The sequence below is a fragment of the Gordonia sp. 852002-50816_SCH5313054-c genome (assembly GCF_001665925.1).
Lineage (GTDB): Bacteria > Actinomycetota > Actinomycetes > Mycobacteriales > Mycobacteriaceae > Gordonia > Gordonia jacobaea.
In genome coordinates this window covers 1-115,343 of record NZ_LZTE01000022.1, presented here as the reverse complement: position 1 = coordinate 115,343, position 115,343 = coordinate 1, and the positions used below count along the sequence as shown (strand labels likewise).

The 115,343-nt window shown below is 66.3% G+C and carries 99 protein-coding genes and 1 pseudogene (1 of these 100 running past the window's edge); 78 read left to right on the top strand and 22 right to left on the bottom strand.

Annotation, left to right across the window (positions count from 1 at the left end; all coding sequences use genetic code 11):
- The 3 genes in view from A5788_RS02225 to A5788_RS02215 are tightly spaced (at most 12 nt apart) and all read left to right on the top strand, a layout consistent with a single transcriptional unit that may run on beyond the window.
- Positions 1 to 905, top strand: partial view of a C40 family peptidase gene (locus tag A5788_RS02225; RefSeq protein WP_414652002.1) — the 3' portion only. 175 nt of this gene lie to the left of the window's left edge; the window shows 905 of its 1,080 coding nt (coding positions 176–1,080); its start codon lies beyond the left edge, outside the window; the stop codon is at positions 903 to 905.
- Positions 906 to 917: 12 nt separating this feature from the next.
- Entirely contained in the window at positions 918 to 2,411 is a 1,494-nt protein-coding gene (locus tag A5788_RS02220) for a peptidase MA family metallohydrolase (RefSeq protein ID WP_064864678.1), read from the top strand.
- Between the two features lie 12 nt (positions 2,412 to 2,423).
- Positions 2,424 to 3,542, top strand: a complete 1,119-nt coding sequence (locus A5788_RS02215) for a glycosyltransferase family 4 protein (RefSeq protein ID WP_064907281.1) — start codon at positions 2,424 to 2,426, stop codon at positions 3,540 to 3,542.
- A 48-nt stretch (positions 3,543 to 3,590) separates the two neighbouring features.
- On the opposite strand, the gene A5788_RS02210 is transcribed toward A5788_RS02215, so the two are convergent.
- Positions 3,591 to 5,393, bottom strand: coding sequence for an AMP-dependent synthetase/ligase (locus tag A5788_RS02210; protein ID WP_064907282.1), 1,803 nt, complete (start codon positions 5,391 to 5,393; stop codon positions 3,591 to 3,593).
- 147 nt (positions 5,394 to 5,540) lie between these two features.
- Between A5788_RS02210 and A5788_RS02205 the strand changes: the two genes are divergently transcribed.
- From A5788_RS02205 to A5788_RS02180, 6 genes are all read left to right on the top strand, one after another.
- Positions 5,541 to 5,948 (top strand): hypothetical protein, encoded by a 408-nt coding sequence (locus A5788_RS02205; RefSeq protein ID WP_197494507.1) that lies wholly within the window; start codon positions 5,541 to 5,543, stop codon positions 5,946 to 5,948.
- Positions 5,948 to 6,385, top strand: coding sequence for an SRPBCC family protein (locus A5788_RS02200; RefSeq protein WP_049698253.1), 438 nt, complete (start codon positions 5,948 to 5,950; stop codon positions 6,383 to 6,385). Before A5788_RS02205 ends, A5788_RS02200 begins: the two co-directional genes overlap by 1 nt.
- Before the next feature lie 14 nt (positions 6,386 to 6,399).
- Positions 6,400 to 7,587 (top strand): ArsA-related P-loop ATPase, encoded by a 1,188-nt coding sequence (locus A5788_RS02195; RefSeq protein WP_064864515.1) that lies wholly within the window; start codon positions 6,400 to 6,402, stop codon positions 7,585 to 7,587.
- 79 nt (positions 7,588 to 7,666) lie between these two features.
- Positions 7,667 to 8,143 carry a hypothetical protein gene (locus tag A5788_RS02190; RefSeq protein WP_064864516.1) on the top strand — a complete coding sequence of 159 codons (477 nt, stop codon included), beginning with the start codon at positions 7,667 to 7,669 and terminating at the stop codon, positions 8,141 to 8,143.
- A 16-nt stretch (positions 8,144 to 8,159) separates the two neighbouring features.
- Positions 8,160 to 9,155: an ROK family protein gene (locus A5788_RS02185; protein WP_049698251.1), complete on the top strand. Its 996-nt coding sequence runs from the start codon at positions 8,160 to 8,162 to the stop codon at positions 9,153 to 9,155.
- Between the two features lie 163 nt (positions 9,156 to 9,318).
- Positions 9,319 to 10,038 (top strand): lysophospholipid acyltransferase family protein, encoded by a 720-nt coding sequence (locus A5788_RS02180; RefSeq protein WP_064864518.1) that lies wholly within the window; start codon positions 9,319 to 9,321, stop codon positions 10,036 to 10,038.
- 49 nt (positions 10,039 to 10,087) lie between these two features.
- Here the strand turns inward: A5788_RS02180 and A5788_RS02175 are convergent, their stop codons facing one another.
- On the bottom strand, positions 10,088 to 11,425 hold the full coding sequence (locus A5788_RS02175; RefSeq protein ID WP_064864519.1) for a glycosyltransferase 87 family protein: 1,338 nt from the start codon (positions 11,423 to 11,425) through the stop codon (positions 10,088 to 10,090).
- Between the two features lie 86 nt (positions 11,426 to 11,511).
- Between A5788_RS02175 and A5788_RS02170 the strand changes: the two genes are divergently transcribed.
- Both A5788_RS02170 and A5788_RS02165 read left to right on the top strand, forming a co-directional pair.
- Complete coding sequence (locus A5788_RS02170) at positions 11,512 to 12,003, top strand: polyadenylate-specific 3'-exoribonuclease AS (protein ID WP_064861964.1); 492 nt, start codon at positions 11,512 to 11,514, stop codon at positions 12,001 to 12,003.
- A gap of 61 nt (positions 12,004 to 12,064) precedes the next feature.
- Positions 12,065 to 13,483, top strand: coding sequence for a class II 3-deoxy-7-phosphoheptulonate synthase (locus tag A5788_RS02165; RefSeq protein WP_064861952.1), 1,419 nt, complete (start codon positions 12,065 to 12,067; stop codon positions 13,481 to 13,483).
- Between the two features lie 21 nt (positions 13,484 to 13,504).
- Here A5788_RS02165 and A5788_RS02160 read toward each other — a convergent pair whose 3' ends face one another.
- Positions 13,505 to 14,710: a protein kinase domain-containing protein gene (locus A5788_RS02160; RefSeq protein ID WP_064864560.1), complete on the bottom strand. Its 1,206-nt coding sequence runs from the start codon at positions 14,708 to 14,710 to the stop codon at positions 13,505 to 13,507.
- Between the two features lie 132 nt (positions 14,711 to 14,842).
- Between A5788_RS02160 and A5788_RS02155 the strand changes: the two genes are divergently transcribed.
- Positions 14,843 to 15,208 carry an Rv2175c family DNA-binding protein gene (locus tag A5788_RS02155; RefSeq protein WP_064864524.1) on the top strand — a complete coding sequence of 122 codons (366 nt, stop codon included), beginning with the start codon at positions 14,843 to 14,845 and terminating at the stop codon, positions 15,206 to 15,208.
- Here the strand turns inward: A5788_RS02155 and A5788_RS02150 are convergent.
- Together A5788_RS02150 and A5788_RS02145 are read right to left on the bottom strand one after the other, a co-directional pair.
- Positions 15,177 to 16,694 carry an alpha-(1->6)-mannopyranosyltransferase A gene (locus A5788_RS02150; protein WP_064864562.1) on the bottom strand — a complete coding sequence of 506 codons (1,518 nt, stop codon included), beginning with the start codon at positions 16,692 to 16,694 and terminating at the stop codon, positions 15,177 to 15,179. The two genes, A5788_RS02155 and A5788_RS02150, sit on opposite strands and share 32 nt — an antisense overlap.
- A 20-nt stretch (positions 16,695 to 16,714) precedes the next feature.
- The gene (locus A5788_RS02145; protein ID WP_064864526.1) at positions 16,715 to 17,866 is read right to left on the bottom strand and encodes a polyprenyl synthetase family protein; all 1,152 of its coding nucleotides are present in this window, start codon (positions 17,864 to 17,866) and stop codon (positions 16,715 to 16,717) included.
- Here A5788_RS02145 and A5788_RS02140 point away from each other — a divergent pair, their 5' ends adjacent.
- Positions 17,867 to 18,853 carry a methylenetetrahydrofolate reductase gene (locus A5788_RS02140; RefSeq protein WP_064864528.1) on the top strand — a complete coding sequence of 329 codons (987 nt, stop codon included), beginning with the start codon at positions 17,867 to 17,869 and terminating at the stop codon, positions 18,851 to 18,853.
- A 36-nt stretch (positions 18,854 to 18,889) separates the two neighbouring features.
- Here the strand turns inward: A5788_RS02140 and A5788_RS02135 are convergent, their stop codons facing one another.
- From A5788_RS02135 to A5788_RS02125, 3 genes and pseudogenes are all read right to left on the bottom strand, one after another.
- Positions 18,890 to 19,885, bottom strand: coding sequence for an LppM family (lipo)protein (locus A5788_RS02135; protein ID WP_442902836.1), 996 nt, complete (start codon positions 19,883 to 19,885; stop codon positions 18,890 to 18,892).
- A 108-nt stretch (positions 19,886 to 19,993) separates the two neighbouring features.
- Positions 19,994 to 21,621: pseudogene (locus A5788_RS02130) on the bottom strand (phytoene desaturase family protein).
- Complete coding sequence (locus tag A5788_RS02125) at positions 21,618 to 22,295, bottom strand: GNAT family N-acetyltransferase (protein ID WP_049698243.1); 678 nt, start codon at positions 22,293 to 22,295, stop codon at positions 21,618 to 21,620. The pseudogene A5788_RS02130 and the gene A5788_RS02125 overlap by 4 nt, the downstream one beginning before the upstream one ends.
- Before the next feature lie 358 nt (positions 22,296 to 22,653).
- Between A5788_RS02125 and A5788_RS02120 the strand changes: the two genes are divergently transcribed.
- The 23 genes from A5788_RS02120 to ileS all read left to right on the top strand — a co-directional run bounded on the left by A5788_RS02120 (position 22,654) and on the right by ileS (position 49,891).
- On the top strand, positions 22,654 to 23,172 hold the full coding sequence (locus A5788_RS02120) for an SAV_6107 family HEPN domain-containing protein (protein WP_049698242.1): 519 nt from the start codon (positions 22,654 to 22,656) through the stop codon (positions 23,170 to 23,172).
- A 272-nt stretch (positions 23,173 to 23,444) separates the two neighbouring features.
- Positions 23,445 to 23,834 carry a DUF3040 domain-containing protein gene (locus A5788_RS02115; RefSeq protein WP_049698241.1) on the top strand — a complete coding sequence of 130 codons (390 nt, stop codon included), beginning with the start codon at positions 23,445 to 23,447 and terminating at the stop codon, positions 23,832 to 23,834.
- A gap of 656 nt (positions 23,835 to 24,490) precedes the next feature.
- Positions 24,491 to 24,934: a division/cell wall cluster transcriptional repressor MraZ gene (mraZ, locus tag A5788_RS02110; protein ID WP_005176306.1), complete on the top strand. Its 444-nt coding sequence runs from the start codon at positions 24,491 to 24,493 to the stop codon at positions 24,932 to 24,934.
- A gap of 224 nt (positions 24,935 to 25,158) precedes the next feature.
- A complete protein-coding gene (gene rsmH / locus A5788_RS02105) occupies positions 25,159 to 26,169 on the top strand; it encodes a 16S rRNA (cytosine(1402)-N(4))-methyltransferase RsmH (RefSeq protein WP_064864530.1) in 1,011 nt (336 codons plus the stop codon).
- The gene (locus A5788_RS02100; RefSeq protein WP_064864532.1) at positions 26,166 to 27,083 is read left to right on the top strand and encodes a hypothetical protein; all 918 of its coding nucleotides are present in this window, start codon (positions 26,166 to 26,168) and stop codon (positions 27,081 to 27,083) included. Before rsmH ends, A5788_RS02100 begins: the two co-directional genes overlap by 4 nt.
- 49 nt (positions 27,084 to 27,132) lie before the next feature.
- Entirely contained in the window at positions 27,133 to 27,273 is a 141-nt protein-coding gene (locus A5788_RS24195) for a hypothetical protein (RefSeq protein WP_231894291.1), read from the top strand.
- Positions 27,274 to 27,278: 5 nt separating this feature from the next.
- Positions 27,279 to 29,039 carry a peptidoglycan D,D-transpeptidase FtsI family protein gene (locus A5788_RS02095; protein WP_231894292.1) on the top strand — a complete coding sequence of 587 codons (1,761 nt, stop codon included), beginning with the start codon at positions 27,279 to 27,281 and terminating at the stop codon, positions 29,037 to 29,039.
- A 145-nt stretch (positions 29,040 to 29,184) separates the two neighbouring features.
- Entirely contained in the window at positions 29,185 to 30,798 is a 1,614-nt protein-coding gene (locus tag A5788_RS02090) for a UDP-N-acetylmuramoyl-L-alanyl-D-glutamate--2,6-diaminopimelate ligase (protein WP_064864565.1), read from the top strand.
- Between the two features lie 38 nt (positions 30,799 to 30,836).
- The gene (locus A5788_RS02085) at positions 30,837 to 31,241 is read left to right on the top strand and encodes a UDP-N-acetylmuramoyl-tripeptide--D-alanyl-D-alanine ligase (RefSeq protein ID WP_442902904.1); all 405 of its coding nucleotides are present in this window, start codon (positions 30,837 to 30,839) and stop codon (positions 31,239 to 31,241) included.
- 82 nt (positions 31,242 to 31,323) lie between these two features.
- Entirely contained in the window at positions 31,324 to 32,421 is a 1,098-nt protein-coding gene (mraY, locus tag A5788_RS02080) for a phospho-N-acetylmuramoyl-pentapeptide-transferase (RefSeq protein WP_049698236.1), read from the top strand.
- Between the two features lie 5 nt (positions 32,422 to 32,426).
- Entirely contained in the window at positions 32,427 to 34,001 is a 1,575-nt protein-coding gene (gene murD, locus A5788_RS02075; protein WP_064864566.1) for a UDP-N-acetylmuramoyl-L-alanine--D-glutamate ligase, read from the top strand.
- Positions 33,998 to 35,794, top strand: a complete 1,797-nt coding sequence (gene ftsW / locus A5788_RS02070; protein WP_064864538.1) for a putative lipid II flippase FtsW — start codon at positions 33,998 to 34,000, stop codon at positions 35,792 to 35,794. Before murD ends, ftsW begins: the two co-directional genes overlap by 4 nt.
- A gap of 44 nt (positions 35,795 to 35,838) precedes the next feature.
- A complete protein-coding gene (gene murG, locus A5788_RS02065) occupies positions 35,839 to 37,176 on the top strand; it encodes an undecaprenyldiphospho-muramoylpentapeptide beta-N-acetylglucosaminyltransferase (RefSeq protein WP_064864540.1) in 1,338 nt (445 codons plus the stop codon).
- A 92-nt stretch (positions 37,177 to 37,268) separates the two neighbouring features.
- Positions 37,269 to 38,756: a UDP-N-acetylmuramate--L-alanine ligase gene (gene murC / locus A5788_RS02060; protein ID WP_231894295.1), complete on the top strand. Its 1,488-nt coding sequence runs from the start codon at positions 37,269 to 37,271 to the stop codon at positions 38,754 to 38,756.
- A gap of 32 nt (positions 38,757 to 38,788) precedes the next feature.
- Positions 38,789 to 39,454, top strand: a complete 666-nt coding sequence (locus A5788_RS02055; RefSeq protein WP_197494584.1) for a cell division protein FtsQ/DivIB — start codon at positions 38,789 to 38,791, stop codon at positions 39,452 to 39,454.
- Between the two features lie 726 nt (positions 39,455 to 40,180).
- On the top strand, positions 40,181 to 41,353 hold the full coding sequence (gene ftsZ / locus A5788_RS02050) for a cell division protein FtsZ (RefSeq protein WP_005205614.1): 1,173 nt from the start codon (positions 40,181 to 40,183) through the stop codon (positions 41,351 to 41,353).
- 29 nt (positions 41,354 to 41,382) lie between these two features.
- Entirely contained in the window at positions 41,383 to 42,093 is a 711-nt protein-coding gene (gene pgeF / locus A5788_RS02045; RefSeq protein ID WP_197494586.1) for a peptidoglycan editing factor PgeF, read from the top strand.
- On the top strand, positions 42,093 to 42,839 hold the full coding sequence (locus tag A5788_RS02040; protein ID WP_064863588.1) for a YggS family pyridoxal phosphate-dependent enzyme: 747 nt from the start codon (positions 42,093 to 42,095) through the stop codon (positions 42,837 to 42,839). The genes pgeF and A5788_RS02040 overlap by 1 nt, the downstream gene beginning before the upstream one ends.
- Before the next feature lie 96 nt (positions 42,840 to 42,935).
- Positions 42,936 to 43,655, top strand: coding sequence for a cell division protein SepF (locus A5788_RS02035; protein ID WP_064863587.1), 720 nt, complete (start codon positions 42,936 to 42,938; stop codon positions 43,653 to 43,655).
- Positions 43,656 to 43,789: 134 nt separating this feature from the next.
- Positions 43,790 to 44,116, top strand: a complete 327-nt coding sequence (locus tag A5788_RS02030) for a YggT family protein (RefSeq protein ID WP_064863586.1) — start codon at positions 43,790 to 43,792, stop codon at positions 44,114 to 44,116.
- Positions 44,117 to 44,440: 324 nt separating this feature from the next.
- Positions 44,441 to 45,226: a DivIVA-like cell division protein Wag31 gene (wag31, locus tag A5788_RS02025; protein WP_064863600.1), complete on the top strand. Its 786-nt coding sequence runs from the start codon at positions 44,441 to 44,443 to the stop codon at positions 45,224 to 45,226.
- Between the two features lie 33 nt (positions 45,227 to 45,259).
- Entirely contained in the window at positions 45,260 to 46,222 is a 963-nt protein-coding gene (locus A5788_RS02020; RefSeq protein ID WP_064864543.1) for a hypothetical protein, read from the top strand.
- Positions 46,223 to 46,702: 480 nt separating this feature from the next.
- Positions 46,703 to 49,891 carry an isoleucine--tRNA ligase gene (ileS, locus tag A5788_RS02015; protein ID WP_156525428.1) on the top strand — a complete coding sequence of 1,063 codons (3,189 nt, stop codon included), beginning with the start codon at positions 46,703 to 46,705 and terminating at the stop codon, positions 49,889 to 49,891.
- Positions 49,892 to 49,914: 23 nt separating this feature from the next.
- Here the strand turns inward: ileS and A5788_RS02010 are convergent, their stop codons facing one another.
- Entirely contained in the window at positions 49,915 to 50,637 is a 723-nt protein-coding gene (locus tag A5788_RS02010) for a TetR/AcrR family transcriptional regulator (RefSeq protein ID WP_082938079.1), read from the bottom strand.
- 116 nt (positions 50,638 to 50,753) lie between these two features.
- Here A5788_RS02010 and A5788_RS02005 point away from each other — a divergent pair, with 116 nt between their 5' ends.
- Together A5788_RS02005 and A5788_RS02000 are read left to right on the top strand one after the other, a co-directional pair.
- Positions 50,754 to 51,215, top strand: coding sequence for a nitroreductase/quinone reductase family protein (locus A5788_RS02005; RefSeq protein ID WP_064864551.1), 462 nt, complete (start codon positions 50,754 to 50,756; stop codon positions 51,213 to 51,215).
- Between the two features lie 95 nt (positions 51,216 to 51,310).
- Positions 51,311 to 52,744: a DNA polymerase IV gene (locus A5788_RS02000; protein WP_231894296.1), complete on the top strand. Its 1,434-nt coding sequence runs from the start codon at positions 51,311 to 51,313 to the stop codon at positions 52,742 to 52,744.
- Between the two features lie 18 nt (positions 52,745 to 52,762).
- On the opposite strand, the gene A5788_RS01995 is transcribed toward A5788_RS02000, so the two are convergent.
- Entirely contained in the window at positions 52,763 to 53,713 is a 951-nt protein-coding gene (locus tag A5788_RS01995; protein WP_064864553.1) for an asparaginase, read from the bottom strand.
- 275 nt (positions 53,714 to 53,988) lie between these two features.
- On the opposite strand from A5788_RS01995, the gene A5788_RS01985 reads away from it, so the two are divergent.
- Positions 53,989 to 54,525 (top strand): hypothetical protein, encoded by a 537-nt coding sequence (locus A5788_RS01985; RefSeq protein WP_049698224.1) that lies wholly within the window; start codon positions 53,989 to 53,991, stop codon positions 54,523 to 54,525.
- A gap of 86 nt (positions 54,526 to 54,611) precedes the next feature.
- Here the strand turns inward: A5788_RS01985 and A5788_RS01980 are convergent, their stop codons facing one another.
- A complete protein-coding gene (locus tag A5788_RS01980) occupies positions 54,612 to 55,601 on the bottom strand; it encodes a hypothetical protein (protein ID WP_197494585.1) in 990 nt (329 codons plus the stop codon).
- 39 nt (positions 55,602 to 55,640) lie between these two features.
- On the opposite strand from A5788_RS01980, the gene lspA reads away from it, so the two are divergent.
- The 5 genes from lspA (at position 55,641) to A5788_RS01955 (ending at position 63,095) form a co-directional block, all read left to right on the top strand.
- The gene (gene lspA, locus A5788_RS01975; RefSeq protein WP_049698223.1) at positions 55,641 to 56,249 is read left to right on the top strand and encodes a signal peptidase II; all 609 of its coding nucleotides are present in this window, start codon (positions 55,641 to 55,643) and stop codon (positions 56,247 to 56,249) included.
- Positions 56,242 to 57,168, top strand: a complete 927-nt coding sequence (locus A5788_RS01970; protein WP_049698222.1) for an RluA family pseudouridine synthase — start codon at positions 56,242 to 56,244, stop codon at positions 57,166 to 57,168. Before lspA ends, A5788_RS01970 begins: the two co-directional genes overlap by 8 nt.
- A 224-nt stretch (positions 57,169 to 57,392) precedes the next feature.
- Positions 57,393 to 60,938: a DNA polymerase III subunit alpha gene (gene dnaE / locus A5788_RS01965; protein ID WP_082938074.1), complete on the top strand. Its 3,546-nt coding sequence runs from the start codon at positions 57,393 to 57,395 to the stop codon at positions 60,936 to 60,938.
- A 22-nt stretch (positions 60,939 to 60,960) separates the two neighbouring features.
- Positions 60,961 to 62,640 (top strand): NAD-binding protein, encoded by a 1,680-nt coding sequence (locus A5788_RS01960; RefSeq protein ID WP_049698221.1) that lies wholly within the window; start codon positions 60,961 to 60,963, stop codon positions 62,638 to 62,640.
- 176 nt (positions 62,641 to 62,816) lie between these two features.
- Complete coding sequence (locus A5788_RS01955) at positions 62,817 to 63,095, top strand: hypothetical protein (RefSeq protein ID WP_049698220.1); 279 nt, start codon at positions 62,817 to 62,819, stop codon at positions 63,093 to 63,095.
- Here A5788_RS01955 and A5788_RS01950 read toward each other — a convergent pair.
- The gene (locus A5788_RS01950) at positions 63,056 to 64,063 is read right to left on the bottom strand and encodes an SMP-30/gluconolactonase/LRE family protein (RefSeq protein ID WP_049698219.1); all 1,008 of its coding nucleotides are present in this window, start codon (positions 64,061 to 64,063) and stop codon (positions 63,056 to 63,058) included. The two genes, A5788_RS01955 and A5788_RS01950, sit on opposite strands and share 40 nt — an antisense overlap.
- 160 nt (positions 64,064 to 64,223) lie before the next feature.
- Here A5788_RS01950 and ilvA point away from each other — a divergent pair, with 160 nt between their 5' ends.
- Positions 64,224 to 65,627 carry a threonine ammonia-lyase IlvA gene (ilvA, locus tag A5788_RS01945; protein WP_082938075.1) on the top strand — a complete coding sequence of 468 codons (1,404 nt, stop codon included), beginning with the start codon at positions 64,224 to 64,226 and terminating at the stop codon, positions 65,625 to 65,627.
- A gap of 18 nt (positions 65,628 to 65,645) precedes the next feature.
- Here ilvA and treZ read toward each other — a convergent pair whose 3' ends face one another.
- Positions 65,646 to 67,577: a malto-oligosyltrehalose trehalohydrolase gene (treZ, locus tag A5788_RS01940; RefSeq protein ID WP_082938080.1), complete on the bottom strand. Its 1,932-nt coding sequence runs from the start codon at positions 67,575 to 67,577 to the stop codon at positions 65,646 to 65,648.
- A 216-nt stretch (positions 67,578 to 67,793) separates the two neighbouring features.
- Here treZ and A5788_RS01935 point away from each other — a divergent pair, with 216 nt between their 5' ends.
- The 9 genes from A5788_RS01935 to A5788_RS01895 all read left to right on the top strand — a co-directional run bounded on the left by A5788_RS01935 (position 67,794) and on the right by A5788_RS01895 (position 77,531).
- Entirely contained in the window at positions 67,794 to 68,663 is an 870-nt protein-coding gene (locus A5788_RS01935; protein WP_152930027.1) for an MlaE family ABC transporter permease, read from the top strand.
- 1 nt (position 68,664) lies between these two features.
- Positions 68,665 to 69,531: an MlaE family ABC transporter permease gene (locus A5788_RS01930; protein ID WP_049698217.1), complete on the top strand. Its 867-nt coding sequence runs from the start codon at positions 68,665 to 68,667 to the stop codon at positions 69,529 to 69,531.
- A gap of 10 nt (positions 69,532 to 69,541) precedes the next feature.
- On the top strand, positions 69,542 to 70,891 hold the full coding sequence (locus A5788_RS01925) for an MlaD family protein (RefSeq protein WP_049698216.1): 1,350 nt from the start codon (positions 69,542 to 69,544) through the stop codon (positions 70,889 to 70,891).
- A complete protein-coding gene (locus tag A5788_RS01920; protein WP_049698215.1) occupies positions 70,888 to 71,922 on the top strand; it encodes an MCE family protein in 1,035 nt (344 codons plus the stop codon). The genes A5788_RS01925 and A5788_RS01920 overlap by 4 nt, the downstream gene beginning before the upstream one ends.
- Positions 71,923 to 71,930: 8 nt before the next feature.
- Positions 71,931 to 72,911 (top strand): MCE family protein, encoded by a 981-nt coding sequence (locus A5788_RS01915; RefSeq protein ID WP_049698568.1) that lies wholly within the window; start codon positions 71,931 to 71,933, stop codon positions 72,909 to 72,911.
- Positions 72,905 to 74,038 (top strand): MCE family protein, encoded by a 1,134-nt coding sequence (locus A5788_RS01910; protein ID WP_082938076.1) that lies wholly within the window; start codon positions 72,905 to 72,907, stop codon positions 74,036 to 74,038. The genes A5788_RS01915 and A5788_RS01910 overlap by 7 nt, the downstream gene beginning before the upstream one ends.
- A gap of 104 nt (positions 74,039 to 74,142) precedes the next feature.
- Positions 74,143 to 75,315: an MlaD family protein gene (locus A5788_RS01905; protein ID WP_414651968.1), complete on the top strand. Its 1,173-nt coding sequence runs from the start codon at positions 74,143 to 74,145 to the stop codon at positions 75,313 to 75,315.
- Complete coding sequence (locus A5788_RS01900) at positions 75,303 to 76,475, top strand: MlaD family protein (protein ID WP_064870478.1); 1,173 nt, start codon at positions 75,303 to 75,305, stop codon at positions 76,473 to 76,475. The genes A5788_RS01905 and A5788_RS01900 overlap by 13 nt, the downstream gene beginning before the upstream one ends.
- A 120-nt stretch (positions 76,476 to 76,595) precedes the next feature.
- Positions 76,596 to 77,531 (top strand): hypothetical protein, encoded by a 936-nt coding sequence (locus A5788_RS01895; RefSeq protein ID WP_064870479.1) that lies wholly within the window; start codon positions 76,596 to 76,598, stop codon positions 77,529 to 77,531.
- Here A5788_RS01895 and treY read toward each other — a convergent pair.
- The 4 genes from treY to A5788_RS01875 form a co-directional block, all read right to left on the bottom strand.
- A complete protein-coding gene (gene treY / locus A5788_RS01890) occupies positions 77,496 to 79,919 on the bottom strand; it encodes a malto-oligosyltrehalose synthase (RefSeq protein ID WP_049698212.1) in 2,424 nt (807 codons plus the stop codon). The genes A5788_RS01895 and treY overlap by 36 nt on opposite strands.
- Complete coding sequence (gene glgX, locus A5788_RS01885; protein WP_049698211.1) at positions 79,916 to 82,582, bottom strand: glycogen debranching protein GlgX; 2,667 nt, start codon at positions 82,580 to 82,582, stop codon at positions 79,916 to 79,918. The genes treY and glgX overlap by 4 nt, the downstream gene beginning before the upstream one ends.
- Positions 82,583 to 82,740: 158 nt before the next feature.
- Complete coding sequence (locus tag A5788_RS01880) at positions 82,741 to 84,942, bottom strand: acyltransferase family protein (RefSeq protein WP_049698210.1); 2,202 nt, start codon at positions 84,940 to 84,942, stop codon at positions 82,741 to 82,743.
- Between the two features lie 200 nt (positions 84,943 to 85,142).
- Positions 85,143 to 85,706 (bottom strand): TetR family transcriptional regulator, encoded by a 564-nt coding sequence (locus A5788_RS01875; RefSeq protein ID WP_049698209.1) that lies wholly within the window; start codon positions 85,704 to 85,706, stop codon positions 85,143 to 85,145.
- Positions 85,707 to 85,840: 134 nt separating this feature from the next.
- On the opposite strand from A5788_RS01875, the gene A5788_RS01870 reads away from it, so the two are divergent.
- From A5788_RS01870 to A5788_RS01845, 6 genes are all read left to right on the top strand, one after another.
- Positions 85,841 to 87,142 carry an adenosylmethionine--8-amino-7-oxononanoate transaminase gene (locus A5788_RS01870; protein ID WP_049698208.1) on the top strand — a complete coding sequence of 434 codons (1,302 nt, stop codon included), beginning with the start codon at positions 85,841 to 85,843 and terminating at the stop codon, positions 87,140 to 87,142.
- A gap of 44 nt (positions 87,143 to 87,186) precedes the next feature.
- A complete protein-coding gene (locus A5788_RS01865; RefSeq protein ID WP_049698565.1) occupies positions 87,187 to 88,356 on the top strand; it encodes an 8-amino-7-oxononanoate synthase in 1,170 nt (389 codons plus the stop codon).
- The gene (bioD, locus tag A5788_RS01860; RefSeq protein WP_049698207.1) at positions 88,353 to 89,105 is read left to right on the top strand and encodes a dethiobiotin synthase; all 753 of its coding nucleotides are present in this window, start codon (positions 88,353 to 88,355) and stop codon (positions 89,103 to 89,105) included. Before A5788_RS01865 ends, bioD begins: the two co-directional genes overlap by 4 nt.
- Positions 89,102 to 90,160 carry a biotin synthase BioB gene (bioB, locus tag A5788_RS01855; protein ID WP_049698206.1) on the top strand — a complete coding sequence of 353 codons (1,059 nt, stop codon included), beginning with the start codon at positions 89,102 to 89,104 and terminating at the stop codon, positions 90,158 to 90,160. The genes bioD and bioB overlap by 4 nt, the downstream gene beginning before the upstream one ends.
- Before the next feature lie 156 nt (positions 90,161 to 90,316).
- On the top strand, positions 90,317 to 90,592 hold the full coding sequence (gene bsaP, locus A5788_RS01850; protein ID WP_049698205.1) for a biotin synthase auxiliary protein BsaP: 276 nt from the start codon (positions 90,317 to 90,319) through the stop codon (positions 90,590 to 90,592).
- Positions 90,589 to 91,209 (top strand): DUF2567 domain-containing protein, encoded by a 621-nt coding sequence (locus A5788_RS01845; RefSeq protein ID WP_231894305.1) that lies wholly within the window; start codon positions 90,589 to 90,591, stop codon positions 91,207 to 91,209. The genes bsaP and A5788_RS01845 overlap by 4 nt, the downstream gene beginning before the upstream one ends.
- Here the strand turns inward: A5788_RS01845 and A5788_RS01840 are convergent.
- Together A5788_RS01840 and A5788_RS01835 are read right to left on the bottom strand one after the other, a co-directional pair.
- Positions 91,193 to 91,975 (bottom strand): NUDIX hydrolase, encoded by a 783-nt coding sequence (locus A5788_RS01840; RefSeq protein WP_049698203.1) that lies wholly within the window; start codon positions 91,973 to 91,975, stop codon positions 91,193 to 91,195. The two genes, A5788_RS01845 and A5788_RS01840, sit on opposite strands and share 17 nt — an antisense overlap.
- Before the next feature lie 97 nt (positions 91,976 to 92,072).
- Positions 92,073 to 92,597, bottom strand: a complete 525-nt coding sequence (locus tag A5788_RS01835; protein ID WP_049698202.1) for a response regulator transcription factor — start codon at positions 92,595 to 92,597, stop codon at positions 92,073 to 92,075.
- 225 nt (positions 92,598 to 92,822) lie between these two features.
- On the opposite strand from A5788_RS01835, the gene nadA reads away from it, so the two are divergent.
- Entirely contained in the window at positions 92,823 to 93,881 is a 1,059-nt protein-coding gene (gene nadA / locus A5788_RS01830) for a quinolinate synthase NadA (RefSeq protein ID WP_049698564.1), read from the top strand.
- Positions 93,882 to 93,885: 4 nt separating this feature from the next.
- A complete protein-coding gene (gene nadC, locus A5788_RS01825; protein WP_049698563.1) occupies positions 93,886 to 94,782 on the top strand; it encodes a carboxylating nicotinate-nucleotide diphosphorylase in 897 nt (298 codons plus the stop codon).
- Between the two features lie 163 nt (positions 94,783 to 94,945).
- Here nadC and A5788_RS01820 read toward each other — a convergent pair whose 3' ends face one another.
- From A5788_RS01820 to A5788_RS01810, 3 genes are all read right to left on the bottom strand, one after another.
- Positions 94,946 to 96,733 carry an MDR family MFS transporter gene (locus tag A5788_RS01820; protein ID WP_197494590.1) on the bottom strand — a complete coding sequence of 596 codons (1,788 nt, stop codon included), beginning with the start codon at positions 96,731 to 96,733 and terminating at the stop codon, positions 94,946 to 94,948.
- A gap of 259 nt (positions 96,734 to 96,992) precedes the next feature.
- The gene (locus A5788_RS01815) at positions 96,993 to 97,490 is read right to left on the bottom strand and encodes a MarR family winged helix-turn-helix transcriptional regulator (protein ID WP_049698562.1); all 498 of its coding nucleotides are present in this window, start codon (positions 97,488 to 97,490) and stop codon (positions 96,993 to 96,995) included.
- A gap of 296 nt (positions 97,491 to 97,786) precedes the next feature.
- Positions 97,787 to 99,730, bottom strand: coding sequence for an HNH endonuclease signature motif containing protein (locus A5788_RS01810; protein ID WP_082943102.1), 1,944 nt, complete (start codon positions 99,728 to 99,730; stop codon positions 97,787 to 97,789).
- A gap of 241 nt (positions 99,731 to 99,971) precedes the next feature.
- On the opposite strand from A5788_RS01810, the gene hisD reads away from it, so the two are divergent.
- The 16 genes from hisD (at position 99,972) to lgt (ending at position 115,064) form a co-directional block, all read left to right on the top strand.
- Positions 99,972 to 101,309, top strand: a complete 1,338-nt coding sequence (gene hisD, locus A5788_RS01805; RefSeq protein ID WP_049698200.1) for a histidinol dehydrogenase — start codon at positions 99,972 to 99,974, stop codon at positions 101,307 to 101,309.
- Entirely contained in the window at positions 101,306 to 102,466 is a 1,161-nt protein-coding gene (locus A5788_RS01800) for a histidinol-phosphate transaminase (RefSeq protein ID WP_049698199.1), read from the top strand. Before hisD ends, A5788_RS01800 begins: the two co-directional genes overlap by 4 nt.
- Positions 102,463 to 103,086, top strand: coding sequence for an imidazoleglycerol-phosphate dehydratase HisB (gene hisB, locus A5788_RS01795; RefSeq protein ID WP_005208453.1), 624 nt, complete (start codon positions 102,463 to 102,465; stop codon positions 103,084 to 103,086). Before A5788_RS01800 ends, hisB begins: the two co-directional genes overlap by 4 nt.
- Positions 103,083 to 103,724: an imidazole glycerol phosphate synthase subunit HisH gene (gene hisH / locus A5788_RS01790; RefSeq protein ID WP_049698198.1), complete on the top strand. Its 642-nt coding sequence runs from the start codon at positions 103,083 to 103,085 to the stop codon at positions 103,722 to 103,724. The genes hisB and hisH overlap by 4 nt, the downstream gene beginning before the upstream one ends.
- On the top strand, positions 103,721 to 103,987 hold the full coding sequence (locus tag A5788_RS01785) for a hypothetical protein (protein ID WP_049698197.1): 267 nt from the start codon (positions 103,721 to 103,723) through the stop codon (positions 103,985 to 103,987). The genes hisH and A5788_RS01785 overlap by 4 nt, the downstream gene beginning before the upstream one ends.
- A gap of 103 nt (positions 103,988 to 104,090) precedes the next feature.
- Positions 104,091 to 104,834, top strand: a complete 744-nt coding sequence (gene priA / locus A5788_RS01780) for a bifunctional 1-(5-phosphoribosyl)-5-((5-phosphoribosylamino)methylideneamino)imidazole-4-carboxamide isomerase/phosphoribosylanthranilate isomerase PriA (RefSeq protein WP_049698196.1) — start codon at positions 104,091 to 104,093, stop codon at positions 104,832 to 104,834.
- Positions 104,831 to 105,697, top strand: a complete 867-nt coding sequence (locus A5788_RS01775) for an inositol monophosphatase family protein (RefSeq protein ID WP_049698195.1) — start codon at positions 104,831 to 104,833, stop codon at positions 105,695 to 105,697. The genes priA and A5788_RS01775 overlap by 4 nt, the downstream gene beginning before the upstream one ends.
- Positions 105,694 to 106,494, top strand: a complete 801-nt coding sequence (gene hisF, locus A5788_RS01770; protein ID WP_049698194.1) for an imidazole glycerol phosphate synthase subunit HisF — start codon at positions 105,694 to 105,696, stop codon at positions 106,492 to 106,494. The genes A5788_RS01775 and hisF overlap by 4 nt, the downstream gene beginning before the upstream one ends.
- 4 nt (positions 106,495 to 106,498) lie before the next feature.
- Positions 106,499 to 106,897, top strand: a complete 399-nt coding sequence (hisI, locus tag A5788_RS01765) for a phosphoribosyl-AMP cyclohydrolase (protein ID WP_049698193.1) — start codon at positions 106,499 to 106,501, stop codon at positions 106,895 to 106,897.
- A gap of 124 nt (positions 106,898 to 107,021) precedes the next feature.
- A complete protein-coding gene (locus A5788_RS01760; protein ID WP_005179191.1) occupies positions 107,022 to 107,201 on the top strand; it encodes a tautomerase family protein in 180 nt (59 codons plus the stop codon).
- Complete coding sequence (locus tag A5788_RS01755; protein ID WP_049698192.1) at positions 107,198 to 108,838, top strand: anthranilate synthase component I; 1,641 nt, start codon at positions 107,198 to 107,200, stop codon at positions 108,836 to 108,838. The genes A5788_RS01760 and A5788_RS01755 overlap by 4 nt, the downstream gene beginning before the upstream one ends.
- The gene (locus A5788_RS01750) at positions 108,835 to 109,746 is read left to right on the top strand and encodes a TIGR02234 family membrane protein (RefSeq protein ID WP_053117393.1); all 912 of its coding nucleotides are present in this window, start codon (positions 108,835 to 108,837) and stop codon (positions 109,744 to 109,746) included. The genes A5788_RS01755 and A5788_RS01750 overlap by 4 nt, the downstream gene beginning before the upstream one ends.
- A 79-nt stretch (positions 109,747 to 109,825) precedes the next feature.
- A complete protein-coding gene (gene trpC, locus A5788_RS01745; RefSeq protein ID WP_049698191.1) occupies positions 109,826 to 110,644 on the top strand; it encodes an indole-3-glycerol phosphate synthase TrpC in 819 nt (272 codons plus the stop codon).
- A gap of 64 nt (positions 110,645 to 110,708) precedes the next feature.
- A complete protein-coding gene (gene trpB / locus A5788_RS01740) occupies positions 110,709 to 112,052 on the top strand; it encodes a tryptophan synthase subunit beta (RefSeq protein ID WP_049698190.1) in 1,344 nt (447 codons plus the stop codon).
- Complete coding sequence (gene trpA, locus A5788_RS01735; protein WP_049698189.1) at positions 112,049 to 112,873, top strand: tryptophan synthase subunit alpha; 825 nt, start codon at positions 112,049 to 112,051, stop codon at positions 112,871 to 112,873. The genes trpB and trpA overlap by 4 nt, the downstream gene beginning before the upstream one ends.
- A gap of 73 nt (positions 112,874 to 112,946) precedes the next feature.
- The gene (gene lgt, locus A5788_RS01730; RefSeq protein ID WP_064870115.1) at positions 112,947 to 115,064 is read left to right on the top strand and encodes a prolipoprotein diacylglyceryl transferase; all 2,118 of its coding nucleotides are present in this window, start codon (positions 112,947 to 112,949) and stop codon (positions 115,062 to 115,064) included.
- Positions 115,065 to 115,343 lie beyond the last annotated feature (279 nt).

Sequence of the window (115,343 nt, the reverse complement as noted above, 5' to 3'; positions counted from 1 at the left end):
AGAAGCTGAGCACCGACGCCGAGAAGTCGTCGGAAGCGATGCACAACGCCCAGATCGAGTACGACAAGCAGCGCGGCATCGTGACCGCTGCCCGTAAAGACTCGACCGAGGCCCAGAAGGGCCTCGAAACCTCGCGGAAGACGCTGGGTTCGTACCAGAAGCGCGTCGACACAATTGTCCGCGCCAGCTACAAGGGTGCCCGGGTCAACCGTCTCTACGCGGTGCTCGTCAGCGACTCACCGCAGTCGTTGCTCGACCAGATGTCGGGCCTCGAGGTGATCTCGCGCCAGGCGTCGGCAGATCTCAAGGGCCTCAAGAAGGCTCGCGCCCAGATGGCCGCCGCGAAAGCGAAGGCCGATCGCACCGCCGCGGAGGCGACGACCGCCGTGTCGGCCGCCGAGCGCGTACGCGGCGACCTCCAGGCCAAGCAGGCCAACCTGCAGCTCCAGGCGGTTCAGGTGCGTGCCGTGTACGAGTCGATGACCGGCAAGCAACTCGGCGCCCTTCGTGGCCCCAAATTCGATTTCGACCCCCGTGCCGTGCCGAAGGGTACGTCTGCCGCTCTCGCGGCCGTGCAGGCTGCGCTGACCCGCATCGGAGATCCCTACGTCTGGGGTGCCACCGGGCCCGACTCCTTCGACTGCTCCGGGCTGATGGTGTGGGCCTACCAGCAGGCGGGTAAGACGCTTCCGCGCTCGAGCGAGGCGCAGATGGGCTCGGGAACGGCTGTCGACCGCGGCAATCTGCAGCCCGGCGACCTGATCATCTACTACCCGGACGCCCATCACGTCGGCATGTATGTCGGCGACGGTTACGTGATCCACGCGTCGACATTCGGTGTGCCCGTCAAGGTGGTACCGATCGACCAGGCCGGGCCGTTCGCGGCCGCGCGGCGATACGCCTGATGCGCGGACAGCGTGCACGCTGAGGCCTCGGCTGCGCGCGTAGCATGTGTGCTTCTCGCTGCCGCGACACTCGCAGTGGGTGCGTCGGCCTGCTCGTCGGATGATCAACCGCGGCAGGCGACCTCGTCGTCTGTCACGACGACGACCACGAATCCCAACGTCTATCTGCAGGAGCGGTCGGAGGGCGTCGCGCAACTCCTCGACGACCTCACCCGCGCTGTGACGGATGGCGATCGCGCTCGCCTCGACACGCTCCTCGACGCATCGACGCCCCCGACGTTCCGCGACTCCCTGACCGTCGCGGCCCAGAATCTGTCCGGACGGGATCTCTCCGGAACGGGCACCTCCACCGCGTCCTCGGCCGCAGCGCCGCCGCCGTCGGCGAACTCGCCGTCGCCATCCTCGCCGTCGCCGTCCTCACTGATCGCGGCTGTGCCCGCGCGCGGAACCACACTGAAGCTCAAGGAGTTCGGCTACCAACTCGCGTCGACGCAGGGCGCCGAGACCCAGGTGCCCGAAGAGGTTGCTGCTCGACTCGAATCGCAGGGCAGCACCGACTCGTGGGTCGCGCCGGTGCAGCTGCGGTATGCGCTCGGCGGCGCCAATACGCCGGGAGTCGACGAGCCGACGGTCGCGCTTGATCGCGAACTTGTGGTGGCGCGATACGGCGATGGGTGGAAATTGGTCGGCGACGCAACGCTTCTCGGTGACGACGCCCCGGCAACCCAGCTCTGGGACCTGCCGGGTCTCGAGGCCACGGACGTACTCACCGGGGGAGGGCCGTCGACGGTGGTGTCGTATCCGGGAACCGACGTCACCGTGGATCGGACGCGAAGCTCGCTGCGTCAGGCGGTATCGGCCGTCACCGCCTTCTGGGGTTCGGAGTGGCCGCGACGCGCCGTCGTGGTCGCAACCGCGACACCGGACGAGTTTTCCGCGATAGCGCACAGTTCGGCGACCGATACCTCTGCCGCCGCTGCGGCCACCGTGTTCGATCGCGTCGAGGGTGACACGGTGATCGGTCAGCGCGTCGTCCTCGCTCCGTCTGCCAACGACCTACCCGCGCCCGCGCTTGCGGTGGTGCTGCGGCACGAACTCACCCACGTCGCGGCGCGCTCGGTGACCGCGAAGGATGCGCCGCTGTGGATCACCGAGGGTGTTGCCGAGTATGTCGGCCGCAAGGGAACCTACGTGCGCCTCGACGACGCCGCACCGGATCTCGCCGCGCAGGTGCGCGCCGGGCAGAGTCCCGACGCGCTGCCGTCGGATCAGGATTTCGGTGTGGCGACAGAGAAATCGACTCTCGCATACCAGTCCGCGTGGGCGCTCGCGGCCTACGTCGCCGACCGCTACGGTGAAACACGTCTGAAGGCCCTCTATCGCGGGGTGGCGGCGTCGGGAGATGTCGGCAGGCAGGACAACGCGATCGCAACTGCTCTCGGTGTCGATCGCAACCGTCTGATCGCCGACTGGCGCAGATGGCTCGCGGAACAGGTTCCGGGATAAGGAGTACGGTCCGTGCGTCGAACCCTGTTGGTGACCAACGACTTTCCGCCGCGGGCTGGTGGGATTCAGTCGTATCTACAGAATCTCGTCGACAGGTTGCCGCCCGAAGACATCGTTGTCTACGCGCCCCGATGGAAGGGCAGCGTGGAATTCGATGCGCGACAACCGTATCGCGTCCATCGGCATCGGACGACGCTGATGTTGCCCACGCCATTCGTTGCGCGTCGCGCCGCCGAGATCATCCGCAGCGAGGGTATCGAGACCGTGTGGTTCGGTGCCGCGGCGCCGCTCGCGGTGATGGCACCCGCGATGCGAAGGGCGGGCGCGCAGCGCGTCATCGCCTGCACCCACGGCCACGAGGTGGGGTGGTCGATGCTGCCGGGTGCCCGACAAGTGCTGCGCCACATCGGAAATCACACCGACGCGATCACCTACGTGAGCAGGTACACCCGGAATCGCTTCGCTTCGGCCTTCGGGCGCGCTGCCGCGCTCGAGTACCTCCCGCCCGGCGTCGACACTGATCGTTTCGCTCCCAATCCTGTTGCCCGCGAAGAGTTTCGCGCACGGTTGGGGCTCGGCGACGCCCCCACCATCCTGTGTCTGTCGCGATTGGTGCCACGCAAGGGGCAGGACATGCTCATCCGTGCCCTGCCGTTGATCCGCAAGGAGATGCCCGACGTGGTGCTGGTCATCGTCGGTGGTGGACCGTACGCCGACACACTGCACCGCCTCGCCCGCGAGGAGGGGGTGGCCGATCACGTGATCTTCACCGGTTCTGTTCCTGCAGAAGATCTTCCGGCCTACCACAACATCGCCGACGTCTTCGCCATGCCTGCGCGCACACGCGGCGGCGGCCTCGACGTCGAGGGATTCGGAATCGTCTACCTCGAGGCGTCGGCAACGGGTGTGCCCGTCATCGCGGGACGTTCCGGTGGCGCGCCCGAAACCGTCGTCGAGGGGGAGACGGGCACCGTTGTCGACGGCCGCGACGTCCCGGCGATCGCGTTGGCCGCACTGGCGATGCTCACCGATCGTTCGGCGTCTGCCGCGATGGGCGCCAACGGGCGCGTTGTCGCCGAAGGCAGATGGCAGTGGCGACATATGGCAGCGCGCCTACAGCAACTGCTGTAGGCGCGCCTGCGTGATCTCGGGCCGCGTGATCTCGAGAAGCGTGCGCTTCTACTTGGTGTAGAGCGCGTCGATGTCGTCGGCGAATTTGTCGACGACCACGTTGCGCTTGACCTTCAGCGTCGGAGTCATCTCGCCGGTCTCCTCGGAGAAGTCGGACGGCAGGATGCGGAACTTCTTGATCGCCTCTGCGTGCGAGACTGTCTTGTTCGCCTCGTCGACGGCGGCTTGAACTTCGGCGCGCAGCTTGGGGTCGTTGATGAGGGATGAGACGTCGGCGTCGGACGGGAGGCCCATCCGCTCCTTCCAACCGGGGAAGGCCTCGGGGTCGATGGTGATGAGCGCCGAGATGAACGGCTTCTGATCGCCGACGACGACTGCCTGTGACACCAGCGGGGCGGAGCGCAGTACGTCCTCGAGACCTGACGGCGAGACGTTCTTGCCGCCGGCGGTCACGATCAGTTCCTTCTTACGGCCGGTGATGGTGATGAAGCCCTCGGAATCGATGTTGCCGAGGTCGCCGGTGTGGAACCAGCCGTCTTCGAGCGCCTGTGCCGTGGCGTCCGGGTTGTTCCAATAGCCGTGGAAGACCACGCCGCCGCTCAGCAGCACCTCGCCGTCCTCGCCGATGCGAACGGTGTTGCCCGCCACGGGCTTTCCGACGGTCCCGATCTTGATCTCACCCGGGGTGTTCACGCTGAACGCCGCGGTGGTCTCGGTCAGTCCGTATCCCTCGTAGACGGGGATACCGACTCCGTTGAAGAAGTGCCCGAGCATTGCACCGAGCGGCGCGCCACCGGAGATGGCGAGCTCGCACTGCCCACCGAGCGCCGTGCGCAGCTTGCTGTACACAAGGCGGTCGAAGACGGCGTGCTTCACCTTGAGCAGTAGCGGGACACTGCCCTTCTCCGACTTCTCCGAGTACTCGATCGCGGTGGCGCTCGCGGCGTCGAAGATCTTGCCCTTGCCGCCGTCGGCAGCCGATTGGCGGGCCGAGTTGTACACCTTCTCGAAGACACGGGGGACCGAGAGAATCAGCGACGGCTTGAACTGCCCGAAAGTGGCGACGATGTTCTTGGTGTCGCCGGTGAAACCGACCTCGACCCGCGCCTCGATAGCGACGAGGGTGATCGCGTGCGCAAGGACGTGCGCGAGAGGCAGGAACATCAGCAGTCGCTTGCCCGGCGCGAGCAGGGTGCTCAGGTTGCCCTGCAGAACACCGCGGATCTCCGAGAGCATGTTGGAGTGCGTCAGCTCGCACCCCTTGGGGCGGCCGGTGGTTCCCGAGGTGTAGATGAGCGTCGCCGGGTCGCTCGACTTGAGAGATGCACGCCGCTTGGCGATCTCGTCGTCGGAGACGTCCTTGCCCGCCTCGATGAGGAGTTCGACGGCACCGGGGCCGGCCTTCGGATCGATCTGGAACACCTGGACGGCTGTGGGCAGATCGCCGACCGCCTCGAACTCTGCGCGATGTCCGTCGTCTTCGACGATGATGGCGGAGGCGCCGGAATCCCGCATGATCCAGTCGATCTGACCCGACGACGACGAGTCATAGATCGGAACGGTCGTCGCGCCTGCGCACCAGATTGCGAAATCCAAGAGGATCCACTCGAGGCGCGTGCGGGACAGGACCGCGACGCGGTCGCCGGGAGCCACACCGGAGGCGATCAAGCCCTTGGCGATGGCCGTGATCTGCTTGACGGCGTCGTCTGCCCGCACCGGAAGCCACTCGCCGCCTTCCTCGCGCCGAAACACCGTCGAGGCGGGAGTGCGCTCGGCGAGACCGAACAAGATGTCAGTACAGTTCTCGTCCTCCTCGATCGTGAAATCGGCGGGGACGCTGTACTCATTCATCGCGGCACTCATTTGTTAATCGACGACCTTTCGCCATCGTTGGCATCAGACACTCGCGGTCAATCGTATCCCCGGACTTTTGGCCACCCACAACCGCGCCGGAGTTGTGTCACGTATGAGGGGTCTATCCGCTCCCGTCGCGAGTATGTGAAGCTAAGAGGCGTGACGAGCATTCAGGTGGCGGATGAGACATTCGTCGCTGCGGCACCCGAGTTGGTGGCTGCCGTGGTGGGTGATCGCGGACGATGGCGATCCTGGTGGCCCGATCTGCGCATAGAGGTGGCCGAGGATCGCGGTGCCGCGGGTATGCGCTGGCGGGTCGACGGTCCGGTGAGAGGAACGATGGAATTCTGGTGCGAGCCGGTGCTCGACGGGTTCGTACTGCACTATTTCCTTCATGCAGAACCCACCGGTGATTCGGCAGGAGCCGACGTGGCCGGCCTCAACCATCGTTACCGCGTGATCGGGAAACGGGTGACGTTCGAGATCAAGGATCTTCTCGAATCGGGCCGCGCCCCAGGCGATCCCGCGATCAGTGAAAGCGTGGCGAGCTGATGGCCGACCATACCGAGCGTTCGATCGTCATCAACGCCGACGCCGCCGAGGTGATGGCTGTCATTTCCGACTTCGAGCACTACCCGGAGTGGGTCACCGCGGCGCGGGAGGTCGAGGTCACCGAACGCGACTCGGCGGGCAGGGCGTCGGAGGTGCGCTTCCTACTCGACGCCGGCGTGCTCCAGGACACCTACGTGCTGCGCTACACGTGGGGTGCAGGCGGCGACGAGGTCTCGTGGGTTCTGGTGTCGAGTGATCTGCAGAAGGATCAGCGTGGCCGGTACGTGCTCAGCCGACAGGTCCCCGGCTCGACCAAGGTCACCTACGAGTTGATGGTCGACCTGCAGGTTCCGATGATCGGGCAGCTCAAGCGGCGTGCCGAGAAAGCGATCACCGACGCCGCGCTCAACGATCTGAAGAAGAGGGTCGAAGGCTGATCGACCTGACGCCTATTCACACCGTCTTCGGTCCGGGGGGATCCGGGGTGACCGCGGTCGCGGCCGCGGGCGCGGTCAGCCGACCCCGCGCGCGCAGGCCCGAGGTGCGCTCACCGCTCGCCGCCGATCGGCACACCCTCCTGGTCACGGTCGACCGCTGCTCGCCGGTCCCCGACATTCTCGGTGTGTTCCGCTCGCCCAACGACGTCGTCGCGGTGTCGTCGCATCTGCACCTGCTCTGCCTCGAGCGGCTCACGTCGGCCACGACGTCGTGGGCGCTGTTCGCCGAACTCCTCGCCGACACCGTGCGACGCTCCAAGATCACACTGCCCTTCGTCGACACCCTCGCAGGCATCGACCAGGCGGAGGTGACATCGCTGCCCGGCGTCGAGGATGCCTTGTTGCTGCGGCGGATTCGCGACGAGGCGGTCAGCGGTCAGTGGCAGCGCATCGTCGTCGACCTGTCCGGAGTGGGGGATCCGTACCAATTGCTCGATGCGCCGTCGACGCTTCGGCACTCTCTCGACCGGCTATGGCCGAGGCATCGCAGGCTCGCGGCCGCGGCCGACCGTCCGGCGGTCGCACAACTGACCACCGCGGTCGACACCATCGACCGGGACTGCGCCGACGTCGCCGAGCTACTGCGTGACGCGGACACCACAGCGGCACACCTCGTGGTCGGCAGCGGGCATCGCGGAGCCCGATTGTTGCCGCATCAGCTCGCGTCCATCGACCTGCTCGGACTCCCGCTGCGCACCATCTACCTCGACGACGCCACCGCCGAATCGGGCCGTCGGGAGCTCGTGCCCGACGAAATCGACATCGCGCCCGGCGTCGACATTCGTGGTGTCGCGGCGCTCGACACGCCGCTGGACCGGCCGGCACGACTGAAGAAGCTCGGGGTGACGCTGCTCGCGCCGTCGGGTCGCGCGCACGGCTCGTCGGCGCTGTCGGTTGTCGGCGACGAGGCGGACGGCCTCGACACCACGTACGAATTGTCCTGGCCGCAAACGCTTCCCGACCCCGGTCGGTTCATGCTCGGACGCTCGGGCGACGACCTCCTCGTCACCGTCGACGGTCTGCGCCACTGCCTGCCGTTGCCTTCTGTGCTGCGGCGATGCGTCGTCGACGACGCCGACTGGGATGGCCAACAGGTGCGCATCCGGTTCCGTCCCGACCCAGCGGTATGGCCTCGACGGTGAGGTTGCGGGTAGCGTTTCGGTGCACATGTCCCCGGGCGAGTACCGGGGCCCGCCACCAGCAAAGGACCAGCCGCCCGACATGAGCAGCGACGACCGTGGCAATCCGTCGGGGGGACGGGAGACGCCAGGAGACCGCGACGACGCGTTCACCGGAGACCCCGTCGGTGACCCTGTCCGCGACTTCGTCCTGGGCATCGCAGCGCAGATCGACCAGCTCGCCGCCATCATCGGCGGAGGAGGGCAGTCGACGTCGACCGGGGCAGCCCGGGGGACGGGCGCGCGCCACCAGGCATTCGGCGACGTCGCGGGCGAGATCAGTTCACTCGTCGCCGAGATCGGCGACCTCATCTCCCGGCTGATAGCCGCACTCATCGCGGTGCTGGAGGCCGTGGCGAACGCGCTACGCGCGACTCCGGCCGCGCACACCCCGCCGACCGCGCAGTACCAACCGATCGCGGTCCGTATCGGCACGTCGACGCCACACCGGGCGACGCGCGAGCACGGCGCCGATCCCTTCGTTGACCGCAGGCATCTCGATGGCGACACCCAGACGTGATGAGAACTGAGAAGTAATGGGCGAGTTGACGATCGGCATCGACATCGGCGGCACGAGTGTGCGCGCCTCCGTGGTCGACGAACGTGGACGGATGCTCGACACCCTGCGGGCCGCGACGCCGGGCACGGCGCTGGCCCTCGAGCACTGCCTCGATCGGCTCGTCGGCGAACTCACCTCACGGTGGGCGGCGCGCGCCGTCGGCCTCGCGGTGGCAGGCTTTCTGACCCCCGATCGGCAGGTCGTCCGGTTCGCGCCACACCTGCCGTGGCGTGAGGCACGTGTCGCAGAAGAGATGAGTGCGCGCATCGGTCTGCCCGTGGTCACAGAGCACGACGCCAACGCCGCGGCCGTCGCCGAGTTCCGATTCGGCGCCGCGGCGCGCGGACACAACTCGCTGGTCTTGGCCATCGGGACGGGTATCGGTGCCGGACTGCTCATCGAGGGCGAGATCTATCGCGGCAGTTTCGGTGTAGCCCCGGAGCTCGGACATCTGACGGTCGTCCCCGACGGTCGGCCGTGCTCATGCGGCAAGCGCGGATGCTGGGAAAGATATTGCAGCGGAACGGCTTTGGTCGACACCGTCGTCGAATTGCTTGCCGACGGCGATTGGGGGAGAAGCCAGCTCGCCGCCGACGTCGCAGCCGATCCCGGGTCGCTGACGGGGCGTCGTGTCGCGGGTGCCGCCGCCGACGGTGACGCGGTCGCGATCGCCGCGTTCGCCGCTTTCGCGGCGTCACTCGGTCAGGGGCTGGCGATGATCGCCGACATCTTCGACCCCGACCTGATCGTGCTCGCAGGCGGCGTCGGCGCGGCGTCGGGACTGTTCCTCGACGAGGCGCGTGAGCACTACGCCAGATTGATCACCGGTTCGGGGCACCGGCAGCTCGCGCGGATTCGAGGCACCCAGCTCGGCGAGAGCGCGGGCGTCATCGGCGCCGCAGAGGTGGCGCGCGCGGCACTACGGTCCGAAGGTCTGGCGCTCGGCGACGCAGGGTGGTCGACGGCACACTGAGAGCACGCCCTATGGCCCACGCGGGTCTGGGCGCTTGAGTAGAGTCATCTCACAACGTCCCGTCGGCTCACCGGGAAACTCGCCCCTCTTCGAGTTCTCTCGGTGCTCAGTCCGACGACGACTTCACCAAGTGGCGACGCGGCGATGATGGAGTGAGTCTAAAATGTGGTACTACCTGTTCAAGTACGTTCTCCTCGGACCGCTCCTGCGGGTGCTCGGCCGTCCTGAGGTCGAAGGCCTCGAGAACCTCCCCGAACGCGGACCGGCGATTCTCGCCAGCAACCACCTCGCCGTGATGGACAGCTTCTTCCTGCCGCTGATGGTGCCGCGTCGAATCTACTTCCTCGCCAAGGCGGAGTACTTCAACGGCACCGGTATCAAGGGTCGCTTCCAGGCGTGGTTCTACACCGCCGTCGGTCAGATCCCGATCGACCGGACCGGTGCGGAGGCGGCCGCCGATGCGCTCAAGGCCGCGCGGCGCCAGCTCGAGACAGGCAACCTGATGGGCATGTACCCGGAAGGCACCAGGTCGCCCGACGGCAACCTCTACAAGGGCAAGACGGGACTCGCCCGAGTCGCGCTCGACACCGGGGTGCCGGTGATCCCCGTCGCCATGATCGGCACCAACACCTTCAACCCGCCCGGAACCGTGCTGCCGCGCCCGACCAGGGTCAAGGTGAAGATCGGCAAGCCGCTGAACTTCGCCCGCTACGAGGGCATGCAGGGCAACCGCTTCATCGAGCGTGCCGTGACCGACGAGATCATGTACGAGCTGATGCAGCTCTCGGGTCAGCAGTACGTCGACATCTACGCCGCCTCGCTCAAGGAGCCGAAGCCCGACGTGCAGGAGCCCGCACAGTCGGGCGAGGCCTCGGCCGCCTGACTCACATCGGCCGTCAGTTCGGGCGCCGGCGCCGCGCGGGAATCACCGCTCAGGCAGATCGGATCTCGGCGAGCGGCTGATCGGCTGCTCGTGTGGCGGCCGGCGCGGGGGAGAACGGAAGCAGCCAGATCACGACCAAAGCGGCGATTCCCCACAGCGAGAACGCGTTTCCGACGATGTGGTCGAATACGGTCCAGTGTCGGGCAACCATCGGCAGGAACTGGTACGGGCCGACGGCGAAGATCAGGATGCCGCTGACGGCGATCGCGTTGTAGGCCACGTACGCGCGCCGCGAGTCGGTGCGCGCGGCCACCACAAGGCTCGTCAGGATCAGCGGAATCGACCACACCCAGTGGTGTGCCCACGATGTCGGTGAGACGAGAAGTCCCCAGACCGCGACGACGCAGGTCGCCAGGAGGGCGTTGACGCGTCCGGTCCGACCCGCGCCCCGGCCGAAAGCCGCGACGGGCTTGCATGCGAACAACGCGGCGCCCGCCAGTGCCGTTGCGACGAGTGAACTGAGCACCCACGCGAGCTGTGCGGCGCTCGCCTCGGGGAGGAGCCGAATCCACATCGCGTTGAGGTTCTGGTTGATCCGGCCCGATGGATCACCGATGCGCGTGGTGTGGAACAAGGTGTGTGTCCAGTACCCCCACGAATCCGACGGCATCCAGATCCATGCCAGGGCGGCTGCGGCGACGAACGTCGCGGCGGCCGTGACGACCGCCCGCCAGCGTCGAGCCGATGCGAACAGCACGATGAAGACGAGCGGGGTCAGCTTGATCGCCGCCGCGAGTCCCACCAGAACACCCTGCAGAGGCCCGAGCGCGCGGCGACGCCCCCGTCCGACGAGGAAGACGTCGACGACGATCATCGCCATGAGGATCACGTTGATCTGACCGAAGCCGAGCGTCATCCACATCGGATTGAGCCACAGCGCGGCAGTGGAGACCAGAAGAGCGAGCCACCACCGGTTGCCGATGCGCCCGACGGAGAGCACCGTCAGCACGATGTGCACGACGACGACGAGGAGTCCGATCGTGATCAGTGACATCACGACACCCGCGATGGTGAGCGTCATTGCGCCCAGCGGTACGAAGGCCATCGCGGCGAACGGCGGGTAGGTGAACGGCAGCCAGATGCCGTCGCTGGTGAACGGCATCGAGCCGTCGGCGTAGAGACTCTGGCCCTGCTGCCAGATCTGTGCCCCGAGCCGGTAGACGTCGAGATCGATACGCGTTCTGGTACCGAAACTGCTGGTGAAAGGCACACCGATCATCTGGAGTAGCGACGACGCCGCGAATGCGACGACGATGAGCGCGCGCGCCCACCGCGTCGGAACCCACCGACGGAGCCGGGCGTCCGCGGCGCTGCAGAATGTGGGCATCGATGGCCTTTGTGTAGGCCCCGCGTCGGGGGCATGTGGGTCGGTCGGGTGTCGGTGTGCGCGTTCGGTGGCGAATACTTGGCGGTATGCGTTTCTTCTACGACTCGGAGTTTATCGAGGACGGCCGCACGATCGATCTCGTATCGATCGGTGTCGTCGCAGAGGACGGTCGTGAATATTATGCGGTGTCGACCGAATTCGATCCCGGGCGCGCCGGTAGTTGGGTGCGCGCCAACGTCCTGCCCAAGCTTCCGTCCCCCTCCTCGCCGCTGTGGCGGTCGCGGGCGCAGATCCGCGAAGGCCTGCTGGAGTTCCTGACGGAAAAAGGCAACGACATCGAGTTGTGGGCGTGGGTGGGTGCCTATGACCACGTCGTTCTGTGTCAGTTGTGGGGGCCGATGACCGAGCTGCCCCGCGCTGTTCCGCGTTTCACGCGTGAGCTCAAACAGCACTGGGAGGCTGCCGGTCGGCCGCCTCTGCCGTCCGCGCCCGACGACGCTCACGACGCCCTCAGTGATGCTCGACACAACCTGCGCAAGTGGGAGGCCATCGAGCGTGCCGGCGGTGTGCGTGCGTGAGCCCGGCTAGCCGACGGGGCCGACCTGCGGGGGCGTCGTCGGCGCCTATTACGCTGGAGGGGTGGTGAACTGGACCGTAGACGTTCCGATCGACGAACTTCCCGAACTGCCCCCGCTTCCCGGCGACCTGCAGGCGCGCTTTGCCGACGCCATGAGCAGGCCGGCACTCCAGCAGCCGAGCTGGGATCCCGAGGACGCCCACCGGATGCGTACGGTGCTCGAGAGTGTGCCGCCGATCTGCATGCCGGCAGAGGTCGAGGCGCTGTCGTCGCAGCTCGCCGATGTCGCTGAGGGCCGCGCCTTTCTGCTGCAGGGCGGCGACTGCGCGGAGACGTTCGCCGACAACACCGAACCGCACATCAAGGGCAACATCCGCACGTTGCTGCAGATGGCCGTTGTACTGACCTACGGCGCGAGCCTGCCGGTCGTGAAGGTGGCCCGCATCGCCGGGCAGTACGCCAAGCCACGCTCGGCCGACGTCGACGCGCTCGGCCTGACGTCGTACCGCGGCGACATGGTCAACGGATTCCCGCCCGTCGAGGCGGCACGAGTGCACGATCCGTCCCGCCTGGTCCGCGCGTACGCCAACGCGTCGGCAGCGATGAACCTGGTGCGCGCACTGACCGGTGCCGAAGCCGACCTGCGTCGTGTCCACGATTGGAATCGCGAGTTCGTCCGGACGTCACCCGCCGGCGCGCGGTATGAGGCCCTCGCAGGCGAGATCGACCGCGGCCTGAAGTTCATGGACGCCTGCGGCGTCACCGATTCGAGCCTGAAGTCCGCCGCGATCTTCGCCTCACACGAAGCGCTCGTGCTCGACTACGAGCGCGCGATGCTGCGCCTGGCCGACAATCCCGACCTCGACGGTTCCGGCAATGCGTCCGAACTCGACGAGAAGGTGCTCTACGACCTTTCGGCGCACTTCCTCTGGATCGGCGAGCGCACCCGCCAACTCGACGGTGCGCACATCGCGTTCGCCGAGCTGATCCGTAACCCCATCGGGGTCAAGGTCGGACCGACGACGACGCCGGAGCAGGCCGTCGAATACGTCGAACGGCTCGACCCGCACAACCGTCCCGGACGGCTGACCTTCGTTGCCCGCATGGGCAACTCGAAGGTGCGCGAGGTGCTGCCGCCGATCGTGAGCGCGGTGGAGGCGACCGGCCACAAGGTGATCTGGCAGTCCGATCCGATGCACGGGAACACCCACACCTCGCCGACCGGGTACAAGACCAGGCACTTCGACCGCGTCGTCGACGAGGTGCAGGGCTTCTTCGAGGTCCATCACGCGCTCGGTACACACCCGGGTGGTATCCACATCGAGCTCACCGGAGAGAACGTGACCGAGTGTCTCGGTGGCGCACAGGACATCTCCGACGTCGACCTGGCGGGCCGATACGAGACCGCGTGCGATCCGCGGCTCAACACCCAGCAGTCGCTGGAACTGGCATTCCTCGTCGCGGAGATGTTGCGCGGCTGAGCATCTCGACGTCCTGAGCGGTCAGCCCACGATCAGCGCGCCGACCCACCAGCCGGCCGAGCCGACGCCTGCGGCCACCAGCAGGACGACGGTCAGCCAGATCAGCGCCTGCAACCTTCCGCGCCCCGGGTCGTGGGTGGGGGTGTCATCGGCCGGTCGATCGGGAATCACCGTGGGACGCTTGGTCGTCGCGGGTGGTGCTGTCGTCGGCTGCGGAGGCGCGACGAGCGACGCCGCGACCGGTTGCTGTGCCGTTGCGGGGACAGCGCGCGGCGCCACCGGGCGCGGCTGTGGGCGCGCCGCGGCGGCCTGTGCGGCGCGTATCCGGACCATCGTCTCCCGCTCGGCCGAGCGGCGCGGTGCGGGAACGGTGAAAGGCGGCAGGTCGAGATCGTCGGCGGCGGCGAGCAGCGCGTCGCGCATCTCGAAGGCGTCGACGTAGCGGTCGCGCGGCCGACGTTCGGTGGCGCGCAGGATCACCTCGTCGATCTCCTCGGGCACGCCGTCGATGACGTCGCCGGGGGCCGGGACGTCGTAGGAGAGTCGTTGGTAGGCGAGTGCCAGTGGTGAGTCGCCGTGGAAAGGTGTTCTGCCGGTGAGTAATTCGAACATCATGACGCCCATGGAGTAGACGTCGCTCCTGGCGTCGGCGTCGGCGGACTCGACCTGCTCGGGCGACAGGTACGCCGCGGTGCCCAGGATGACGCTCGCCGAGGTGACACCCGCGTCCGCGACCGCGCGTACCAGGCCGAAGTCGGCGACCTTGACCTCGCCCGCATCGGAGATCAGGACGTTCTCGGGCTTGATGTCGCGATGGACGAGTCCTGCTCGGTGCGCGGTGCCGAGACCGCCGAGGACGGGATCGGCGACCGCGACGACGGCGTGCGGCGGCATGGGTCCCCGCTCGCGCAGCAACTCGCGCAGGCTCCCACCCTCGACGAGTTCCATCACGAGAAACGCGGTGCCGTCGTCGATGCCTTGGTCGTAGACCGCGACCAGGCCCGGATGTTTGAGGCCTGCGACCGCCCGCGCCTCGAACTCGAAGCGCCGCACGAATTGTGGGTCGCCCGAGTAGCGTCGATCCATCACCTTGACCGCGACGTCGCGACCCAACCGCAGATCGGCGCCGAGATAGACCGCCGACATCCCGCCGCGCGCGATGGGCGCGTCGAGACGATAGCGGTCCTCGAGGACCGCACCGAGCAGGGTGTCGGCCGGGCTGTTCACGACGTCGAATCTACCCGGCACCACCGACCGCGGGCCCATACCCGGACGCCGTGGCGTGTACCCGAATGACGAGTTGTGCACAGCGTGACAACCGCCTGTCGGCATGCGCGGCGAAACGGTAATCTCAGGCGGGTGAGTTCTCTGCCCCTCTCGACCGACACCCTCCCCGCCGACACCGCCACCTATTCACTCGACGACGTCGCTGCACGCCTGCATGTCTCGACGAACAAGGTGCGCAACCTCATCCGGGATCATCACCTGCTGGCGATCTCGCGTGACGGTCAGCCCGCGGTGCCGCGCGTGTTCTTCGACGACGAAGGCATCGCGAAACACTTCACCGGACTCGTCGACGTATTGTTCGACGGCGGCTACACACGCGACGAGATCATGGCGTGGCTGTTCACCGAACAGGACGACCTCGGCCTGACACCCGCAGACGCGCTGCACACCCACTCGGCCCGCGAAGTCATCCGTCGCGCGCAGGCACAGGCGTTCTGACACCCCACATCCGACGTCCGAGAGCGCCGATCCGCAGCGGATCTGGTCGCATCACCGACGCGGCCGCGAGGCCACCGAGCGCCAGCGCCAACAGTGTCTCGGGCAGTTTGTAGAACAAGATCGAGTCGTCGGGCTGGAAGACGATCAGCATGAACGTCGAGATGCCGACGACGAGTGCGCGCACCCACGTCGGCAGTGTGAACGCGACGGCCAGACACAGCACCCACGTGTAGTACCAGGGGAGCGTCGACGGTTCGAGGATCACGACGGCCAGCATGGCGAGCACGATGCCCGCCATCGCGTCTCGCTCGGAATGCCGCTGCCGCCACCACAACACGACGAGGATGACCGCGAGAAGCGCTTCGCCGATGAGCCGGGTGATCGGCAGAACGGTCTGCAGGTTGAGCGGAGTGAACGGCGCGGCGACGAGCGTCACGAGGTGGGCGACAACCGTCGGCAGCGTGAACCAGTTCACGATCCGATCCGCCCAGCCCAAACCAGTGAGCCAACCCAGGCCGAGCCCGACGAGCGCGGTCCACGCCGCGAACACCGCAACGGTGATGCCCACGATCGCGGCGAGCACGAGAGCCACGTCGCGCGCGCCCACCTGGCGCCGTTGTCGAATGTGCGCCAACCAGATCCACAGCACGAAGGGGACCGCGATCCCGGCGGTGATCTTGATCGAGACCGCACAGCCGAGCAGCACGAGCCCGCCGACGTGTCGCCCGGTGACGACCAACGCCATCCCCGCGGACAACACACCCATCATGAGTAGTTCGACGTGCGGTCCGCCCACCAGGTGGATCAGGACGAGTGGGTTGAACAGCACGAGCCACAGCCCGGCGGCGGCCGACGCCCCGAAGTGGCGGGCGAGTCGCGGAATTGCCCAGAGCGACAACAGGAGTCCCGGCAGCAGGGCCAGTCGCATGGCGAGCACACCCAGGATGACGTGATCACCGGTCACGGCGACGACAAGGTGTGTCACCCACACGAAGAGCGGACCGTAGGGCGCAGTGGTCGACGCCCAGACCTGCGCCATGCTGTCGACGAGTGGTCCCGGATTGTGAGCCGGGCCGTCGGCATATGGGGAGAAGCCCGCCCCGAACAGGGCGCCCTGGCCGAGGTAGGCGTAGACGTCGCGACTGTAGAGCGGCACGGTCACCATCAACGGTGCGGCCCACGCCAGCACCCACCTGCCCAGGTGGAGCCCGCTGTGATCACGCGTGCGGTCGCACAGGATGCGCCCAAGGCGTATCCATGCGATCACCATGAGCGTCACGCCGACCCAGAATGTGATGCCGCACAGCGATTTACCGTGTCCGTAGGTGAGCCAGCTCAGTCCGGTGTCGGTCAGTATCGGGTGGTTGCGGGGGATGTCTGCGATGCCGAAACCGCCGAGCGACACCATGATCGAGCCGATCAGACCGGCGATGAGAGTGCGCCGCGTCGTCGACGATCCGCGGTCCACACGCGCTTCTGCGGCCACCGTCACGTCGGTGCCCACGCTCAGGCGTCGCGATGCGCCATACGACGCGCGACGGCAACGAGGTCGGTGTACACGGCATCGTCGATGTCGGTGCTCTCGAGGGTGGTGACGGCGGAGTCGAGCAGCGTGTCGATCGTTCGCTCGACGTCGGCGACGGCGCCCACATCGGTCAGAATGCCGCGCGCAGTGGCCAATTCGTCTGCTGACAGTTCGGTGCCTATGACCGACCGCAACGTGTCGCCGAGTGCGGGATCGTCCGCGTCGGCGCGGGACAGTCCGAGCGCGAGAAGCGCTGTCCGCTTACCTGCGACGAGGTCATCGCCCGAAGGCTTGCCGGTTCGGACCGGATCACCGAACACACCGAGAAGGTCGTCCTGCAACTGGAACGCGATGCCGAGATCGTGGCCGACCGAACGTAGTTGGTCGACGAGTTCCTCGGAGGCACCCGCGGCGCGGGCACCGAGCTCGAGTGGACGCGCGACCGTGTACGCCGCCGTCTTGAACTCCATCACCCGATAGGCGGCCTCCGTCGATTCCTCGCCACTGACCTCGTTGACGATGTCGAGGACCTGACCGCCGAGGACCTCGGTACGCATGGCCGCCCATGTTGCGATCACTCCCGGTGGCAGGGGCGCGACCTGCGGGCCCGTCAGAGGCCTTCCCGCGGGCGACACGGTCGCCGGGACGTACCCGTGGACAAGGTCGTCGGCCCATGCGAGCGCGAAATCGCCTGCAAGAACAGCCGACGCGACGCCGTGTTCGGCCGCGTCGCCGCGCCATCCGGCGTCGCGATGGCCGCGCTCGAAGACCCGGTGCACCGTTGGTCTGCCGCGCCGCGTGTCGGAGGCGTCGATGATGTCGTCGTGAATGAGCGCGCACCCCTGCACAAGTTCGAGGGCGGCACTGATCCGCAGTGCGTCGGCGTCGGTGAGGCCGGTCGGGACACCGTTGGCGTCGCTGCGGCCCGCTTGCCACCCCGCGTACGCGAAGACGGGCCGGATGCGCTTGCCGCCCGACAGCACGAAATCGGCGACGACCTGCGCCGACGACCCGACGACCGGCGAAATGGCCGCGGCTGTTGACACAGCGGTACCGAGGAAGTCGCGCAGCACGGATTCGACTGCGCCGGGAACCTCGGCGAGGCGCGTGGGGACGGGAGCGGTCGAGGTCACGTGTCACAGGCTAGCCCGTACACTGGTCCGGTGAATTCATCCGCCCCGGTGCCGTCCGTCGTCGAACGTCTGTCTGCGCCGCATCCGGGACAGGTGCCCTTCTCCGTCGAGTTCCTTCCACCGAAAGATGCCGAGGGTGAAGCACGCCTGTGGCGTGCGGTGCGTGTCTTCGAGCGGCTCAATCCCGCGTTCGTGTCACTGACGTACGGCGCGGGTGGCAGCACCCGCGATCGCACCGTGCGCATCGCGGGGCAACTCGCGACCGAGACGACGCTGGTGCCGGTCGCCCATCTCACCGCGGTGAACCACTCGATCGCCGAACTGCGCTCGCTGGTCGGCGCGTACGCGGATAAGGGCATCACCAATATCCTTGCGCTGCGCGGTGATCCGCCCGGAGATCCGCTCGGTGAGTGGGTCAAGCATCCCGAGGGCGTCTCGTACGCCGAAGAACTCGTCGACCTGATCGGCGGACTCGGCCAGTTCCACGTCGGTGTGGCCTCCTTCCCCGAGGGCCACCACCGCGCTCCCGATCTCGACCACGACACCCGCGTACTGGTGAGCAAGCTCCGCGCGGGCGCCGAGTACTCGGTCACCCAACTGTTCTTCGACGTCGACTTCTACCTCCGCCTGCGCGACCGCGTCGCTGCTGCCGACGCCGAGCAGGGTGCCAAGCCGATCATCCCCGAGATCATGCCGATCACGTCGCTTGCCTCGGTCCGACGGATGGTCGAGCTGTCAGGCTCGGTCCTGCCCGAGAGCGTCGAGCGACGGTTGATCGCCGCCGCGGGTTCCGGTGAACAGGAAGACAGGGCAGCGGTGCGCGCGGTCGGAATCGACATCGCCACCGAGATGTCGCAACGTCTCATCGCTGAGGGCGTCCCCGGGCTGCACTTCATCAGCCTCAACTTTGCCAAGGCCACCTGCGAGGTACTCGACCGGCTTGGCGTCGACACCTCCGACGCCCTGCCGCTCGTCTCGTCGAACTAACCGGCGCCAGCCGGCGCAACTGCCCCGCTGGGAGGCCTAGCCAGCGGAGCCTGTGCTCTTCGGCTTGTCGCCACCCGACGGCGTCGTCGCGGATTCTGCGTGCGCGGCGGGTGCGGCCGTCGAAGGCTGGGCGCCTGCCTTCGGTGTTGCTGCCTTCGGTGCCGTTGCCTTTTGGACGGGTGCGCTTCGACGCACCGGCCGCGGCCGCCCGGGGCGAGGGCTCGTGTCGCGGTGCGAGTACGCCAACCAGATGACGAGCGCGACGACGAGCAGGCACACGATCACGAGGAGCCACGTCCATCCGGTGAACGCCGCGGTCGCGGGGTCGGGGTATGTCGCATCGGCGATGAACTCGGTGACCTTGCCCGGTTCGGGTGTCCACGTGACCGAGGTCTCCGAATCCTGCTTCGCGACGTTGCTCGCGGTGATCGGACCAGCGAACGCCAGGGTGAACTTGAGGTAATCGCGTTCCTCGAGTCCGTTGAGATCTGCACTGCCGCGGAAGCGCACGACGTCGCCGCTGCGCTTGGCGTTCAGCTCCATCGTCATCGACGTGTCGCCGAACGCGTTGGCGACGATGTCGCCGAGCTGACTGAGCTGACCGGCGGTCAGATCGGAGAACGTCGCCCTGGTACCGACCCGGCTCGCGCCCTGCCCTGTGGTCCCCGGCTGTGTCCCGGTCGACGGTGCGCCTGCGGATGGGGCGCTTGCGGACGGGGCGCCCGGAGACGGTGAAGCCGACGGGTTCGCCGAGTCGCCCCCACCCGTGTTGGGGCCTTCGCGGTAGTCGGAGGTCGACACGTTGTTGCGCATCGATTCGGGAATGTCGAGTCGTGGCGCGCCGCTGGGATTGTCCGGCGAGGTGGCGACGATGACCGTGCCGGCATACCGGTCGCCGACGGTGGTCGAGCGGGTCAGACACCCCGACAGCAGAGGAATGGCCGTGAGCAGGATCAACACCGACGCGACCGCGGTTCGCGCGGAACGTCTGCGCGTCGGATCGGTCGGGCGTCGCGTGGTAGCCGGTTGCACGTGCTCATCGTGCCAGAAGGGCACCGTCGCCTCGCACACCCTGCGGCGTGTGTCAGGCGGGGAGTGTCGGATGGGGAGTGTCGGATGCGGAGTGCCGGATGAGGAGCGTCAGCGACGCCATCGGCTCGCCGCGATCGCGAGTTGCCCTGCGATACGCCCGCTGGCACCGGTCACCCCACCGCCGGGATGCGTCGACGCCCCGGCGAGGAACAGTCCTGCCGCGCCGGGTACACGGTGCCCGGCCAGGTCGGGGTGCGGCCGATAGACGAACATCTGGTCGATCGTCATCTCGACGTGCATGATGTTGCCGCCGACCAGCCCGAGTTCGGATTCCAGATCGGCCGGCGTCTGTACATAACGATGGTCGACCGACGCACTGAACCCCGGTGCGTGGCGATCGACTTCGGCGAGGATCTCGTCCGCGGCGACCGAGCCGGCCGTCGACCACTGTCCTTCGCGCAACTGTCGGGGATGCCACTGCGACCATACGGTGATCGAATGTCGTTGTGCGGGAGCAAGTGTCGGGTCGATCGCCGAGTAACTCATCACGACGCACGGTGGGCGCGGTGGTAACTCGCCGACCGAGGCCGCGGTGTACGCGCGACGAAGCTGTGCGCGATCGGCGACGAGGAGTCCCAGCGCCGAATGCACGCCGTGCGGTGGAAGGTCCGACGGCAGGTCGCGGTAGGCGGGGAGTGCGCGTGTGACGAGCCGGACTGCCATCCCGATGCCGGAACCGATGTCGATCTCGCGCCGCCACCGATCGATCTCCGCTGGTGGAGCAGCTCGCCCGGCGTCGAGCATGTCGAGCGTTGCGAAGATGTGGCAGGCGGCGATCACCTGGTCGGTGCAGTGGCTGTCCTCGCCGGTCTGCACGCGCCAATGATCGCCACACCGACTGATCGACGTCGCGGGCGACCCGGTGAGTACCTGCGCGCCGTCGGCGTCGAGGCGATGCAGGAGGGATTCGGTGAGCGCGCCGCTGCCGCCGACCGCCCTGCCAGGGGGAATCCGATGCATGAGCGCGGCGAACCCGACCATGGGTGCGGTACCCGGCGCGTTCATCGGCGGACCCGATTGCGCGCCGAACCAGGCGAGAGCCGCTTTGAGTCGTTCGGAGGTGAACCAGCGATCGAGGAGGGCGTCGCCGGACATCATCAGTTCCTGGGTCGCCGACATCAGAGACCCCGCACGCCTACCGATGAACCCGGTACGCGCGGTGTGGGCGGTGTTGCCGATACCGGTGAAAGCCCGTCCGAACCGGGGGAGCGTTGCCGGCGAGTTGAACGCGTCGAGCACAGCTCGCGACCGCGGACCCCACACGTCGACGAATCGTCGGTAGGCGTCCGCGTCGGCGTCTGAGCACGCGGCGGCGATCGACGCGCAGGTCGCGTCGAGGTCGGTGCGGAACACCAACGGTGGTCCGTCCTGCGTAGCGGGTGCGAAACCCCAAGGGTCGCAGTCGATATAGCGCAGACCGTGCGCGGAGAGGTCGAGCTCGTCGATGATCGGGGGTGTCGGATCATCAGATGTGCCGACGATCCGCGATCGACTCGATAGCCCGGAAAGCGTTCGACGGTCGAAACAGCGCCGCCCGGGATGTCGTCGCGTTCCACGACGAGGACCGAACGTCCCGCGCGGGCGAGGTAGGCGGCCGCGATGAGGCCGTTGTGACCTGCACCCACGACAACGGCGTCGTGCCGGGGCTTGTGGCCTGAGTCGCCTCGGCGGCTCACCGCGCCGCCGCTGGTGGCGTGCCTGTGAGAGGTTCGGTAGCAGCGTCGAGCGGGAGTCGTCGACCGAGGAAAGCGAAGGGTCGTGGGTCGCCGGTGAAGGTGAAGTGGCGCAGCACATCGTCGAAGCCCATCCTGCGGTAGAGGGACCACGCGCGATTTCGTTCGGCGGGAATCTCCGGGGTGGACAGCAGGACGTGGTCTTCTTGGCGGTCGCTCAGCAGCGCGGTCAGCAACCATTCGCCGATGCCGTGGCCCTGAGCGGTCGGGTGGACGTGGAGTTCGGTGAGTTCGAAGTAGTTGGTTGCGATGCGTTCGATGGTGTCGCGGTCGCAGCCGGACAGTCGGAGTCCGGTCCTGAGTTGGTGATTCCACCACTGGTCGTCGGCGCCGCGATAGCCGTAGGCGATGCCGACCATGATCTCGTGCCCCGACGGCGACACCGGAGGGCCGATACGTCGACGCTCCGCGTCGGGGTCGAGCCGGATGTCGGGGGAGACGGCCGTCAGCGCCGCGTATGCGGTCCACCCGCGTCGGGCGATGTGTTCGCGCCAGAGCGGAACCCGGTGGTGCTCGGTGCCACGCGGGTAGTCCATCGCGGTCACGTAGACATTCAGGGCAGCGTCGAGCCAGGCCGGGGAGTCCTGGCCGGTCAACCGAACGAGTCGGGTCGCCAACTGCTCGTTGTCCTTCCTCCCGCAGTCCGCCGCGCGCGTCGCGTTCCTGGCAGGCCGCAGCCGATCGGGAATGTCGGTACCGAGTTCTACGCTTCTGCTGTCGGGAATGGGGCCACATCTCCTCTTGAAGAGTGTCGCCGTTCTAGCTATATTGAATATGTCGAACGGGTGTTCGATGAACGTGCCTCCGCAAGCCGTTCTGCGTCACCCACGACAGTCTGGGCGGTCCGGCGACGGACGAGGGAAGCGTGCATCGCCGGACCGTACCGGGACTTGGTCACACACGAACGACTTGGTCACACAGGAACGTGGAAGCCGCTCGGGTGTCGAGCGGACGCAACACCGAAGGGAGCGCGAGATGGCAGTCCATAGGCCGACGCGCGGCACAGTGCGTCACGCACGGCGAGGTGCAGTGGTGCGTCCGGAGATCGACCCGATGGTCGTCGTGCGTGCTCGCGACCTCCTCGATCGCGCAGAGATCCTGGTCGAGAATGCCGACGGCGTGCCAGACGACGCCGAACGGTTCCGCCAGTACTACTTGGCGGCGCTGCGGGCGGCAGGAGCGGCACTCGCGGTCTACGAACCACCCGCGAAGCGAGCATCTCGACGCGTGTCCCCCAATGCGTGGTCGCGGATCTCGTCGGCTGTTCCTGATCTGGCCGAGTTCGCCGAGGCGTTTGCCCGGATGTCGTCTGTGCGCATGGAGATCGAGTCAGGCCTGCGTCGCTCCGTCGAGGGTGCGACGGTCGTGGCGCTCCGCTCCCGCGTGTTGTCGTTTCTCGACGCCGTCGAAGACATCATCGTCGCCTACGAACAGGGAAAGCTTGCGCACCAAGCGGTCGACCGGTCCGACTACGGCTACGACCACATCGCCTGATTCATCGGCTCGTCCGCGCCTGCGGTTCGCGCTTCGCGGCCGACGGCGCCGTACGGCGGTTCGGATGGCGGTCATTTCACCCGACGTGATCACAGGTCCCGAATTGTCGCTATTGGCGGCTTCGATGCGACGGTCGGGTGGTTATGGTGGTCGCGCTTGCAATCACCTCGTATCATGGAAGCAGTAAGCCGCGAACACATGTCACGAGACTGGCGTCCGCGGTCGCCACAATCTCGTTGATGTGTGAATCGGCAACGTAGTAAGGAGGGTCGGTGCCACTCTCGGAGCACGAGCAGCGCATGCTCGAACAGATCGAAAGTGCTCTTTACGCCGAGGACCCGAAGTTCGCGTCCAGCGTGAAGCGTCGGCGGCTTGGCCGGTCGTCGGGTCGTCGTCGTCTTCAGGCGGCGGCGGTCTTCGTCGTGGGTCTTGTGCTGCTCGTCGTCGGCCCACTGGTGGGCCTCAGCGTGGCCGGGCTTCCCGTCGTCAGCCTCATCGGATTTCTCGTGATGTTCGGCGCGGGCCTCCTCGCTCTGTGGGGCGGTGGCCGCTCGGGTCCCGAGAATTCGGCACCCGCCGAGGCCCCCGCGCGGCCGGCAGGCAAGCGCAAGTTCACCGAGCGCATGGAAGAACGGTTCAACCGCCGCTTCGACCAGGAGTGACCCAGGCGCCTGATTGATCAGGCGTCTCCCTTCGGCCACATTGTGTGTCGTATCGAAGGATGTGTGTGCTGCAGCACCCACGGCCTTCGATAGGACACACATTTACGCCTCCACCACTCCTTGAGATAGTCAGATCTCACAAACAGCAGGGCAACACATCGCACCAATGTGTTGCCCTGTTGTCGTATGCGGGTGAGCACGCCGTGTCCGCACCGGCCCGGCCGGCCACCTCACCTCTAACCCTGCCTTCTGGTGGGGCCATGCACCCATCGCTCTGGTCTGCCTGATCGGACCTCCCACTCCGGAGCTCCCGCGACGCCGCCGCCAGCTGTGCGGCCCCTGATTCCCCACGCCGCCCCACCGCGGTCCCCACAGCGCCCCACCGGGTTCCCCACATCTCCCCACCCGGGCACAAAACTGGCTCCCATCAGTCACTTTGATGCTGTTTCGTCCTTCTGGACACACGAATGGCGGGCTGGGACACGCGGCGCGTGGTGTCATCCACCACCGTGTTTATCTGTGTTGACCTGCAGCAATAGTTTTGGATGGCGACTTCAGGGGGTGGAAGGGGTGGAAAGTGGTGGAAAGTGGGGTACTGTGGCAGCACTGGGTGAGACGGACCGGAACGGATCGCTCAGGGGGCAGGAGGTGTCGACATGTCGTCCGTTCGATTTGTCGGCACCTACACACCCAAGTTGGACGACAAAGGGCGACTGACATTGCCCGCCAAGTTCCGCGACGCACTGGCAGGAGGCGTGATGGTCACAAAAGGCCAAGACCACAGCCTGTCGGTGTTTCGAGCCGAGGAGTTCGACGAGATCGCCGCCCGAATTGTGGAGGCATCCCGTAACGATCCGCAGGCACGAGCCTTTCAGCGCTACTTCTTCGCCAGCACCGAGGAGCAGCGCCCGGACGGGCAGGGTCGGATCAGCTTGTCTCCCGACCATCGGGAGTACGCGGAGCTGACCAAGGAGTGCGTGGTGTTCGGCAGTTTCGATCACCTCGAGATCTGGGACGCGCAGAAGTGGCGCGAGTACCAGAACGAGCACGAGGAGAACTTCTCGGCAGCCAACTCGGCCGCACTGAACGCGGTCTTGTAGCCGAGGAATGGCACACGATGGACAGGGCTTCGGGTGGATCGAGGCCCCGGTCCGGAACGACCCTGGCGTACTTCCCCAACGCCAGGTTCGCGACCGGACCGGGACCCCGCTTCACCCGGCGAGACTCTTCGTGCCGACCAGTGTCGGTGCCAGGGATTCAAGATGAGTGTGCGTGGCCGCAACGGGTCGGGGCGTGCAGACAGCACGCGTCGGGAGGTGATTCGGTGAACGCGCCACACGACGACGAACGTCGTTCCGGAGAATTCGGCCACGTGCCCGTCATGGCACGGCGGATCACCGAACTTCTCGCACCGGCCTTGACCCACTCTGGTGCCGACCCCTCGGAGACCGACCGTCCGGTGTTCGTCGACGCGACGTTGGGCGCCGGCGGCCACAGCGAACTCATACTCACCGAATTTCCCGACGCGCGTGTGATCGGCATCGACCGTGACGAGTCGGCGTTGAACATCGCACGTGATCGCCTCGCCCGCTTCGGCGACCGGATCTCGTTTCACCAGTCTCGATTCGACGGCATCGACGACGTCCTCGCCGCGGCAGGCGTCGACCACATCGACGGCGTGCTCTTCGATCTCGGTGTGTCGTCGATGCAACTCGACCGCGCCGATCGTGGATTCGCCTACGCCGTCGACGCCCCTCTGGACATGCGGATGAATCCGGACGACGACCTGACCGCGGCAGACGTGCTCAACACGTACTCGCACGGCGACCTCGCACGGGTGCTGTCGGAATACGGAGAAGAACGCTTCGCAGGCAAGATCGCGTCAGCCGTTCTCCGGGCCCGTGAGACCGAACCCTTCACAACAAGTGGGCGGCTCGTCGAATTGCTTTATGCCGCAATTCCTGCGGCCACACGTCGGACCGGTGGGCACCCCGCGAAGCGCACGTTCCAGGCGCTGCGGATCGAGGTCAATCACGAGCTCGACGCGCTACGCCTCGCGTTGCCCGCAGCGCTCGATGCGCTCGCGGTAGGTGGACGCGTGGTGGTGATGAGTTATCAGTCGCTCGAAGACCGAATTGTCAAGCGTGAGTTGGCATCTCGTACCACCTCGACGTCGCCACCCGGCCTTCCGGTCGAACTGCCGGGGACCGCACCCAAGTTCAGACTCGTCACCCGAGGTGCCGAGCAGGCAGGCGAGGCCGAGCTCGCCGAGAATCCGCGGTCTGCCCCGGTACGGGTCCGCGCCATCGAACGTGTCGAGAGGAATCGGTCATGACAGTGCTCGACGACCGCACCGTCGCCGACAGCGCAGGTGCAGCCACCACAACGCCAACCCGTCGTCCGCGTCGGGAGAATCTCGAATCCGAGCGTGCCAACCGCTCGCGAGCAGCCCAACGTGCGCTCGATCGCCGTCGCAATCGTGTTGTGGCGCAGGGCTCTACGTCGACGCGTGGTGACCGCGATTCGGCCGTCCGACGTGTCTCGCTGTTCACTCGTGCGCGGTCGGTTCCGTTCGTGGTGCCCGTTCTCGCGCTGCTCGTCGTGGGTCTCGGGTTGAGTCTCTGGCTGTCGACGAAGGCCGCGCAGGATTCCTACCGACTCGGAATCGAGCGCAAGGTCAACCAGTCGCTCGTCGACCGCCGCGACAGTCTCAAGCGCAGCTACGAGTCGGGCGACTCCGCGCCCGAATTGTCCGACAAGGCAGCGAAATTGGGGATGATCCCGGTTCAGAATCCGGCCCGGATGGTTGTCGGCGCCAATGGCAAGCCCAAGGTGCTCGGCGATCCCGAGCCCGCATCCGGCAAGCCGATGGGGACGATCAACCCCGACGACAAGCCCGATCCCACCAGCAAGATCGACAAGAGCAAGGTCAGTGATTCGATGGGCCTCGGGGGTGCAGACGCATCGGACTCGAATGCCGCCCAGTCCGGTGATGCGACCAGGTCCGGCGATAGCAACTCGTCCGGCGCCGGCTCGTCCAATTCGCCAGCGCCGAACAACAATACGGCTCCCGGAACCAACACCACGCCGACCCAGAACCAGGGTGGCGACGCCCCGGCACGCGCCGATGCTCCCGCGCGCGCTGATGCCCCGGCGCCGGGGGCCGCTGCCGCACCCAATCCGAATGTTGCACCCTCGGCTCAGACGAATGGCAACCCGCCGAGCGCAAATTCGGCGGGAGCCCGTTAGGGCAGTGGACAATTGACAACCATGACACGCGCCAGTTTTCAGCGGATCGGTGAGCGTTTCGACCCGCCCACTGCGCAGCCCCGGTCAGGGCGACGCCCAGCATCTGCGGGCGGAGGGTCGGGTACCGGTGGCCGCGGAGGCGGGCGGGGTCGAGGTCCCCGCACCTTTGAATTCCGCAGTCGCGCTGTAGGAGTCGTGATTCTCCTCGTGGTGTTGGCGGTGGCGATCCGGATGATCGTCGTGCACACCATCGAGGCGTCGTCGATCTCGGCAGAGGCGGCGCAGCAACGGGAGTACACCCAGGTGCTGACGGCCAAGCGCGGGGCGATCCTCGACCGCAACGGGCGCCCCCTCGCGTACACCGACGAAGCGCGCTCACTCACGTTCTTGCCCAAGGCCGTTCGCAAGTCGATCGAGGCCGAGCACAAGAAGAACCCCGAGTACCCCGATGTGGACAAGAGGCTCAAGGAGATCGCCGACGGTGTGTCGTCGGCGCTCGGCGGATCGATCAGTTCCGACGATCTGCACAAGAAGCTGACGAGCGACGACGGGTTCGTCTATCTCGCACGGTCGGTGAGTCCTGAGGTCGCGGCACGGATCGTCGCCGACTATCCCGAGGTGGGCGCCGACCCGCAGGCGATCCGTCTCTATCCGGGTGGCTCGCTGGCGGCCAACGTCGTCGGCGACGTCAACTACGACGGGAACGGGTTGATCGGTCTCGAAGCATCGATGGATTCGGTACTCGCGGGGACCGACGGATCGAAGACGTACGACCGCGGCTCCGACGGCGCGGTGATCCCGGGTAGCACCCGCAACGTGCACCCGGCCATCAATGGCGCCACGGTGAAACTGACGCTCGACTCAGACATCCAGTGGTTCGTGCAGAGCGAGGTCAACAAGGCCAAGCAGGCGTCCGGCGCGAAGTCGGCGTCGGCGGTCGTGCTCGACGCGAAGACCGGCGAAGTGCTCGCGATGGCCAACGACGGAACGTTCAACGCATCCAAGCCGCTGTCGGAACAGACCAAATCCGACCTGGGCAACCCGGCGGTCACCTCGCCGTTCGAGCCGGGGTCGGTGAACAAGATCGTCGCTGCCTCCGCCGCCGTCGAATACGGGCTGACCAGGCCGGACGAAGTGTTGCAGGTGCCGGGCAGTATCAACATGGCCGGAGTCACCGTCAATGATGCGTGGTCGCACGGCGTCGAGCCGTACACGACGGCGGGCATCTTCAGTAAGTCGTCCAACGTCGGAACGCTGATGCTGGCCAAGCGTGTCGGTGAGCAACGGTTCGCCGACATGGTGAAGCGCTTCGGGCTCGGGCAGCGGACCGGCGTCGGCCTTCCGGCAGAGAGCGGTGGAGCGGTACCCGCACTGAGTCAGTGGTCGGGTGGTTCCTTCGCCAATCTGCCCATCGGGCAGGGCCTCTCGATGTCGCTCCTGCAGATGACCGCGATGTATCAGGCGATCGCCAACGACGGTCTCCGTGTGCCACCGCGCATCCTCGAGTCAGAGCAGCGCGACGGCGGCAACGTCGAGGATGCTGATCGGCCCGCTGGTGTCCGAGTGGTCAGTCCGCAGACCGCGCGTACGGTTCGCGACATGTTCCGCGGGGTCTTCCAGGAGGACCCGATGGGCGTGCAGTCGGGAACGGGCTACAAGGGTGCGGTCTCGGGCTATCAGATGTCGGGCAAGACGGGTACAGCGCAGCAGGTCGACCCGGCGTGCGGGTGCTACTCGAACTCGAGCTACAACATCACGTTCGCAGGCATCGCTCCCGCCGACAACCCGCGCTTCGTGGTGGGCATCATGCTCGACAACCCCAAGCGAAGCTCCGACGGCAGCGGCGGACAGTCGGCGGCGCCGCTGTTCGGGACGATCGCCTCGTGGATTCTGCAGCGCCAGCAAGTGCCGCTGTCTCCCACACCTACGCCGTGGATCAAGCTCGAGGCGCGCTGATTTGCCGGTGGGCGCGCCGTCACGAATTGTCCTGACGGTATCGTGAGTGCGTTCCGGAGAGCGCGCATCCGCACATCCCCGGGTTCGAGCCGCACCGGCGCGAACACGCGACACCGATACCACTGCTGAGGGAGGCGATCGCATCATGGCGTCGAATCGCCGGTCCGCAGGACTGAACAGACCAACTCACGTCGAACCCACGGCCGTCTCCGTGCTCTCGACCGCCACCGGCGCACGACTCGACTTGATCGGGACGGTGCCTGCCGATGCCGCCGTCTCCGGGGTGTCGTTGCGTGCGCAGGACATCGTCGCGGGCGATCTGTTCGCAGCGCTGCCGGGTGGCCGCACGCACGGCGCCAGGTTCGCGGCCGAGGCCGTTGAGCGTGGCGCGACGGCGATCCTCACCGACGCGGCGGGCCGCGCAGAGCTCGGACGGGTGCTCCCGCCCGACGCCGCGTGCGCGGTACTCGTGCACGCCGACCCGCGGTCGATTCTCGGCGGCGTGAGCTCACGGATCTACGGCAACCCGTCGCAGCGCCTCAAGCTGATCGGCATCACCGGCACGTCGGGCAAGACGACAACGGCATACATGGTCGAGGCCGCGTTGATGGCTGCCGGTCACACCGTCGGATTGATCGGCACGGTGGAAACCCGCGTCGACGGTGTCGCTCAGGCGAGTTCACTAACGACGCCCGAAGCTCCGACCCTGCAGGCATTGCTCGCCGCGATGCTCGAACGCGGCGTCGACGTCGTGGTCATGGAGGTGTCGAGTCACGCACTGGCTCTCGGCCGCGTCGACGGAGCCCACTTCTCGATCGGTGCGTTCACCAATCTGTCGCAGGATCACCTCGACTTCCATCCGACGATGCGCGACTACTTCGAGGCCAAGGCACTCCTGTTCGCGGCGGGATCACCGACCCGAGCGGTGCGTTCGGTGGTGTGCGTCGACGACGAATGGGGTCGACGCATGCTCGACGTCGCGCGTCGCGGTAAGGGCATCGCGCCGATCACTGTCTCGACGACCGACGTCCCGGCCGAGTGGCATGCCGGACCGTCGACGATCGAGTCCGACGGTTCACAGCGCGTCGAGATCGCCGACGCCGCCGGGATCGGTCACGATCTCACGCTCAGGCTGCCCGGCCGCTACAACGTCGCCAACGCGACACTGGCGGTCGCGGTCGTGGTCGCGGCCGGTGTGCCCGTCACTACGGCGACCGCAGCAATCGCCGACGTGTCGGTTCCCGGACGGCTGCAGCGCATCGATCGGGGGCAGGACTTCCTTGCCATCGTCGACTACGCGCACAAGCCGGGAGCGCTCGAAGCCGTGCTGACAACCCTCGACGACCAGGCGCGCGGACGTGTCGCCGTCGTCATCGGTGCGGGCGGCGACAGAGACACGGCCAAGCGGCCGTTGATGGGCGAGGTGGCCGCGCGCCGCGCAGATCTCGTCGTCATCACCGACGACAACCCACGGACCGAGGACCCGGCCGCGATCCGCGCGGCTGTCCTCGCCGGTGCACAGGCCGTGCCGGATGAGGAGCGTCGAGCGGGTGTCGAGATCAGGGAGGTCGGCGACCGCCGTGGCGCGATCGAGGCGGCTATCGCGTGGGCGCGGCCCGGCGACATCGTCTTGGTGGCCGGCAAGGGCCACGAGGCAGGCCAGGAGATCGACGGCGTGAAGCATCCGTTCGACGACAGGGACGTCGTCGCCGAGGCCCTCGCTGGCGTCGTCGAGAACACGTCTGGGGCAGCTCGGTGAGTCCCGATGGCGGCCAAGGGGAACGACACGTGGTCATCGTGCCTGCGGATGTCGAGACGGTGTCGCGTGCGATTCGCGACCTGGTGTCGCGCGCACGGGATTCACCTGAACGTGTGCGCACCTGGGCGATCATCGGCGACATGGGTACACGCGACGGTCTGACCGAGAACGAGCGCGTCGTCGAGCATGACAGGGTGGGGCGACTCGCCGTTCGGCTCGCCGTCGACAAGACACTGTGCGTCGGAGAGTCACGTGCGGTCCGCGCGCTGCATCAGGGAGCCGTGATGGAGGGTTCCTGGGGCGACGAGGCGCGGTTGGTCGCGACGGTCGACGACGCGGCCGCAACGCTCGACACCGACGACTGGCGCCCTGCGCCCGACGACATGGTGCTCGTCGCGGGCACCGATCCGGCGTTGGCCGATCGGGCGGGTTCGGGTACATGAGCTGCGGGACTGGGGAGATGACGAGACAGGAACAAGGAGAGCGACGAGTGACCGTCGGGCAAACTGAGGGAGGACTGCTGCGGTGACCCAGATCCTCATTGCGGGTGCGATCGCCGTTGCGGTATCGATCCTGCTCACTCCGGTGCTCATCCGTGTGTTCTCCCGCCAGGGATTCGGACAGGAGATTCGCGTCGAGGGGCCGCAGAGTCACCAGACCAAGCGCGGCACCCCGTCGATGGGTGGAGTGGCCATCCTGATCGCGTTGTGGGCGGGCTACTTCGGAGCGCACATCGTCGGAGTGTTCACCCACGACGGCAACGGGCCGACAGCGTCCGGGCTGCTCGTTCTGGGTCTCGCGACCGCACTCGGCGGCGTCGGATTCCTCGACGACTTCATCAAGATCCGCAAGCACCGGAATCTGGGGCTCAACAAGACCGCCAAGTCGATCGGGCAGTTCCTCGCGGCAATTCTGTTCGGCGTGCTCGTCCTCGGCTTCCGCAACGACTCGGGTTACACGCCGGCGAGTCCGCACCTGTCCTATGTCCGCGACATCGACGCGATCTCGATGGTCTCGGTCGCATTCGTGGTGTTCTGCTGGCTGATCGTCGCGGCGTGGTCGAACGCCGTCAACTTCACCGACGGTCTCGACGGCCTCGCCGCCGGGTCGATGGCCATGGTGCTGGGAACCTACGTGTTGGTGACGTTCTTCCAGTTCGTCAACGCCTGCTCGGGAGGCGCCAAGCCTGCCGCCGACATCCCTCGGGGCTGCTACCAGGTGCGCGACCCCTTGGACCTCGCGCTGATCGCGGTCGCAGGTGGCGGCGCATGTCTCGGGTTCCTCTGGTGGAACGCGGCACCGGCGAAGATCTTCATGGGCGACACGGGTTCGTTGGCGCTCGGCGGTCTGCTCGCGGGACTGTCGATCACGACCCGCACCGAACTGCTCGCGGTGGTCATCGGCGCGCTGTTCGTCGCGGAGATCATGTCGGTCGTCATCCAGATCGCGTTCTTCCGTACGACGGGTCGTCGTGTGTTCCGCATGGCTCCCTTCCACCACCACTTCGAACTCGGTGGCTGGGCGGAGACCACGGTGATCATCAGGTTCTGGCTGCTCACAGCCATCGCGTGTGCGCTGGGACTCTCGCTGTTCTACGGCGAGTTCCTCACGGTCAACGGCTGAGCGTGATGACCTCATCGTCGGAGCTGCATCTGCGCGGCAGGCGCGTGCTCGTCGCGGGCGCAGGCACAGCGGGGATGTCGGCGGCACGATTCCTCCTCGGAGTCGACGCTCGGGTCACGATCGCCGACGACAGATTCGGTGAGGTAGAGCCGACCGGTGTGGTCGGAGCCGATGCCGCGCGGACCGCCGGCGCCCGTCTCATCTCGATCGCCGAGCTCCTGGCCGACGACTCCTGGGTGGCGACGACCGACCTCCTCATCGCTTCGCCCGGGTTCGCGCCGACCAATCCGCTGATGGTCGCAGCAGCCGAGCACGAGATCCCCGTGTGGGGCGAGGTCGAGCTCGCGTGGCGGGTCGACCGTGCCGGGCTGCTCGGCGCTCCCCGCACGTGGCTGGTCGTGACCGGAACCAACGGAAAGACCACGACGACGTCGATGCTGACCGACATCGTCGTCGAGAGCGGCCGCGCCGCCGCAGCGTGCGGCAACATCGGATTGCCTGTGCTTGACGCGATGCAGACGCAACCTAGGGTCGATGTGCTGTGCGCCGAGTTGTCGTCGTTCCAGCTTCACTGGGCGCCGTCGATCACTCCCGATGCGGGTGTCGTGCTCAACATCGCCGACGATCACCTCGACTGGCACGGATCGTTCGCCGCGTACGCGGCCGACAAACAGATCGCGCTGCACGGCGACGTGGGTGTCGTCGGCCTCGACGACGCCGTCGCCGCGGGCCTTCCCGTGCCGGGACGGCGCGTCGGGTTCAGCCTCGGCGAGCCCGCACCGGGTGAGCTCGGCGTCGTCGATGGTGAGCTGATCGATCGGGCGTTCACCGCTGAGCAGGACGGCCAGTCCGGGGGTACGCCTCTGATCGCCGCGACGGCGATTCACCCCCCGGGGCCGTCGGGAGTGTCCGACGCCCTGGCGGCCGCGGCGTTGGCGCTGGCGATCGGCGTCGCGCCGTCGGCGATCGGTCGGGCGTTGAGCGCGTTTCGTCCCGCGGCGCATCGGGGTGAGGTGGTCGTGACGATCGACGGCATCGACTTCGTCGACGATTCGAAAGCCACCAATCCGCACGCGGCCGCGGCGGCGATCGGTGCACACCGTCGCGTCGTGCTCATCGCGGGCGGGCTGTTGAAGGGTGCGTCGGTCGACGACATGATCACGGGCTCCGCGGATCGACTGGCCGGAGTTGTCGCGATTGGGCGAGACCGGGCGATCATTGTCGACGCGATTTCGCGACACGCCCCAAAAGTCCCAACAGTCACAGTATTCACAGGAGACGATGGCGGTGTGATTGCACAGCGCGCCCTCGGATCAGAAACGGATCCGGTGTCGAGCGGGGGACAACCCCCATTCGACGCCCCCGGGAACTCCGACGACCTCGCGACCGCGGTGATGAACCGTGCCGTCGCGGAGGCGTGGACGCTGGCCACGGCCGACGATCCGCGCCCCGACGCAGTGCTTCTGGCACCTGCGGCGGCGTCGCTGGACATGTTTCCCGGATACGGACGACGCGGTGATGCCTTCGCGGCCGCCGCGCGCTCGTTGCCGGGGAGTGCTCCCCGGGCGACGCAGCCGTGACGGCGACACAAGAAGACGCGTCGACCGAGGCGAAGAGCGCCGGCTCTGACTCCCCGCGTGCGTCGAAACGACGTACCGCGCCCAAAGCTCCGCGCTCACGCAGCGATGCTGCCGCCATTCCCGCGACGCTGGTCGAGGGCGTCCGCAATCTCCTGAGCCGGCCATTGGCGTCTTACCACCTGGTCCTGACGATGGCAGCACTGATGACATCGTTCGGTCTGATCATGGTGCTCTCGGCGTCGTCGGTGGAGGGCTATTCCGCGGACGGGTCGGCCTACGGTTTGTTCGCCAATCAGGTCATCTTCGTGGTGCTCGGTGCGGTCGTCTTCTACCTCACGTTGCGCATGCCGGTGCGATTCTTTCGTCGCATGGCGGTCCCGCTGATCGCCGCCACGACGATCATGTTGGCGCTCGTCCTCGTGCCGGGAATCGGCACCCTCAGCCAGGGTGCGCGCCGCTGGTTCGACATCAACGGCCTCTCGGTGCAGCCGTCCGAGCTGGTCAAGGTCGCGCTCTGTGTCTGGGGCGCGCATCTGCTCGCGTCACGTCGACGCGACAACTCGTCGCTGCGCGAGCTGCTCGTGCCTCTCGTGCCGGTCGGCCTGCTGATCTGCCTGCTGATCATTCTCGAGCCCAACCTCTCGACGACGATCACCATCGCGATCATCGTCGGTGCTCTGCTCTGGTTCGCAGGGCTGCCGATCAAGGTGTTCGCGGCGTTCGTCATCACCGGTGTCGGCATCGCCGTCGTCCTGGCGCTCGTCGAGAGCTACCGGTCGCAGCGCGTGATGAGCTTCCTCGGTGGCATCGACGATCCGCAAGGTGCCGGCTACCAGGCGCGGCAGGCGACGTTCGCGTTGGCCAACGGCGGCGTCTTCGGAGTCGGACTCGGTCAGAGCCGCGCCAAGTGGAACTACCTGCCCAACGCGCACAACGACTTCATCTTCGCGATCATCGGCGAGGAACTCGGGTTGATCGGCGGACTGCTCGTCGTCTTCCTGTTCGTCGTGCTGGCGTTCACCGGCTTCCGTATCGCTCACCGCTGCACCGACCCGTTCCTGCGGCTGATGACGTCGACCATCACGGTCCTGATCACTGCGCAGGCCTTCATCAACATCGGATACGTCATCGGGCTGCTGCCGGTGACCGGAATCCAGTTGCCGCTGTTGTCGGCGGGCGGTACGTCGACGTTGACGGTGTTGGCGATGCTCGGCCTGTTGGCCAATGCCGCGCGTCATGAGCCCGAGGCCGTCGCCGCATTGACGACCGGCCAGCGCAGTCGCGTCAGCCGCTGGTTCCGCTTGCCGACGCCTGTTGCCTACAAGCCGACCCGGGCCGAGAGCGCGCGGAATCGTCTCGACACGCGTGATCGCCGCGCACCGGCCTCGTCCGGTGGACGACGTTCTGCGACACCCAATCGGGTACCCGCCTGGCGTCGCGCGATCGGCGTGCGCTTCTTCGGTGCGGCGCCGGAGCCGAGTCCACCCGTCGATCGACGCGGGGCACCTCGGTCGGGTCCGGTCCGTCTCGACTACCGTGTCGGGTATTCAGGCCGCCAACAGCGTCGGGACGACGCCCGTGGTCACGAGCGACAGAACCCATCGCGACGATCGTCAGAGTCCGCTCGTGCAAGCCAATCCGCCCGTCGCGCGACGGGCAGGGGAGTGCCGAGTTCGACGCGAACAGGGTCGTCGACGGGGGCGTCGCGGTCGGACTCGGGGCGCTATTCCGGTCACACCGGGCGAGCTGACAAGATGTCGGGTGGGTCGCGGTGGTCGGGCACCGGTCGCTGATCTCCCGAGGTGAGCAGAACAGATGTGAACGGAGTGCAGACCGTATGGGTCCGGACGAAACACGGGTCACGACAACCGACCACGGGGCTGCGGGAGGCAGTGACCGAAAGCTGTCGGTTGTGGTCGCCGGTGGCGGCACCGCCGGTCACATCGAACCGGCACTTGCGGTAGCGGATGCGGTGCACAGACTCGATCCCTCCGCACGGATCACCGCACTGGGCACCTCTCGTGGACTCGAGACGACGCTCGTTCCCGAACGCGGTTACGACCTCGCGCTGATCCCGCCCGTCCCGCTGCCACGTAAGCCCGGCGTCGAACTCGCGAAGACACCCGCGCGGTTGTTGCGCTCGGTGCTCGCAACCCGCAAGGTCCTCGCCGACGTGAAGGCCGACGTCGTCGTCGGATTCGGCGGATACGTCTCGATGCCCGCCTACCTCGCGGCCAGGGCACATTTGCGGCCGAGTCGACGTCTGCCGATCGTGATCCACGAAGCCAATGCCAGTGCCGGTGTCGCGAACAAGGTCGGCGCCCGCTTCGCCGACGTCGTGATGGCCGCGGTCGACGGCTCTGGACTCGACTGCGCCGAGGTGGTCGGTATCCCGGTGCGCGGCGTCATCGCTGACCTCGACCGCAAGGGTCTGCGCGCCAAGGCCCGCCACTACTTCGGCCTCGACGAGGACGCCCCGACCCTGCTCGTATTCGGCGGATCGCAGGGGGCGCAACGACTCAACGAGGCGGTCGCGGGTGCTGCTGACGCGTTGGGGCGCGCCGGGATCGGCGTGTTGCACGCGTATGGACCCAAGAACACGATCGATCCGGTGTCACCCGAGGGCGCTCCGCCGTATCGGGCCGTCGGATATCTCAAACGCATGGACCTCGCCTATGCGGCCGCCGATCTCGTGATGTGTCGGTCGGGCGCGATGACGGTTGCCGAGGTGTCGGCTACCGGGCTCCCCGCGATCTACGTGCCCCTTCCGCACGGCAACGGCGAACAGCGGCTCAACGCGCTGCCGGTCGTCGAAGCCGGTGGTGGGGTGCTGGTGGCCGATGACGAGGTCACCGCGGACTGGGTGGCCGCGGAGGTTCCCGCACTCCTCGGCGATCCGGAACGGCTCGCCGCGATGTCGGCGTCCGCGTTCGGGACGGGCCACGGCGACGCCGCGAATGCGGTGGCACGTGCGGCCCTCGACCTCGCTGCGTCGCATCGGCCCGGACGTCGGGCGCGCGCCGCGCAGCGCGTCGAGGCGGCAGAGGCCGACGCGAGCGCACCGGCCGCGACCGATGATCGAGCGTCGGATGCTCGCGATGAGGGCGCGCGCAAACCCGGTGATCCCGATGACGGGGCGGCGTTTCGTTCGACCGAATCGGCTCGCGAGCGGTGACAATCGACGATGTGACCCCCGCACACCCCGGATCCCCAGCACAGCCCGAGCCGGGAGCTGCCCCGCTGCCAGAAGAGCTCCGTAGAGTCCACATGGTCGGAATCGGTGGGGCCGGAATGTCGGGCCTGGCGCGCATTCTGCTGTCCCGAGGTGGTCAGGTGTCGGGATCGGATGCCAAGACCAGTCGCGGAATCATCGCGCTGCGTGCGCGTGGCGCCGAGATTACGATCGGTCACGACGCCGCTGCACTCGACGTGCTGCCCGGCGGTCCGACCGTCGTCGTCACGACGCACGCCGCAATACCCAAGACCAATCCGGAACTCGTCGCGGCACGCGAGCGTGGGATCCCGATCCTGTTGCGGCCCCACGTCCTCGCGGGAGTGATGGCCGACCACCGCACGCTGCTCGTCGCCGGAACACACGGCAAGACGTCGACGACGTCGATGGCTGTCGTCGCACTGCAGCACGCAGGGCTCGATCCGTCATTCGCGATCGGCGGCGAGCTCAACGAGTCGGGTACCAACGCCCATCACGGTAGCGGCGACGTATTCGTCGCGGAGGCCGACGAGAGCGACGGGTCGCTCCTCGAGTACACCCCCGACATCGTGGTGATCACCAACATCGAAGTCGACCATCTGGACTTCTTCGGCAGCGTCGAAGCGTACGTCGCGGTGTTCGACGAGTTCACCGAGAAGATCCGGCCGGGCGGCACGCTCATCGTCTGCCTCGACGATCCGGGGACCGTGGCACTCGCGCAGCGACGTGCCTCCGAGCTGACCGCGCGCGGTGTCCGGGTGCTCGGGTACGGCACCGACGCCGACACGGTCTCCATCCCAGATGTCATCCCGGCGGCCACGCTGCTTTCGTGGGCGCCGCAGGGGAGTGGCGGGGTGGCCGATGTGAGGTTCACACAGCCGGTTGCCGACACCGCTATCGAGGTCCCGATCACTCTCACGACCCCGGGAATCCACATGGCGCGCAACAGCCTTGGCGCGATCCTCGGTGCGGTATGCGCGGGCGGCGAGCTGGCCGAGGTCGTCGCTGGAGTCGAGGCGTTCGGCGGTGTCCGACGTCGCTTCGAATACAAGGGCAGTGCGGTGGGCGTCTCGGTGTACGACGACTACGCCCACCACCCGACCGAGGTCGCCGCAGTGCTTGCCGCAGCACGGGGTGTCGTGGCCCGGGGAGTCGGCGACCACGCCCGCGATGCCGGCAACGGGCGGGTGATCGCCGTGTTCCAGCCCCACTTGTATTCGCGCACAGAAGAATTCGCGGAAGAGTTCGCCTCGGCTCTCGACGCCGCAGACGAAGTGATCGTCGCCGACGTCTACGGGGCACGTGAGGCACCGATTCCCGGTGTGAGCGGTCGGAGCATTACGGACAGACTGACCGGGAACCACCGGTTCGTCCCGGATCTCTCGACGCTTGCCGGGCTCGTCGCGTCGATCGCGCGGCCCGGCGACATCGTGCTGACCCTCGGCGCCGGAGACATCACCATGCAGGGACCCGAAATCCTTGCCGCACTTGACGACACCCGCGCGGCATCGCGGACCACCAGGGGAGGCGAGGGCACCTCGTGACCCGGTTCCTGCCGGAACGTCGAGGAGCGCGCATGCTGCTCGGGGTCGGTGCTGTCGTGATCGTCGTCGTGGGACTCGTTCTCGTCGCGTTCTTCACGCCGCTGATGTCGGTGCGCAGTACCACCATCGAGGGTGCCAAAGGTGTGCAGACCGGCGAGATTCTCCACGCCGCTGACGTCGCGTCGGGGACACCGCTGCTACGCGTGGACACCCGTGTCGTCGCGCAGCGGATCGCGGCGATCCCATCGATCGAGTCCGCGCGCGTCCAGCGTGAATACCCGTCGTCGCTGTTGATCACGGTTGTCGAGCGGCAACCGACCGCCAGGGTCGTCGACGGCGACAAAGTGCACGTCCTCGACCGCACCGGCGTCTCATACCTGACCTACGCCACCAGAGGGCTGCCCGGCGAGTACGCCGCACTTCCCGTGTTCACCACGCCCAACCCCGGACCATCGGACCCGACAACCGTCGCAGCCATGAAGGCAACCGCGGGACTACCCGACGACATCTCGGAGCAGGTGACGGCGATCGACGCATCCTCGCCCGTCGACATCAAGTTCACCCTCAAGGGCAACCGCAAGGTCGTCTGGGGCGATTCGGCCAGAGGCGACGAGAAGGCGCGGACCCTCGGATACCTGCTGCCGCGCAAGGCATCCGAATACAACGTGTCGAGTCCGGACTTCCCGGCTGTCAAATAGGCGGCGGCTTCGCCGCCGCATGCCCGGCGAGCTCTAGCACCGTGCCTTCCTCCTCATCGCATCGTCGCTACGCTCCTCGCTCTTCGTGGTGCAGGCACGGCGCGCTCGCCGGGGGTGCAGAGTTTTTGGCGTCGGCTCCGCCGCCGCGGGCCCGGCGAGCTTTTAGCGCCGTGCCTTCCTCCTCATCGCATCGTCGCTACGCTCGTCGCTCTTCGTCGTGCAGGCACGGCGCGCTCGCCGGGCGTGCAGTTCGACGGGTGTGGGGTCGGTCGAGTGGTCGCGTCGTCGCTTTCGCTGATCGAGTCGATCCTTCGCTGATCGAGCTTGTCGAGATCACCCACCCACCCGACCGAGCCCGCCGCGAGCAGGTCGCGGCGTCGGTGGAGTGGTGAGCGGGCGCGGGAACGCGTCGGCGGAGTGGTGCGCCGTCGCGTTCTGGACGACGAGCGAGCGAGGAGCGCAGCGACGATGCGAGGGAGGAGGAAGAACGCGACTAGAGGCGCACCACTCCGCCGCGCCGATAAACACAGCGACGATGTGAGGGAGGAGGAAGAACGCGACTAGGGCGCACCACGCAGCCGCGCCAAAAAACACAGCGACACGCCGCGCCGCCTGCTGGCTCCTGGGCCAGTGGGTGCATAGCGTTCTCGGCAACAGACCACTTGACATAACTCTAAATCTATGGTTCAGGTTTAGGGTTTTGGATCGATAAGGAAGGCGAGCGCCATGACGCCACCGCACAACTACCTGGCCGTGATCAAGGTCGTCGGCATCGGCGGCGGCGGCGTGAACGCCGTCAACCGAATGATCGAGCAGGGCCTCAAGGGCGTGGAGTTCATCGCCATCAACACCGACGCGCAGGCGCTGTTGATGAGTGATGCCGACGTCAAGCTCGACGTGGGTCGTGATTCGACGCGCGGCCTCGGAGCAGGCGCCGACCCCGAGGTCGGCCGTCGGGCCGCCGAGGACGCACGCGATGAGATCGAAGAGCTCCTCAAGGGCGCCGACATGGTTTTCGTGACCGCGGGCGAGGGCGGCGGCACCGGCACCGGAGGTGCGCCGGTGGTCGCGTCGATCGCACGCAAGCTGGGTGCCCTGACCGTCGGTGTCGTCACCCGACCCTTCGGCTTCGAGGGCAAGCGTCGCGGAGGACAGGCAGAGGCCGGTATCACCGCCCTGCGCGAGTCCTGCGACACCCTCATCGTCATCCCCAACGACCGCCTTCTGCAGTTGGGCGATGCCCAGGTCAGCCTCATGGACGCCTTCCGCAGCGCCGACGAGGTACTCCTCAACGGCGTGCAGGGCATCACGGATCTGATCACTACCCCCGGCCTGATCAACGTCGACTTCGCCGACGTCAAAGGCGTCATGAGCGACGCAGGTTCGGCGCTCATGGGCATCGGGTCGTCGCGTGGTGAGGAGCGTGCACGCAAGGCGGCCGAGGCTGCGATCAACTCGCCGCTGCTCGAGTCGTCGATGGAGGGCGCGCGTGGTGTGCTGATGTCCATCGCCGGTGGTAGCGACCTGGGTCTCTTCGAGATCCACAACGCCGCGACGCAGGTGCAGGAAGCCGCACACGAGGACGCCAACATCATCTTCGGCACGGTCATCGACGACAACCTCGGCGACGAGGTGCGCGTCACGGTCATCGCGGCAGGATTCGACGGCGGTACCCCGCGCAAGCGCACCGACGCCCCCGCGGCCGTCGGCAAGACGGCCGTCGGAGCTGGCCAGGCGGGCACCGTGAACCCCGCGGAGAAGACCGACCCGCTCTTCGGGAAGATGCCGCAGGAGGGCGCTGGTGACCCGTTCGCCGATCGCCAGGCGTCGCCGCCCCGTCGCAACAGCGTCACGCTCGACGACGATGACGTCGACGTGCCGTCGTTCATGAAGCGCTGACGAACGTGAGCGGGCCGATCACGCCCCGGGTGCGTCGTGTGGTGACCACCCGGGACGGCGGTGTGTCGAAACCGCCCTACGACTCGTTCAATCTGGGCGATCATGTCGGCGACGACCCGGATGCCGTCGCGGCGAACAGGTCTCGGCTCGCGTCGCAGTTGGGTCTCGCCGCCGACCGCGTCGTCTGGATGGAACAGATTCACAGTCGCAACGTCACAGTGGTCGACGCTCCTGTCGGCCACGCCGTCGAGGCCACCGACGCGCTGGTGACGACGACGCCAGGGCTTGCGCTGGCGGTTCTCAGTGCCGACTGTGTGCCGGTTCTGTTGAGCGACGACGAGGCGGGTGTGATCGCCGGAGTACATGCCGGACGGGTGGGAGCGCGCATCGGGATCGTCCCGGAAACGCTGCGCGTGATGATTTCGTTGGGTGCGCGCCCCGAGCGGATCGGCGCATTTCTCGGACCTGCCGCGTGTGGACGCCAATACGAGGTTCCCGCTGCGATGCAGCGCGACGTCGAAGAGCATCTACCGGGCAGTGCCTGTCTGACCGACAAGCGCACCCCGGGACTCGATCTTCGGGCTGGATTGCGTCGGCAACTGCTTGCGCTGGGTGTCGCCGCGGTGGCAGAGGATCCGCGGTGCACGATCGAAGACGCGCACCTTTTCAGTCACCGACGCGGCGCGCCGACGGGCAGGCTCGCATCGGTCATCTGGATCGACCCGAGTCCCGAGTCGTGATGACTGCACACGACGATGAGCGCACGGCCCAACTGTCGGAGTCGCTGTCGGCTGTGCGCACACGTCTCGACGCCGCGGTCGATGCTGCTGGGCGACGACGAGGTGACGTGGAGTTGCTCGTCGTGACCAAGTTCTTCCCAGCCGAAGATGTCGCGCGATTGATCACGTTGGGCGAGAAGGACTTCGGCGAGTCGCGGGAGCCTGAGGCGAGCCGCAAAATCGACGAACTGCGCGCGGATGCGGGTGGCGATCTCGGCGACGTCGCATTCGACATGATCGGTTCGGTGCAGACCAAGAAGGCGCGCACCGTCGCCCGATGGGCACGTGCGGTGCATTCGGTCGACCGCGACAAACTCATCGATCATCTGGCGACAGCAAGTAGGTCCGCCCTCGACGACGGTGAGCGGGGCACGCCGCTGGGGATCTATCTCCAACTGAGCCTCGACGGCGATCCCACCAGGGGTGGAGCGCTTGAGGAAGAGCTTCCCGAGTTGGCCGACAGGGTCGAGGCGAGCGACTCGCTGGCGCTGCGCGGGCTGATGGTGATCGCGCCGCTCGACGGCGACGTCGACGAGTGGATGGCACGAACGGCGCAGGCGCACGAACGGTTTCGGACCCGGTTTCCCCAGGCGACCGGACTCTCGGCGGGTATGTCGTCGGATCTCGAAAGTGCCGTCGCACATGGATCGACATGCGTGCGTGTCGGTACCGCAATCATGGGTCCGCGGCCGTTAATCTCTCACTAGTCACATTGGTCACATGCGAACCAACGAGAACAAACTCCACACTGACAACACTCGCGAACCCGCCGCGGGTGTCGGATGACCAGAGAGGCCCCTCACATGACCACGATGCAGAAGTTCAAGGCATATTTCGGCATGGTGCCTCCGAGCGAGTACGAGGACGACTACTTCGACGAGCCCGGACCGGGTCCGGTGCGGTCGATGTCGCGTGAGCGCGTGTACCGCGACGACTACTACGGCGAGGCTCCGCTGCGTGACGGCTACGGGGATTCCTACGCAGACCCCGGCTACCGCGAGGCTGCCGACGCAGGCTACGACGAGCGACGATTCGGACCAGGCTTCGATTCGGCACCCGGCTACGAGCAGGGGTACCAGGGCGACTACACCTACGCGGGTCCGCGACACTCCGAGCCGGTCGAGCGTCCCCGCCCGGTCTCGCGCCTCGAGCCGCTGCAGCGGTCGAGTGCGGCCCCGCACCGCGCCGCAGCGGTGTCGGCCTCTGCGAGTCCCGATCTCGAGCAGGTCTTCGCCGACGGTCCGCTGCACAAGATCACGACGCTGCGCCCCGCCGACTACAGCGAAGCACGCACGATCGGCGAGCGGTTCCGTGACGGCAACCCGGTCATCATGGATCTCGTCGACATGAGCAACGACGACGCGAAGCGCCTCGTCGACTTCGCGGCCGGTCTCGCCTTCGCGCTGCGTGGCTCGTTCGACAAAGTCGCCACGAAGGTGTTTCTCCTCTCACCGGCCGACATCGACGTCTCTGCGGAGGATCGCAAGAAGATCGCCGCGACAGGCTTCTACAACCACGGCTGACATCGACGTATTCGGCGGGCGAATCGCACTCGGTTCGCCCGCCGATGCTCGTTCGGCCCCCACATCTGCTCGCGCGCACCAGGTCAGCGGTACCTGGGGTGCAGCGCGCCCGACATATCAGGCACTCTTGACTCGTGGCGATACTGTTCGAAGTCCTCTACATCGTGCTGTTCATCTACTGGCTGCTCCTGCTTGCACGCCTCGTCATCGAATTGGTGCGCACCTTCGCGCGTGAATGGCGACCGAGGGGTATTGCAGTTGTGATCATCGAGGCGGTATTCACTGTCACCGACCCGCCGATCAAGGCGCTTAGGCGCATACTGCCTCCGATTCCGCTCGGTCCGGTTCGGCTCGATCTCTCGCTGATGATCGTGATGATCGTCGTACTCATCCTCATGTCGGTCATGCGAGGGCTGGCCAACAATGCAGCGGCCTCGGCGCTGGCGAGCGCACTCCTCTGACCAGCTGATCGGAGCTCGGGCGCTCGGTGAACGTCGGTTGAACACGATCCGACGTCATGATCCGACTGCCGCTCGTCGAGCCGATGTTCTACCGTTGAGTGTCATCATCGAGTGACTGTTGCATTGCAGGACGGCATCGAACATATGCGACAAGCGGTTCAGATGTGACAGGATGAGACGCCAGTTACGGATTTTGACTGGTATGAATATTGAGTGACAGTCTGTACACATAGGCTGTGACGTATCCGCCCAACTGAAGACCAAGCTCGGACGACACCAAGCTCGAGCCGACCCAACGCTCTAACGACAATGAGGGGAACCGACATGCGGCTGACACCAGCTGATGTGCACAACGTCGCGTTCAGCAAACCGCCGATCGGTAAGCGCGGCTACAACGAGGACGAGGTCGATCAGTTCCTCGACTTCGTCGAAGCCGAGCTCGCTCGCCTGATCGAAGAGAACAGCGACCTCAAGCAGCGCGTCGAAGAGCTCGAGGGTGAGCTCGCCGACGCCAAGTCCGGCAGTGGGACCGCCGACGCATCCTCGTCGTCCGACTCGACACCGACGACCGATGATTCGACACAGGTGTCCGACGACGACTCGAACATCCGAGCTGCTCGGGTTCTCGCTCTCGCGCAGGACACCGCCGATCGCCTGACGGGTTCGGCTCGCCAGGAAGCCGACACGTTGCTCGCGGATGCCCGTTCGCGCGCGGACGCCATGGTGTCCGAGGCGCAGACGAAGTCCGACGCTCTGCTGAACGATTCGCGTCAGCGGGCCGAAGCAATCCTCGCCGACTCGCAGACGAGGTCGGAGGCTCAGCTGCGTCAGGCGCAGGAACGTGCCGACGCGCTGCAGAGCGACGCCGAGCGTAAGCACAGCGAGATCATGGGCACCATCAACCAGCAGCGCGGCGTCCTCGAGGGACGTATCGAGCAGCTCAAGACGTTCGAGCGTGAGTACCGCACACGCCTCAAGACCTATCTCGAGTCCCAGCTCGAAGAGCTACAGCAGCGCGGCAGTGCCGCGCCTGTCGAGAACGGGCGCTCCGATCAGTCCTTCTCGTCGGATCCCGGTAACGGCGGCTTCAGCAGCTACTCGCAGAGCTGATCGGTGCCGGCGGACGGTCATTAGGCAGATGACGTGCTGAGTCTGGCGCTCGCGGCCACCCTCGTGGGCTTCGTGCTGCTCATCGTCGGGTTGATCACCGGCACGGTGTGGCTGGCGGTGGCGTGCATCGTCGTCTGCCTCATCGGCCTGGCGTTCCTGATCGTCGACATCATCGGTTCCGGCCGAAAAGATGACCAGGTCGGCAATGATGACCAGGTCGGCAGTGATGATCAGGTCGACGAGTCCGACACAGGGGAGCGTCCCGAGGGACGTCGCTCCCGTAGCGTCGCCGCCGAGAGTGATCTCTCCGACGACGATCCCCCCGACGGTGGTAATGTGTTCGACGGCGGCTCGGGCATTTCCGGTCCGTCTCCCGCTGCACGACGCGAGTCCCCTCCGCAGTCGTCGTGGCAGGGTGTGATCAAACCCGGCGGGCGGCCGGGTTCATCCGCCGACGCAGCGTCGAATCCGGATCCCGGCGAGAATCCACGGACGAATGCATTCGGCACGGGAGAGTCTGCGCAGTCCTCGCGTGAAGGCAACTACGACGACTATCTGCGCGCTGTCGGCGGCGATCCCGCAACCGGCGGATTCCGCAGGCCGTCGACGCCGGACGAGCAGGCGCCGCCCCAGCAGGGGCGCCCCGGTCAGCGCCCGCCGGCGCAGGGGTACCAGCAGCCCCCGCGGCAAGCACCTCCCGCGCAGATGCCAACGCAGGGTCCGGCCGCGCAGGGGTACCCGCAGCAGCCGTATCCCCGGCGCCCATATCCCCAGGGGCGCGAGCCCTACAGCCAGCAGAGGCCGGGTGGCGACCAGCAGCGTCCTGGCGCGGCGCCCCGACAGCCAGAGCGTGAGCAGCCGCGAGGCATACAGCAACCGCCGTCCGACGATGGCAAACCTTCTGATCGACCCTGGGAGCAACCCGAGCGTGAGCAGGGGAGCGGAACCGGACGTTTCGATCCTCTCGATCCCAACTGGCGTCCGCCGCTCGACTGATCCCGACCGATCCAGCCCTGGGGAATCCCCTGCGGCGTCGACACCCAGGCGACGACACCCAGGGCATCGACCACGGTCGATTCGTGGCCGGGTAGCCGCGGTCGCTACACTGGAAGCGCAATGATCCGGCCATCACCGGGGAGCATCCGGAAGAACGGATTCTCGTCACGCATCGTGTGAGTCGGTGAGCGTCCCAGTAGAACCGGGCGGGAGTGGCCCGTCATAGCCGCAGGTCCATTCGGTTGGGAGTGTTGGAGCACTCCGGGTGTGTGAGCATCCGGCGTTGTTCGCCTGCCGATCCGAGAGGGCCATGAGCGGCATCGGACCAGTCCGATGCAAGCGGGGTGGTACCGCGCACACGTCGTGCGTCCCCGTGCCAAGAGCAGATGCACACGTCCTAGTGGACGTGCGAGCCAGGCACGAGGAGTCAGCGTGAGCGAGCAGTCAGAATCGGCAACACGTGTGTACCCGGTCGTCGACATGACCGGCGGCATACGTAGTGGTGCGCCATCTTTCCCCGACGTCGAGCTCAACGTTCTCGACTATTGGAAGAACGACGACACATTCGCCGCATCCATCGCCAATCGAGCCGACGCTCCGGAGTTCGTCTTCTACGACGGGCCTCCGTTCGCCAACGGCCTGCCCCACTACGGTCACCTGCTGACCGGTTACGTGAAGGATCTGGTACCGCGGTACCAGACGATGCGCGGCAAGAAGGTCGAGCGGCGATTCGGCTGGGACACCCACGGACTGCCCGCAGAACTCGAGGCCGAACGTCAACTCGGGATCACCGATAAGTCGGAGATCGAGAAGATGGGCGTCGAGAAGTTCAACGACTTCTGTCGCGACTCCGTGCTGCGCTACACCGGCGAGTGGCGCGACTACGTCACCCGTCAGGCTCGCTGGGTCGACTTCGACAACGACTACAAGACCCTCGACATCGACTTCATGGAGTCGGTGATGTGGGCATTCAAGCGGCTCTGGGACAAGGGCCTCATCTATCAGGGCTATCGCGTGCTGCCGTACTCCTGGTACGAGCAGACACCCTTGAGCAACCAGGAATCGAAGCTCGACGACGCGTACCGCATGCGCCAGGACCCCGCTCTCACCGTGAGCATGCCGCTGGTCGTCGACTCCGACGGTCCGTTGGCGGCGCTGGACGGGGTCAATGCGTTGATCTGGACCACGACGCCCTGGACTCTGCCGTCGAACCTCGCGATCGCCGTCAATCCCGATGTCTCCTATGTGCATGTGCGTGCGGCGGACGGGCGCGAGTACCTCCTCGCCGAGCCGCTGCTCGGCAGCTACGCGAAGGAGATCGTCGACCCCGAGGTGCTGGGCACGTATCAGGGGCGCGACCTGGAGGGGCTGGCGTACACACCGCCGTTCGACTTCTTCGTCGGGCACCCCAACGCTCACCGCATACTGCTCGGCGATTACGTGACCACCGACAGCGGTACCGGAATCGTCCATCTCGCACCGGCTTTCGGTGAGGAGGACATGGAGCTCTCGACGGCCAACGGCATCGAGGTCGTGCAACCACTCGACGCAGGTGGCCGATTCACCTCGCAGGTGCCGCCGTATGAGGGCCTCATGGTGTTCGACGCCAACGCGCCGATCATCAAGGACCTCAAGGCCGGTGGGTCGCGCGTCCTCGCCGGATCGGACGGGCACCAGGGGCGTGTGGTGCGGCACGAGACCATCGAGCACTCCTACCCGCACTCGTGGCGGTCGGGAAAGCCGTTGATCTACATGGCCGTTCCGTCGTGGTTCGTCGCGGTCGACCCGATCAAGGACCGCATGATCGAGCTGAACAAGCAGATCACCTGGTCGCCGGCACACATCCGCGACGGGCAGTTCGGCAAGTGGCTCGAGGGTGCACGCGACTGGAACATCAGCCGCAACCGCTACTGGGGCGCGCCGATCCCGGTGTGGGTCTCCGACGACCCGGAGTACCCGCGCACCGACGTCTACGGCTCGCTCGATGAGCTCGAGCGCGACTTCGGCGTGCGCCCGAACAACTTGCACCGCCCCTACATCGACGATCTGACGCGGCCCAATCCCGACGACCCGACCGGAAATTCGACGATGCGTCGCGTTCCCGAGGTCCTCGACTGCTGGTTCGAGTCGGGCTCGATGCCGTACGCCCAGGTGCACTATCCGTTCGAGAACTCGGAATGGTTCGACGGGGCGAGTGACGGTTCGGAGCCTGCACACAATCCGGGCGACTTCATCGTCGAGTACAACGGCCAGACGCGTGGATGGTTCTACAACCTGCACGTGCTCGCGACTGCGCTGTTCGATCGTCCGGCATTCAGAACCGTTGCGGCGCATGGCATCGTGCTCGGCGACGACGGCCAGAAGATGTCGAAGTCCAAGCGCAACTATCCCGACGTCAACGAGGTGTTCGACCGCGACGGCAGCGATGCGATGCGGTGGTTCCTGATGGCGTCGCCGATCCTGCGTGGCGGCAATCTCGTGGTGACGGAGAAGGGAATCCGCGAGGGCGTGCGTCAGGCGCTGCTCCCGTTGTGGAACGCCTACAGCTTCCTGCAGCTCTACGCCGACCGGCCCGCCACGTGGCGCACCGATTCGTCGAACGTGCTCGACCGGTACATCCTGGCGAAGCTCGCCGTCACGCGCGACGCCATGACCGAGGCCCTCGACGTGTATGACGTCTCCGGGGCGTGTGATGCGTTCCGCGAGTTCGTCGAGTCGCTCACCAATTGGTATGTGCGCCGTTCGCGGGCACGTTTCTGGGCGGGCCAGGATGAGGACCCGGAGGCTTTCGACACCCTGTACACGGTGCTGGAGGTTGCGAGTCGCCTTGCGGCACCGCTGCTTCCGTTGGCGACCGAGGCCATCTGGCGTGGGCTGACCGGTGAGCGGTCGGTGCACCTGACCGACTGGCCGACCAGTGACGAACTGCCCGCCGACCCCGACCTCGTTGCGGCGATGGACGACGTGCAAGCGGTGTGCTCGACGGCGTCGAGCGTGCGCAAGGCCAACAAGCTCCGCGTGCGACTGCCATTGCCGCAGTTGACCGTCGCGTCGCCCAACGCCGATCGCCTCGCGCCCTACACCGATCTGATCGCCGATGAGATGAACGTCAAGTCGGTGGAATTGTCCACTGACGCAGATCAATACGGTCATTACGAGCTCGCGGTCAATGCGCGCGCCGCAGGACCGCGCCTCGGCAGGGATGTGCAGCGCGTCATCAAGGCGGTCAAGGCGGGGAACTGGAGCGTGCGGACCGCCGACGACGGTACCGAGATCGTGTCGGCCGACGGCATCGACCTCGAACCGGGCGAGTACAGCAGGAAACTCGTTGCGGAGGAACCGGATTCGACGGCCGAACTCCCCGGTGGCGGCGGACTCGTAGTCCTCGACACCAACGTCACCGAAGACCTCGAGTCAGAGGGTTGGGCGAAGGACCGCGTGCGTGAACTCCAGGAGGCACGTCGCAATCTCGGGCTCGACGTGTCGGATCGCATCGAGGTGCGCTTCGTGGTGCCCGAGCAGCGACTCGAATGGGCTCGCCGCCACGCCGACATGATTGCCGGTGAGGTGCTCGCGACGTCGTTCGTCGTCGAATCGGCAGACGACTCGGCTGCGGGTGCGATCGAACTCGGCGACGGGGTGACGGCAGACGTCAACAAGGCGGGCTGAGCAGCAGTCCGTCGGTGCGGCAGTCAGTCGTCGAACAGCAGCGACAGGACGGCGTCGACCTGCGTGGTGAACAACGCGTCGGGGTGAGCGAAGGTGTCGGCGCCGTACTGTCCGAAGACGTCGAGGCTGATCCCGCCGATGATGGTCGCCCAGAGGGTTGTCGCCGCGGCGACGACCTCTGCGGGCACGTCGACGCCGAACTCGTCGATCACCTGACGCATGTCGGCGGCGACCTCCGGCGAGATCGGCGGCAGCTGCGCACGCAGGTCACCGTCCCGATGCGCGGCCGCCAACTCGACGACGAGTCGACCGACCACGCGCGTTCCCGGGGGCGTCGTGCGCTCGGCTGGCGCCGAGTACCCCGGCACCGGACTGCCGTAGAGCAGCGCCCATCGCGCGGGGTCGTCGACTGCCCAGCCGCGTATCGCAACGGCCATGCACCGCAAGCGCTTCCGCGATCCGCCGGCCCCGGCTGTGCGGTCAGCGTCGTTGTCATTGTCAGCGTCAGCGGCGGCGTCGACGGTGTCGGCGAGGTCGTTGTAGCCCTCCACCAGAAGCAGGGTCAACAGCTCGTCGCGGCTGGGAACGTACCGGTAGACCGCGGAGGAAACGACGCCGAGGTCGCGAGCGATCGCCCGTAGTGACAGCCCGGCAGCGCCCTGCGTGCGCAGGTGCTCGCGGCCGAGCCGCATGATCTCGGCCTCCATCGCCGCGCGATTGTCGGCCCGTGTCTTTCCCGTTCCCATGCCGACAGTCTGCCAGATCAGAGAGCGGTGCTCTTGCATTTCCTCGACGCCGGGCGCACACTCGATTATCGAGAGCGGTGCTCTCGGATCATCTGCGACGTCGAGGAGTAACCGCCATGCAATCAACGCAACACCACGTCACGCCCGGCCGCTCGGACCGCGTCTTCAATTCCGTCGTGCGCTGGCTCGCCGACCGTGGGGTCAACCTCGCCGGTGCGCAGACACTGACCATCGTCGGACGAAAATCTGGTACACCACAAAGCATTCCGGTGAATCCCATTGCGTTCGACGGCTGCGAGTACCTCGTGGCGGTACGGGGCAACACCCAGTGGGTCCGCAATGCCCGAGCCGCGCGGACCGCGCACCTGCGTCGTGGCCGCAACGATCGAACGGTGACGCTCGCCGAGGTCGACGTCGCCGATCGCGGTCCGATCATCCGCGCGTACTTGAAGCGATGGGGGTGGGAGGTCGGCCGATTCCTGCCCGACGGCATGACCACCGACCCATCCGACGACCAACTGCACACACACGCGGCGTCGATCCCTGTCTTCGCCGTCGGCAGGGCGACTACCGGGTAAGTCCCTGAAGAAGCCCCGATCGACCTGCTTAGTCTTGATGTGTGTCAGCAGTGTCCGGTTCGCCCGCAGATGGGGAACGCAGCACCAGGTGGGTGATGCATCTGGACATGGACGCCTTCTTCGCCTCGGTGGAGCAGCTGACGAGGCCGACGCTCGCCGGTCGCCCCGTGCTCGTCGGTGGGACAGGGGGCCGCGGTGTCGTCGCGGGCGCCAGCTACGCCGCACGCCGTTTCGGTGCGCACTCGGCCATGCCGATGCACCAGGCCCGACGCCTCGTCGGAGCGTCGGCGGTGGTACTTCCACCCCGCGGCTCGGTGTATCGCGTGGTGAGCAGCAGGATCTTCGGCATCGTGCGTGACGCGGTGCCGGTCATCGAGATGTTGTCATTCGACGAGGCATTCGGAGAGCCCGTCGACCTCGTCGGTGCCACCGCGGCCGATGCCGAGGCCTTCGCGCAGGAGATCCGTGCCCGCATCTTCGAGGGCGTGGGGTTGGCCGCCTCCGTCGGTGTCGGCAGCGGCAAGCAGATCGCGAAGATCGCCTCGGGAATGGCCAAACCCGATGGGGTCATGGTCATTCCGCCGAGCAGACAACTCGACTTCCTCCACGCACTGCCGGTCCGCAAACTCTGGGGGATCGGGCCCGTCTCGGGAGAACGGTTGGCGCGCCTCGGTATTGACACGATCGGCGATCTCGCCGCGATGTCCGACCTCGAAGTCGCGTCCGTACTCGGCTCCAGCGTCGGACCAGCACTGCACATGCTCGCGCGCGGACACGACGACCGGCCCGTCACCGAACGCGCCGCGGCCAAACAGATCAGCGCCGAATCGACCTTCGCACGCGACATCGTCGACCTTGCCGGCCTGCGACCCGCGATCGACAAGTCGGCGGCGGACGCGCATCGTCGACTCCTCTCCGACGGACGCGGTGCGCGCACCGTCGTACTGAAACTCAAGCGATCGGACATGTCGATCCTGACCCGGTCGTCGACGCTGCCCGCCGCGACGACCGATCTGGACACCCTCACGTCGATGGCCCGTCGCCTTGCCCTCGATCCGCAAGAGGTCGGCCCCATTCGCCTTGTCGGGGTTGGCTTCTCAGGTTTGTCCGCCGTCGAGCAGTACGCACTGTTCGGCGACGGTGATATCGCACCGACAGCCGACCTCGCGCCGATCACCGACGCAGATCTCGAAGCGCCAGATCTTGAAGCCCCAGATCGTGAAGGCGCCATCGCCATCGACACGGTTCCACCCTCGGACGGCTTCGAAACCACCCACGCGACCGTCTCCGACAGCGGCGCTGGATCTGCTGTCTCCGACAGCGGGAGCTGGGCGACGACCGGCGTCGACGTGGTGCACCCCGAGTTCGGGCACGGCTGGGTGCAGGGGAGCGGACACGGTGTGGTGACCGTGCGATTCGAAACGCGGGCAACAGGACCCGGCATCGCGCGCACATTCTCAGCCGACGACGACGCGTTGCGACGCGGTGACCCACTCGACAGTCTCGCGTGGCCCGATGTACCGCGCTGAGCCCTCAGGCCACGACAGTCAGGCGGCAGGTTCCGAACGGCGGAAGAAGTCGGCGACGTCGTCGGCGTCGTGCCCGGTGGACAGCAGCGTGATCAGCGCCATGCGTGCCTGTGGCGCGCGTAACCAGCGGGACACCACCGCGCCTGCGCGTTCGAGGTCGACGGCTCCGCCGCCACCGCCATAGGTCGCGACCACCGGGCCGTAGGGAACGCGTGTCGTGACGACGACGGCGACCCCCGCGCGTCGTGCGGCGACGACTTCGGCGGTGATGTCGGGATGGGTGTTGCCCGAACCCGTCGCCGCGAGCACGATTCCCGACGCACGCTGCGCGACGGCTGCGGCGATGATTCCCGCGGCGACGCCGGGATACAACGCGTAGGTATCCACGCGGGCCAGGCGTTCGGGCAGCGCGTCGACGACCAGGGGGCGTGGAAGCGCGGCGTGCACAGTGTCGAAGGCCTCGGTCGCTGTGGTCGAGACCTTGAACGCTCCCCGAACCGGCAGCACGCGTCCGCCCAAGGCAAGCACGACGCCTCGTCCACGACTATCCGGATCGGCTGCCACCTCGATGGCCGCCGCGATGTTCGCGGGCCCGTCGGCCTCGGGGGTGTCGGCGGGGTACTGCGCACCGGTGAACACGATGGGGCGGGGATCGTCGGAGACGAGGTCGGCCAGAAATGCCGTCTCTTCCATCGTGTCGGTGCCGTGGGTGACGACGACCCCGGTCACGTCGGGATCGGCAAGCGTGGCTGTGACAGCACGCACCACCTGCGCCTGCTGAGTCACCGTGATAGCTGAGCTGTCCGCCGACATGAGGTCGTTGGTCTCGATGACGGGAGTGACTGCCGACGGTGTCCTTGCTTGTGCAAGCAGTTCGGAGGCGCTCAAGACCGGCACCGCCCCGTCAGCGCTCTGGCGAGCTGCGACCGTTCCGCCCGTGGTGATCAGCGCGATTCGGGGTTGCGTCATGCCAGACAGCGTCCCTGGAACCGATGTCGGCCGTCAACCGCTTCACCCGTCGGCACTGCTCGTGCGACGCCGCAATGCTCATCGAGATAGCTGCAACTGGCGATCTCGGCGGGTACGCGTCGTGGGGCGGAGTCGATGTGTTTGGCATAGTGGTGTGAGTTTGTGGCCACGGGGGTGGATATGGCGACCGTTGTGACGGTCGCTGTGAACCGCGTACGACTGCGCGAATCACCGCCGAACACGATCATCGCCGACGTTGAATGTGAGGAAGATCCTTGAAGTTCCCTAAGTTCGTAGGTGCCGCCATCATGGCTGCCGCAGTCGCCACGTCCCTCGCGGCGTGCAGCAGCAGCGACGATTCCGACGACGTCCCCACGGTCGCCACGACGACCAGTGCCGCAGCCACCTCTGAGGCAGGCGCGTCGGGTGCCGACGCCGGGGTCACCAACCCGAACGTCCGCCCGAGCGTCGCGACACTGAACGCGATGCTGGACAAGGCTCTCGATCCGAACGTGCCGAACTCGGAGAAGACCGAACTCGTGCAGGGTTCCGAGAAGGATCCGCAGCTCTTCGACAAGCTCGTCAAGGCACGTGAGGACAACAAGGACGTCACCTACCAGATCTTCCCGCCGGTGATCCCGGCCGGACCGAACAAGGCCACGGTGAAGGTTCAGGTGAAGCTCCCCGACAACCCGCCGACCAAGCTCGACGCCCAGATCGTGTACGCGGACGGACGTTGGAAGCTCGCGAGCGACTCCGTGTGCCCGATCCTGTCCGGCAACAACATCAAGAGCGCCATGTGCACCCAGTGATTCAAGTGCACGCCTGAGCGCGCTTGCACCACAACGAGAGCCCCTGTCCCGCGCGGGACAGGGGCTCTCGTGTGTGAGGGAGCTCTTTACTTCCAGGTGTAGGAGAAGCCGATCTTCTGGAGCAGCGGGTTGGCAGGGTCGGCTCCGACCAGTTCACGCGCGCCTGTGTATGTGCCGGAGCCGCTGAGCGGCAGACCGCGGGTCACGTCGGAGACCAGGGTCCCCGAGCCGGTGTAGGAGTAGCGGGAGATGGTCAGCGTGGTGTCGGAGCCGGGAATCGCATACACCGAGTTGACCGGTGATTCCTCGGTGGTGAAGTCGATGGTCACGCGGTTGCCGTCCCACGCCTTGAGCGTCGCGGTGATCGTCTGGGTGAGTGTGGTCGCAGCCGTGATGGTCCGCTCGGTTCGCCACGTCGCACCCACACCGATCGGCTCTGTGGGCAGGGGAATCGAGTTCTGGAACGCCTGAACCAGCGACTGCTCGATCGCGCTCCTCGCTTCCGAACCCGAATCCTTCGTGGGGATCAGTCGTAACGAGACAGGCGCCGCGCCGGGTCCGAGCGCTACGCCCGCCTTGGCGTCCCTGGCCGCTTTCAGTTGGTCGTTCAACGTGGGGTCGGGAGAGGTCGACGCGCCGAGTGTCATCTCGAGATCTGTGTTGTCGGTGCAGTGGAACGTCGCAGTGATCGGGATGTCGACGGTCTGCTCGGTCGTGCCGTCGGCCGCTGTGACAGACGACGTCGTCGACAACGTCGAATGCTGTGGCGTCGAACGGTCGGGCGCGCCACCGACCACCCGTTGTGGTTGATTGCCCGTGGATGTGACGGTCACCGCTGCGGGAGGGATGGGGATCAGATTGGCGTCGCGTTGACCGGAGGTCGAGGTGGTCGTGCAGCCCGATGGGGCTCCCGGCGACTGCCCCGACTCGGCATCGGAACCCGAGTCGGTGCCGCACGCCGACACCAGGAGCCCGCACGCCAGTGCTGCTGCGGTCGACCCGAGCGTGACCCGGCGGCGAACCGAGCGGCGTCGAGGGGGTGGTTCTTCGGCAGTTCGACGGGTCGGATCGGACACGCCAGTCAGCGTATTGCACGTGTCAGGGATGATGGTGGGGTGGATGACCGACCCGACCAGACGCACAACCTCTCCGACGCCGAGGACACCAGCGAGAACGACCGTGGCGGAATGCTGCGCAGCTCGACCTCGGTACTGGCCTGGCTCGCGGGCATCGCCCTGACGGTGATCGCGCTCGACGTGCTCACCAAGTCGCTGGTCGTCGCGCTGCTCGACCCGCAGCGACCGGTGCACATCATCGGTGATGCGGTCACGCTTCGGCTCGTGCGAAACAGCGGCGCGGCATTCTCCATGGCGTCCGGCTACACCTGGATATTGACGCTGATCGCGCTCGCTGTCGTGGTGGTCATCATCCGGTTCAGCCGCAGACTCCGCTCGGGGTGGTGGGTCCTCGGCCTCGGTCTGGTCCTCGGCGGAGCCATCGGCAACCTGATCGATCGCATCTTCCGTGACCCCGCACCGCTGCGCGGGCACGTCGTCGACTTCATCTCGGTCGGCTGGTGGCCCGTGTTCAACGTCGCCGACTCCTCGGTTGTCTGCGGTGCCGTGCTGCTCGTCGTGCTGTCGCTGCTCGGATACGACTACGACGGCTCGCGCTCCGGCTTCGCCGCTCGGCGCGCCGAGAAGGTCGAGGCCGAGAATGCGTGAATCGCGTGCCATGCCGGTTCCCGACGGGATCGCGGGCATGCGCCTCGATGCCGGGGTGTCCCGCATCCTCGGCTTGTCGCGGACCGTCGTGGCCAATCTCGCCGACGCGGGCGATGTGACCGTCGACGGCGTCGCAGTCGGCAAGTCGCACAAGCTCGCGGCCGGAAGTTGGCTCGACGTGTTGCTTCCCGAGCCGGACGAGCCGCTGCGAGTAGAGCCGACACCTGTCGAAGACCTGTCGGTGATCTACCACGACTCCGACATCATCGTCGTCGACAAGCCCGTCGGCGTGGCGGCCCATCCGTCGCTGGGGTGGAGCGGGCCAACCGTCGTCGGCGCGTTGGACGCCGCGGGTTTCCGGATCTCGACCTCCGGCGCGGCCGAACGGCAGGGCATCGTGTCGCGCCTCGACGTCGGCACGTCGGGGTTGATGGTGGTCGCGGCGTCGGAGCACGGATACACGTTGCTCAAGCGCGCGTTCCGCGACCGCGAGGTCGACAAGGGCTACCACGCGCTGGTGCAGGGTCACCTCGATCCGCCGACCGGGACCATCGACGCGGCGATCGGACGTCATCGGGGAGCCGACTGGAAGTTCGCGGTCACCGCGAACGGCAAGCCGAGCATCACCCACTACGACACGCTCGAGATGTTCGCCGCGGCGTCGCTCCTCGACATCCACCTCGAAACGGGACGGACGCACCAGATTCGCGTGCACTTTTCCGCGCTGCACCACCCGTGCTGCGGTGACCTGACCTACGGAGCCGACCCTGTGTTGGCGGCGCGACTCGGGCTCGAGCGCCAGTGGCTGCATGCTCGTTCGCTCGGGTTCGCCCACCCTGCCGACGGGCGTTGGGTGGAGTTCGTCAGCCCCTATCCGGCCGACCTTCAGCACGCTCTGGACGTCCTGCGCGAGACCTGAGTTCGTCGCCCGCGCCGACACGCCGCGGGCGACACTCCGGGATCCTCGCCTCATCTGTCACAGCCTGGCGCGGCATGTTCGTGAGTGTCAGAGGCGAGTCCTACAGTGGTTGGGATCGACCAGTGGCTGGGCTCGACCTGAGATTGGTATCGATCACGCACATAGCAAGACACGACATTCAGCGACGTTCCGTTCGGAACGTTCCTTCGAGGTGAGAGGCATCCGTGGCCGGTTCGTTTGTCCACCTGCACAACCACACCGAGTATTCGATGCTCGACGGTGCAGCAAAGGTGTCGCCCCTGTTCGCGGAGGCCAAACGCCTGGGCATGACCGCGATCGGGATGACCGACCACGGCAACATGTTCGGTGCGAGTGAGTTCTACAACACCGCGATCAAGAACGAGATCAAGCCGATCATCGGCATCGAGGCGTACATCGCACCGGAGTCGCGTTTCAACACCAAACGCATCCAGTGGGGTACGCGCGATCAGAAGGGCGACGACGTCTCGGGTTCGGGTGCCTACACCCACATGACGATGGTCGCCGAGAACGCGACCGGTCTGCGTAACCTGTTCAAGCTGTCGTCGCTGGCGTCCATCGAGGGCCAGCTCGGCAAGTGGGCCCGAATGGATGCCGACCTCATCACCGAACACGCCGAGGGAATCATCGCCACCACAGGGTGCCCGTCCGGCGAGGTCCAGACCCGTCTCCGCCTCGGTCATGACCGCGAAGCCCTCGAAGCCGCCGCCAAATGGCAGGAGATCTTCGGTAAGGAGAACTTCTACCTCGAGCTGATGGAACACGGACTCGAGATCGAACGCCGGGTCCGCGACGGCCTGCTCGACATCGGCCGCAAACTCGGCATCAAGCCGATCGTCACCAACGACTGCCACTACGTCACCAAAGACCACGCCGCGAGCCACGAGGCGCTGCTGTGTGTGCAGACCGGTAAGACCCTGACCGACCCGACGCGATTCAAGTTCGACGGTGACGGCTACTACCTGAAGTCCGCCGACGAGATGCGAGCCCAGTGGGACTCGGTCATCCCGGGGGCCTGTGACAACACCCTCGAGATCGGCGAGCGGGTGCAGTCCTACGCCGACGTCTTCACCCACCGCGACCGTATGCCGATCTTCCCGGTCCCCGACGGCGAATCGCAGCAGACGTGGCTGCGCAAAGAGGTCGCCAACGGTCTCGCCGAGCGTCGTTTCCCCGGCGTCGAGGTGCCGGAGGACTACCTGCGTCGCGCCAACTACGAACTCGACGTCATCATCCAGATGGGTTTCCCCGCCTACTTCCTCGTGGTCGGCGACCTCATCCGGCACGCCCACGAGGTGGGTATCCGCGTCGGCCCCGGCCGTGGTTCCGCGGCGGGCTCGCTGGTCGCGTGGGCGCTCGGGATCACCAACATCGACCCGATCCCGCACGGACTGCTGTTCGAGCGATTCCTCAACCCCGAGCGTGTGTCGATGCCCGATATCGATATCGACTTCGACGACCGTCGGCGCGGCGAGATGGTTCGCTACGCCACCGACCGGTGGGGCAGCGACAAGGTCGCCCAGGTCATCACATTCGGAACGATCAAGACCAAGGCTGCGATCAAGGACTCCGCGCGAGTTCAGTTCGGCCAGCCCGGCTTTGCCATCGCCGACCGCATCACCAAGGCGTTGCCGCCGCCGATCATGGCCAAGGACATCCCGGTGTGGGGTATCACGAACCCCGAACATGAGCGGTTCGGTGAGGCCACAGAGGTTCGCACCCTCATCGAGACCGATCCCGACGTCAAGAAGATCTACGACACCGCGATCGGCCTCGAAGGTCTGATCCGTAACGCGGGCGTTCACGCGTGTGCGGTGATCATGTCGTCCGAACCGCTGACCGACGCGATTCCGGTGTGGAAGCGCGCACAGGACGGCGCGATCATCACCGGCTGGGACTACCCGTCGTGTGAGGCCATCGGTCTGTTGAAGATGGACTTCCTCGGACTGCGCAACCTGACGGTCATCGGCGACGCGCTCGAGAACATCAAGCTCAACCGTGGCATCGATCTCGACCTCGACACCCTGCCGCTCGAAGACACCAAGACCTACGAGCTGCTCGCCAAGGGCGACACCCTCGGTGTGTTCCAGCTCGACGGCGCGGCGATGCGCGAACTGCTGAAGATGATGCAGCCCACCGGCTTCGAGGACATCGTCGCCGTGCTCGCGCTGTATCGCCCGGGACCCATGGGCGTGAACGCGCACACCGACTACGCCAAGCGTAAAAATGGGCTGCAGCAGATCAAGCCGATCCATCCCGAGCTCGAAGAGCCGCTCAAGGAAATTCTGGCCGAGACCTACGGTCTGATCGTCTACCAAGAGCAGATCATGCAGATCGCTCAGAAGGTGGCGGGCTACTCGCTCGGCCAAGCAGACCTGCTGCGCCGCGCGATGGGTAAGAAGAAAAAGGAGATCCTCGACGAGGCCTACGACGGCTTCGCAGAGGGGATGCGCAACAACGGCTTCTCCCAGGCCGCCATCACCGCCCTGTGGGACACGGTGTTGCCCTTCGCCGGCTACGCGTTCAACAAGTCGCACGCGGCGGGCTACGGTCTGGTCTCCTTCTGGACCGCCTACCTCAAGGCGAACTACCCGGCCGAATACATGGCCGGGCTGCTCACCTCCGTCGGCGACGACAAAGACAAAGCAGCCATCTATCTCGCCGACTGCCGCAAGCTGGGCATCACGGTGCTCCCGCCGGACGTCAACGAGTCGCAGCACAACTTCGCCGCAGTCGGAACCGACATCCGCTTCGGCCTCGCCGCGATCCGCAACGTCGGGTCAGGTGTCGTGTCGTCGATCCTCGCCGCGCGCGATGAGAAGGGGAAGTTCACCAGTTTCTCCGACTACCTCAACAAGATCGATGTCACGGCGTGCAACAAGAAGGTCACCGAGTCGTTGGTGAAGGCGGGCGCATTCGATTCGCTCGACCATCCCCGTAAGGGCCTGTTCCTGATCCATGTCGAGGCGGTCGAGTCGGTCATCGGCACCAAAAAAGCCGAAGCGATCGGACAGTTCGACCTCTTCGGCGACGCAGGCGGCGGTGCCGACGACACCATGGCCGAGGTGTTCGCGGTCAAGGTGCCCGACCAGGAGTGGGATTCCAAACACAAGCTCGCACTCGAACGAGAGATGCTGGGGCTCTACGTGTCCGGGCATCCGCTCAGCGGCGTCGAGCACGCGATCGCGGCCCAGACCGACACCTCGATCACGCAGTTGCTCGAGGGCAACATCTCCGACGGCGCGCAGATCACCATCGGTGGCATCATCTCGTCGGTGACCCGCAGGGTGAACAAGAAGGGCGAGCCGTGGGCGGCCGTCACGCTCGAGGACATGGTCGGTGGCGTCGAGGTCTACTTCTTCCCGCGCGCGTTCCAGACGTACGGGATGGACATCGTCGCCGACAACATCGTGTTGGTGAAGGCGCGCGTCAACATGCGCGACGACTCGATGATGATCAGCGCCAACGACCTCGCCGTTCCCGATCTCAATGCCGCGGGGGCCACCAAACCGGTCGCACTGACACTTGCGGCTCGCGCCTGCACACCTGACCGCGTGCAGGCACTCAAGCAGGTGCTCACCCGACATCCGGGCCCGGCCGACGTGCACGTCACGCTGGTCAGCGACGAGCGGTCGACGGTGCTGAAGCTGACCGAGTCGTTGCGCGTCACGCCCAGTTCGGCGTTGATGGGCGACCTGAAGGCGCTACTCGGGCCGACCTGCCTGGGCTGAGCAACGCGGGTACGCTCCATCAATGCCCGGCCACATCATCGTGCACGGCGATGACGCCCTCACCGAGCGCATCACCGAAGAACTACGGCTCGCGGGAGCGACCATCGTGTCGTTGCACGACCCGGCAGAACTGCCGGACGTCGGCGTCGAGACCGCCGCGGCCGTCGTCTGTGCGGGTTCCGACGACGCGCTCAACCTCGAGATCGCCCTTCTGACACGTCAACTCAGCGCCGAGGTGCGCGTCGTGACCAACCTGTCGAGCGGTGTCCTACGCGACGCGGTCGCGCTCGGCAACGGTCCGGGGGCGGTGCTCGATGTTGCAGAACTCGCGGGTCCGTCGGTGGTCGAGGCGTGCTTGGGCCGCACCACACACCCGATTCCCGTGGCGGGCAACGACTTCCTCGTCGCGGGCGACTACGCGCCCCGCGACGCCACGTTGCGCGAGCTCTACGGCGATCTCGCTCCCGTCGCCGTGCTGCGCGGTGAGCACAGCGCCGAGCCGGGGGAGGTGGTTCCCTGTCCCGGACGCGATCTGGCTGTGACAGCGGGAGACTGGGTCGCAATGATCGGCACCGTCGACGAGTTGTCGGACCAGAGCATCGCAGTCAACGGCGATCCCGAGCGTGTGCACCGTCGACGCTACCGCCCCGTCTCGATGCGTCTACTCGGCGGACTCCGTGCGTTCCGAGACGACGTGAATCCCAACCTGTTTCGTGCACTCGGTGTCTCGTTTGCCCTGTTGCTGGGCGCCACGGTGCTGCTGCGCTTCACCTACCACCGACCGGGAATGAGCTTCGTCGACGCCCTCTACTTCTCCACCGAAACCATCGCGACCGTCGGCTACGGCGACTTCAGCTTCGTCGGACAGCCGACGTGGCTGCGTCTCTTCGCGATCGTGTTGATGTTCGCGGGTATCACCACGACGGCGATCCTCATGGCGTTCATCGCCGACCTGCTCCTGTCGCGTCGTATCGAGACATCGGCCGGACGACGGCGCGCGAGCCAGATGTCGGGCCATGTGATCGTGGTGGGTCTCGGCTCATTCGGTATCCGGGTCGCGACCGACCTCGTAGCGCTCGGTCACCCGGTCGCGGTCGTCGAGCGCAACGACGACAACCGTTACCTCGGTGCGGCAGCAGAACTCGACATTCCGGTCGTGTTCGGTGATGCGACCCTCCGCGACACTCTGCACGACGCCGGTCTCGCGCGGGCGCGGGCCGTGGCAGTGCTGACCCACGACGACATGGTGAACATCGAGAGCGGCATCGTGCTCCGCGAACTACTCGGCGCACGATGGTCTCGCGGCGTCGACGGCCGACCGGGGGTCCCCGTCGTCATGCGCGTCTACGACCATTCGCTCGGCACGGCTGTCGCGCATCGATTCGGATTCCAGAACGTCCGATCGACCGTCGACCTCGCGGCGCCGTGGTTCATCGGGGCGGCCCTGGGCCTGCAGGTGATCTCGACATTCTCCGTCGGACAGCGCTCATTCATGGTCGGTGGATTGTTCATCCGCGCAGGCAGCCCACTCGACGGCATGACCATGGCCGACCTGCCGACGCGCACACGCATCATCGCCATCGTCCGGGGCACCGACACCATCGTGCATCCCCGCCGCGACGATCGCCTCGCCGCAGAAGACACCGCGTATCTTGTCGGGCCCTATCACGAACTCTTCGACACCCTGCGCGACGGACGCTGACGGATAAGAACGAGGACATGACGAGGGCGAGAACACCGGCTGACCAGTGGTTCCAGGCATGTCGGGCCGCAAGGTTTCGGCTCACCGAACATTTTCTCGCGGGTATGTCTATACTCGACGCAAAGCCAACCCGAACGGGTAGACGAACCGCCAGCCGAATCGTTGCGAGGTATCCGATGACAGTCCTGATCGAGTCCAACGGAGCTCACCGCGGACACGCAACCGGTCACGGCCACACCGTCGACATCGCCGGCGTGAGCTGGCCCGTCCACAAGCTGTACGCCGCGGTGGCGGCCACCGTGGTCGCGTTGATCGCCCTCGTCGTGACCCGTTCGCCCGAGATCGCCGCGTGGTCGTCGGCGGCAGCAGGCGTCGCCGTGTGGATCGTCGCCGCGAGCCTCACGCGCCAGTCAGCTCAACGGCCGGGGAACGCCGCTACCGATCCGGCCGAGTAGCCACTCGGGATCTCGAAGATCCGGCCGTCGAAGCCCGCCCGGTACAGATGTCCGGCCGAGAAGCCGCTCGCGGAACGCCCGTAAGACACCACGCTCGACAGCGGTAGGCCGCTCGCGAGAACGCAGTAGCGTCCGGGCGAGGTGATCCGCACGATCTGACCACTCGCGTTGAACGGAACCACCGGACGGTCGGCGGCGTCGAGTGTCAATCCGTCTGGTGCTGCGAGCGTGTCCGCCCCGCCGAGCGTCAACAGACTCTGCACGACACGGGGATTGCCGGTGGAGATCCGGCTGACTCCCGGATTGCTGAACGTGCGCGACACGTACAGGAAGCTGTCGTCACGATTGAGAACGGCGCCGTTCGCGCTCGGAATCGAAGCCCAGTTGGCCTGGACGGCCCCGGTGGGCGTGATGCGTCCGACCAAATTGCCGAAGTCGTTGGTGGCGTACACATTTCCACGTGCCGACACGTCCATCCCGTCGGCTGCGGAGAGGCCGCCGACCCATGGGCGCAGGGCCAGGCTGTTGACGTCGAGCCGTGCAATCGCGCCGGGACGGATCGCATCGCCGAGGAACACGCGTGGGTCCGACCCGTAGCCGACGAGGAGCGTGCCGTCCGGGGTCCACGCGAGTGCTCCTGCGCCACCGGAGGGGACCTTGGCTATCGGCACGGCACCCGCGCCGGGCCGATCGAGTCGGAACACCCGACCGCTCACGAGGTCGGTGGTGTAGAGCCGTCCGCGCGAATCGACGGTCAATCCCTCCAACGCTGCTCCGGGGACGGTGCCGACGAGCCGTGCCGGTGCGGCGCCACCCGGACACGGCGCCGCGGCATCCGCGGTACCGGTGCCTGTGACGGCGGTGACGATCACCGTCGCGCAGGCTGCTGCGCAGGCGGTGGCAAGAGCGGTGGTCCGCCGCAGAGTTGCCGTCCGAAGGGATGGTGTCAGAACGCGGTGTCGGAGCATGCCGACCTCCTGCTTGTCGTCCGCCGCGATGCGGTGAGGGTGTCGCCACTGTGCTGGACGACGGCGTGTCGACGACGCGCGGCGAAATGGGTGGACGCCACCGATGCTACGTCGGTCGGGTCGCGCGACGAGGGATTTCGTGAGGTGAGACCATAAGAGGGTGAGTACGCAACACCTCGGAATCGACAATTCGCAGCCCACAGCGTCGGATCAGCAGCTCTCCGCCGACGCGATCGAAGCGGCTGTCGAGCGAATTTCGCCCGCGGTCACTCGTACCCCGCTCGAGGCCGTACCGCGTATTTCGGAGGCGTACGGCGCTCGTATCCATGTGAAGCGCGAAGACCTGCAAACCGTTCGGTCCTACAAGATCCGCGGCGCGTACAACACCATGTCGCTGTTGTCCGAGGACGAGCTCGCGCCGGGCGTCGTCGCGGCTAGTGCGGGCAACCACGCGCAGGGCGTCGCCTATGCCTGCCGCACGATGAAGGTGCCGGGGCGCATCTACGTACCCACCACGACGCCCAAGCAGAAACGCGACCGTATCCGTTGGCACGGAGGCGAATTCGTCGAACTCATCGCGGTCGGCGACACCTACGACGCTGCCGCGGCGGCTGCGCAGGACGATGTGATCCGGACCGGTGCCGCGTGGATTCACGCATTCGACGACCCGCGGACCGCAGCCGGCCAGGGCACCAGTGCGGTGGAAATCGTCGAGCAGCTCGGCAGGGTTCCCGACGTCGTCGTCCTTCCGGTCGGCGGAGGTGGTTGTCTGGCGGGCATCGCCACCTACCTGCGGTCGAAATCCGACGACGTCGCGATCATCGGCGTCGAACCACACGGTGCGGCATCGCTGTCCGCCGCGCTCGTGGCGGGAGGGCCGGTCACGCTCGACGCGATCGACCCGTTCGTCGACGGTGCTGCGGTCAAGCGGATCGGCGCACTCGGTCACCGCGTACTCGCCTCGATGGGCGCGACCGTCGCCGACCATCCCGAGGTACGACGGCAGGTCGCGCGGCAGGGCGGAACTTCGCACGTGCCGGTGCTATCCGTCGACGATCCGCTGGTCGTGACGCCGGGTACCACTCACATCACCCACGTCGACGAGGGCGCGATCTGTTCGGAGATGCTCGACCTGTACCAGAACGAGGGGATCATCGCCGAGCCCGCGGGTGCGCTGGCCGTCACCGGGCTGTCGAGACTGTCACTGCCTGCCGACGCCGACGTCGTCTGCCTGATCTCCGGCGGCAACAACGACGTGTCGCGGTACAACGAGATCATCGAACGGTCCCTCGTCCACAAGGGACTCAAGCACTACTTCCTCGTCGACTTCCCGCAGGAGCCAGGCGCACTGCGCAGGTTCCTCGATGAAGTCCTCGGTCCCGACGACGACATCACGGTGTTCGAATACGTCAAACGCAACAACCGCGAGACAGGTGCGGCGCTCGTCGGCATCGAACTCGGTTCACCAGAGGGGCTCGCCGACCTCATGGAGCGGATGTCGCATTCCCGACTCAACTGTGAGCGGCTCGAACCGGGTTCGTCGGCGTACAACTACCTGACCTGAACCGGGCTGACGTGGCCGTCACCGAACTCTGGTGCCGACGACCACGTTGTGGCCGGGGCTGTGCAGACCGTCGTCGGTGATGTCGACGTCGGACCAGCTCAGCGCCGGTTCGAGCCGGATCGGCACGTCGGTCGGCTCTGCGCCGATCACCGCGACAACGCTCTGGTCGCCACGGTGCATCGCGAACCAGCCGGCCTGCTCGTCGTACTCGACGTCGAGTGAGGCAAATGACTTGTCGGCGAACGCGTTTCGGGTCTTGCGCAGCTCGATGAGTGCTCGATAGAACTCCAGCACCCGCGCGTGGACTCCGGTGCGGGGCTCGCTCCAGTCGAGCTTCGAGTCGGCAAACGTCTGTGGCGATTGCGGATCGGGGATCTCGGCGCTGTCCCAACCGTGCTCGGCGAATTCGGCCTTGCGTCCCTCGGCGGTTGCGCGGCCGAGCTCGGGCTCGGGGTGCGAGGTGAAGAACTGGAACGGGGTACTGGCTGCCCACTCCTCACCCATGAACAGCATGGGGGTGAACGGGGAGAGGAGCACCAGTGCCGCTTTGATGGCGAGTTGGCCGGGATCGAGGTAGGCCGACGGTCGGTCGCCGATGGCGCGGTTGCCGATCTGGTCGTGGTTGCAGGTGTAGGCGAGCAGGGTCGCTGCCGCGATCTCGTCGGTCGGTATCGGCCTGCCGTGGTGTCGACGTCGAAACGACGAATAGGTGCCGTCGTGAAAGAAGCCGCCCCGCAACACCTTTGCCAGCGCGTCGTAGCTGCCGAAGTCGGCGTAGTAGCCTTGCCGCTCCCCGGATATGAGTGTGTGGATCGCGTGGTGGATGTCGTCGTCCCACTGCGCCGTCAGCCCGAAGCCGCCACGATCACGCGGTGTGACCAGACGGGGGTCGTTGAGGTCGCTCTCGGCGATGAGTGAGAGCGGTCTGCCGAGTTCTGCTGCGAGAGAATCTGTTTCGGTGGCAAGCTCCTCGAGGATGTGTACCGCCCGGTGATCGTTGAGGGCGTGGACGGCGTCGAGTCGCAGTGCGTCGATGTGGAAGTCGCGTAGCCACCGCAGTGCGTTGGAGACGATGTAGTCGCGCACGGTGTCGGAGTCCGGTCCGGCCAGGTTGAGTCCGGCGCCCCACGAGGTGGCGCCGTCGCTGAGGTACGGCCCGTACTCCGGCAGATAGTTTCCCGACGGCCCGAGATGGTTGTAGACGACGTCGAGAACGACTCCGATCCCGCGCGCATGGCATGCGTCGACGAACCGCACGAGCGCGTCGGGGCCACCGTAGGATTCCTGGACGGCGAACCAGTCGACGCCGTCGTATCCCCATCCGACGTCGCCGTTGAACGCATTGACCGGCATGAGTTCGACGAAGTCGACGCCGAGGTCGATGAGGTGGTCGAGTTTGTCGATGGCCGAGTCGAGTGTGCCTGCGGGAGTGAACGTCCCGACGTGGAGCTCGTAGATGATCGCGCCGAGAACCGACCGTCCGTGCCACTCGTCGTCGGTCCAGATCGATTCGTCCACGACGTGCAACGCCGACATACCGTGCACGCCGTCGGGCTGGCGGACAGACCTGGGGTCCGGACGCACCGGGGCGTCGGCGCTCGAGTCGTCCGAAGTCGCGGCGTCGCGGAAAATTCTGAAGCCGTAGCGGCGCTGCGGCTCCGAACCTGATTGCGAAGCCGCACCGGAACCCGCGCCGCCGACAGTGTCGACCCGCCACCAGCCCGGTGCGTCGGTCACGGGCGTCATCGGACTGCCGTCGGCGTCCGGTGTGTCGGTCACGAGAATGACCGAACTCGCGGCAGGGGCCCACACCTCGACATCGTCGATGAGACGGGGTGGGTCGAACCGTCTCTGTGGCGAACTCCTGTGAACGTTTTCCTCCGACCTCGAGGCGCCTGTCGCTATGGTGTCTGCGTCGCGAGGGCTGCGGGGTCCGGGGGTGGTCTCCATGGCCCAACCGTAGATCCGCTGGCGCGTGAGCGCCGACTCGCCGCCATGTGACCCATCGCACATGCCGTCGGTCGGGCGATGTATATTACCGCGCAGTTAGTTCGGTAAAGATAAACAGCTTGTTGGCGCGGTGCCAACAGTGGCATGATCTCCGGCATACGCGACACCGGAGGTGCGCACAGCACGGGCAGGGGTGGTTGTCATCGAGAGTCGGGCATGAGTGAAACCGCGGAGCAGGAGAGTACGGCGCCAGACCGTGGCGTGACCATCAGGTCCCGTCATAATGGCGCTGCCGTGTGGTTTCGCGAGCATGTCGTGGCCTCGTTCGACACGTTCGGGCGGCAACTCGGTCTTTTCGTCGAGGTGTTCCGGACCCTCTTCGTCGACATAGCCAAGAGGCGGTTTCCGTTCGCGGAGTTCATCCGTCAGTGCGCGTTCATGGCCAGCACGTCCGTCTTGCCGACGCTGCTCGTCGCGATCCCGATCGGCGTCATCGTGTCGATCCAGGTGAGCAACATCGCCGGACAGATCGGAGCAACGTCGTTCTCCGGCGCGGCAACCGGTCTGGGCGTGATTCGCCAGGGTGCACCGCTGGTGACGTCGCTATTGCTCGCGGGCGCCGTCGGCTCTGCCATCGCCGCCGACCTCGGCTCGCGGACGATCCGCGACGAGATCGATGCGATGAAGGTGATGGGCGTCAACCCGATCGAACGACTCATCTCGCCGCGACTCCTCGCGACGATGGTCGTGAGTTTCCTGCTGTGCGGCTTCGTGTGCTTCGTCGGCTTCATCACCGGCTACGTGTTCAACGTGTACTTCCAGGGCGGCACACCCGGTAGCTATACCGGAACCTTCGCATCGTTCGCCTCTGTCTCCGACCTCTCGTTCGCGCTCATCAAGTCGGTCATATTCGGGGCGATCGTGGCAATCGTCGCGTGCGACCGCGGGTTGTCGACCAAGGGTGGGCCTGCGGGAGTGGCGAATTCGGTCAACGCCGCCGTCGTCAACTCGGTCCTCCTCTTGTTCACGGTGAACGTCATTCTCACGCAGATGTTCGCTCTCCTCGTCCCGACAAAGGTGGTGTGAGGTGACTGCATCACGGTATGTGGCACCGGTTCTGCGTCCGCTCAACGCGGGCAAGGTGGTCGTCACCGCACCCCGCGACGCGCTCGCCCGGATGGGGCATCTCGTCACGTTCCTCGTGCGGTCGATCGGTGCGGTGCCGCTGACCTTCGTCCACTACCGCAAAGAAGTGTGGCGTCTGCTCTCCGACGTCGCATGGGGCAATGGGGCGATCGTCGTCGGCGGTGGAACCGTCGGGGTGATGCTCATCCTCGGTGTCATGGGTGGCGCGACGGTCGGTATCGAGGGCTACACCGCGCTGAATCTGCTCGGCATGGCACCGGTGACCGGCGGACTCTCGGCCTTCGCGACGACCCGCGAGATAGGACCACTACTCGCCGCTACGGCGTTCACCGCGCAGTCGGGATGTCGGTTCACCGCACAGCTGGGGTCGATGCGGATCAGTGAGGAGATCGACGCCCTCGAGTCGATCGCGATTCGGCCGATGCCGTATCTCGTGACCACGCGCATGCTCGCGGCCGTGATCGCGATCGTGCCGCTCTACTCGGTGTCGTTGGCCGCGAACTACATTGCGTGCCAAGTCATGTTCCAGCTCCAGAGCGGCAAGGGGGCAGGTGACTACCTCTCCTATTTCGACTCGTTCATCCGCTCGCAGGACGTGTTCTTCTCGTTCGTCAAGGTGATCATCTTCGTGCTGCTGACCACCTTCATCCAGTGCTACTACGGGTATTTCGCGTCGGGCGGACCCGAGGGAGTCGGCGTTGCGGCGGGCCACGCGATCCGTCTCGCGATCATCGTCATCGTCTTCGCGAACCTCATCATGACGCTCGTCTTCTGGGGCATGTCGTCGGGCGTTCGGATATCGGGATGAGGGGAGACCGATGAACATCGCCACCGACGGACGCAACCCGTCGCTACGCCAGTACATCCTGCGCGGACTGATCTTCGTGGTCGTGCTCGCCATCATGTTCGTCGTCCTGTTCATGCGATATCAGGGTGCGTTCGACTCGGTCGTCGGGGTGCACGCCGAGATGGAGGACATCGGCGACGGGCTCGTCGACAGCGCGGACGTTCGGTACAACGGCCTGATCGTCGGCGAGGTCAAGACCATGCAGCTCTCCACCGAGACGGGGGCGGGGGGCAAACAGATCAAGGTCGTCGACATCGACCTCGATCCCGCACAGGCCGAAGGGATTCCGGCCAATGTGACGGCGCGGACCGTGCCGTCGAATCTGTTCGGCGTGAACTCGGTGGAGTTCGTCGCCCCGGAACAACCAGCACAAGAACGTCTTTCCGACGGCGCGACCATTCCAGCCGACCGGTCACTTGCGACGATCAAACTGCAGGACGCGCAGAACGATCTGCAGACGCTGCTGACGGCTGTGCCTCCCGAACAATTGGCGGCCGTGCTCGGCACCATCGCGGACGCACTTCGCGGCGGTGGCGCGGTGTTCGGGATGTTCTCCGGCGAACTCAAGACATATTTCGAATCCATCAACGCGCAGTTCCCCACGGGGGCGCCCTCCGGGTTCGACAACTTCAACGATTCGGTACTCGGACTGGCGAAGTCGGCGCCCGAATTGCTGAATACTCTGGGCCGCAGCATCATCCCCGCGATGACCATCGCATCACATCAACGTGACCTCACCGCGCTCCTCACCGCGGCGTCGGGCACGCTCGACCAGGCGCAGACCCTGTTCGCGCGCAACGGCGACGTGGCCAAGCGGTTGGTTCCCGATTTGGACACGATGATCGGCGCGGTGACACTCGAGCCGAACTCGCTTCCGCAGGCGCTCACCGCGCTGAATCAACTGGCCGCCAAGGCGGTCACTGTGTTCACCGGACTCAACGGCCTCGTGCAGGTCAACATCGGCATCAGTTTCGGTGCGCTGCAGCACTACTCACGTGCCAACTGCCCGGTCTACAACGGTGGGCCGTACGGCCAGGCGCGTGGTCCGGGATGCGTCGGACCGGGAACAGGTACCGGCCCCACCAGTTCCGGACCGCTGCTCGTCGCGCCTGCATCGAACCAGCAGGGGTCGAACCAGCAGGGATCGAATGCCGACCGGTCGTCGGCGGGTGCGGTCACGACCAGCGCTGACAACCGGACGCTGACGACGGCACTCGACCGCGCGCCGCGCGCGGCTGACACGTTGATGCTCGGCCCGCTCGTGCAGTCGGTGTCACTCGAACGAGACGGCGACGGCAACGGCACTGGGGGAGGACGATGAGCGCGGTTGAGGGATCGATCCGAAAGCCGTTGATAGGCTTCACCATTTTCGCGCTGGTCGCGCTATTGTTGACCTACATCATCTATTCGACGCTCGAGCGTTCCGTGCCGGGCCCGACACGGGATTTCTCGGCCTATTTCAACGACACGTCGGGGCTCCTCGCCGGCGACGACGTGCGTATGGCCGGGGTTCGCGTCGGACGCGTCCAGTCGATCGATCTCGACCACGGACGCGCCAAGGTGACGTTCGAGGTGCAACAGGACCAGCCGGTGTTCACCACCACGCAGGCGGCAATTCGATACCAGAACCTCGTCGGACAGCGCTACCTCGCGCTGTCGCGCACCGACGCCGCGTCCGAAGCGCCGTTGTCTCCCGGATCGACGTTGCAGCAGCCATCGCAGGATTCGTTCGACGTCACGAAGTTGTTGGCCGGATTCCAGCCGGTGTTCGACACGCTGCAGCCCGAGCAGGTCAACGCACTGTCGAACGGCTTGGTGCAGGCGTTCCAGGGCGACACCGTGTCGTTGAACACCACCGTTGCGCAGATCAGCAAACTTGCCTCTGACATGGCCAACCGCGACGTCGTGATCGGAGCGATCATCGACAACCTCAGCGGCGTGATGCGCGACCTCTCGGTACAGAAGAGTCAGCTCACCGGGGTCGTGACCAGCGTCGCGTCGCTCATCGAGAAACTCAACGCGAACTCGGCAGCGCTGGGCAAGTCCGTCGACCAGGTCGGGCGCACCGCAGCAGGATTCGCCGATGTTCTCGGTCGGTCACGCACCGACCTGGCCGCGGCCGCGAACAACACCAGGTACGCGACGAATGGGCTGATCTCAGCGGGAGCGGCGCTCGACCAGACCGTGATCGATCTGCCCAAGTTCCTCGCTCTTCTCTCGAAGGCCATGCAGGAGGGGGCGTACCTGAACGTGTACGCATGCGATCTCGACATCTCGATCGGCAATGTCCTACTCCCGCCGGGAATCCTCAACAAAATCGGCGGCACCAAACACTCACCGGTGTGCCAATGAGTGGGCGCATGCGAAGGAGCTTCCGCCGGCACCGTCGTACGTGGTACGGCGTCATCGGCGCCGCCGTGATCGTGGCGCTCATTCTGCTGGTCACGGGAATCGGGCAGGCGCACATCGGAAAGAAGTCGTACACAGCCGATTTCGCGCAGGCGGGAGGTATCCGGCCGGGCGACAAGGTGCGCGTCGCGGGAATCGACGTCGGAGAGGTGGCCGACACCTCGCTCGAGCGTGACCACGTCAAGGTCACCATGAAGGTCGATCGCGAGGTCGATGTCACGTCAAACGGCTCGGCCGAAATCAAGATGTCGACGCTGCTCGGTCAGCGCTACGTCGATGTGTCACTGGGCAATTCGTCGCAACCTGCGCCCGACGGTCGGATCGCCAAGACCGCTGTGCCCTACGACCTGCAGAAGACCCTCGAAGTGGGCACCCCGGTGATCGCCGGTGTCGACGACAAGGCGTTGGCGCAGAGCATCACGACGCTCAATGCGCAGCTCTCCGACGCGCCGGCACTTGCTCGCCCGACGATCGACTCGCTGGTCGAGATGTCGAAGATCATCACCAACCGCAAAGACCAGATCACCCAACTGCTCGCCGACACGAACACCGTCACCACGGTGGTGAACGACACCCAGACGCAATTGGCGGTCATCGTCGGTCAGGGCGGGCAACTCGCTCAGAAGATCGTCGCGCGTGAGGCCTTGGTGACCAAACTGCTCGACGGCGTTGCGGCGCTGACCGATCAGACGCGAGCTGTCGCCGCCGAGAACGGCGACAGCTTCGCGCCGATCCTGGCCAACCTCAACACGATCAGCCAGGGCCTCCAGAAAAACCAGGAGAATCTGCGCAAGCTCTTGCAGATACTCCCGGTCACCACGCGCGTGCTGAACAACATCATGGCCGACGGCCCGCATTCCAGGGGATATCTCCCATGGGGTCTCTTCCCCGACAACTGGCTGTGTACCGCGCGTGTGGTGGATGGGTGCTGAGCATGGGAACGAGTCGACACGTGAACACGCATCCGCGCTGGCGCAGGCCGACGATCATCGTCGCGCTGACCGTCCTGGTTGTCGCGCTTCTCTCCGGGTGCTCACTGGTCCCGGCCAGTTGGAAGGTGGCCGTCGGGTCGCAGATCCAGGTGACCGCCTACTTCGCCAACGTCGCAGGTCTGTACAAGGACAACGACGTCGCGGTCCTCGGAATGCCAGTCGGACAGGTGACTTCCGTTGAGCAAGAAGGCAATCGCGTCAAGGTGACCTTCAGCATCGACAAGAACATCCCCGTCCCGGTCGACGCGACGCCTGCGATCGTGAACACCTCGATCGTCACCACGCGCCATATCGAGTTGACGCCGACGTACTCCGGTGGGCCGAAACTGACAGACGGCGCGGTCCTCAAGAACGAGGGGCGTAGTCCGGTAGCTGTCGGTGATCTCTTCGACGCCGTCGATCGTCTGGTGTCGTCGTTGAGTACCGACACGGCAGGCGAAGGGCCGATCGCAGATCTGGTCGACATCACGTCGGGAACGACGTCGGGAAACGGCGAACGTATCCGCGAGGCCATCAACCAACTCGGTTCTGCGACAGACGTCTTCGCAGGCAACGGAGATCAGCTCACGCAGATCATCAAGAACACGCAGAAGCTCACCGGCGCGTTGACCGCGAATTACCCGAAGATGAAGCAGTTCTCGTCGTCGATCACTCAGGTGGCGTCAATGCTCGGGCAACAAGCTCCTGGGCTGACGGCGACACTCGACGATCTCAATCAGACGTTGCTCAACACGTCGCAGTTCCTCGGCAACAACTCGACGACCATCAGCGACTCGACGGGCAGACTGAGCGCGCTGGTGCGCAATCTGAGCGATTACTCGCGTCAGGTGGTCGAGACGGTCGACGTCGCGCCGCTGCTGTTCCAGAACCTGGCCAACACCGTGTCGCCGGAGCAACGCGCGTGGCGCTTGCAGGTGCTCCTTGACAAGTCGCTGATCGACGGTGAGGCGCTCAACCAATTCTGCCAGTCGATCAACCTGCAGAAGAACGGCTGCCGAACCGGTCAGCTCAAGGATTTCGGGCCAGACCTCGGTGTGTTCTCGAGTCTGCTGGAGATGAGCAAATGAGGCAGTACACGATCACGCTGGGCAGACCGCGATCGCCCATCTCGCGCGCCGCGATCGCGGAACATCTGTGGCCGCTGCGTCGGACCCGGATGACTCGGATGCAGATGGGTCGGACGCAGATGGGTCAAACGCCGTCGGGTCGGACGCACGGAATGCGCCGACGCCGCGACGCGCGTCGTGGTGTCCCGGCGATCCTCACGCTGATCGTCGCGGCGACCGTCGGACTGTGCGGCTGCAGTGCGATGCCCGGCCTCACCGTCGAACAGCTCCCGCTACCTGCTCCCGGTGGGATCGGCGACGGCAAGACGCTCATCGCGCACTTCGACAACGCATTGAACCTGCCGACCCGCGCGAAGGTGAAACTGAACGGCACCGACGTCGGTGAGGTCAGCGACATCGCGGTGCGCGACTACACCGCGATCGTGCAGATGAAGGTCGCAGGCGACGCGCAGATCCCCGCGGGTACCGGGGCACAACTGCGACAGGCGACGCCCCTCGGTGATGTCTTCGTCGCTCTCATGCCTCCGGCGAACGCATCGGGTCCCTCTGTTGCCGACGGCACGGTGCTCACCGGCCCGACGTCGGCTGCGGCGACCGTCGAGGACATCCTCGTCTCCGCGGCCGCAGTGGTCGACGGGGGATCGCTGGGGTCGTTGCAGCAGATCGTCACCGAGCTGAGCGCTGCCGTGGCGGGCGGACCGAGCAGCCCCGGCAATCTGCAGGGCGCCATCAAGGAATTCACCACCGCGATCAGCAGACTGAACGCCAACTCCGCCGAGGTCGACCGTTCGTTCCGCAACACCTCCGTACTGACCGCGGATCTCGCCGCGGGTCGACCGCAGATCATGGCGGCCATCAACAAGCTCGGCCCGGCGATCGACACCATCGACGACCAGATGAACTTGATCTTGTCGACGCTCGACAAGACGAACAGCGTCACCGATGCGACGAATGACTTCCTCGGCAGCAATTCCGACAGCTTCGTCTCGCTGGTCGGGAGTTTGCGAACCCTGACCGCCGAATTGCGCGACATACCACCGATTCTCGGGCCGGTGTCGCGCAATCTGGGTGAGCTGACGCCGAAGTTCGCCAAGACAATTCGAGGCAATTCTGTTGCGAGTTCAGCAAAGTTGTACTGGCTCACAACGGGATTCGGGTTCGATTCGGCCAGCCGACTGCCCGAACTGCAAGACCTCCAGGCTGGTGGGCAGTCGCTCGAGCAGACGCTGACCCGGGTTCTTGCGCAACTGAGCGGCACGAAGGGATGCTGCGGATGATCACCTGGTTGCGAAAGCACTCGAGTCTGCTCGGCAACATCGGGCTGGTCGTCGTCATGCTGGTCGGCCTCGCCTACATCGGGTTCGGTGCGCTGAGTTGGCGCCCCTGGCAGGGCTCCTACCACCTCACGGTCAACTTCCCGATTTCCGGTGGACTACAGGACAGTTCACGTGTGACGCTCCGCGGCGTCAACATCGGGAAGGTCGAGTCGCTTCGGGTGCAACCGCAGTCGGTGCAGGCCAACCTCACCATCGACGACGACGTCAAGATCAACCGGAATTCCCTGGTATCGGCATTGGGCTTGTCGGCGGCGGGCGAGCAGTACGTCGACTTCACGCCCACAACCAGCAGCGGTCCCTATTTCACCGACGGCGACACGATCGAGGTCAATCAGACGCACGTCACCGCGCCGTTCCCGGCGTTGCTCGAGTCGTCGTTGAATGTCATCAGTCAGATAGACCCCGTGAAACTCCGTGCCACAGTGTCGAGTCTCGACACCGCGCTGACTCCGGAGGCCGGGCAGACCAATCAACTCCGAGTGTTCTTCGACGCCGCGGGCACGGTCTTCACCGACCTGCGTCGGGTGCTGCCCGAGACCACGAAACTCATCCAGCAGACCGGTACGATCCTCGCCACGACCGCCAACGTCCAGCCCGACCTGGGGACGGCGGTGTCGGGCGCGAGTACAGTGGTGAACTCGGCCGTTGCCGCGAACGGAGAACTCAACACGTTGCTCGGCAAGGGACCCGCCCAGCTCACCAGCCTGAGCGGCTCACTGAGTCAGATCCGAGATCCGTTGACCGGGGTGGTCCAACAGGTCGCAGACATCGCGCGTCAGGGCGCACTGCGCGCACCCGCTCTGGCGACCCTGCTGCCGTCGATCCGCGACGCCTCCTACATCAGTCAGGACATGTTCCACGATGGTGCGTGGTGGGTCATGGCGTCGATCTTCCCGCGGCCCTACTGCAACTACGCGGTCACCCCGATCCGCCCGACCAAGGTGCTCGAAACGGTGATTCCGACCAATCTGTACTGTGTCACCGAAGACAAGAACCAGCAGATCCGAGGTTCGGCCAACGCGCCCCGACCTCCCGGGGACGACACCGCGGGACCGGCACTGGGAGCCGACCCGAACGCACGGACGGTACCGCTGGGATAGGACTGGTCTACCGCCGGGATACGACGGTGTGGCCGCCGTGACGACCACGGCCGAATCCACCCGCGAAGCCGCACATCGCGCCCGCACCCGGGGCGGGCGAGCACACTGAACTGGAAGCACATGACAGCCGACAAGAACAGCACCGACGACAACAACGTCGACAAGATCGACTCCGACGACAACAGCACCGACAAGGTCGACACCGACGACGCGCAAGAAGTCGGCACCGGTAAGACACGCGCCGAGAAGGTAGATGCCGCAGCGTCGGACGATGTCCCCGAGCGGCAGGCTCCTCGGACGAAGAGTGCGCGTGCCGCGGCTCGCAGGTCCAGCGCAGCCGCCGACGGGACCCCTCAGGAGACTGCCGCTCAGAAGACCGAGGGCAGTGCATCAGGCGACGCGGCAGAGCCGGAGAAGAAGGAGCGCAAGGGTTCTCGCCAGGTCTCCGTCACCATCAGCACCGCGGGACTTCTCAAGGTGCTCGCAGGGATCGTGGTTGTCGCGCTGATCGTGGGTGTCGGACTGCTCGGTTGGGGCTACTACCGCGACCAACAGAAGTTGGCTGCCTTCGACGATGCGAAGTCGGCATCGTCGGTCTTCACGGTCAAACTCGTCAGCACGATGAATTCCGACGCCGTCGGCGACATGAAGACCCTGCTGGGGCCGCTGAGTACCGGAGAGTTCAGACAGAATCTCGAGCGTGAGCAGACTGACGGCTCCAAGGCGCTGCGCGATCTCAACGTCAAGGCCACTCCGACGGTCAAGTCGGTGTCGGTCGAGTCGTTCGACGCCGATCGTGCGTCGACCGCCGTGCTCGTCGAGGTGTGCGGCACGAGCACGATCGCGCCCAGCGGCGGTAAGGAGCTGATGCTCGTCTGGCTCAACCTGGTGAAGGAAGACGGTTCCTGGAAGGTGTCCAAACTCAGTGGGGCACAGGCCGGTTTGGGGCAGCAGCAGGGAGCGAGCGGTCCGGCCGCCGATACGCAGGGCGGTTCGCAGAGTCCCGCGCCGGCCGCACCATCACCCGCCGCCCCTGCTCCTGCTCCCGGCGGCTGAGCCAACCGCGGCGACGTCGGCCCCAGTCGCCGACGCCGCGCCGGTTGCCACAGAGGTGTCACCGTCGCCTGCACGTACCAGGATGGCCACAGGGTTCGCGGCACGCAGTTCCCCGAGGTCTGCGACGCCCCGATAGACCTTGTCCGACAACACATCACGCCAGGTCCCCGAGGGTAGGTCGAGGAAGGTCAGCGCCGCGTCGTCGATGAGGCTGTGGGTGAATCGGGCCGTCACGACGATCACCTCGGGCACCTCGTCGACGACGCGTCCGAACGCGATCGCGTGGTCGGCGCCCGGCCCGTCGGCGTAGAGCGGTAGGTAACCGCTATCGCGATCAAATGCTGCCGGACGTGCTGCGCGTACCGCGAGTGCCGCACGCACGACCCGCGCCTTGGGGTGATCGAGCGAACGGTCGTAGTCGACGGGGCGGCGGTTGTCGGGATCGACGAGCGAGTCGTCCCACCACTCGGTGCCCTGGTAGATGTCCGGTACGCCGGGGCACAGAAGCGCAATCGCCTTGCGTGCGAGCGCCTCTTGCTCCCACGCCGAGGCGATCCGCGAGACAAAACGTGAGATCAACTCGGCTGCAGCACCTTTGGTGATCTCGTCGATCCAGGCTTCGATCTGGCCCTCGAACTCCTCGTTGACGTCGGTCCACGATGTGTGCAGTTCGGCCTCCCGCGTCGCCTTGCGCGCGTAGTCGTACAGGCGCTGTCGGAGTTCGTCGCTGACGGTCGCGCTGCCGGGGGGATCACCGATCGGCCAGACGCCGATGATGTTCTGCAAGAGGAAGTAGCCGGTGAGGTCATCCGGCGGGGGCCAATTCGACCAGAGCTCGTCGACGAGGAGCGACCACCGTTCGGGTACCTGGGCGAGCAACGCGATCCGAGCGCGCACGTCCTCACCGCGTTTGGTGTCGTGCGTGCTGGTCGCCGTCATGGCCAATGGCCATTGCGCCGCACGAATCGCGTTGTGGTTGTGGAAGTTCTGCAGGCTCATGGTCGGGTCGGCGGGGTCGCTACCCACCTCGAGCGACGAGACGAGTCGCGCTGTCCGGTAGAAGAGGCTGTCCTCGATACTCTTGGCCGTCACGGCACCGCCGGTCTGTGCAAGCCGAGAACTCGCGGCACCGTCGTGCGTTGTCGCACTGATCACGGTATCGATGGCAGCAGCGAGATCTGCTCTGCGCGCGGCTATCTCGGTCGCGGTGGTGATCAGTAGGGGACGCAGTGACGGATAGTCGGCGCGGTACACGGGTAGTGCCGCGATCAGCTCTGCGGTCGCTTCGGCGACCGCGTCCGAATCGGCGTCGGGATCAGAGTGAGTGATCGCGCGGACCAATCTGCGGTGTTCGCTGCCGAACTTGTCGTGCAGCGTCTGCAGTTTGCGTTCGCGCTCCTGTGTGTGCAGCCAATGCGAGTCACCCGGTACGCCGGTGACGCGCAGGTGGATCTCGTCGAGTTCGACGACTCCCGACGGTGCGGTGAACACCGCGTCGATGATCCGCATCTGGTCGTATCCGGTCGTCCCCTCGACGGGCAAGGTCGGTTCGAGTTGTTCGTCGGCCGCCAGGATCTTCTCGATGTACAGCAGTGAGTCGGGACCGATGTCGCTTCGCAACTCGTCGAGGTACGCCATCGGTTGCCAGAGTCCGTCGGGATGGTCGACGCGTAGGCCGTCGATGAGCTCGGCGTCGAAGAGTTCGTTGATCCAGGTGTGCGTTGCGCGATAGACCTCATGGTCTTCTTGGCGTAGGCCCGCGAGCTCGTTGACCGTGAAGAATCTGCGGTAGCCGATGAGTCCGCTGTCCCACGGCACCAGCCGATAGTGTTGGCGCGCATGCACATCCTGTGCGCTACCGCCGAGAGTTCCTGGTGCGGTAGGGAATTCGTGGTCGTAATAGCGCAGAACGCCGTGCGAGTCGACGGTCAGCGGCGACAGGTCGCCGTCGGAGGCGACCACGGGGATCGCGATCTTGCCGTCGCAACCGTTCTCCGACGAGAAGTCGACGTCGAAGTACGACGCGTACCGCGATCCGGAGCCGCGCCGGAGTAGATCGGCGAACCACGGGTTGCGCATCACCTCGGCGACACCGGTGTGGTTGGGCACGATGTCGATGATGATTCCCAGGCCATGCTCGGACGCCGCGATCCGGAGTGCGCGGAGCCCCTCGAGGCCACCGAGTGTGGCAGACACCTGGGGTGGTGGAACCCAGTCGTAGCCGTGCGTCGACCCGGGCATGGCGGTCCCGATCGGTGACAGATAGATGTGGCTGATGCCCAGCGCCACAAGGTGATCCAGGATGCCGATGGTGGCGGCGAAGTCGAAATCCGGTGTCAGTTGTACCCGGTATGTGGCGATCGGGCGTTGGCGATCGCTTGTCGTCATGCCAGTGTGCGCAAGACGAGGAGTGAACGCGCGCCGATCGTGACCGTGCTGCCGCAGGGCGCCGACTCGATGTGGGAGTCGCCCTGCGGATGTGTGGTGTCCAAGACGCCCTCCCACTCGTGGCCGAGCCGTTCGGAGGCCAACGTGAACTCGATGTCCTCGTAGTGTGCGTTGAAGCAGATCATGAAGCTGTTGTCGGAGATGACCTCACCGCGTTCGTTCTTCTCCGCGATGCCGTTGCCGTTGAGGAAGACTGCGAGGCTCTTGCCGAATCCGCTGTCCCAGTCGGCGGTCGTCATCGCCTCGCCCGAGGGCGTCAGCCACACGATGTCGAGCATGTCCTCCCCCCATCGGATCGGCTTGCCCGCGAAGAAGCGTCGACGTCGGAACACCGCATGCTTGGTGCGCAGGTCGATGGCCTTGCGGGTGAACGCGAGAAGGTCCGAATTCTTGTCGGCGAGAGACCAATCCATCCACGCCAGCGGCGAGTCCTGGCAGTACACGTTGTTGTTGCCCTGCTGGGTACGACCGATCTCATCACCGTGCGCCAGCATCGGGGTGCCCTGCGACAGAAACATCGTCGCGAGGATGTTGCGCTGTTGGCGCGCGCGGAGCTCGTTCACCTCCGGATCGTCGGTGGGACCCTCGACGCCGCAGTTCCATGACCGGTTGTGGCTCTCGCCGTCACGGTTGTCCTCACCGTTGGCCATGTTGTGTTTCTCGTTGTACGACACCAGGTCTCGCAACGTGAAGCCGTCGTGCGCGATGACGAAGTTGATACTCGCCGACGGTCGCCGGCCCGTGGACTCGTAGAGATCCGACGAACCGGTGAGCCGAGAGGCGAACTCTCCCAACGTCGCAGGCTCACCGCGCCAATAGTCGCGCACGGTGTCGCGATACTTGCCGTTCCACTCTGTCCACAGCGGCGGGAAGTTGCCGACCTGATAGCCGCCCTCGCCGATATCCCACGGTTCGGCGATCAGCTTCACCTGGCTGACCACCGGATCCTGTTGCACCAGATCGAAAAAGGCCGACAGGCGGTCGACGTCATGCAGTTCGCGGGCGAGCGTCGACGCGAGGTCGAAGCGGAAACCGTCGACGTGCATCTCGAGCACCCAGTAGCGCAGCGAGTCCATGATGAGCTGCAGCGTGTGAGGATGGCGTCCATTGAGGCTGTTGCCGGTGCCCGTGTAGTCCATGTACATCTCGGGCTGACCGTCGACGAGTCGGTAGTAGGCGCCGTTGTCGATGCCGCGGAAGCAGACGGTCGGACCGAGGTGGTTGCCCTCGGCGGTGTGGTTGTAGACCACGTCGAGGATCACCTCGATGCCTGCGGTGTGGTACGCACGTACCATCGCCTTGAACTCGGTGACGGCACTGGCGGGCTGATCCGGATTGGACGCGTACTCGAGGTGCGGCGCGAAGAAACCAAACGTGTTGTAGCCCCAGTAATTGCGTAAACCCTTGTCGCGCAGCACGAAGTCCTGCATGAACTGGTGCACGGGCATGAGTTCGATCGCCGTGATGCCAAGCTCTTTGAGGTGGTCGATGATCACCGGGTGGGCAAGGCCGGCATAGGTGCCACGCAACTGCTCCGGGATGTCGGGATGGGTCGCGGTCATGCCTTTGACATGCGCTTCGTAGATGACCGTCTGGTGATAGGGGCGTCGTGGCGCGCGGTCGTGCTGCCAGTCGAAGTACGGGTTGATGACCACGGACAACATCGTGTGACCGAGTGAATCGAGTTGCGGCATCGACGGCGACCGGTCGGCCGACACGTCCTCGGCGGGCGAGATCGTCTCCGTGTCGGCATCTTCGATGAGGACTTCGGCGTCGTCGGTGGTGGTGTCGGCGTCTTCGACGGGGGTCTCGGTGTCTTCGACGGTGTTATCGGCGTCAGCTGAGGGGTCGTCGGCCTCGCCTGTCGACGGGCCCGCGTCTCCGTTGGCGGTCTCGGTCGCCGATTCCTCGGACGCCGAGGCTCCGGTGTCCGCGGTGGGGTTGTGCGCGCCGGCAGTGGTGGCCGACGAGGTCTCGTAGTCGTCGGAGTCGGGGTCGGCGGTGGCGCGCAACGACTGTTCGGCGGGGACGACGGGCGGTTCACCACCATCGTCGTCGGACTCGGACGACGCCATCGGATAGGAGAACAACGACTCGTCGCCGTCGAAATCCCCGTGAAATGCCTTGCCGTACGGGTCGAGCAGCAGCTTCGACGGGTCGCAGCGCAACCCGCTCGCCGGATCGTAGGGGCCGTGGACGCGATATCCGTAGAACTGGCCTGGGCCGATGTTCGGCAGATAGCAATGCCAGCAGTAGCCGTCGACCTCGTCGAGACGAATGCGACGCTCGTGCCCGTCCCTGTCGATCAGACACAGGTCGACGGCCTCGGCGACCTCGGAGAACAGCGAAAAGTTGGTTCCCACACCGTCATACGTTGCGCCGAGCGGATATGGCGTACCCGGCCAGACCGGGATGGGCTCGGGCTCGGGAGCGACGAGCGCGTCAGCCTGTTCGGGGCTGTCCGGCGGCAGCGATCCCGGCGTCGACTCTGATGTACGCGGGGGAGTGGCCGTCGTCGCGTCGGCTGTCTGTCCGACGCTCTGGGCATCGGTGCCGGGTGCCGGCTCGTGAGGTGCCGTGTCGTCGGTCGGCGGTACGGTCATGCCCACCTTTTCGCAGTCATGCCATGACCCTAGTCGCGATAGGCGCCGTCTTCATCTCGGGGAAAAGCCGCACTCGTGTGCGTTAGACGACACCCCCACGGTCGGTCTGCATCGGCGTACTCCGCGAGGAGGTCGCTGAGCCGACGGCGGCTGGCGCGTCAGCGGTGGTTGGGACCGGTCCAGGGCAGGGCCTGTGTCATCTGGCGTTCGAGCTCGTCGGTCAGACTGCGCACGTACGTCGCGCTCAGATGATGCCAATCCTTGTAGACGATGATGTTTCCCACGACTGCCGGGCATTCCGTCGGGGTGCAGATGCCGTTCGACACGTCGAGCGGATGGAACAGTGGCTTGCCGTCGGCGAACGGCGCTGCGGGATCGGTCGGGGAGAGCACCCGCGCCCGATCGGAGCCGCATTCGGATGCGGTTCCGCCGTCGGACAGGCACGTCGGGGTGTCGAGGGCGCCCGTCGGCCCCATTGGCCACGGTGTGTCGCGCATGCCGAGAACGGGGATGCCCGCATCCATGAACTGCGTGAAGATCGGCTTGTAGTCGTCGGGCATCCAGTCGCCCGGCTTGTAGTCGCGTGGACGGGTCGAGTTGGTGAACACCGCGTCGGGTTTGTCGGCGATCACCTTCGCCATCACGCGCTGCACCCAGTCGTGGCATTGCGGATACGGCACACCCCGCTGCTTGGGCACCAGCTCGGTGGACAGCGGGCACCCCATCTTCAGGTATGTCGTGACCTTGAAGTGGTTGCGCTTGCCCAGCTCGTCGAGCGCGGTGATCCAGAACTCGGCGTGCGAGCCACCCGCGAGGGCAATCGTCCTCGTCGCGGTCGGGTCGCCGTAGACGCCGACGTGGATCTCCGGGTCCTCGAACGAACTCATGAAGCCCTGCGTCGAGGTCTCCGGGAAGTCGCCGAGCACTGCCAGCGGTGTCGGTTGGGGATCGAGCGCGGGCACCGGCCAGCCGTTGAGCAGAGCGCGGGCGCCGGGGTAGGAGTGCGGGTCGAGATTCGCTGTGTTGACGACGGTGTTCGCGACGTGCCGGTCCCATGCATTGACCCCGACCGCGACGCCGATCGACAAGACGACCAGCACGGTCGTCACCACCGACGTGTAGCTGAGCCAACGCGAACGTCCCTGTCGGTCGCCGCGGGCCAGCTTCGCGCGGTCGCCGCCCCGCAGCGGATCCTCGACGTAGCGCTTGGTCAGCCAGGCCAGACCGATGGACACGGCGAGGAGCCCGATGCCCTCGATGACGTTGGCGTGGTCTTTGCCGCGCCAGGTCAGATAGAAGATCAGCAGTGGCCAATGCCAGAGGTACAGCGAGTACGCGATGGTGCCGAGCCATACCGGTACCCGGCTGGACAGCGCACGGTTGACCGCCGGTTGCGACTGATCGATCGCTTCATGCCTCGACCGAGGACGCTCGAGTGCGGTGGCTCCCGCCCAGATGATGACGAGCGTCGAACCGACGGGCACCAGTGCCCACGGACCCGGGTACGAGTCGACGCCGTCGATCCACCACCCACAGGTGATGATCAGGCCGAGAGCGATGATCGCCGCACCGTTGCGGATCCAACGGGGAACGTGCCAGCGCGGCAACCAGATGGCGAGCAGACCGCCGGCGAGTGGCTCCCACAGGCGCGAGAGGGTGTCGTAGTAGTTCCACTGTTGATTGACGCCCATCCGCATGTGCGCCCAGTAGAACGAGACAGCGGCGACCGCCAACAGTGCGAGGCCGACGAGAAGACGGATCGTCTTCGGCTCAGCGATCGGTCGGATGATCGCCGACAGCAGCTTGATCGTTCCGGCCGCGATGACCGCGGCGAACAGCATGCCGACGAAGAACTGCCCCTGCACCGACATCGACCAGATGTGCTGCAGCGGACTGTTCGCGGAACTCGCCGCGAGGTAGTCCTGCGAGTTCAGCGCCAGATACCAGTTCTGGTAGTACAGCGCCGACGCACGCAGCTCGCGCCCGATGTTGAGCCAGCGGGTCTGCGGAAGGATGACGACGGTCAGGATCGCGACCGCGATGAGGACCGTGAACAGCGCCGGGAGGAGTCGGCGCAGCAGTCGTTTGAGGCGCGGCCACGGGTTGAGCGCCTCGATGAACGTGACGTGCGACGTCTGGCTGTTGATCGCGTGACGCAGCAGCGATCCGATGAAGAAGTAACCCGACAGTGCGAGGAAGACATCGACGCCGCCGGACACCCTGCCGAACCAGATGTGGAAGCAGGCAACCAGCATGATCGCGATCCCGCGGAGGCCGTCGAGATCGGTGCGATACGCGGGGAGCGGTGGGACGGGCTCGTTCCGGTTAGGGGTCGTCACCACTTGGGTTGGGGCTGCCACGTCAGTCGTGCTTGCTTCCGTGTCGGGGGCTGGGACGAGTCGGTGGCGACCTATCCACACACACGCGCGGTGGACGACAACCGCCGTACTCCGCGTAGGAGGCTACCCGCCGCAACTGTGAAAAACCCATTCCAGCGGGTCCGACACACTGAGCAGAGGGGTGTCGCGACGACGCAGAGGGGTGTCGCGACGACGTCGGGTCAGTGAGTGGCGCGCGCCCGGTGTCGAGCGCCGTCGAGTAGTACGCCGAGCGCGTCGTCGAATTCTGCTGCGAAGTCGCGACCCGACGGGCCGGTGACCCCGAGCCGTTCCATCTGGGCCCGCGTCTGTTCCTCGATCGTCAGCCCGATGATGAGCTGGCATATCGCGGTGGCGACTCCATGTGCGTCGCGCGGGCTCAGTCCCCCGGAGAGCGCGACGTCGGTCAGGTCGTCGGACACCGTTCTCGTCGCGAGTCCGCTGGCCCACGCCGACGAGACCACCTCCGCGCTGTCGGGAACAGCGAGCAGCGCCGTCCGCATCCCGATCGCGATGTCGGCGAGTCTGGCGTCCCACGGCTGATCGGGGTCCGACGGGTCGATGTCGCCGAGGATGTCGTCGGCCAGCGCGGCCAGCAGCGACTGCTTGTTGGGAAAGTGCCAGTACAACGCGTTGGGGCGGACACCGACTTCAGTTGCCAGCCTGCGCATCGAGAGGTCGGCGAGGCTGTAGTCGGTCAGGATGCCGCGCGCGGCGCGCAGGACGTCGGCGCGGTTGTTGCTCACCGCGTCAGGGTATCCAGGCCGTCCGGCCGTGACGCAACCTGTACACCGTTCAGGAGGAGCCTGTACAGTGTCCAGGAGTTCGGACCTGAACGGTGTCCAGGACCACTCTAAGCCGGCGAGGAGGGACGCACCACATGGATGCAGCCGACATCAGCCGCGTCGACGCAGCACACATCTGGCATCCCTACGGCGCCATGCCGTCTCCGACGCAACCGCGTGTCGTCCGCGGCGCCGACGGTGTGCGACTCACACTCGCCGACGGCGGTGCGGTCATCGACGGAATGAGCTCGTGGTGGGCCGCCATCCACGGTTATCGCCACCCGGTCCTCGACGCCGCGGCGCGCGATCAACTGGAGTCGATGAGCCACGTGATGTTCGGCGGATTGACCCACGAGCCCGCCGCGCGGCTCGCGCAGTTGCTCGTCGACATCACACCAGGACCCCTGCAGAAGGTGTTCTTCTGCGATTCGGGTTCGGTGTCGGTCGAGGTCGCGGTGAAGATGGCGCTGCAGTATTGGCGCAGCCGTGGCAAGCCGGAACGCACGCGACTGCTGACCTGGCGCGGTGGGTACCACGGCGACACCTTCACCCCGATGAGCGTCTGCGATCCCGAGGGCGGGATGCACGCGATGTGGCGTCGAATTCTGGCCGACCAGGTGTTCGTGCCTGCCCCGCCCGCGGAGTTCGATGCCGACTATGTCGACTCCATAGAGGCCGCTGTCGTTGCACACCGCGACGAACTCGCCGCGATCATCGTCGAACCCGTTGTGCAGGGCGCAGGCGGTATGCGCTTCCACGACCCCGCCTATCTCGGCGAGCTGCGTCGAATCTGCGATGAGCACGACCTGCTCTTGATCTTCGACGAGATCGCCACCGGATTCGGGCGCACCGGCGAGCTGTTCGCCGCCGACCACGCGCGCGTCTCGCCCGACATCATGTGTGTCGGCAAGGCGCTGACCGGCGGCTACCTGACGTTGGCCGCGACGCTGTGCACCACAGCGATCGCCGAGACGATCAGTGCGGGTGAGGCCGGTGGATTGGCGCACGGTCCCACGTTCATGGCCAATCCGCTCGCCTGTGCGGTCGCGGTCGCCTCCACCGAACTGCTGCTCGACGGTCCGTGGCGACGCCGCGTCGCCGACATCTCCGACCTGCTCGCGCGAGGACTCGCGCCACTGACCGACGTGGCCGGGGTTCGTGATGTCCGCACGTTCGGGGCCATCGGCGTCGTCGAACTCGACGACGAGGTCGACATCGCCGCGGCCACGGATGCCGCCGTCGACGCCGGAGTCTGGTTGCGGCCCTTCCGCAACCTGATCTACACGATGCCGCCGTTCGTCTGCACCGACTCCGACGTCGAGACGATCTGCTCCGGAATCGCCGCGGCCACAACGGCGTCGTGTGCACAGTTGGTCGGCGCGGGAGGTGCCCGATGACACCGGATCACGCCACACTGGGCTCCGAGTTCGGCGAGGTCGACATGCTGCGGGCGGCCGGCACGACGGTCGACGACGCGTCGGCGCTCGACTGGCTCACCGACGCCGCCGCGGCGCGCGATTCGGCTGGGCTGCACCGTGTCCCATTCGTTCGTGAGGCCGGAGCGTCGATGCTCAACCTGGCGTCCAACGACTACCTCGGACTCTCGACGCACCCCGCAGTGCTCGCAGGTGCGCATGCCGCGCTGGATGAGTTCGGGGCGGGGGCTACGGCGTCGCGCCTCGTCGCGGGAACCACGCGGTTGCACGTCGACTTCGAGGACGACATCGCCGACTTCATGGGTTTTGATGCGGCACTGTGCTTTTCGTCCGGCTACCTCGCCAACGTCGGAGCCATCACCGCGCTCGTCGGCCGCGGCGACCTCATCGTGTCCGACACCGGAACCCACGCGTCACTCATCGACGGATGCCGACTGTCGCGTGCGCGAGTCGTCGTCGTCGACCGTGGCGATGTCGCCGCCGTCGCAGCGGCGCTACGCGATCGCCCCGAGGAGCGGGCACTGGTCGTCACCGATTCCGTCTACTCGGTCGACGGCGAGCCTGCGCCGGTCGCGCAGCTCTATCGCGTTGCGCGCGAGCACTCGGCGGCGCTCCTTGTCGACGAAGCGCACGCGCTCGGAGTGCGCGGGCCGGGGGGTCGGGGACTGATCGCGGAAGTAGGACTCTCCGGCGCGCGCGACCTCGTCGTCACGACCGTGTGCTCCAAGTCGCTCGGCGCGCAGGGGGGCGTGGTGCTCGCGACTTCTGCTGTCCGTGAGCACCTCATCGACGTCGCGCGCACCTTCATCTTCGACACCGGACTCAACCCGGCAGCGGTCGGTGCGGCGCGTGCGGCGCTCGGTGTCCTGCGTGCACAGCCCGAGCTACCAGACCGATTGCGGCACAACGCGACACGAATGGCGCGCAGCCTCGGTGCGCCGGTCCCGGCCGCCGCGGTGATCTCGCGCATCGTCGGCGACCCGCAGCCCGCGGTCGACGCCGCAGCACGGTGTCGGGACAGCGGAGTGTTGGTCGGGTGTTTCCGACCGCCGTCGGTCCCGCCGGGGACGTCGAGACTGCGACTGACCGTCAGAGCCGATCTCGACGACGCGACCGTCGACCGCGCCGCCGAGGTCATCGGCGGGGCGCTGGCCGAAGGCGGGGGTGAACGGTGACCCGCCCGGGACGTGCCCTCTTGATCACCGGTACCTCGACCGACGTCGGTAAGACGATCGTCACCGCTGCGCTCGCGTGCGTTGCGGGAGAGTCGGCGAGTGGCGTCGCGGTGTGTAAACCCGCGCAGACCGGCGTCGAGCCAGGGGAGCCGGGTGACCTCGCGACCGTTGCCCACCTCGCGGGTGTCGTCGATGTGGTCGAGTGTGCGCGCTACCCCGAGCCGCTGGCGCCGGAGACCGCGGCGATGCGCGCAGGTCTTGCCCCACTGGATCTCTGGACCGTCGTCGGGGCGGTCACCGATCTTGTTTCGACTCATCGGTTGACCCTCGTCGAGGGAGCCGGCGGGGTACTGGTGCGCCTCGCACCCGACCTCACCGCGCTCGACGTCGCGGACGCGGTAGGAGCCGAAGCAGTCGTCGTCGTCCAGGCCGGCCTGGGCGCGCTCAATCATGCCGAGCTGACCGTCGAAGCATTGCGGGCGAGGGGAATTCGTCCCGCAGGCCTTGTGATCGGCTCGTGGCCGCGCGATCCAGACCTCGCCATGCGATGCAATCGCGTCGACCTGCCCCGGCTGACTGGGGTACCCGTCGTCGGCGTGATACCCGAGGGTGTCGGGGAGCTTGAGCCCGATCAGTTCCGGGCCGCGGCGCCCACCTGGTTCGATCCCGACTTCGTCGCAGACCTCAGTTCCCGTTCCGCGCCCGACAACATCGCGGCCGTTCAGCCCATCGAAGGAGTTCACGCATGACACAGGCACCCGTAGATCCGACGCTCGACGCCGCGACCGTGCAGGCGTCGGGCGCGTCGTCGACCGACATCCTCGACGTCGCGCGCGCTCAGGTCCTCGAACGCGGCGAGCCACTCGACCGCGACCAGGTGCTCGAGGTGCTGCGGCTTCCCGACGAGCGCGTCACCGAACTGCTGCAGGTCGCCCACGACGTCCGGATGAGGTGGTGCGGACCGGAGGTCGAGGTCGAGGGCATCATTTCGCTCAAGACCGGCGGCTGCCCGGAGGACTGCCATTTCTGTTCGCAGTCAGGGCTTTTCGCATCGCCGGTGCGCAGCGCGTGGATCGACATCCCGTCGTTGGTCGAGGCCGCAAAGCAGACTGCGAAGACCGGCGCCACGGAGTTCTGCATCGTCGCGGCCGTGCGCGGACCGGACAAGCGACTGCTGTCGCAGGTGGCCGCGGGAATCGAAGCCATTCGCAATGAGGTCGACATTCAGATCGCCTGCAGCCTCGGCATGCTGACGCAGGAGCAGGTGGATCAGTTGCGGGACATGGGTGTTCACCGCTACAACCACAACCTCGAGACGGCCCGCAGTCATTTCCCGAACGTGGTCACCACCCACACGTGGGAGGAGCGCTGGGACACGCTGCGCATGGTTCGCGACGCGGGCATGGAGGTGTGCTGTGGCGGCATTCTCGGAATGGGGGAGAGTCTTGAACAGCGCGCCGAGTTCGCGGCTGACCTGGCCGCCCTCGAACCCGACGAGGTTCCGCTCAACTTCCTCAATCCGCGCCCGGGGACGCCGTTCGGTGACCTCGACGTGCTGCCGGCCGCCGAGGCGCTCAAGGCTGTGGCGGCGTTCCGCCTCGCTCTTCCGCGCACGATCCTGCGCTTCGCAGGTGGCCGCGAGATCACGCTGGGCGACCTCGGCGCCAAGCAGGGCATCCTGGGCGGCATCAACGCGGTCATCGTCGGCAACTACCTGACCACGCTCGGCAGGCCCGCTGAGGACGACCTCGACCTCCTCGACGACCTCTCGATGCCGATCAAGGCTCTTAACGACAGCATCTGAGGCCCGGCGCCGGGAGCGTGCGAGCGGGCCGCTTCAGCTCGGCGCCGGGAGCGTGCGAGCGGGCCGTTTCAGCTCGGCGCCGGGAGCGTGCGAGCGGGCCGTTTTGCCTCGGCGTGCATACTCGAATTCGATGACCTTTGAGCTGAGAGGACGCCGATGACTCCGACGCCCACCGTCGATCCGGGTGCCAAAAGCCCCGTCGACATCCCCGGTCCGCTCGACGAGCCGTGCCGGTACGGCGTGTACACCGGCATCGAACTCGACCTGCAGGCGGCCGACGCGGTGCCGCAGGCAGCGCGCCTCGGATTGGAGCCGCCTCGGTTCTGTGGTCAGTGCGGCAGGCGGATGGTGGTGCAGGTGCGTCCCGACGGGTGGGATGCACGTTGTTCGCGCCACGGTGTCGTCGATTCGTCGCAACTCGGTCGACGATGATGGCCCAGGTCTATCCGGGCACGCCCGGCAACCCGGTGTCGGTTCGGCGCAAGCACTCGCCTGCACCGCTGGTCGTCGTCGGCGCTGTCGTGCTGCTGCTCGGCGCCGTGTTCGGTGTGGCGTGGGCGGTCACGACCCCGGCGATGACCGGGACTGTGACTGCACAGGGCGCAGCCGTGCCGTCGGAACAGCTTGGTGAGGAATTCGCCGGTGTCGCGGTTTTCGCGTTCTGGATGCTCGCCTACGGTGCGGTCGCGGCGGCGCTCGCATGGTTCGCCGCGCGGTATTGGCGAGGCCTCGTCGGTTATGGCGTGACGTTCGTGACCGCAGTGATCGGCACTGTGATCGCGGGATCTATCGGCACCTGGGTCGCGCATCTGCACTTCCCGGACCCGCACGACGTCGGGATGGGGCAGACCTGCCGTGTGGTTCCCGACCTCGTGCTCGACGGCGCCACGCGCAACGGGTTCTCGGCGCCGTGGATTCTCCTCATCTGTGCACCGTTGACGGTCAGTCTCGTCTATCTGGTGTGTGCGCTCGCCACCAGCGACGCCGACCTCGGTGTGGGCGACGGCGTCGCCGACGACGCAGATCAGTCGCTCACGGTGGGGGTTTGAGCGTCGCGAACTCGTCGGTGACGCGTAACTCGTTGTCGGCGAAGGCGTAGAGCGCGGGCGGGCGCCCACCCGAACGGCCCGTTTTTCCGACGGTCCCGGTGGCCACGACAACGCCGCGCCGGCTGAGGATTCGCAGCAGGTTGGTCGTGTCGACGGGGTAACCCAGTGCGGCACAATAGATTTCGGACAGCTCCGACATCGGGAACCGAGACGGCGCCAACGCGAACGCGATATTCGTGTATGAGAGTTTCCCGGCGAGACGTCGACGCGCCGCGGCGATGATGTCGGCGTGGTCGTGAGCCAGGACGCCAAGGGAATCCACCGGCTCCCATGCCGCGGTGTCGGGCAGGCGTGCAGGCGCATCCGTGGGAACCAGGCCGAGGTACGTCGAGGCGATCGTCCGCCGACCCGGTGTGCGATGAGGTGCCGAGAACACCGAAAGCTGTTCGAGGTGGGCGACCTTGCGGATATCCATCGTGTCGGCGAGCTGACGCCGGGCGGTTTCCGACAGGCTCTCGTCTGCCGCGACCTCGCCACCCGGAAGCGCGAACGGCTCATCGTCGTGCTGCCGCCACAGAAGTACGCACAGTTGCGGTTCGACGTCCGGCGTCGGGCGTCGTACCTGGAAAACCGCGCTCAGGACCTCGACGCCCGCAGTTCCCGCCGACTCGGACGTCGGGCGCCCCGCGTCGTGTGTGACGGCTTCCTGTGCGACCGATTCCGGGGAGGCGGCGCCATCGGAACTGGCGGGAATCGGCGCAGGCATGCGGTCGATTCTAGGGCTCGCTCCGCGAGGCAACCGCGAGGCGCTCCGCGCAGAAACCCGCGAGGCGGTCGACGCACGAACCCGCGACGCGCTCCTCTCAGAGTTCGTCGAGGCTGATCAGGCCATCCTGGATCGCGCGAGCAACCAGCGACGCCTTGGTGCGTGCCGGACGTCCGGCGTCTGCGTACTTCGTCCTAATGCGTGCCAGGTGCGTGTTGACGGTGCCCACCGAGATCATCAACCGCGACGCCGCCACTGACTTGGAGTCGGTGAGGAGCCACGTCCGAAGCACCTCGATCTCCCGAGTGGTCAGGGGTACGCGCGGGTGGCTCAATTCGGCGTCGTGAGGGATGGACTGCCCGCCGGGGCTCACCGAGGCCGACACCACAGGGCGTAGATGGGCGACGTCGGCTGAGCGTCCAGCGGTCGAAGGTGCCATGGGCGGCGGAGTCACGATTCGACGCGCGGCCAGCCTTTCGAGTGCTTCCTGGCGACGTCGGACCGCTTCGAGTGGAGTGGAGAACGATGATCTGCGCGTGGGGATCGAGGGCGCGATGGCCATCGGGGTGGGGGTTGTGGGAGGGGTGCCTTGGCCGGCGCGGGGGCCAATCGTGGAGGTCATCGGGGTATCTCCTGTGATTCTTGTCGAGCAGTGGCGGTGTTGTCGCTGACCTCTTCGACGCTATTGCCGCAGGCGACCACAGAAACGCGTAGTGCGCTACTCGAATTGGAGACCGACGGTACCCACCGGGCATGGTGCTACGATCTAGGTGTTTTCGACCGACAGTCGAAAACCTGTCTCGGAGCACGAACCGCGTTCTCCGGTCGCAGGCTGAAGGAGCGACCCATGAGTATCACCAGCGACCGTTCGGTAGCAGTCACCGAACCTGGTCTGATTGACGCGGTGTGGACAGACGGTCCCACAGGATTCACCGGAGTGGAACCGACCGCGGCGTGGGCAGAAGAGGTTCGTCGACTAGCACGTGCGCGCAATGCGACCATACTCGCGCACAACTATGAGTTACCGGCGATTCAAGATGTTGCAGATCACGTCGGCGACTCGCTCGCGCTCTCCCGGATCGCGGCGGAGGTCGACTCCGACGAAATCGTGTTCTGCGGCGTCCACTTCATGGCCGAGACCGCGAAGATCCTCAGCCCCGACAAGCGCGTCCTGATCCCCGACGCCAGGGCGGGATGTTCGCTCGCCGACTCGATCACCGCCGACGATCTGCGGGCGTGGAAGGTCGAGTACCCCGATGCTGTCGTGGTCTCGTACGTCAACACGACCGCCGAGGTGAAGGGCCTCACCGACATCTGCTGTACGTCGTCGAACGCGGTGGATGTGGTGGCGTCGATCGATCCCGATCGCGACGTCCTCTTCCTGCCCGACCAGTTCCTCGGCGCGCACGTCAAGCGGGAGACCGGCCGCGACAACATTCACATCTGGGCCGGCGAATGCCACGTCCACGCCGGTATCAACGGTGACGAGCTGACCGCCAAGGCCAACTCGCACCCCGACGCCGACCTCTTCATCCACCCCGAGTGCGGGTGCGCGACGTCGGCGCTCTATCTGGCGGGCGAGGGAGCGGTGCCCGACAACCGCGTGAAGATCCTTTCCACCGGCGGAATGATCGACGCTGCTCGGCAGACCGGTGCCAAGCAGGTTCTCGTCGCCACGGAGATCGGCATGCTGCACCAGCTACGTAAGGCCGCGCCAGGTATCGACTTCCAGGCGGTCAACGATCGCGCGTCGTGCCCGTACATGAAGATGATCACGCCGGCTGCGCTGTTGCGTGCGTTGCGTGAGGGTAAGGACGAGGTGTTCGTCGCTGACGATGTCGCCGAGCGCGCACGCAAGAGCGTCGAGCGGATGATCGCGATCGGCAATCCGGGTTCGGGTGAATGAGTCGATGAGCGCGTTCATCGGCCAGCGCGAGGCAGCCGGAGAACTCGACCTGGCGATCACCGACGAGGTGCGGGCGTTGATTCGGACGGCGCTCGACGAGGATCTCCGCTACGGCCCCGACATCACGACCGCGTCGACGGTGCCTGCCGGCGCGACGGTCGACGCGCAGATCGTCAGCCGTGCGCTCGGCGTGGTCGCCGGGCTTCCCGTCGTACTTGCCGTCCTCGACGAGGTCGTCGGTGCCGGTGCGTACGAGGTGACCGCTGCGGTTGCCGACGGAACGAGAGTCGCACCGGGAGACGTGGTGTTGGCGGTGCATGCGCCGACCGCCGCTCTGCTGACCGCGGAGCGCACGGCACTCAACCTCGCGTGCCATCTCTCCGGGATCGCCACCGCGACAGCTCAGTGGGTCGACGCCGTCGACGGAACGTCGGCGAAGATTCGCGACTCACGAAAGACGTTGCCGGGCATGCGCTATCTGCAGAAGTATGCGGTGCGCGCAGGTGGCGGCGTCAATCACCGCATGGGGCTCGGTGACGCCGCGCTGATCAAAGACAATCACGTTGCCGCCGCGGGATCGGTGAGCGCGGCGCTCCGCGCTGTGCGTGCGGCGGCACCCGACCTGCCGGTCGAGGTCGAGGTGGACTCGCTCGATCAACTCGACGAGGTGCTCGACCTCGCACCCCAACTCGTGTTGCTCGACAACTTCGAACTCTGGGCAACCCAGATGGCCGTCTCCCGCCGCAACAACAGGTCGCCGGAGACAAAACTCGAGTCCTCCGGCGGGTTGAGTCTGGACCAGGCCGCCGACTACGCCCGCACGGGCGTCGACTACCTCGCCGTCGGCGCGCTGACGCATTCGGTAACCGCGCTCGACCTCGGACTCGACATTCCTCTCTGAGCGCTGCGGCGTGCAGGCAACGGTTTTGAGATGCACCAGTTCTGAGGTGCAACGGTTCTGAGATGCACTGTGGCCCACAGCGAAAAGGCTGTGGGCCACAGTGTGTCTGGAACCAGTGTGTCTGGAATCAGTGCGCGCTAGTGCGCGTACATCGTTTCGACGGTTACTCCGTGCGCTCGTGACGTCCGGGCTGAGCGTCGGTTTCGCCGACGGCGGCCGTTGAGCGCGCAGTGGCTTCCGGACCGTCGACGAGTTTCGCGAACTCCTCGTCGATGTCGTCCACGTCCGAGTCGCTAGCGTGGCTGTCGCTGGTCCGTCCGCTGTCCACGGTGACCGGAGCTACGTCGAACGACGCGGCGGGGGTGACGTCGATGACTTCCTCACGAACAGCGGCCATCCGCTGTTCGTCGAAGCTCTGCGTCTTGAGTGCGACCTCCTTGATGAACACGATCGCGACGAAGCTGATCGCGGCCATCACACCGGCGATGAAGAAGACGCGCGCGATTGCGTCACCGTAGGAACCGCGGACGATCTCGGCGATCGGTCCCGGCAGATCCTTGAGGTTCGAGAGCCCTGCACCCGACCCGCCGGTCTGAGCGGGATTGACACCCGCTGCCACCAGACCCTTGGTGATCAGGTCGGTGACGTGGGTTGCCAGCACCGCACCGAGAACCGACACGCCTGCCGCGCCTCCGAGCGAGCGGAAGAACGTCACCGTCGACGTCGCTGAACCGAGGTCATCGGGTCCGACGTTGTTCTGCACAGCCATCACGAGGTTCTGCATGGTCATTCCCATGCCGAGTCCGAGAATGAACAGGAACGCTCCGATGACGACCATGTCGGTATGGGCGTCGATGGTCGACAGGAGGAAGAAGCCTGCTGTCATCAGGGCAGCACCGGTGACGAGGAAGCGCTTCCACCGACCGAACCGTGTGATCAGGGCGCCCGAGACCGTTGCGGCGAGCATCGAGCCGATGATCATCGGAAGGGTGAGCAGACCTGCCGCCGTGGGGGAGTAGCCGCGGGCGATCTGGAAGTACTGACCGAGGAACACGGCACCACCGAACAGTGCGACACCCACTGCAACGCTCGCCATTGTGGCGAGAGTCGTCGTGCGGTCACGGAACAACCGCAGCGGGATGATCGGGTCCTTGGCGCGTGATTCGACGAACAATGCACCTGCGATGAGGACGATTCCGAGTGCGACGAGTCCGAACGTCATTCCCGAGAGCCAAGCGAAGCTGTCACCGGCGAGGGTGACCCAGATGAGCAGTGTGCTCACGCCTGCCGCGATCAGGAACGCGCCGAGGTAGTCGATGCGAACGTCCTTGCGGACCGTCGGAAGATTCAGCGTGCGCTGGATGACCAGCAATGCGATCACCGCGAGCGGAACACAGACGTAGAACGTCCAGCGCCAACCGAGCCAGCTGGTGTCGACGATCACGCCACCGATCAGCGGGCCGGCGACCGTCGCGAGCGACATCACGGCTGCGATCGGACCCTGATAGCGGCCGCGTTCGCGTGGGCTGAACATGGATGCGATCACGATGACGACCAGCGCCTGCAGGCCACCGAGTCCGAGGCCCTGGATGACACGGAAACCGATCAGCATGCCGACCGACTGTGAGAGTCCGGCGAGCACCGAGCCGAGGGTGAACAACGCCAACGACGCCTGGACCAGGATCTTCTTGCTCACCAGGTCGGAAAGCTTGCCCCAGATGGGTGTGGTCGCCGTGGATGCGAGGAGAGTCGCCGTGACGACCCAGGTGTACTGACCCTGCGTTCCATGCAGGTCGGTGATGATGACGGGGAGCGCGTTGGACACGATCGTCGACGAGAGAAACGCGACGAACATCCCGAGGAGCAAACCGACGAGTGCTTCGAGCTTTTGTCGATGGGTCATCGGTGCGCCCGCTGCGGAAGCAACCTCCCGCGTGGCGGTTAGAGACATGGGAGAACCTCCTGAGGTGGTGGCTGATCCCGCACGGTCTGCCGAGCGGGAGAGGGATGTCGGGGGCGCGGCGACAATGGCCGGCCGATTGCTGGCTGCAGACACGTCACGCAACCAACTAGTTGAGTGAAGCAACTATAACCATTGATAGTTGTAACGCGCAACTATCTTGAGTATTCCCGGCTCCGGCGGAGTTTCTCGACGCGGCGTTGCGCCGTTATGTCAGCGCCGCGATGTCGGCGCCGGGGCACGCCGCCGATCAGGTCAGGTCGGGTTCGAACTCCGCGTCGTCGACAAGGAGACGATTGAGCAGCCGGGTGAGTGTCCGGATGTCCTCGGGGTCCCATTCGGACAACCGTGCCCGCCAGTCTGCGACCGCCGCATCGGCTACGTGATCTACGCGTGCGCGGCCGGTAGGAGTCAAGGAGACCAGTCGAGCGCGCGCATCATGCGGGTCGGCGTGTCGCTCGGCCAGGCCGAGGCGCACGAGGGCATCGATCTGTCTGCTCACAGTCGACTTCTCGAGTCCGAGCTGCGCGACGAGTGTTGATACCGGCAGAGATCCGTCGGCGCTGGCGAGCATCGCGATCAGGGGATAGTTCGACGGGTCGAGGTGGGGGTCAACCGCACGAGCACGGGTGCGCAGTCGAATCCGTCCCTGCCGCATCAGGTCAGCGAAACCTGTCTCCAGGTCGGTAATCGGGTCATCGGATACGTCGTCGGCGTCCACTGGGTGGTCGGAGCGAGCGTCGCCCATCTGCGGTGAATCCTGTCCGTCGCGGTTCGTCGGATGATGCGCCACAGGTTACCGCGCAGTTGAACATGATTCATGATTCGACTTGGCGTATCGGGGGCGCCGGCGAGGGTGCGGAAGATCCTGGCGAGGGCAGCCGTGCACGACCTGGCGCCGTGGCCTGCCGGGGCTGCACGTCTGCACACTCCGTTCGGGCTGTCCCTCAGGCAACCACGTCTGCCCCGCCACCGTGTGTGGTGGCGGGGTGTAGACGGGTTGCGGCGCAACCGGATTCGACAGTTCGCCCGGGATGGCGGTGGTCAGGCGGCGTCGGCCAGCGGTGGGCCGAGGCTGTCTGGCGGGTCGACGCCGCCGAGCCGGTTGGGGCCGCCTGGTGGGGCCGGGCCCGTTGATGGGTTGGGGTCTGTGGGCGGGTCGGGGTCGAGTTCGAGTGGCCTGGGGAGGTTCCATCGGATGTCGACCCGCCTGCCGAGGCGCCGAGGATCTGCGGAAGGCATTCTATCCGCCAGCGCGAGTTCGACGCCGGTGAGCGTCTGACGTGCCACCTGCGTGCTCGGCGGGTCCGGCACTGAGGACGGCGACACCATCCAGGCGCCCACTGCGTCCGCGACCACCATCTGGTCGCTGGCCGTGTCTGTGACGTTCTCGGCGCCCACTCTGCTGGAGGCTCGCGCGCCGATCTCGGTGACCGTCGCGTCTGTGCTTGTCCCGGTTGCTCGTGCCGCCGCTGCGGCTTGGTTGCTGGTGTGTTCGGCGGCGAGGTAGTCGTGGAAGTCGGCTTTGACGTCGGCGATGCGGTTGATGCGTTCCGGATTCTCCGGCATACCCGGCTTGGCGTTGAGCCGCCACGCGACACGTCCGGTGTCGGGGCCTTCGGTGATCATGCGGGTGGTGAACTGCCCGGGTTTTGTGCCGACTCTCCGGTTGTGCACATCGCACGCCGGGACGAGTTGGTCGATATCGGTCAACCCACCGTCGGCCCAGTCTTTGGCGGCGTGATGCATCTGCACCCGTGATGCGGGCTGGTTGCAGCCGGGTGCCGAACACATCTTCCCGCCCGCCGAAGCAAAGGAGGCGAGTCGTTGTCCGAGTGACGCGATCCGCTTCGACCGACCCAAATACAGCGGGATGCTGGTGTGCTCACCGAACACCGCCAAATACTGGCTCGCCCCGGTGGAGGCGGCCATTTCGATCACATCGCTGATCGGGAGCAGTGTTCCGGACGTGGTCTGTGCGATCCCTGCCTGCTCTTCGAGTTCCTGCAGGCTGGTGGTGACGATCACCTGGATCGGTAATCCGCGATGGGTGTTGCCGAGCATCCCTGATTCAAGTACTTGCTGCAGGAGTGCGGAGAACGCGTCGTGGTTGCGTTGCGCGGGTGAGCGTTCATCACGTAGCGCCGCGGCCGCGACCTGTTCAGCATTCGCCATGGTGATCGGCCCGACCGGCGACTCCGGGTCGTCCGGGTTGTTCATGCCCGGTTTAGCCCACGCATCGAGCACCGTGTCGAGCCGGGCGCGGGCGATCGGATCCAAATCGGCAGTCAACCGCGACATCAACTGAGCGTTCTGCCGGTTCACCCACAGGCGACGTCGACGTTTACGGTCCTTCGAGGTGGTCAGCGTCCCATCCGGATCCAGGTGCGCCAACAATCGTGAACCCAAATTGGTGATCTCGGCAGGGGTGAATTGGACCGCGTAGCCGGCCATCTGTGCTTCGGCCGCCGCTTTCGTCTCGGCCGACACCTCACCGGGGATCGCCTCCAAAACCTCCAACACCGCCCGCACGTGCGCGCCCGCGACCCGACCCTCCGCCACATAGCCGGCCAACGTTGGGCATGCGGGTGGTAGTCGGTCGCCGCAGATCGTGGTGAACGAGCCGGTCGCCGCGATCACCCGATGCCGCGCGGCGGGGTCACCGATGTGCAGACCCTGCCCAATGAAATTGCGGATGTCGCGGAAACCCGACGCGCGGGGTAGGTCGCGGTCGGAGGCCTCCACAATCAAGCGATCGGTGACCGCACCCGCGGTCCGCAACGCCAACCGTTCTGCCTCAACGGTGGCTTCGACCAGCGCGGCATCGGATACCAGCGACACATCGACGGCAGCCAACTCATCCAGCACCGCGGCAAGCCGTGACAGCTTTTCCGCCACCACCGCATCCGCCGATCCCACCGCAGCAGTCGCCAAAGCCAAAGGTGCACGGCCATTCTCGCTGTTGTTGCGATTGCTGTTGCTGTTCACGTGCCGCCACCCCCGCCCCGCGTCGTGTCGAATATGTGTTCTACATTACCCGACAATACCGACACCGTCCAGGAATAATCGAAGAAACTTTCGACGGATCGTGATCGGGTCACCGAGGCTGGATGACTATGCGACTGCCTCCGCGCCTTACTGCCGCGTTGGTCCTGACAGACCGCATTCGGAAACCGGTGGTGCCGCCACATATCCTGGACACATCAACCCGACCGATCAGGAGACACCCATGCTCGCCCGAACCGACCTGCGCGGTAGCTCGCCGACGCTCGCTGAGCTGCGTCGCGCGTTGCCCCGTGGGGGCACCGACGTCAACGCCGTGCTGGATACGGTGACGCCGGTGGTGCATGCGATCGCCGATCGCGGCGTCGAGGCAGCACTCGAGTACGGCGAGAAGTTCGACGGCGTTCGTCCGTCGAGTGTTCGGGTTCCCGCCGATGTGATCGCGGATGCCCTGGCGAAACTCGATCCGGCCGTCGCTGATGCGCTGCGTGAGTCGATCACTCGCGCTCGGCTCGTCCATGCCGATCAGCGTCGTACGACGTCGCGCACACAGGTCGTCGACGGGGGAGCCGTCAGCGAAAAGTGGATTCCCGTCAGGCGTGTTGGCCTGTACGTACCCGGCGGCAATGCTGTCTACCCGTCGTCGGTCATCATGAACGTCGTTCCCGCGCAGGAGGCGGGCGTCGGGTCGCTCGTCGTTGCGTCGCCCCCGCAGAAGGACTTCGGCGGTTGGCCACACCCGACCATCCTCGCCGCGTGCGCTCTTCTCGGCGTCGACGAGGTCTGGGCCGTCGGTGGCGCGCAAGGCGTCGCGCTCCTTACCTATGGCGGTACGGATACCGACGGTGCGGTCCTCGACCCGGTCGACCTCATCACCGGTCCCGGCAACATCTACGTCACGGCAGCCAAGCGCCTGTGTCGCGGACTCGTCGGCATCGATGCCGAGGCCGGTCCCACCGAGATCGCCATCCTCGCCGACGATTCGGCAAACCCGGCCTTCGTCGCCGCAGACCTCATCAGCCAGGCCGAGCACGACGTCCTCGCGGCGTCGGTGCTCGTGACCGACAGCGTCGCCCTGGCCGACGCCGTCGACGCAGAACTCGACCGCCAGATCGCCGAGACCAAACACCGTGAACGGGTCACCACGGCGCTCAGCGGCAAGCAGTCGGGTGTCGTGCTCGTCGACGACGTCGAGGCCGGTCTTGCCGTGGTCGACGCCTACGCGGCAGAGCACCTCGAGATCCAGACGCGCGACGCCGCGCAGGTCGCCGATCGCGTGCACAACGCCGGCGCGATCTTCGTCGGCGACTTCGCGCCGGTCAGCCTCGGAGACTATTGCGCGGGATCGAATCACGTTCTGCCGACGTCGGGTTCGGCTCGGTTCGCGTCGGGTCTCTCGGTACAGACCTTCCTGCGTGGCGTGCACGTCATCGACTACGACGAGGCGGCGCTGCGCGACGTCTCCGCCCAGGTGGTCACCTTGGCGCAGGCCGAAGACCTTCCGGCACACGGCAATGCGATCACCCGCAGGTTCTCGGGGGCTGTCGCCGAGGCAGCAAAGTGACGCCCGCAGCTACAGGCGCTCAAGTACCCGGAGTCCAGATTCCCGGAGCTCGGATCACCGTCGACGATCTTCCGCTCCGCGACAACCTGCGCGGCAAAAGCGCTTATGGCGCACCGCAATTGAAGGTTCCTGTCGTTCTCAACACCAACGAGAACCCGCACCCGCCGTCTCCGGAGCTGATCGCCGACGTCGCTGAATCGGTCGGCGCCGCTGCGGCCGAGCTGCACCGTTACCCGGACCGTGACGCTGTCGCGCTGCGTAGCGACCTCGCCGCCTACCTCAGCGCCGCCACCGGAACCCACCTCGGCGTCGAAAACGTCTGGGCGGCAAACGGTTCCAACGAGATTCTGCAGCAACTCCTGCAGGCGTTCGGCGGGCTCGGCCGTGCGGCGCTGGGCTTCGTGCCCAGCTACTCGATGCATCCGATCATCTCGGACGGCACCGACACCACGTGGCTCGAAGCCAAGCGCAGCGCCGACTTCTCCCTCGACATCGACTATGCGGTCGGTGAGATCTCCGCGCGACGCCCCGACATCGTGTTCGTGACCTCTCCCAACAACCCGACGGGCGCGTCGATCTCGAATGACGGGTTGCGGGCGATCGTCGACGCCGCACCGGGCATAGTGATCGTCGACGAGGCGTATGCGGAGTTCTCCGAGCAGCGCAGCGCCGTCGAGTTGATCGACGAGTTCCCGACGAAGGTCGTCGTCAGCCGGACGATGAGCAAGGCGTTCGCCTTCGCAGGCGGTCGGCTCGGTTACCTTGCGGCGTCGCCCGCGATCGTCGACGCCCTGCAACTGGTGCGGCTGCCGTATCACCTGTCCGTGCTCACGCAGGCCGCTGCGCGAGCGGCGCTGCGCCACGCCGACGAGACGCTCGGCGGAGTCGCGAAGATCATCGCCGAGCGCAAACGCGTCGTCGCAGAGCTCGAGAAGGCGGGATTCGACGTTGTCGATTCCGACGCCAACTTCGTGTTGTTCGGACGCTTCGCCGACGCTCCGGCATCGTGGCAGCGCTACCTCGACAACGGCGTGTTGATCCGCGACGTAGGAATTCCCGCGCATCTCCGTGTCACGATCGGATTGGTTGACGAGAACGACGCGTTCCTCGACGTCAGCCGGAAGCTCGCCACCACAGATCTGGAGAAGTCACAGTGACCACCCCGGCACCGCGTATCGCACGCGTCGAACGGACGACCAAGGAGTCGTCGATCGTCGTCGAACTCAACCTCGACGGCACCGGCGTCACAGCGATCTCGACGGGCATCCCGTTCTTCGACCACATGTTGACCGCCTTCGGCGCACACGGCAGCTTCGATCTGACCGTCGAGGCGAAGGGCGACGTCGAGGTCGAGGGACACCACACCATCGAAGACACCGCGATCGTGCTCGGTCAGGCACTTGGTCAGGCTCTCGGCGACAAGAAGGGAATTCGCCGCTTCGGCGACTCGTACATCCCGATGGACGAGACGCTCGCACACGCCGTCGTCGACGTGTCGGGCCGACCGTACTGTGTTCACACCGGCGAGCCCGAGCACATGTTGACCGCGGTGATCGGCGGCTACCCCGGCGTGCCCTACTCCACGGTGATCAACCGGCACGTCTTCGAGTCCATCGCGCTCAACGCGCGTATCGCCCTGCACGTGCGCGTGCTCTACGGCCGCGACCAGCACCACATCACCGAGGCCGAATTCAAGGCGGTCGCCCGCGCGTTGCGTGCGGCGACCGAGGCCGATCCGAGAGTCAGTGGAGTGCCATCCACCAAGGGCGCTCTATGAGTGCGACGAACATCGTCGTCCTCGACTACGGCTCGGGCAATCTGCGCTCAGCCCAGCGCGCACTGGAGCGCACCGGCGCCGACGTCACCGTGACCAGCGACTTCACCGCTGCGCTTGAAGCCGACGGGCTGGTCGTGCCGGGTGTCGGCGCGTTCGCGGCCTGCATGGACGGGTTGCGCGCGGTCCACGGCGACCGGATCATCGGCCGACGCCTCGCCGGCGGACGCCCGGTGCTCGGCATCTGTGTCGGCATGCAGATCCTGTTCGAGCGCGGCGTCGAATTCGGTGTCGAGGCCGACGGATGCGGCGAATGGCCGGGAACGGTCTCGCGGCTCGACGCTCCCGTGCTGCCGCACATGGGGTGGAACACCGTCGACGCCCCGACCGACTCGACGCTGTTCAAGGGAATCGACCCGGCAACCCGCTTCTACTTCGTGCACTCGTACGCGGCGCAGACGTGGGAGATGGACAACGTCGGATCGCCACTCGCCGCACCGGCCCTGACGTGGGCCGAGCACGGCAGCCGCTTTCTTGCGGCGGTCGAGAACGGCGCACTGAGTGCCACACAGTTCCACCCGGAGAAGTCGGGGGACGCGGGCGCCGAACTGCTGCGCAACTGGGTCGGGAGCATCGCATGAGCGGGTCCGACGGTGTGCCCGAGCGCCCGCACTTCTCCTACGGGCGGTTCGTGACACTCGTCTTGGGTTCCGGGGTCCTCGTGCTGGTGATCGGCATTCCGATCATCCTGGCGCTGGCACACTGGTCACCGATCGCAGGCTTGGTCGCTGCGCTGCTCGTGGTGCTCGCGATGATCGGGACGATCGGCTGGATGTCGCGTCGGATCATCGGTAACTACGAGCGCAAGGTTCGCGCCCTCGACGAGGGAAACGCAAGCCCCTGACCTGACGCACGGCCGCGAACACCGCAAGACCAGTCCGAGAACAACAGACCGTACGAGACACACAGACCCGTACGAGAACAACAGACAGGAAAGACCTCACGTCATGGGGAAGACCCTCGAACTCCTACCAGCTGTCGATGTTGCCGATGGACAGGCCGTTCGGCTCGTCCGGGGTGCGGCAGGCACCGAAACCGCCTACGGCTCGCCCCGCGACGCCGCGCTGGCATGGCAACGCGACGGTGCCGAGTGGATTCACCTCGTCGACCTCGACGCCGCTTTCGGTCGGGGCAACAACCGTGAACTGCTCGCAGGTGTGGTGGGCGAGCTCGACGTGAAGGTCGAGTTGTCAGGCGGAATCCGCGACGACGAGTCCCTCGAGGCCGCACTCGCCACGGGCTGTACCCGCGTCAATCTCGGTACGGCCGCACTCGAAAACCCCGAGTGGTGCAGACGTGCGATCGCCAACTACGGCGACCGCATCGCTGTCGGACTCGACGTCGTCGCAGACGGTGACTCGTATCGACTGCGTGGTCGGGGATGGGTCACCGACGGCGGCGACCTGTGGGAGGTCCTCGCCCGACTCGACGGCGACGGCTGCGCCCGTTATGTCGTCACCGACGTCAGCAAGGACGGCACGCTCGGCGGGCCGAATCTCGAGCTGCTGTCCGAGGTCACCAAGGCGACCGACGCGCCCGTCGTCGCATCGGGTGGCGTGTCGGCTCTCGGTGATCTCATCGCCATCGCGAGCCTCACCGACCAGGGTGTCGAGGGTGCGATCGTCGGTAAGGCTCTCTACGCGGGGCGATTCACCCTGCCCGACGCTTTGGCGGCGGTCGGTAACCTGTGACAACCGGTTCCGGCCTGGATCTGCCCGCACTCCTCGAGGTTGCGGGCAGCATTCTCGACGGTGTCTCCGGGGAGTTCGTCGCCGGGCTCGGCGCGCCGAGCGCCGTCGTGAAGGGTGCGACAGACTTCGCTACCCAGGTCGATCTCGACCTCGAACAGCGCATTCGACAGCAACTCACCGACCGGACCGGAATCGACGTGCACGGCGAAGAATTCGGTGGACCACCGGTGACCGACGGTGCTGTATGGGTTCTCGATCCGGTCGACGGGACGTACAACTTTTCGACGGGCATGCCGCTCACCGGCATCCTGCTCGGACTGCTCGTCGACGGTGAGGCGGTACTCGGTCTCACGTGGCTGCCGCTGACCGCAACGCGCTACGCCGGCTACGTGGGAGGTCCGCTGTACCGCAACGGCGTTCCGATGGCCGCACACCCTCCGACAACGCTCGCCCAGACAGCAGTCGCGTTCGGGCCGTTCAACGTCAGTCACGGCGGTCGCTACCCCGGGGTGCGACGAGCTCAACTGCTCGAAGCGCTGAGCGTGCGAGCGGCCCGACTGCGCATGACGGGCAGCACGGGCGTCGACATGGCGTACGTAGCTGCCGGAATCTTCGGTGCCGCAATAGCTTTCGGTGCACACGCCTGGGACAACGCCGCCGGAGCCGCCCTGGTGCGTGCCGCCGGTGGGGTGGCGACCGACCTCGCGGGGAACCCGTGGACCGCGTCGTCGCCGTCGCTGGTGACCGCGATGCCCGACGTGCACCACGAGTTGATGGCCGTGATCGACGACGTCGGCGGGTGGTCCGGCAGCGACATCTCCAGCACCGACAGCCCCGGCACAGACGACAGGACTTCTCGATGACCCTCGCAACACGCGTGATCCCGTGCCTCGATGTGGACGACGGTCGGGTCGTCAAGGGCGTCAATTTCCAGAACCTCCGCGACGCAGGCGACCCCGTCGAATTGGCCGCCCGGTACGACGCCGAGGGCGCAGACGAGTTGACCTTCCTCGACGTCACCGCGTCGAGTTCTGGACGCGCCACGATGATCGACGTGGTGCACCGCACCGCCGACGCCATCTTCATCCCGCTGACCGTCGGAGGTGGCATCCGCACAGTCGACGACGTGGACGCGATGCTGCGCGCAGGCGCCGACAAGGTGAGCGTCAACACCGCGGCAATCTCCCGGCCGGAGGTGCTCGCCGAGATGAGCCGACGGTACGGATCGCAGTGCATCGTGCTCTCGGTCGATGCCCGAACGGTTCCAGAGGACGCCGAGCCGACGCCGTCCGGGTGGGAGGTCACCACCCACGGCGGACGCAAGGGCACCGGAATCGACGCCGTCGAATGGGCGCAGCGCGGTCAGCAGCTCGGCGTCGGCGAGATCCTGTTGAACTCGATGGACGCCGATGGCACCAAGCAGGGTTTCGATCTGCGGATGCTCGCCGCGGTCCGCGCGGTGGTCGACGTCCCGGTGATCGCCAGTGGTGGAGCAGGCAAGGCCGCAGACTTCGCGCCCGCGGTGCTGGCGGGAGCCGACGCAGTGCTCGCCGCATCGGTATTCCACTTCGGCGAGCTCACGATCCCAGAGGTCAAGGGTGCGATGGCAGCCGAAGGCATCGTCGTACGTACCGAACGCGACACAGAAGGGCAGGTCTGATCGCATGGCACTCGCGCCGGAACTGACCGCACAGCTCAAGCGCAACGCGGATGGGCTTTTCGCCGCGGTCGCCCAAGAACGCTCCACCGGGCAGGTCCTGATGGTCGCGTGGATGGACGACACGGCACTCGAGCGCACACTCGCGACACGTCGCGCCACCTACTACTCACGCTCACGTCAGGAGTACTGGGTCAAGGGCGACACCAGCGGGCACACCCAATACGTGCACGACGCTCGTCTCGACTGCGACGGCGACACGATCCTGCTGATCGTCGACCAGGTCGGTGCCGCCTGCCACACCGGCAACCACAGCTGTTTCGACACCCCGTCGCTGCCCTTCGACGTCGACGACGAGCAGGGCGACGATCAGCACGCCGACGGGGCGGGCGCGGCGTCGAGTTGATGCCTGGGACAATCGTCGGGGAGACACTCTCCCCACAGCTCCGCACTTCACGAGCTCGAATGCCGCACGACGCTGCGGCCGAGGACTCGACGCGGACCAGCCGACGGAAGGCGGTGACGCAGTCATGCCACTGATCCAGATCTCGCAGACCCCAGGTCTCTCCGACCGGGTCAAACGCGAGACCATCGCGGCGGTGACCGAGGCGTACGCGAAGGCCACCGGCAAGAACCCGGATTCGGTATGGGTCACGATCACCGAGGTGCCCCGTTCACAGTGGGGCGTCGGCGGCGAGCCGCTCGGATGAGCGGCGAACACACACTCGCAGCGGCGACCGACGGCTCACGGAGCAGTTCTACGTCGACCACGAATGCCGATACGACGACGCTCGAGGAGTTCCTCGACCTCGCCTCCGACCATCGCGTCGTGCCGGTCACGCGCAAGGTGCTCGCCGATTCGGAGACGCCGTTGTCGGCGTATCGGAAATTGGCGGGTGAGCGGGAGGGCACGTTCCTTCTCGAATCCGCGGAGAACGGCCGGTCGTGGTCACGGTGGTCGTTCATCGGCGTCGGCGCACCGTCGGCGCTGACCGTTGTCGACGGCAAGGCCGCCTGGTGGGGGACTGTTCCCGCAGGCGCTCCCGTCGACGGCGATCCGCTGACAGTGCTCGCCGAGTCGCTGCGGCTGCTCGCCACCGATCCCTTGCCCGGCATGCCGCCGCTGACCGGCGGGTTCGTCGGATTCATGGCGTACGACATGGTGCGCAGGCTCGAGCGTCTACCCGAGACGACAGTCGACGACCTCGGCCTTCCCGATCTGATGATGTTGTTGGCGACAGACCTTGCCGCCGTAGACCATCACGAGGGGAGCATCACCCTCATCGCGAACGCGGTGAATTGGGACGGCAGTGCCGAACGCGCCGAGGAGGCATACGTCGACGCCGTCGCCCGACTCGACGCGATGACGCAGGCGTTGGCTGCACCTGCACCGTCGACCGTGTCGCGCTTCGACAGGCCCGCACCCGACTTCCGCGTGCAGCGCACCCGCGAGGAGTACGGCGAGATCGTCACCGGCCTGGTCCGCGAAATCGAGGCGGGTGAGGCATTCCAGGTGGTGCCGTCGATGCGCTTCGAGATCGACACCGACGCCGATCCGCTCGACGTCTATCGCATTCTGCGGGCCTCCAACCCGAGTCCGTACATGTACCTGCTGCGCATGCCGGGTGTGGGTACCGACGACAGCGGCGCGCCTCGCACCCCGTTCACGATCGTCGGATCGAGTCCCGAGGCGCTCGTGACCGTGACCGACCGGGTGGCCACGACGCACCCGATCGCCGGGACCCGCTGGCGCGGAGCCACCGAAGAAGAAGACCAACTCCTCGGCAAGGAACTCACCGAGGACGAGAAGGAGAACGCCGAGCACCTGATGCTCGTCGACCTCGGTCGCAACGACCTCGGGCGTGTGTGCGCCCCGGGCACCGTCAAGGTCAGCGACTATCGCCACATCGAGCGGTACAGCCACGTGATGCACCTCGTGTCGACGGTGTCGGGCACGCTGCGCGACGACAAGCACGCGCTCGACGCTGTCACCGCATGCTTTCCTGCGGGAACGCTGACCGGTGCGCCCAAGGTGCGCGCGATGGAACTGATCGAAGCCAACGAGAAGACACGACGCGGCCTGTACGGCGGGATCGTCGGCTACCTCGATTTCGCAGGCAACGCCGACACCGCCATCGCGATCCGCACCGCACTGATGCGCACGGGCATCGCCTACGTGCAGTCGGGCGGCGGCGTGGTGGCCGACAGCGAATCCGACTACGAGTACAACGAGGCACGCAACAAGGCCACCGCTGTACTCAACGCGATAGCGGCTGCCACGACGATGCGTCGCGTCGGCGTGGAGAGTGACGGCGTGGAGAGTGACGGCGTGGAGAGTGACCGATGACCGTTCCCGACCCTGAACGAAATCCCGGCGCTGAAAGCCCTGATGTCGAGGGCGCTGAGGCGGGTAGTGCCGCCGACGATGAGAAGCAGGTGGCGCGAGCGCAGCGTCGAACAAAGCTTCTCGGATCGATACTGCTCGCCGCTGCGGCGCTCGCATTCTGGATTGCGTCGCGCCTGACCTGGGCAACGGTGCTCGCTGCCGACGGGCTGTCCCCGGCACGGACCTTCGACGTCAAGGGCAGCGACTGGAGCCCGTGGCTCACGCCACTCGCGCTGGTGTTGCTCGCGGCGATTCTGGCGGCGATGTCGCTTCGTGGGTGGGGTTTGCGCATCCTGGCGCTCCTGGTTGCCGCAGCGGGTGTGCTCGCCGCCTTCCCGGCGATCTCCCTCATCATGGGCGGAACCAACGACTTGTACGCCGCCACCGCCGCGGGTCTCAGCGATCGATACGTCGTGCAGTTGGTGACCACCAACAACTGGGTGGCCGCCGTTGTCCTCATCGGGTCGCTGTGCGCCGTCGCCGCCGGGGTGCTGCTCATGCGTGTCGCATCCGGCGCGGGCATGTCGTCGAAGTACAAGACGCCCGCCGCGCGACGCGAAGACATCGAGCGTGAGATCTTCGCTGAACACAAGCGGCGCCAGGCATCCGAATCGGCACAGGCCGACAAGAGTGGTCAGACGGACAAGAGTGTCCAGACCGGCAAGAGCGGCCAGACCGATGGCGACTCCCGGACCGCCGGCGCCGTCTCGTCGGCGGGGTCACCGGCGGCGGAGAAGAGCGCTGCGGCAGACGATTCGGCGGAGTCTGCCGAGTCGACGAGCGAGCGAGATGCTGAGCACGACGCGCCCAACGAGCGCATGCTCTGGGACGCTCTCGACACCGGGATCGATCCGACTGATCAACGATGACGAAAAACACAACCCGCTCCCGGCGCTTCGAAGGCGGCCGTCTACCCTGAGAGCACGAACAGAAAGGGAGCCAGCTGTCGTGAGCACGCCCACCGTCCTCGATTCAATTCTCGAGGGAGTGAAAGCCGATGTCGCCGCGCGCGAGGCGATCGTCGACTACGCGGCCGTCAAAAAGGCGTCCGTTGCCGCGCCGGCTCCTCGCGATGCGATGGCTGCGTTGCGCAAGACCGGAATCGGTGTCATCGCAGAGGTGAAGCGAGCGAGTCCTTCTAAGGGTGAGCTCGCCGACATCCCTGATCCAGCCGACCTCGCCGCCGCGTACGAAGCGGGTGGTGCGCGCATCATCAGCGTCCTCACCGAGGAGCGTCGGTTCCGTGGGTCGCTCGCCGATCTGGACGCCGTGCGCGCCCGCGTCGACATCCCCGTGTTGCGCAAGGACTTCATCGTCGGCCCGTACCAGATCCACGAGGCTCGCGCCCACGGCGCCGACGTCATCCTGCTGATCGTCGCGGCACTCGAACAGAATGTGCTCGCCTCGCTGCTCGACCGCACCGAGAGTCTCGGCATGACCGCGCTCGTCGAGGTGCACACCGAAGACGAGGCCAGCCGCGCTCTGGAAGCGGGTGCGTCGGTCATCGGTGTCAACAACCGCAACCTGAAAACCCTTGAGGTCGACCGCAATACGTTCGCGCGTATCGCTCCGGGTCTGCCAACCGAGACCATCCGGGTCGCCGAATCGGGTGTGCGCGGTACCGCAGATCTACTGGCATTCGCTGGTGCGGGTGCCGACGCGGTCCTCGTCGGTGAAGGCCTGGTCACCAGCGGCGACCCGCGTACTGCGGTCTCCGAACTCGTGACCGCCGGTACCCATCCTTCCTGTCCGAAACCCGTTCGCTGACACTCGCTTTCGATTTAGCGTCGACTTGCCGTGTCACGGACGACGAGATGTCTGTGAGAGTTCCGTGACCACCGAATCCCGATCCGACGATCAACTTCGCGCCGAGTTCCCCACTGCGAGTGTCGGAGTCAGCACCCGTACGTCGTCGGAACCCGACGCGGGCGGACACTTCGGCGTGTACGGCGGGCGTCACGTTCCCGAGGCGCTCATGGCGGTCATCGACGACGTGACCGCTGCCTACGAGAAGATGCGCACAGATGACGAGTTTCTCGGTGAGCTCGATCGGCTGCAGCGCGACTACGTCGGACGTCCCTCGCCGCTCTACGAAGCCACGCGCCTGAGCGAATTCGCCGGTGGCGCACGGATTTTCCTGAAGCGCGAAGACCTCAACCACACCGGTTCGCACAAGATCAACAACGTGCTCGGGCAGTTGTTGCTCGCCAAGCGCATGGGTAAAACCCGCATCATCGCCGAGACCGGTGCCGGTCAGCATGGTGTGGCCACCGCGACCGGCTGCGCACTGTTCGGTATGGAGTGCATCGTCTACATGGGCCGCGTCGACACCGACCGGCAGGCACTCAACGTCGCACGGATGCGACTGCTCGGCGCGGAGGTCGTCGCGGTCGACAACGGTTCTGCGACCCTGAAGGACGCGATCAACGAGGCGCTGCGCGACTGGGTGACCAACGCGCACAACACGTACTACTGCTTCGGTACCGCGGCCGGTCCGCATCCGTTCCCGATGATGGTGCGCGACCTGCAGCGCATCGTCGGACTCGAAGCACGCGCGCAGATCCTCGACCAGGCGGGGCGCCTACCCGACGCCGTCACCGCCTGTGTCGGTGGCGGGTCCAACGCCATCGGAATCTTCCATCCCTTCCTCGACGACTCCGAGGTGCGCCTCGTCGGCTTCGAGGCCGCGGGCGACGGCGTCGAGACCGGTCGACATGCCGCGACGTTCACCGGAGGCACACCCGGCGCATTCCAGGGTGCCTACTCGTACCTGCTGCAGGACGAGGACGGCCAGACCATCGAGTCGCACTCGATCTCAGCGGGACTGGACTACCCGGGGGTCGGGCCCGAGCACGCACAGCTCAAAGACACCGGCCGCGCCGAGTACCGTCCCATCACCGACACCGAGGCGATGGAGGCGCTCGCTCTGCTCAGCCGTCGCGAGGGCATCATCCCCGCCATCGAATCGGCTCACGCACTCGCCGGAGCTCTGGAGCTCGGTAAGGAACTGGGGGAGGGCGCGATCGTTCTGGTCAGCCTCTCCGGTCGCGGCGACAAGGACGTCGACACCGCTGCGCGCTGGTTCCACCTCTTCGACCCGCCACCATCGGAGAACGAGGTCGGCGTGACGACCGGTACGGCGGCCGCAACAAGCACCACGGGGGACGTGCAATGACACAGCCGAAGGCACCCGTGCACGCGGGACCGTCGAAGTTGAGCCCGGTCTTCGAGAAGTGTCGCGCCGAGGGACGTGCCGCGCTCATCGGGTATCTCCCTGTCGGCTACCCGACCGTCGAGAAGTCCATCGAGTCGTTCGAGACGATGGTCCGTGCGGGCTGCGACATCATCGAAGTCGGCGTGCCGTACTCGGATCCGGTCATGGACGGACCGACGATCCAGGAGGCCGCCGACCTCGCGCTGACCAACGGGGTGCGAGTCCGCGACGTATTCCGTGCCGTCGAAGCGATCACCGCCGCGGGCGGGAATGCCGTCGTCATGAGCTACTGGAATCCCGTGCTGCAGTACGGCGTCGACAAGTTCGCGCGTGACCTGGCGGCTGCGGGCGGTGCGGGCATGATCACGCCCAACCTGATCCCAGAAGAGGGTGCTGCCTGGCACGCGGCGTCCGACGAGTTCGACCTCGACCGCATCTACCTCGTCGCACCGTCGTCGACGACCGAACGCATCGCGCTGACCGTCGACGCATCGCGCGGGTTCGTCTACGTCGCGTCGACGATGGGTGTCACGGGAGCGCGCGACGCGGTGTCCGACGCCGCGCCAGAGCTGTGTGCACGCGTCCGCGAGTACTCCGACATCCCGCTCGGCGTCGGACTCGGTGTTCGAAATCGTGAGCAGGCGTCGCAAATCGCGAGCTACGCCGATGGAGTGATCGTTGGCTCGGCACTGGTCACAGCGGCCAAGGCAGGCCAAGACCACCTGGCCGACCTCGTCACGGAACTGGCTGCGGGCGTGCACGAACCGCGAGCAGACCTCTGACCGCCTCGGTGGCTTCGGCCGTGGGGTCCGCAGCGTCCGTTAGGGTGGCAGCGTGACAGCGCCGACGACGACGATGCTCGCCTACATCCCCAGCCCGCCGCAGGGCGTGTGGTACATCGGCTCGTTTCCGCTCCGGGCCTACGCGTTGTGCATCATCGTCGGCATCATCGTCGCCGTGTGGTGGGGAAACCGTCGGTGGATTGCCCGTGGTGGGCGTTCGGGCGAGGTTCTCGACGTTGCGATCTGGGCGGTTCCGTTCGGCCTGATCGGTGGTCGCATCTACCACGTGCTCACCGACTGGCAGATCTACTTCGGTGACGGCGGCAAGACCCCGATCGACGCATTCAAGGTCTGGGACGGCGGTCTCGGCATCTGGGGTGCCGTGTTGTTCGGCGGCCTCGGTGCGTGGATCGGCACCAGGCGCATGGGCATCAAACTGCCGCCGTTCGCCGACGCCATCGCGCCTGCGATCCTGCTCGCCCAGGCCATCGGTCGCCTCGGCAACTACTTCAACCAGGAACTCTACGGCCGACCGACCGACGTCCCGTGGGGCCTGGAGATCTACGAGCGCGTCGACGCATCGGGACAGGCCGACCCCGGCCTGATCACGGGAGTGTCGAACGGCCAGGTCGTCGCGGTCGTCCACCCGACGTTCCTGTACGAGCTCTTGTGGAATCTCCTGATCGTCGTGATCCTGGTGCTCGTCGACCGCTACTTCCGCATCGGCCATGGCCGTCTCTTCGCGCTCTACGTCGTCGGGTACTGCATCGGGCGGTTTGCCGTCGAACTCATGCGTTCCGATCCCGCCTTCACCCACATCGCAGGCGTCCGCATCAACGTGTTCACCGCGGCCCTCGGCATCGTCTGCGGCGCGATCTACTTCATCGTCGCGCCCCGCGGCCGGGAGCAGGGCCTCGAGGTCTACTGGCCCGAACGGGCCGCCGAACTCGAGGAGCTCGGCCACACCGGCGCCTACTTCGACGACGACATCGACGACGAGGACGACGACGGCGAGCACTTCTTCGACGATGAGGAAGCCGACGGCGACGCGGTCGAGGACGAAAAGGTGGAGGAAGACAAGACGGAGCGGGAAAAGGCCGCGGCCGCCGAAGCGGATCGTGACGAGGAGTCCGATGACTCGTCGTCGAAGACGATCCCGGTCGCGGCCGCTGCTGGTGCGGCGGTTGCCGTCGGCGGTGCCGCTGCTGTCGGCGCGGACGAAGAGGCGCCGGACGAAGGGGCGCCGGACGAAGAGGCATCGGACGACGAGGCGTCGGACACCGACGTCGACGAGGCTGACGTCGCGCCCGACGCCGACGAGACCGAGACTGGGACCGAGGCCCACTCGGGCGAGGCCGCTGACTCGGACGTTGAACCCGACTCGGATACGGATCCTGATGAGGACGCCCCCGCCGGCGACGAAGCCGTGGAAGATGGAGACGAGTCCGCCACCACCGAGCCAGATGTAGCCGAGTCCGATGCAACGGAGGCCGGTGGAGCCGAGGCTGGTGTAACCGATTCCGGTGACACAGAGTCCGATGGTTCCGAATCTGCCGGGTCCGACGCGGCGGATGATCCGACCGACGAAGGGGTTCCGATGAGCAGCGCAGAAGACAGCAGCGTGGCAGCCGACGAGATTGCGGAGGGGCTGTCCGAAGACATCGAGGACAAGGCCGACGACGAGGGCGACACCAGCCCATCGGGCGTCGACGAAGATGAAGCCGAACTCGCCGACGGGCAGGAGATCGACGCGGGTGGACCCGACCCGGTTCTCGACGAGAACGAGGAGATCGTGTCCAAGATCATCCCGGGCACTGCCGAATCTGCTGACGCCACACCGTGGAACCCCGAACACGATCCGGCTCGACCAGAGGGCGTGACCCCCGAGTCGGAGATTCTCGGGGAGTCCGATTCCGAGTCCGACACGACTCCGGGCGACACCGCCGACATCGACGCCGAAGAGGTCGCCGAGGGCATCGCCGAAGATGCCGAGGACGCTGCCGATGACGACGGCGCCGCGACGGCAGAAGGCGTGGACGAAGCCGAAGAGGTTCTCGCCGACGGCCAGATGACGAACGCGGGCGGTCCCGACGCCGTCGTCGACGAGTACGAAGAGATCGACGCCAAGATCATCCCGGGCACCGGCGAGTCGGCCGACGCCAAGCCGTGGAAGCCAAAGGACTCGCAGTAGCTCGACTCACTCGGGCGCCTGCCCCGGGGACCGGGTCGTCGGCCTCGTGTGGGCTGCGGGAAGTAGGGGAAGGGTTCTTTCCGCGGCCTTCTTGCGTGTCCCCGCGAAGTTTTCGGGGGAGAGGTCTGGGAGTAGGGGAAGGATTCTTTCCCCTAGTTTCTGCGCCGCCACCCGACGGCTCGACGCCGCGCCCAGCCCCACGCCCCGCCGCGCACGCGGCTCGACGCCTGTCTCTTATACACATCTGACGCTGCCGACGATCGCATAAGTGTAGATCTC

What these genes read in the sequence shown, in the direction of transcription:
- treY (WP_049698212.1), bottom strand. Translation starts at nt 79,919, where the DNA reads ATGACGACAAGCGATCGCCAACGCCCGATCGCCACATACCGGGTACAA.
- A5788_RS01925 (WP_049698216.1), top strand. Translation starts at nt 69,542, where the DNA reads ATGAACATCGCCACCGACGGACGCAACCCGTCGCTACGCCAGTACATC.
- trpA (WP_049698189.1), top strand. Translation starts at nt 112,049, where the DNA reads ATGACACAGCCGAAGGCACCCGTGCACGCGGGACCGTCGAAGTTGAGC.
- A5788_RS01995 (WP_064864553.1), bottom strand. Translation starts at nt 53,713, where the DNA reads ATGACGCAACCCCGAATCGCGCTGATCACCACGGGCGGAACGGTCGCA.
- murC (WP_231894295.1), top strand. Translation starts at nt 37,269, where the DNA reads ATGGTCGGAATCGGTGGGGCCGGAATGTCGGGCCTGGCGCGCATTCTG.
- A5788_RS01935 (WP_152930027.1), top strand. Translation starts at nt 67,794, where the DNA reads ATGAGTGAAACCGCGGAGCAGGAGAGTACGGCGCCAGACCGTGGCGTG.
- murD (WP_064864566.1), top strand. Translation starts at nt 32,427, where the DNA reads ATGACCTCATCGTCGGAGCTGCATCTGCGCGGCAGGCGCGTGCTCGTC.
- A5788_RS01950 (WP_049698219.1), bottom strand. Translation starts at nt 64,063, where the DNA reads ATGCTCCGACACCGCGTTCTGACACCATCCCTTCGGACGGCAACTCTG.
- A5788_RS01895 (WP_064870479.1), top strand. Translation starts at nt 76,596, where the DNA reads ATGACAGCCGACAAGAACAGCACCGACGACAACAACGTCGACAAGATC.
- A5788_RS02055 (WP_197494584.1), top strand. Translation starts at nt 38,789, where the DNA reads ATGCTGCTCGGGGTCGGTGCTGTCGTGATCGTCGTCGTGGGACTCGTT.
- bioB (WP_049698206.1), top strand. Translation starts at nt 89,102, where the DNA reads ATGACACAGGCACCCGTAGATCCGACGCTCGACGCCGCGACCGTGCAG.
- hisI (WP_049698193.1), top strand. Translation starts at nt 106,499, where the DNA reads ATGGCACTCGCGCCGGAACTGACCGCACAGCTCAAGCGCAACGCGGAT.
- A5788_RS01920 (WP_049698215.1), top strand. Translation starts at nt 70,888, where the DNA reads ATGAGCGCGGTTGAGGGATCGATCCGAAAGCCGTTGATAGGCTTCACC.
- A5788_RS02040 (WP_064863588.1), top strand. Translation starts at nt 42,093, where the DNA reads ATGACTGCACACGACGATGAGCGCACGGCCCAACTGTCGGAGTCGCTG.
- A5788_RS02200 (WP_049698253.1), top strand. Translation starts at nt 5,948, where the DNA reads ATGGCCGACCATACCGAGCGTTCGATCGTCATCAACGCCGACGCCGCC.
- A5788_RS02210 (WP_064907282.1), bottom strand. Translation starts at nt 5,393, where the DNA reads ATGAATGAGTACAGCGTCCCCGCCGATTTCACGATCGAGGAGGACGAG.
- murG (WP_064864540.1), top strand. Translation starts at nt 35,839, where the DNA reads ATGGGTCCGGACGAAACACGGGTCACGACAACCGACCACGGGGCTGCG.
- A5788_RS02175 (WP_064864519.1), bottom strand. Translation starts at nt 11,425, where the DNA reads ATGCCCACATTCTGCAGCGCCGCGGACGCCCGGCTCCGTCGGTGGGTT.
- hisF (WP_049698194.1), top strand. Translation starts at nt 105,694, where the DNA reads ATGACCCTCGCAACACGCGTGATCCCGTGCCTCGATGTGGACGACGGT.
- A5788_RS01865 (WP_049698565.1), top strand. Translation starts at nt 87,187, where the DNA reads ATGCTGCGGGCGGCCGGCACGACGGTCGACGACGCGTCGGCGCTCGAC.
- wag31 (WP_064863600.1), top strand. Translation starts at nt 44,441, where the DNA reads ATGCGGCTGACACCAGCTGATGTGCACAACGTCGCGTTCAGCAAACCG.
- A5788_RS02035 (WP_064863587.1), top strand. Translation starts at nt 42,936, where the DNA reads ATGACCACGATGCAGAAGTTCAAGGCATATTTCGGCATGGTGCCTCCG.
- A5788_RS01760 (WP_005179191.1), top strand. Translation starts at nt 107,022, where the DNA reads ATGCCACTGATCCAGATCTCGCAGACCCCAGGTCTCTCCGACCGGGTC.
- mraZ (WP_005176306.1), top strand. Translation starts at nt 24,491, where the DNA reads ATGTCGTCCGTTCGATTTGTCGGCACCTACACACCCAAGTTGGACGAC.
- A5788_RS01845 (WP_231894305.1), top strand. Translation starts at nt 90,589, where the DNA reads ATGATGGCCCAGGTCTATCCGGGCACGCCCGGCAACCCGGTGTCGGTT.
- A5788_RS01815 (WP_049698562.1), bottom strand. Translation starts at nt 97,490, where the DNA reads ATGGGCGACGCTCGCTCCGACCACCCAGTGGACGCCGACGACGTATCC.
- bsaP (WP_049698205.1), top strand. Translation starts at nt 90,317, where the DNA reads ATGACTCCGACGCCCACCGTCGATCCGGGTGCCAAAAGCCCCGTCGAC.
- A5788_RS02190 (WP_064864516.1), top strand. Translation starts at nt 7,667, where the DNA reads ATGAGCAGCGACGACCGTGGCAATCCGTCGGGGGGACGGGAGACGCCA.
- hisH (WP_049698198.1), top strand. Translation starts at nt 103,083, where the DNA reads ATGAGTGCGACGAACATCGTCGTCCTCGACTACGGCTCGGGCAATCTG.
- A5788_RS01820 (WP_197494590.1), bottom strand. Translation starts at nt 96,733, where the DNA reads ATGTCTCTAACCGCCACGCGGGAGGTTGCTTCCGCAGCGGGCGCACCG.
- A5788_RS02000 (WP_231894296.1), top strand. Translation starts at nt 51,311, where the DNA reads ATGCATCTGGACATGGACGCCTTCTTCGCCTCGGTGGAGCAGCTGACG.
- A5788_RS01835 (WP_049698202.1), bottom strand. Translation starts at nt 92,597, where the DNA reads ATGACCTCCACGATTGGCCCCCGCGCCGGCCAAGGCACCCCTCCCACA.
- A5788_RS02170 (WP_064861964.1), top strand. Translation starts at nt 11,512, where the DNA reads ATGCGTTTCTTCTACGACTCGGAGTTTATCGAGGACGGCCGCACGATC.
- A5788_RS02100 (WP_064864532.1), top strand. Translation starts at nt 26,166, where the DNA reads ATGACAGTGCTCGACGACCGCACCGTCGCCGACAGCGCAGGTGCAGCC.
- A5788_RS01915 (WP_049698568.1), top strand. Translation starts at nt 71,931, where the DNA reads ATGCGAAGGAGCTTCCGCCGGCACCGTCGTACGTGGTACGGCGTCATC.
- treZ (WP_082938080.1), bottom strand. Translation starts at nt 67,577, where the DNA reads ATGGAGACCACCCCCGGACCCCGCAGCCCTCGCGACGCAGACACCATA.
- A5788_RS01955 (WP_049698220.1), top strand. Translation starts at nt 62,817, where the DNA reads ATGACAGTCCTGATCGAGTCCAACGGAGCTCACCGCGGACACGCAACC.
- A5788_RS01960 (WP_049698221.1), top strand. Translation starts at nt 60,961, where the DNA reads ATGCCCGGCCACATCATCGTGCACGGCGATGACGCCCTCACCGAGCGC.
- glgX (WP_049698211.1), bottom strand. Translation starts at nt 82,582, where the DNA reads ATGACCGTACCGCCGACCGACGACACGGCACCTCACGAGCCGGCACCC.
- A5788_RS01785 (WP_049698197.1), top strand. Translation starts at nt 103,721, where the DNA reads ATGAGCGGGTCCGACGGTGTGCCCGAGCGCCCGCACTTCTCCTACGGG.
- A5788_RS01750 (WP_053117393.1), top strand. Translation starts at nt 108,835, where the DNA reads ATGACCGTTCCCGACCCTGAACGAAATCCCGGCGCTGAAAGCCCTGAT.
- A5788_RS01840 (WP_049698203.1), bottom strand. Translation starts at nt 91,975, where the DNA reads ATGCCTGCGCCGATTCCCGCCAGTTCCGATGGCGCCGCCTCCCCGGAA.
- A5788_RS02005 (WP_064864551.1), top strand. Translation starts at nt 50,754, where the DNA reads ATGCAATCAACGCAACACCACGTCACGCCCGGCCGCTCGGACCGCGTC.
- nadA (WP_049698564.1), top strand. Translation starts at nt 92,823, where the DNA reads ATGAGTATCACCAGCGACCGTTCGGTAGCAGTCACCGAACCTGGTCTG.
- A5788_RS02090 (WP_064864565.1), top strand. Translation starts at nt 29,185, where the DNA reads ATGGCGTCGAATCGCCGGTCCGCAGGACTGAACAGACCAACTCACGTC.
- A5788_RS01900 (WP_064870478.1), top strand. Translation starts at nt 75,303, where the DNA reads ATGCTGCGGATGATCACCTGGTTGCGAAAGCACTCGAGTCTGCTCGGC.
- A5788_RS01970 (WP_049698222.1), top strand. Translation starts at nt 56,242, where the DNA reads ATGCGTGAATCGCGTGCCATGCCGGTTCCCGACGGGATCGCGGGCATG.
- nadC (WP_049698563.1), top strand. Translation starts at nt 93,886, where the DNA reads ATGAGCGCGTTCATCGGCCAGCGCGAGGCAGCCGGAGAACTCGACCTG.
- A5788_RS01870 (WP_049698208.1), top strand. Translation starts at nt 85,841, where the DNA reads ATGGATGCAGCCGACATCAGCCGCGTCGACGCAGCACACATCTGGCAT.
- ftsZ (WP_005205614.1), top strand. Translation starts at nt 40,181, where the DNA reads ATGACGCCACCGCACAACTACCTGGCCGTGATCAAGGTCGTCGGCATC.
- A5788_RS01755 (WP_049698192.1), top strand. Translation starts at nt 107,198, where the DNA reads ATGAGCGGCGAACACACACTCGCAGCGGCGACCGACGGCTCACGGAGC.
- A5788_RS02010 (WP_082938079.1), bottom strand. Translation starts at nt 50,637, where the DNA reads ATGGGAACGGGAAAGACACGGGCCGACAATCGCGCGGCGATGGAGGCC.
- A5788_RS02180 (WP_064864518.1), top strand. Translation starts at nt 9,319, where the DNA reads ATGTGGTACTACCTGTTCAAGTACGTTCTCCTCGGACCGCTCCTGCGG.
- priA (WP_049698196.1), top strand. Translation starts at nt 104,091, where the DNA reads ATGGGGAAGACCCTCGAACTCCTACCAGCTGTCGATGTTGCCGATGGA.
- A5788_RS02185 (WP_049698251.1), top strand. Translation starts at nt 8,160, where the DNA reads ATGGGCGAGTTGACGATCGGCATCGACATCGGCGGCACGAGTGTGCGC.
- ileS (WP_156525428.1), top strand. Translation starts at nt 46,703, where the DNA reads ATGACCGGCGGCATACGTAGTGGTGCGCCATCTTTCCCCGACGTCGAG.
- hisD (WP_049698200.1), top strand. Translation starts at nt 99,972, where the DNA reads ATGCTCGCCCGAACCGACCTGCGCGGTAGCTCGCCGACGCTCGCTGAG.
- A5788_RS01905 (WP_414651968.1), top strand. Translation starts at nt 74,143, where the DNA reads ATGGGTCGGACGCAGATGGGTCAAACGCCGTCGGGTCGGACGCACGGA.
- A5788_RS02120 (WP_049698242.1), top strand. Translation starts at nt 22,654, where the DNA reads ATGGCAGTCCATAGGCCGACGCGCGGCACAGTGCGTCACGCACGGCGA.
- lgt (WP_064870115.1), top strand. Translation starts at nt 112,947, where the DNA reads ATGCTCGCCTACATCCCCAGCCCGCCGCAGGGCGTGTGGTACATCGGC.